The sequence below is a fragment of the Halomonas sp. MCCC 1A11062 genome (genome assembly GCF_021404355.1).
Lineage (GTDB): Bacteria > Pseudomonadota > Gammaproteobacteria > Pseudomonadales > Halomonadaceae > Halomonas > Halomonas aerodenitrificans.
In genome coordinates, this window is the sequence record NZ_JABFTW010000002.1 from 57,672 (window position 1) to 170,035 (window position 112,364).

Sequence of the window (112,364 nt, forward strand, 5' to 3'; positions counted from 1 at the left end):
AGAAGTCGCCGCACCACAGCTCCACGCTGCCCTGACGGCAAATCGCAAACGGCCCCTGCTGGTAACGGGACACCTCGCCGGTACCCTCATCGACGAACTGCTCGATCGCCTCCCGGGACAGCTCGATGCCCAGCACGGGGTGGTCGCGATTGGCCAGCCAGCGCATGTCCAGGCTCTTGCCACACAGCGGTACCAGCACCTTGGTGCCCGCGCGTATCTTCAGCCTTGGCCAGTGGCGCAACAGCGCCGGATGCGTGTCGTGGCGATGAAAGCCGATACGACCCTCGCGCCAGCGGTCGAGCCATTCACGCGTCATCGTCCATGCCTCGTCATCAGAACCAGCGGTCGCGCTTGCGCCGCTTGCGCGGCAGGTGGGGAACGATCAACCCGACCAGCAGACCAGCCCCGGCCACACCACCGCCGTACATGAAGTAGCGCATCAGCAGGTCTTCTTCCTGGGTGTCCAGACGTGCCTGGAGCTGGCGGATGGTACTACGCGAGCGGTCAGCCTCGCTGTCGAGCTCGCGGTTACGCGCTTCCAGCTCGGCGATGCGCTGCTCGCGCACGTCGAGGGTTTCGGTCATGGCCGAGACCCGGTTCTCCCAGGTCTCGTTGATGCCGCCCAGCTCAGCCTCGAGCTCTGCCACCTGCGCTTCCAGGCGCGGCAACTGGTAGCTCGCACTCGGCGACGACTGCAGCTCGTTGCTCAGTATCCATACACGACTGCCGTCACCGTTTTCGACCCGGCTGTAGTTGCCGCTGGTTTCGAGCAAAGTAACCGGCTCGCCGGCCGTCAGGGTACCGACGATGCGATAGCCGTCGGTCGGGCCGCTGCGCACGTAGGTAGTCAACTCATCGGAAACCCAACGCGCGTTGTCTTCCGCCTGCTGGGCATGCAGCGGCAGCGCCGACACGCTAAGCGCGACGCCTGCGAGAAAAAATCTGAATCGATGCTTCATGCCGGTGTCCTGGCTATCAAAGCCGCGGGCCTGCCATCGACAAACCCTTGGCAAAATCTCTCTTTCACTGGCCTATCCACAGGATCTGTGGATAAACCCCGGGAAAACCGCTGGAAAGGCGGCTGTCTGGCACCCTGGCACTGGCCTGCGAGAGGATGGTCATTTCCTGAGCAGACCGCGGGCATGCCGTTCCCTGCGTTCATTGTTGTCAGCGCTCGCTCTTCGGCGGCAGCATCGGACCACGCGGAAACTCCGCAATGCGCCCCTCGCTCTTGACGGCCCTGGCCGGTCCCTCACGCTCGACCTCGTCGATACGCACGATGGCGTTCAGCGGCAGATAGCTGCGCTTGACGCCATCGAAGGTGTGACGCAGGCGATCGGCCGAGGGATCGACTACCAGCTTCGAACCGTCCTCGAAGACAAATTCCTCGACCTCGATGAAACCCCAAAGTTCGCTCTGGTAGATCTCCCTGGCATAGAGCTCCCAGACTTCACCCTGCTGGTGGAAAACCACCCGATAGATCGGCTTGGCCGCCATAAGGCCGTCTGTCCTCAACGTTCGGTTGCGCGAATTAGATGTCCCGCTACGGGACCGCCAAGGGGCTAGCGTACCACAGGCGTCCCTGGACGCGGTGCCCCTACTGGCCCCATCAGGCTGCCTTCCGTATAATACCGCCACCTTCGAGGACGGCCACAAGGCCAATTCCCGCGACACTCCACTCACCGGTGACGCACGCGTCGGACGACCGACCCTCTATCCTATGGCGAAGAAACTCTTCATCAAGACCCACGGCTGCCAGATGAACGAGTACGACTCCGCACGCATGGCGGATCTACTCGGCGAATCTCACCAGCTCGAATTGACCGACGACGAAGGCGAAGCCGACGTCATCCTGCTCAATACCTGCTCGATTCGCGAGAAGGCCCAGGAAAAGGTCTTCCACCAGCTCGGCCGCTGGAAGAAACTCAAGGAGGCCAACCCCGATCTGGTGATCGGCGTGGGCGGCTGCGTGGCCAGCCAGGAAGGCGAGGCATTGCGCAAGCGTGCGCCTTACGTCGACATGGTGTTCGGCCCCCAGACCCTGCACCGGGTGCCGGCGATGCTCGATGCCCGCCGCGACAATCAGATTTCGGTGGTCGACGTCACCTTTCCCGAGATCGAGAAGTTCGACCACCTGCCCAAGCCCAGCTCCGACGGTGCGACCGCCTTCGTCTCGGTGATGGAGGGCTGCTCCAAGTACTGCACCTTCTGCGTGGTGCCCTATACCCGCGGCGAAGAGGTATCGCGCCCGTTCGAGGCGGTGATGGACGAGGTGATCCACCTGGCCGATCAGGGCGTGCGCGAGATCAACCTGCTGGGCCAGAACGTCAACGCCTACCGCGGCGAGAACCGGCTCGGCGACGAGATCGATCTGGCCGAGCTGATCGCCTGCGTGGCGGCGGTGGAGGGCATCGACCGTATTCGCTTCACCACCTCGCACCCGGTGGAGTTCAGCGACAGCCTGATCGAGGCCTACGGCGAGATTCCCGAGCTGGTCAGCCACCTGCACCTGCCGGTTCAGGCCGGCTCCGACCGTATCCTCGCCGCCATGAAGCGCGGCCACACGGTCGAGGAGTACGTGGAGAAAATGGAGCGCATTCGTGCGCTGCGCCCCGACATCAGCTTCTCTTCCGACTTCATCATCGGCTTTCCCGGTGAGACCGAGGAAGACTTCGAGGCCACCATGGACCTGATCCATCGCATCGGCTTTGACCACTCCTTCAGCTTCGTCTATTCGGCGCGGCCCGGCACACCGGCCGCGGCACTGCCCGACGACACCCCGGAGAGCGTCAAGAAGCAGCGTCTGGCGATCCTGCAGGATCGCATCAACCAGCAGGCGATGCAGATTTCGCGGCGCATGGTGGGCACCACGCAGCGCATCCTGGTCAGCGGTTTCTCACCCAGGGACCCCGGGCAGCTGTCGGGGCGTACCGAGAACAACCGCGTGGTCAACTTCAGCGCCGCCAACCCCACCGAGCTGATCGGCCACTTCGTCGAGGTCACTATCACCGAGGCACTGCCCAATTCACTGCGCGGCGAACTGGCTTCCCCGACGCTACAATGAGGGCAGGCAGGCATGTTATCCGTCCGCAGACGGGCAACGTGAGTCGAAAGCATTGCCCTGCCGAAAGGCAGGGCATTAAGCTGGGAGCCAATACACGCAACGCATGGATTCCGACACCTTGAGTCAACACGCCGCACAGGCCAACCGCATCATCACATTGAGCCTCGAGCCCAACGATCCACAGCGTCTCGCCAACCTTTGCGGCCAAAGGGACGAGCATCTCAAACTGGTCGAATCACGCCTCGGCGTCACCCTGCGCAACCGCGGCAACGTCTTTCAACTGGCCGGTCCCGGACATCGGGTCAAGGCCGCCGCCAACGTGCTGGAGCACCTCTATCGCGAGGCCGAAGCCAGCCCGCTGTCACCGGATACCGTGCACCTGTTCCTGCAAGAGTCAGGGCGTGAAGCACTGGACGAAGAGGAAGGTCCCGCCGACGGCGAGGTGCTACTGCGTACGCCCAAGGTGCTGATCAAGCCCCGCGGGCAGAACCAGCAGAACTACGTCGCCAGCATTCGCCAGCACGACATCAACTTCGGCATCGGCCCGGCCGGCACCGGCAAGACCTACCTGGCCGTCGCCGCGGCGGTGGAAGCGCTCAACCAGCAGGAGGTGCGTCGCATCCTGCTGGTGCGTCCGGCCGTGGAGGCGGGAGAGAAGCTCGGTTTCCTGCCGGGCGATCTGGCCCAGAAGATCGACCCCTACCTGCGCCCGCTCTACGATGCGCTCTACGAGATGCTCGGCTTCGAGCAGGTGGGCAAGCTGATCGAGCGCCAGGTGATCGAGATCGCTCCGCTGGCCTACATGCGCGGACGCACCCTGAACAACGCCTTCATCATTCTCGACGAGAGCCAGAACACCACCCGCGAGCAGATGAAGATGTTCCTCACCCGCATCGGTTTCGGCTCCACCGCGGTGATCACCGGCGACGTGACCCAGGTCGACCTGCCCCGCGGCCAGAGCTCCGGGCTGATCCAGGTGCTCGAGGTGCTCAGGGGCACCGCCGGCATCGGGGTGACACATTTCGCCGCCAAGGACGTCGTGCGTCATCCGCTGGTGCAGCGCATCATCGAGGCCTACGAGAGCTTCGAGGCCGAGCAGGAAGTGCAGGAGCGCGCCCGCCGCGAAGCCCGCGAACGCGAGCGCGAGGCCCTGCGTCAGGAGCGTGAACGCAACAGGGATGACGGCATAAGATGATGACCCCGGCGCCCATCGTCGACCGCCAGGCTGCGCTATCCGACCGGGAACTGCCGGCACAGGCAGCGCTGGAGAACTGGGTCGCCGCCGTGCTGGCACGCTTTCCGGGGGAGACGCGCCACGAGGTAACCGTGCGCTTCGTCGATGCCGACGAAGGCCAGGCGCTGAATCGCGACTATCGCGGTCGCGACAAGCCGACCAACGTGCTCTCCTTTCCCTTCGATGGCCCGCCCGGCATCGCGCTGCCGCTGCTCGGCGATCTGGTGCTGTGCCATCCGGTGGTGGAACGCGAAGCCGCCGAGCAGTCCAAGCGACTCGAACATCACTATGCCCATCTGGTGGTGCACGGCATGCTGCACCTGCTCGGTCACGATCACCTCGAGGATGAGGAAGCCGAGGCGATGGAGCAGCTCGAGCGCGACATCCTGGCGGACCTCGGCATTGCCGACCCCTATGCAGCGGATCACCCCGAACAACAAGACGACAGCATGGACGAGAGACTCTAGCGATGAGTGAAGACCGAACGAGCAGCCAAAGCGGAAGGTCATGGCTCGACAAACTGCTCGGCGCCCTCTCGGGGGACAGCGAAGGCCCCAGTTCGAGGGAGGAGCTGATGGAGTTCCTGCGCGAAGCGGCCACCCGCCTCAAGCTGGACCAGGACGCCATGATGATCATTGAAGGCGCACTGCAGATCAGCGACCAGCAGGTTCGTGAGGTGCTGATCCCGCGCTCCCAGGTGGCCGCCATCGCCGTGGACCAGCCTGCCGAGGAGTACCTGGCGCTGATCAACGAGACCGGTCATTCACGCTATCCGGTCATCGGCGAGAACCTCGACGAGGTCAAGGGTCTGCTGCTGGTCAAGGATCTGCTCAAGCTGCTCAACCGTCCCGCCGAGGAGCGTGAGCGCTTCTCCCTCGAGGACGTGCTGCGCCCCGCCATGTTCGTGCCGGAATCGAAGCGGCTCAACAGCCTGCTCAAGGAGTTTCGCGACACTCACAACCACATGGCGGTGGTGGTCGACGAGTACGGCGGCACCGCCGGGATCGTCACCATCGAGGACATCCTCGAACAGATCGTCGGCGACATTGAGGACGAGCACGACACCGACGAGGACGACGACATCCGCACCCTCGGCGAGGGGCGCTACGCCATTCGCGCACTGACCCCGATCGAGGACTTCAACGAGCGCTTCGGCACGCGCTTCTCCGACGATGAGTTCGATACCGTCGGCGGGCTGGTGATGCAGCGCTTCGGCCACCTGCCCGGGCGCGGCGAGCATACCGAGCTCGGCGGCTGGCGCTTCACCGTGCTCAATGCAGACAACCGGCGCATACGCCTGCTGGAAGCCGTTCTGCAGGACGAAGCAACTCCACCCCAGGATTGATCCGGCTGCCTCAGGATGCCAACTCCCATGACAAACAAACGTCCGACGCCTGTATTCGGCTATCTGGCCGCGCTCGTTGCTGGCGTTCTGACCACGCTGACTGCCTCGCCCTACGAACTGTGGTGGCTGGGGCCGCTGGCCGCAGGGCTCGTCTACTGGGCAATTCGGCCCCTGGGGGCGCGCCAGGCCGCCTTCCTCGGCTGGTGCTACGGGGTCGGCCTGTTCGGCTCCGGTGCCTCCTGGGTCTACGTGTCGATCCACGACTACGGCTACACCGGGATGCCGCTGGCGCTCTTCCTCACCGTGCTGTTCGTCTGCGCCATGGCGCTGTTCGTTGCCGCGGCGCTATGGCTCTACCGCCTGCTGTGCGGTCAGCGCCTGGCTTTTCTTACCTTCGCCGGCGCCTGGGTACTGGGCGAATGGCTGCGCACCTGGCTGTTCACCGGCTTCCCGTGGCTGCTGCTGGGCAGCTCCCACGTCGATTCGCCGCTGGCGCCCTGGGCGCCCATTGGCGGGGTCTATCTGCTCTCGCTGATCGTTGCGCTCAGCGGCACCCTAGGCGCGGAATTCCTGCGTCGCCGCTGGTGGGCGGCCGCGCCCATCGCCGCCATGTGGCTGGTCCCGCTGACGTTGCCGACCCAGTGGACCGAGCCGGCAGGCGAGCCGCTGCGGGTCGCTCTGCTGCAGGGCAACCTCGACCAACTGATCAAGTGGACCCCCGAGGGTCAGCGCATCGCCGCCAATACCTATCTGGAGATGACCCGGGCCTACGCCGACGACGCCGACCTGATCGTCTGGCCCGAGGCGGCGCTGCCGATGTTCGAAGACGAGGCCGAACCGCTGCTGGCCCGGGCCCAGGCCCATCTGGTGCCGGGCAGCGCCCTGCTGACCGGCATTCTCCAGCGCGAGGGCCGCGGACTCTACTACAACAGCGTGATCGGACTGGGCAACGCCGAAGGCGAATACCGCAAGGAGCGCCTGGTACCCTTCGGTGAGTACCTGCCGCTGGAGCGCTGGCTGCGCGGCACCATCGCCTTCTTCGACCTGCCGATGCCGGCAATGACCCCCGGCCCCTCGGGGCAGCGGCCAATCCGTGCCGCCGGCACGGTGATCGGCAACGCCATCTGCTACGAGATCATCTACGCCGATCTGGTGGCCCAGCAGGCCCGCGATAGCGAACTGCTTCTGACGGTGTCCAACGACACCTGGTTCGGCGAGTCGATCGGTCCACTGCAGCACTTGCAGATGGCCCGCCTGCGGGCGCTGGAGAACGGCCGCTACGTGGTGCGCGCCACCAGCAACGGGGTGACCGCCGTCATCGACCAGTATGGTCAGGTGGTGGCCAGAGCGCCTCAGTTCGAGACCGTGGCACTGCTCGCCGAGGCCGTACCGATGCAGGGCTTGACGCCCTTCACTCGCACCGGCAGCTGGCCGGTGTGGCTACTCAGCGCGCTGCTGGTGCTGCCGGGACTGCGGTTGCCGCAGCGCCGCCGACGGCGATTCTAGGCTATATCTAGGCTATATCTCCAGACGCAGAAAACGACGAGGCCCGCATCAGCGGGCCTCGTTGCGTTGGGCATTGGTAGCTCACTCCGGGTGGATCACTCCGGCTTGGCCGGTACCTCGCCCAGCACCTCGGGAATGGTCATGCGCACGTAGCGACCCGGCGCCTCTTCCAGCAGCTTGAGCTCGCCCTCGCCCGGCTGGCGCGCCGGCACCATCTTGTCGGCATCGGCGTAGCCGCCAGCGGTCATCCACTGCTGCCAGTGAGGCCACCAGGAGCCCTCGTGGAACTCGGCGCCGGCAAGCCAGGATTCGTGATCGTCAGGCAGCTCGCCGTTGGTCCAGTAGCCGTACTTGTTGCGCGCAGGCGGGTTGACGATGCCTGCGATGTGGCCCGAACCGCCCAGCACGAAGGTGACCGGCCCCTTGGGCAGCAGCGCACCGTAATAGGTGCTGTTCCACTTGGCGATGTGGTCCTCGCTGGTGGAGACGAAATAGCTCGGCGTGGAGATCTTGCGCAGGTCGACCTTGACCCCGTCCAGCTCGACGCCGCCGGGTTCCACCAGTCGGTTCTCCAGGTACATGTGGCGCAGGTACCAGCCGTGGGTGCCGGCCGGCAGGTTGGTGCCGTCGGTGTTCCAGTAGAGCAGGTCGAACGGCGCCGGATTCTCGCCCTTCAGGTAGTTGCTGACATAGAAGGACCAGAACAGGTCGTTTTCGCGCAGCAGGTTGAAGGTATAGGCCATGGAGCGGCCATCGAGATAGCCGTCCTGATCCATGCGCGCCTCGATCCCCTGCAGGATCGGCTCGCTGAGCAGTACGCCGAGTTCGCCGGGATCGCGGAAGTCCTGCAACGTGGCCATGTAGGTGACCGACTTGACCTTGCGCCCGCGCCGGGTACTGGTGAGGTAGGCCACGGTGGACGCGGTCAGAGTGCCGCCGATGCAGTAGCTGAGCAGGTTGACCGACTTCTCGCCGCAGGCCTGCTCGATGGCCTCCATGGCGGCGACCGGTCCCATCTGCATGTAGTCGGCCCAGGTCAGGTCGCGCTGCGCGGGGCCGGGGTTGCGCCAGGAGATCAGGAACACGGTGTGGCCCTGATCCACCAGCCACTTGACCAGCGAGTTGTCCTGACGCAGGTCGAGGATGTAGTACTTGTTGATCCAGGGCGGCACGACGAGCAGCGGCGTCTTGAACACCGTGTCGGTAGTCGGCGTGTACTGTATCAGCTGGATCAGCTCGTTCTCGTAAACCACGTAGCCGGGCGTCACGGCGATGTTGCGTCCGATCTCGAAGGCGCTGCGGTCGGTCATGGCCACGTTGAGCCCGTCGGCGGAGTTGGCCAGGTCGCGGCGCAGCTGAGCCAGCCCCTCGACCAGATTCTGGCCCTTGGTCTCCAGGGTACGGCGCATCACCTCGGGGTTGGTGGTGACGAAGTTGGTCGGCGCCATGGCATTGACCATCTGGCGGGCATAGAACGCCAGATTGCGCTTCTGCTTCTCGGGCAGGCCATCGAGCTGCTCGACGAGTTCTTCCACGGCACCGGAGAACAGCAGGTATTGCTGTAGGATGGCCCGATAGAACGGCTCCTGCTGCCAGGCGTCGTCCTTGAAGCGCCGGTCGTTCTTGGGTGGTACCACCAGCGGCTCACCCAAGTTCCCGTTCAGCGCCTGCAGACCCTGCTGCCACAGCTGATACTGATCCTGGATGAGGCGCGCCTGGGTCTGCCACAGCAGTTGAGGATTGCGCATCAGCGACTCGGCGCCGGCCTGGAAGGCCTCGCGCATGTCGGCCTGAATGGAGTCGGCGGCCGCATCGGGCGCCATGCGCTCGAGCAGTTCCTGCATCAGGGCCTGATAGTGCTGCCCCATCTCCTTGAGCTGCTCGTTCCACTCTTCCAGTTCGGCCTGGGAGAACACCTCGTCCCCTGACTGCATCGCCCTCTCCTATATGAGAACCTTCTTCTTCGATTCGATGCGAGCGCCCGACCGAGCGCCTCCACGGAGCGAGACATCCGCCCCGTGGAGAGGTCGGCGACTACCGACCCCGAAGCGGTCGAATGGCTTTCAGCTCTTGCGCGACGTGGCCTTGGCCGGAGCGTCGGTCTTGGCCGATGCGGCCGGCTTGGCACTCGCTTCCGCCTGCTTGGCCGTATCGCTCAGTTCCTGACTGACCTCGCCGAACAGCTGCTCCAGCTCGGCACGGAACTGCTGGCTCATTTCGCCCAGCGCCTGAGCATCTTCCATCATCTGCCGCGATAGCTCGTTCATCATCTCGGCCTGCTGGGCACCGAACGCCTGCAGGTCCTGGGCATCGCGAATCTCGGAAGCGCTGCGCATGCGCTCGGTGCCCATCTGGCTGTAGCGTTTCATCGCCTCGAGCTGGTACTCGGTCATCTTCTCCATATTGCCGAGCATCAGCGAGTTGAGCTTGCGCATGGGTTCGAAGAACCGCCGCGTCTGCTGATTGAAGTCATCAAGCATCTTGTCCTGCATGGGGGCAACCTCCTGTGGACCGTGAACATGCGGGGAGCAGCGTGCACCGGTATCGGCCAAGTCTTCAGCCGCCTCCGATACCAGCGCAAAACGCCGGGCGCGATCTGACGCGGCACTCATGCTGCACCGCACAAATCGTAGCCTGCCCTGGCTCTCGCTGCAATACCCTTGCACTTTCCGCAGAACGATGAGCGTCTACTACTCCGAACGCCGAGAACGCGAGCGCGCCTTGGCCGTACCCGTATTGCTGGCCGGCCTCTCCGCGCGCTTTGATTCACCGTCCGCCGCAGGCTCCTGTGCCGCCTTGCCCATCGAACTGCCGGCCTGGCGCAGCATGTCGAGCATCATCTGCTGATAGGTGCCGAAGCTGGCCAGCCCCTGGGAGAGCCCCTGGCTCATGTCCTGGGTAAACCCCTGCTGCAGAAAAGGCTTCATCAGACTCATGGGGTCGTAACCCTCGACGCCGGACTCCATCTGCTTCTGGATCCGGTTGAGCAGCTCCTGCTGAAAGGCTTCCACATCGGGCAGGCCCAGGGCACGACGGAACTCCTCGGGCGTCAGGTCGAACTCGACGTTTATCTTCATGGCTCATCTCTGCTTCAGTGTGCTCTCAGTGTAGCAACTCGGCTCCAGACGCAACGCACCCGCTGCCGACGCTCCTCAACGCAAGACCGGCGTCCCGACCCTCACGTCACCATTCTGCGCCCGGTGACGCAACAGATGATCCATTAGCGTCAGCGCCATCATCGCCTCGGCGATTGGCGTGGCGCGGATGCCCACGCAGGGATCGTGGCGACCCTTGGTCACCACCTCGACCGGGTTGCCGCTCACGTCGATGCTACGCCCGGGCAGGGTGATGCTGGAGGTGGGCTTGAGCGCCAGATGCGCAATCAACGGTTGCCCCGAGGAGATACCGCCGAGCACGCCTCCGGCATGGTTGGAGAGAAACCCCTCGGGCGTCATCTCGTCGCGATGCTCGCTGCCGCGCTGTGCCACCGCGGCGAAGCCATCGCCGATCTCCACCCCCTTCACCGCATTGATGCTCATCAGGGCATGGGCCAGGTCGGCATCCAGGCGGTCGAACACCGGCTCGCCCAGCCCCGGCGGCAGCCCTTCGGCCACCACGGTGATCTTGGCACCTACCGAGTCCTGATCGCGCCGCAGCTGGTCCATGAAGGCCTCGAGTTCGGGTACGCGCTCGGGGTCGGGACAGAAGAAGGGATTGTCGTTGACCGACTCCCACTGCTTGAAGGCGATCTCCAGCGGGCCGAGCTGGCTCATGTAGCCGCGCACGCTGATGCCCTGGTTGGCCAGGTACTTCTTGGCAATCGCCCCGGCAGCCACGCGCATGGCGGTTTCCCGGGCGCTGGAACGACCGCCGCCGCGATAGTCCCGAACGCCGTACTTGTGGTGATAGGTATAGTCGGCGTGGGCGGGACGGAACTGGTCCTTGATGTTGCCGTAATCCTTGGAGCGCTGGTCGGTGTTCTCGATCAACAGGCCGATGGCGGTACCGGTGGTCACACCCTCGAACACCCCGGAGAGGATGCGCACCTGATCGGGCTCGCGACGCTGGGTGGTATGCCGCGAGGTGCCGGGACGACGGCGGTCGAGGTCGTGCTGCAGATCGGCTTCGCTGAGCGGCAGCCCCGGCGGGCAGCCGTCGACGATGGCGCCTAGCGCCGGGCCGTGGCTCTCGCCGAAGGTGGTGACGGTAAACAGCTTGCCGAAGGTATTGCCGGACATGGGCGTGCCTCCCGATATCGTAGGGTTGGATCAGGCGAAGGACGCCGCATGGGCGTCGAGTTCCGCGGCGGTGAGGGCGAACACGCCCTGCCCGCCGCGCTCGAAGTCGAGCCACAGGAAAGGCACCTCGGGGAAGGCTGCTTCCAGATGACGGTCGGAGTTGCCGACCTCGACGATCAACACGCCGTGATCGGTCAGGTAGCGCCGCGCTTCGCGCAGAATACGGCGCACGATGTCGAGGCCGTCGGCCCCGGCGCCAAGCGCCAGCGCCGGCTCGTGACGATACTCGGCGGGCATGGTGGCAAGATCGCGGGCATCCACGTAAGGCGGGTTGGAGACGATCAGATCATAGCGCTGGCCGGCCAGCCCCTCGAACAGGTCGGAGAGCACCGCCCGCGCCCGCGCGCCCAGGTCGTGGCGCTGGATGTTCTGCCTGGCCACGGCCAGGGCGTCGGTGCTGATGTCGGAAAGGTCCACCTCGCAGGTGGGCAGGTGCAGCGCCGCGGCGATGCCGATGCAGCCCGAACCGGTGCACAGATCCAGCACCCGCGCCGGTGGCTCCTCGGGGAACCAGGCGGCGAAGCCACTCTCGATCAGCTCGGCGATGGGCGAACGCGGTATCAGCACCCGCTCGTCGACGTCGAAGGCAAAACCGGCGAAGAACGCCTCGCCCAGCAGATAGGGCAGCGGCCGGCGCGTGGTGATGCGCTCACGCACCAGCGCGACGATACGCGCCCGCTCCACGGGCAGCAGGCGTGCGTCGAGCACCGCGGGATCGACGTTCCAGGGCAGGTGCAAGGCACCCAGCGTCAGCGCCACGGCTTCGTCCCAGGGGGAGTCGGTGCCGTGGCCGTGGTGCAGGCCGGCCAGGTGGAATTCGCTGGCGGCCCAGCGCAGGTAGTCGCGCAGCGTGAGGAGGTCGCGACACAGCGCCTCGTCGTCCAGGGTCAGGGTCGAGCGGGAATCGGTGGAGTAGGCCACGTAAGGTCCTGCACAGTCGGTTGGGTTCGATGACCCGATTGTACCCGCGGCGACTGGCGGTTCACAGCCGCGCTCAGGCCGTTATACTGGCCGCTCGACGACACCACCCGAGCCCCGCATGAGCCAACGCCGCCCGCCCGACGACGATGACGACGACAGCAACGCCTTTCGCCAGGCGCTGCGCGAGGCCGGCGTGCGCCGCATTGCCGTCAATCGTGCCGACCCGGGGCGGCCCAAGCGTCGCGACCCGGCGGCAGCGGAACGTCGCGCTGCGGCGGTGGCAGCCGATACGGCGGAAAGCGCCAGTCGCACCAGCGATGGCCGTGTGGAGCCGGTGCGCCCTTCGGAATTCCTCGACTTCGCTCTGCCCGACCTGCCCTACCGCACCCGCAGCCAGCTGAAGCGCGGCCAGATCGCCTGGGAAGCAGGGCTGGATCTGCACGGCTACAGCCTCGACGAGGCGCGTCTGGAGCTGGAAAGCTTTCTCAAGGAGGCGGTGGGCAGTCGCATGCGCTGCGTGCTGGTGGTTCACGGCAAGGCGTGGGGCAGCACGGCGGATTACCCGGTGATCAAGAGCCACGTCAACACCTGGCTGCGCGAATGGCCGACGGTGCTGGCGTTCTGCTCGGCGCGGGACAGCGATGGCGGCACCGGCGCCGTTTATGTACTGTTGCGCCGCCGTGGGCAAGCCTTCTAGCTTGCCTGCCCACCTCCCGACTCGCGGTCGACCGGCATCTGCGGCGGCTCGACAATAATACCGGCAGAACCGCCGTGGCCGGTATGCGTGCGCCCCTCGTAGCGGTCCAGCGCTTCCATGGCAAGGTGACGCCCCAGGCGAATCAGCGCCTCGGCGCGGTGAAACTCGAAGGCCCCGCATACCGTCTTGGGCACCTCGATCAGCACATCTGGGGGATAGCCTGCAATCTTGTACTTGGCCAGCGACGCCTGGGTGATGTCGAAAGAGGCCAGGATCATGTCGAGCCGGCCCCAGGCCCGTCGCCCGTTGGACGCGCGCTCGCTCTTGCCGTCCGCCATACTGGCTTCCTGATCCGCAGCGCCGAACCCTTCGAATAGCCAGCGCGTGGCACCGCGCACGTCCATCCAGCCCTTGGCCACGGCCTGCGCTTCCACCATCTCCTGCTCTTCGGTGGGCATCAGATCGTTCAGCGTCACCGGCCGGGCGCTGTGGGCGGTGACGTTGACGGCCAGCATCATATCGGCATGAGACGATACCGTCGGCGTGATCGGCAGCGGGTTGAGCAGGCCGCCGTCCACCAGGGTGCTGTCGCCGATGTGCACCGGCGTGATGACCCCCGGTATGGCGATGGAGGCACGGATCGCACGCAGCAGCGGGCCCGACTGGAACCACACCTCACGCTGCCGCGCCAGATCGGTGGCGACGGTGGTCAGCGGGATCGGCAGCTCCTCGATCTGGATGTCGCCGATGAGCTCTTCGAGTTTGCTCATCACCTTGCTGGCCCGCATCGCCCCCATCGGGCTCCAGGTGACGTCGACCAGCTTGAGCACGTCGAAGTAGTCGAGCTTGCAGACCCAGTCACGATAGGCCTCGAGCTGCCCCGCGGCATGGACACCGGCGATGACCGCACCCATGGAGCAGCCGGAGATGGCAGCGATCTCGTATCCCCGCGCCTCGAGCACCTCGATCACGCCGATATGGGCGTAGCCGCGCGCCCCGCCGCTGCCCAGCGTCAGCGCCACGCGCTTGCCCTGTTCCACCACCTGACTGCTGCTCATCTCACCTCTCCCGGGATCATGTTCGACGCGGTTCCAGCCACGTCTCGATGGCTCGCGCCACCGCGGCCACGCTGTCAGGCTCCAGATGTAGATGGTGTCCGCCCGGCAATACCTGTCGCATCAGATGAGGGACTGCCGCACGCGCCGCCTGGGCGTTCTCACGTTCGGCCAGTATGCCCTTCTCGCCCTCGATCAACAGCACCGGCGCCTGGATCGCGCCGAGCAGGGCCAACACCTGCTCCGGACTCAGGCGCAGCGGTGAAGGCCACAGCAGCCTGCCATCGGTACGCAGACGCACGTGGCCATCGGCCTCCCACATCAGGTTGCGCTCCACCAGCGGCGTCGCGGTTTCGGCATCGATCGGTGTCACGCCACCGGCCACACGTGCCGCCACGGCGGTACTGCTATCAGGATAGCGCGGCGCCGCCGACCTCGGGCGTCTGGCGGCACGCAACCCCTTGCGCAGTTGAGCGGCGCTCTCCTCGGCAGACGTGGTGACGGCGCCCAGACCATCGATCAGGACCAGTCGCTCGATGCGCTCCGGCAGCGCCGCCGCGGTGAGACAGGCCACTCCCGCTCCCATGGAGTGGGCCAACACACTCACGCGCCCGAGGTCCAGCTCGTCGGCAGCATCCAGCAGGTCGTGGCAGTAGTCCCACAGGGCGTAGTCGCCTTCCCCATGCCGCGAATGGCCGTGACCGGAGAAGTCCAGCGCCACGATGCGCACACCGAGCCCAGCGCACAGCAGCGGTGCCAGGCGGGAGAAGCTCGCGGCGTTGTCCAGCCAGCCGTGCAGTGCCAGCCAGGTGGGTGCGCTCGGCTCGCCCCAGGCGAGTGCCGCCAGGCGACCGCCTGCCAGGGTCAGGGGTTGCGCCTCGCTCATACCTCACCCTCCAGCAGTTCGTCGAGCATCGCCAGCAGCGCCTGCCGCGTCTCCTCGGGGTGCTCCATGGGAAACATATGGGTACCCGGCACCGGTGCCAGCGGAATGCCGTGGGCAGCCAGCCGGCGGCGCCGCCTGGGCGTGATCAGATCGGAGTCGCTGCCGACCAGCACGCCGAAGGGAATTCTGAGCCGGCGCGGCAGGCGCGTCAGGTGATCGGGCAGGTTGCGGAATATCTCGGTCTCGATCGCCGGGTCGTAGATCAGTTCGGCACCGCCGTCGTCACGTAGCCGCGTGCCACCTTCCACATAGTCGTACAGGGCTTCAGGGGTAAAACGGCGGAACAGGCCGCGACGACGCAAGTGATTGGCCATCGCCTCACGGTCGGGCCAGGATGCCCGGCGACCGTGGCTCTTGCCCGCCGGCGTGACCCGGTCGACGAAGCCAAAGCGCTTGGCCACCTTCATGCTCCAGGCATCGAGTCCCAGCATCAACGGCGGGTCGAGCATCACCACGCAGCGAAAGCGCTGCGGCGCATGCTCCGCCGCCATGGCCATCAGCACGCCGCCCATGGAGTGCCCCACACCGACGACGGGGCTGTCATCGTCGAGCACGTGCTCGAGCAGCTCATCGCGCAACGCCAGCCAGTTGGCGCCGACCGGGTAGTCGGGATGATGACCCAGGCGGTCGACGGGGTGAATGTCGAAGCGCTCATGCAAGGGAGCCAGCAGGCTACGGTAGCTCATGCCGGGAAAACCGTTGGCGTGTGCGAAGACCAGGCGCGGTCGCGAAGCGGTGGAACGTTCAGTCATGAGGAGAATCCGGAGTCGGAGCTGGCCGGCAGTGGCGATAGCAGGCTAACGGGTTTACTCTATTCCGCCAAGTCGACCTCCGCTTCATACCGTTCGCCCTGTTCTGGAGTCCCGTCATGCCTCGCTCCCCTCGCGATACTCGTACGCGCAACCGTGTGTTCTTCGTCACCGTGACCGTCGCCATCGTCGTCGGCCTGTGGCTCGCACGCTGACATGGGCCTATACGAACTCTTTTTCGCTACCCTGGAGATCACCCTGCCGGTCTTCGCCATGGTCTTCATCGGCCTGGGCCTGAAGCGCCTGGGCTGGATCGATCAGGCCTTCATCTCCACCGCCTCGAGCCTGGTGTTCAAGGCCACCATGCCGACGCTGATCTTCCTCAGTATCATTCGCGCCGACCTGGATACCACGCTCAACCCCGCCATGCTGGCCTTCTTCGCCCTGGCCACGCTAGGCAGCTTCCTGCTCTCCTGGGGCTGGGCCATTCTGCGCGTGCCCTATGCCGACCGCGGCGTCTACGTACAGGGCGCGTTTCGCGGCAACTGCGGCATCGTCGGCCTGGCGCTGGCGGCCGGCATGTACGGCGACTACGGGCTTTCCGCCGGCGGCCTGCTGCTCGGTGTGGTGATCCTGACCTACAACGCCTTCTCGGTCATCGTGCTGGCCACCTATCAGGAAGGCAAGAGCGCAGACTGGCGCAGCATCGCCAGCCATATCGCCCGCAATCCGCTGATCCTTGCCGTGGTCGCCGCCATCCCGGTAGCGGCGCTGGAGCTGCGCCTGCCCGGCTGGGCGATGACCTCGGGACAGTACTTCGCCTCGCTGACGCTGCCACTGGCGCTGATCTGCATCGGCGCCACCCTGTCGCTGGGTTCGATCAGGGCCTCGGGCAGCCTGGCCATGGGCGCCAGCTTGATGAAGATGATCACCCTGCCCGTGGTCGCGATTCTCGCTGCCTGGCTGGTCGGCTTCGAGGGACGCGAACTGGGCGTTCTGTTCCTGTTCTTCGCCAGCCCGACGGCGGCCGCGGCCTTCGTCATGACCAAGGCGATGGGCGGCAATGCGGCCCTCTCGGCCAACATCATCGCCCTGACCACGCTGATGGCCAGCGTGACCATCACCCTGGGGGTATTTGCCCTGAAAGTCATCGGCTGGATCTAGCTATGTCTGAAAACTGCCTGCGCTTGGCCATACAGCGTTAAAAATCAGCTCAAAGTACTCATTTACACCTCGTAAACTCCGTCTTTTCGCTGATTTTTGCCTTGTCTGGCCTTCGCTCGGCGACTTTTCAGACACAGCTGACTCAGAAGAGGTCGTGGGGTGCCATGAAGCGCAGCAGCCGGGCGCACCCTGCCGCCCATACCTCGCTCTCGAGCTCGGCCACCGCGGCGGTGGGAAAAGCGAGGCCGCGGTCGGAGCACCCATCCACCAGTTGCCCGGTGAGCAACCCTACCAGCGGCATGTGGCTGACCAGCACGATGGGCCGGCCATCGCTCATGTCCAGCAGCCAGTCGCACACGGCGCCGGGCGAGTCGTCGGGGGTGATGATGGGGAGTTCCACGGCATCGATGCCAAGCGCCCCGGCGACGTGAACCGCCGTCTGCCGGGCGCGCCGGTAGGGGCTGCTGAAGAGCCGGGCGCCTTCCAGCGACTGCCGTGAGAACCATTCGGCCATGCGCCCGGCCTCGGCGTGGCCGCGGGCGGTCAGTTCGCGCTCGTGGTCCGGCCGACCCGGACCGGCTTCGCCGTGGCGCATGACATACAGGCGCGACGTCATGGCTTCTCCTCGCCCGCTTCGACGCGCCGATGGGCCTGCTGCACGGCCTCCCGCGGCAGCACGAACTCCACGTCGCTGCTCTGCTCGCCGCGCATCAGCATGCGCGCCATCTCCCGTGCGGGCACGCCTTCGAACAGCACTTGATACAACCCCTCGGCCAGCGGCATGTAGACGCCGTCCTTGCGCGCCTTGTCGCGCACCAGGCGCACCGTGTTGACCCCCTCGGCCACCTGTCCCAGCGACTCGACCGCCTCGTCCAGGTTCTTGCCCTGGCCCAGGGCATAGCCCACGCGATAGTTGCGCGAGAGCTGCGAGGAGCAGGTCACGATCAGATCGCCCACCCCAGCCAGCCCCAGAAAGGTCATGGGGTTGGCCCCGAGGCTGACGGCGAAACGCCCCATCTCGGCCAGCGCCCGGGTCATCAGCATGCTGCGAGTGTTCTCGCCCATGCCCAGCGCCGCGGCCATGCCGGCGGCGATGGCATAGATGTTCTTCAGCGAGCCGCCCAGCTCCACACCGTAGCGGTCATTGCTGGCGTAGACGCGAAAGTAGTCACAGCTCAGCGCCTGCTGAACGCGGGTGCGGGTCAGTGCATCGTCGCTGGCCACCACGGTGGCGGTGAGCTGCTTCTGGGCGATCTCGGTGGCCAGATTGGGCCCGGAAATCACGCCGATATGGGCAAAGCCGGTCTCCTCCTCGAGGATCTGGCTCATCAGCTTGAAGCCTTCCTCCTGGATTCCCTTGGTAGTGCTGACCAGGATCTGGTCGGCGTTGAGCCAGGGCCGCGCCTGGCGCACCACGTCGCGAAAGGCCTTCGAGGGAATCGCCACCAGCACCAGCTCGGCCCCTTCGAGCACGGCCTGCATGTCGCTCGAGGCGCGCACCGCCGGGTTGATGGCGTAGTCCGGCAGGTAGCGTGAATTGCGATGCTCCCGATTGATCTGCTCCGCAAGCTGCGGGTCCCGCAGCCATTGGCACACCCTGGCCCCGTTGTCGGCGGCGATGCTCGCCAGCGCGGTACCGAAGCTGCCGCCCCCCAGAACTGCTACCCGCATGGGTTCGTCTGCCATGTCTGCCCCGCGAAATCGGTCGATGGAACGGATGAAATTGCCCTGAGTGTAACGAAGAATGCCCCCTTTCGGGGGCATTCATACCAACGTTCGGTGCGGGATGACACTCCCGCGACCGACTCAGTCGATCAGCGATAGCAGGGAGTCGATGCTCTCCCGGGCGTCGCCGTAGAACATCCGCGTGTTCTCCTTGTAGAACAGCGGATTCTCGATGCCGGAGTAGCCGGTACCCTGGCCTCGTTTGCAGACGAACACCACGCTGGACTTCCACACCTCGAGTACCGGCATGCCGGCGATCGGGCTGTTGGGGTCGTCCTGGGCCGCCGGGTTGACGATGTCGTTGGAGCCGATGACGATCACCACGTCGGTCTTGGGGAAGTCGTCGTTGATCTCGTCCATCTCCAGCACGATATCGTAGGGCACCCTGGCCTCGGCCAGCAGCACGTTCATGTGCCCTGGCAGGCGCCCGGCCACCGGGTGGATGGCGAAACGCACCTCCTTGCCGGCGGAACGCAGCTTGCGCACCAGTTCGCTCACGGCGTTCTGGGCCTGGGCAACGGCCATGCCGTAGCCCGGCACGATGACCACGCTGTCGGCGTTGTTGAGCGTGCTGGCCACGCCCGCGGCGTCGATGGCCACCTGCTCGCCCTCGATCTCGGCGGCCGGGCCCTGGGTGCCGCCGAAGCCGCCCAGGATGACGCTGACGAAGTTGCGGTTCATCGCCTTGCACATGATGTAGGAGAGAATCGCCCCCGAAGAGCCCACCAGCGCGCCGGTGACGATCAGCAGGTCGTTGGAGAGCGTGAAGCCGATGGCCGCCGCCGCCCAGCCGGAGTAGCTGTTGAGCATCGACACCACCACCGGCATGTCGGCGCCGCCGATGCCCATGATCAGGTGCCAGCCGATGAAGAACGACAGTGCCGCGAGCAGCAGCAGCGTCCAGAAACCGGCCCCGTTGAGATAGAGCACTGCCAGCAGCAGACAGACCGCCGCGGCCCCGGCGTTGAGCAGATGGCCGCCGGGCAGCTTGTGCGGCTTGCCGTCGACCTTGCCGGCCAGCTTGCCGAAGGCGACCACCGAGCCGGTGAAGGTCACCGCGCCGATGAAGATGGCGAAGACCACCTCCAGTTGCAGGAAGGTGAGCTCGTCCGGCGCCTTGGTCGCCACCAGGGCGGCGAAGGCAGAGAACTCCTGATGCGCGGTATCCAGCGCCTGGGCGGCCAGCACTCGGCGCCGTTCGAGATCGGCGTTCCAGGCCACGAACACCGCGGCGAGGCCGACGAAGCTGTGCAGCGCCGCCACCAGTTGCGGCATCTCGGTCATGGCCACCTGCTTGGCCACCTTCCAGCCGATCACCGAGCCGATCACGATCATCGGGATCATCAGCCAGTAGTTGCCGATGCCGGGGCCGAAGGCGGTGAACAGCACCGCCACCGCCATACCGACGATGCCGTACCATACCGCCCGCTTGGCCTTCTCCTGATTGCTCAGCCCGCCCAGGGAGAGCACGAAAAGTATGCTTGCCGCGATGGCCGCGGCGGAAACAAAACCTTGTCCTAACATGTTCGTCACTCCGCCGCTCAGGATTTCTGGAACATGGCCAGCATCCGGCGTGTCACCAGGAAGCCGCCCACGATGTTGATGGTGGCGATCAATACCGAGATCGCCGCCAGAAGCACCACGATCCAGTTACCCGAACCGATCTGCAGCACGGCACCGAGCACGATGATGCCGGAGATGGCATTGGTCACCGCCATCAGCGGCGTATGCAGCGAGTGGCTGACGTTCCAGATCACCTGGAAACCGACGAAGCAGGCCAGCACGAAGACGATGAAGTGCTGCATGAACGAGGCTGGGGCGATCTGCCCGAGCAGCAGCATCAGCGCCCCGCCGATGCCGAGCAGCGTGACCTGACGCTTGGTCTGCTCCTTGAAGGTGGCAAGCTCCGCCGCGCGTTTCTCCTCGGGCGTCGGCTCCTTGACCTTCTCCTTGGGCTTGGCCGCGGCAATGGCCTTCACCTTGGGCGGCGGCGGCGGGAAGGTGATCTCGCCCTGGTGCGTCACGGTGGCGCCGCGAATCACGTCGTCTTCCATGTCATGCGCGATGGCGCCGTCCTTCTCCGGCGTCAGATCGGTGAGCATGTGACGAATGTTGGTGGCGTAGAGCAGCGACGACTGGGTCGCCATGCGCGACGGGAAGTCGGTGTAACCGACGATGGTCACGCCGTTGTCGGTGACCACCTTCTCGTTCGGCACGGTAAGGTCGCAGTTGCCGCCCTTCTCGGCGGCCAGATCGACGATCACCGAACCCGGTTTCATCGCCTTGACCATGTCCTCGAGCCACAGCTTGGGCGCCGGACGACCCGGGATCAGCGCAGTCGTGATGACGATGTCGACCTCGGGGGCCTGCTCGCGGAACAGCGCCAGCTGCTTCTCGCGGAACTCGGGGCTGGAGGGTGCGGCGTAACCGCCGGTGCCGGAGCCGTCCTGGGCCTCCTCGAAGTCGAGGAACAGGAACTCGGCGCCCATGGACTCGATCTGCTCGGCCACTTCGGGGCGTACGTCGAAGGCGCGCACCACGGCCCCCAGGCTGGTCGCCGTGCCGATGGCGGCAAGGCCGGCCACACCGGCGCCGATGACCAGCACCTTGGCCGGCGGCACCTTGCCCGCTGCGGTGACCTGGCCGGTGAAAAAGCGTCCGAAATTGTTGCCCGCCTCGATCACCGCCCGGTAGCCGGCGATATTGGCCATGGAGGAGAGCGCGTCCATCTTCTGGGCCCGCGAGATCCGCGGCACCATGTCCATGGCGATCACGGTCGCGCCCTGGGCGCGACAGCGCTCCAGCAGCGCCTCGTTCTGGGCCGGCCAGAAGAAGCTGATCAGGGTCTGACCCTCGCGTAGCAGGTCGGCTTCCGCCTCGCTCGGCTCGCGCACCTTGATCACGATCTCGGCGTCGCGCCACAGCGCTTCGGCACTCTCCGCCACACTGACGCCGACGGCCCGGTAGGCCTCGTCGTCGAAGCCGGCGGCAACGCCGGCCCCGGTTTCTATCAAACACTCGTGTCCAAGCTTCTGTATGAGCTGTGCACTGTCAGGGGTGAGCGCGACGCGCGCTTCTCCCGTGGCGAGCTCCTTGGGTGCACCAATCTTCACGTTGGATCTCCCTTTATGGTTATTGAACTTTCTGGTTAGGCAATCCGACTATTCATACCTGACCTTACTGCGATGCACAACAGCAGTGCCGTCCTTTCCTGCCGGTACGTGGGCAATACTATCCAGCTGAAATTGCGAAAAAAAAAGCTTGCTGACGCTTACGTCAAGAGAGGGCGGGAAGACGCGAATAGATACGAAAAGGCCGCCCGAAAGCGGCCCAAAGTGCTATGTCGTCAGCCTTATGTCAGGCGGTCAACAGCGAGTTGAGACGGCGTACGTAGGCCGCCGGATCGTCGAGGTGGCCGCCTTCGGCGATGATCGCCTGGTCGAGCAGTACCAGCGCCAGATCCCCGAAGCGCTCGCCCTCGGCGGCCTCGAGCCGCTCCACCAGGGCATGGCTCGGGTTGAGCTCGAGGATCGGCTTGACCTCGGGCATCTTCTGCCCGGCGGCCTCCATGATACGGCGCATCTGGAAGCCCATCTCGTGCTCCGGCAGCACCACGCAGGCCGGCGAGTCGGTTAGCCGGTGGGTCACCTTGACCTCCTGCACGGCGTCGCCCAGCGCCTCCTTGACCCGCTTGACCAGCGCCTCCTTGGCCTTGGCGGTCTGCTCCTGAGCCTTCTTCTCTTCCTCGCCCTCGATCTCGCCGAGGTCGAGCTCACCCTTGGCCACGTCGACGAAGCGCTTGCCTTCGAACTCGTGCAGATGGCTCATCAGCCACTCGTCGATGCGGTCGTGCAACAGCAGTACCTCGATGCCCTTCTTGCGGAAGATTTCCAGGTGCGGGCTCGATTTCGCCGCGTTGAAGCCATCGGCGACGATGTAGTAGATCTTCTCCTGCCCTTCCTTCATGCGCGCGACGTAGTCGGCAAGCGACTGGTCCTGGGTGGCGCTGTCGGTGTGGGTGCTTGCGAAGCGCAACAGGGCGGCGATCTTCTCGCGGTTGGCGAAGTCTTCCGCCGGGCCCTCCTTGAGCACGCTGCCGAACACGTTCCAGAAGGTCTGGTAGGCCTCCTGGTCCTTGGCCAGCTTCTTGAGCATGTCCAGCGCACGCTTGGTCAGCGCGCTCTTGATCTTCTCGACCTTGGGATCCTGCTGCAGCAGTTCGCGGGAGACGTTGAGCGACAGCTCCCGGGTGTCGAGCACGCCCTTGACGAAGCGCAGGTAGAGCGGCAGGAACTGCTCGGCGTCGTCCATGATGAAGACGCGCTGGACGTAGAGCTTCACGCCGCGGGAGCCGTCGCGCTCATAAAGATCGAACGGCGCGCGCCCCGGCACGTAGAGCAGGCTGGTGTATTCGAGCTTGCCCTCGACCTTGTTGTGGCTCCAGGTCAGCGGATCGCTGAAATCATGGGCCACGTGCTTGTAGAAGGCCTTGTACTCATCGTCGGAGATCTCGCCCTTGGAGCGCACCCACAGCGCGGTGGCTTCGTTGACGGTCTCCCAGGTGGTGACCTCGCTGCCTTCGATCTCGTTGCCCTCGTCATCCCTGGCGGTCTCGACCTTGGGCATGCGCACCGGCACCTCGATGTGGTCGGAGTACTTGCGTACCAGGCTGCGCAGGCGGAAGTCGTCGGCGAACTCCTTGGCGTCCTTTTTCAGGTGCAGGACGATCTCGGTGCCGTGCACCTCGCGCTCGAGGTCAGCGACGGTAAACTCGCCCTCGCCCTTGGAACGCCACTCGACGCCCTCGGCCTTGTCACTGCCCGCCTTACGGCTGCGCACCGTGACTTCGTCGGCAACGATGAAGCTGGAGTAGAAACCGACGCCGAACTGACCGATCAGGCGGGCATCCTTCTGCTGCTCGCCGGAGAGCTGCTTGAGGAACTCGGCAGTACCGCTGCGGGCGATGGTGCCCAGGTTCTTGATCACCTCCTCGCGGCTCATCCCGATGCCGTTGTCGCGCAAGGTCACGGTACGTGCCTTCTCGTCATGCTCGATCTCGATGCGCAGCTCGCTGTCGCCCTCGTACAGGGCGTCGTTGTCCAGCGCGGCATAACGCAGCTTGTCGCAGGCGTCGGCGGCGTTGGAAATCAGCTCGCGCAGGAAGATCTCCCGATTGGAGTACAGGGAGTGGATCATCAGGTGCAGCAGCTGCTTCACCTCGGTCTGGAAGCCGAGGGTTTCCTCGTGAGCGGTCGTGGACATGGATCGATTACCTCATCGCGTGAACCCACGGCGGTGCCCGGCGCACCGCCGCTACTGAACTGTTCAGCGATATGGGGTCCACATCCCGCTTTTCAAGCGTCGTTGGGCTCCGGCGCCCCCAGCACCAGGTGCAGGCGTGCGGTAGCCACCGGCTGGTCCTCCGCTTCCTGCCAGGCCGTGACCTGAACGTTGGCCAGTCGACGCCCCTCGCGCAGCAGCTGGCATCTGGCATGGGTGATCACCACCCGGGCGGTGCGCAGATAGTCGATGGAGAAGTCGACGACACGGGGCAGGCGCGGCTCCCTGGCCGAGAGCATCAGGTCGAGGGTGCCCGCGGTTTCCATGAAGGCCGCCACCACGCCGCCATGCAGCGCCGGCAGCAGCACGTTGCCGACGTTGTGCTCACGCGGTTCGAGATGAAAGATCAGGCCGTCGCCGGCAGCGTCCGGCGTTGCCGTGACGCCGATGTAACGGGCATAGGGCAGCCGCTCGAGCCAGGCGGCGACATCTCCTTCGGCGCGTGTCCTGGCCAGCCAGGCCACGTCGTGAAATCCTTCAGGCATGGTCGTCCTCCCCGAACAGCGCCTCGGCGAAACCCGCCGGCGTATTGCGCGGCCCGAGCCGTACGAAGTTACCGATGCCGCGGGCGATGGGCCGCTGCGGGTCCTGCCACAGCGTCCCTTCAGTGAAGACCATGGCGCCGGTCACTCGCAGCACACGGGCCTCGGCCATGATCGGCTGGCCGGCCAGGGCCGGGCGATAGTGATCGACCCGCAGATCGAGGGTGGGGCAGACCTCCGGCGACGGCAGCCCACACAGCACTGCCGAGCCGCATACGGTGTCGAGCAGCATGGTCAGCACCCCGCCGTGCACCAGCCCGCGCTCGGTGTCGCCCAGCAGCTCGTCGCGCCAGGGCAGGCGCATGTGCACCCGCGGCGGTGCGACTTCCAGCACCTCGAGACCCAGCTCCCGGGTATGCGGTATGACATTGACGAAGCGGGACAGGCCGGCTCGCCAGCGTTCGGGACTTCGCTGTGCCGCGACAGCTTCCTGGCGCGACTCGTCAGATGCGCTCACTCTATTCTCCAACACTCATTTGCCTCCAACACCCACGCCCTCCAACAAGCGTTTGATCCAGTTTCGCAGACTAGACGCCGCCCGTCGGCGAGACAAGCGTTCCGATGACGGAACGTGAGATGCGCTGAACGAGAAAGCGACCACACGGTCTACTCAAAACGGCTCCAATGGGCCAGGATACAGAGGTTCGTCACCGCCCTTCCGGAGGCCGTTCAAACATGCGCCATCTTTTCCCCTTGCACCGCGCGGCCGCCCTGCTCACCGCGGCGGCCTTGAGCTTTTCCGTCACCGCGCATGCCCAGCCCAGCGACAGCGCCATGCGCACGGCACTGGAGGCCGCGCGCAACCATCAATGGGATCGCATCGACCAGGCCGGCATCAGCGGTCATGTGCTGGAGGGCTATGTGGAGTACCATCGCCTGCGCAGCCGCCTGCCCCAGGCCGAGCCTGGCCAGATACTCGAGTTCATCGAGCGCCACCGGGGCGCCCCCGTGGCCGACTGGATGCGCGGCCAGGCGATCGCCCGCTATGGCGCCGCCGGGCGTTTCGGCAGCCTGCTTGCCGTAGCCGATGGCGAGCCCAGCGGCACCGAACGGCAGTGCTACTACTACACGGCGCTACTTGGCAGCGATCCCCAGGCCGCCGCCGAAGGTGGCCGCCAGCTGTGGCACGTCGGCAACTCCCAACCATCGGCCTGCGACACCCTGTTCGACCGCCTGCGCGCCAACGGCGAAATCAGCGAGCTCGATATCTGGGAGCGCAAGATGCTGGCCTGGGAGCAGGGAGAAACCGGCCTTGTCAGCTATCTGGGCCGTCTGTTGGGCAGCCGCTGGCAGGATGGCATCGACGCCGTGGAGCGCCTGCAGCGCAGCTACGCCGACGTCACCCGCGTCCCCTCCTGCATCGGCCCCGAGTGCCGTGGCAGCGGTCCGCTGTTCGTCTCGGCCATGCACGGCTTCACCCGTGCCGATACCGAAGCCGCCTACGAGGCGTGGCGCAAGATTGCCCCGCACCTTCCGATCGAGGAGCGCCATCGCCACGCCATCGAGGAAGATCTGGCCTTCTACTCACTGGTGCGTGGCATCGATCACAACATGTACTGGGTCGACGAGGCCCTGCCGCGCATCGCTACCACGCGGGTCCTGGAGTTGCGCATTCGCCACGCCCTGGCCAACCGAGACTGGGCCGGTGTCCTCGATTGGGTGGAGATGCTGCCCGAGGACAGCCGTGACAACAGCCGCTGGCAGTACTGGAAGGCACGCGCTCATGAGCAGTTGGGTGACAGCGAGCGGGCCGAAGTGGCCTACGCGCAGGCCGCCCAGGGGCGCAACTTCTTCGGCTTCGCCGCTGCGGATCGCATCGGACGCCCCTACTCGCTGAACCTGGAGCGCAGCAACTTCGACGAGAGCTACCGAGCAGAGGTGGCCCGCTGGCCAGCGGTACAGCGCACCGAAGCCCTGCTGCGCATCGGTGAGGATGGGTTGGCCAACAGCGAATGGCTGCATGCGGTGGCCACCGCCTCGCCGCGCGAGGTCAGAGCACTGGCCGACTATGCCCAACGCCGAGGCTGGCATGCACGGCTGGTGCAGACCACCATCACCGCCCAGCTGTGGGACGCGCTTGACTGGCGTTTCCCCGAAGCCTATCGCGAGCATTTCCTCCACTGGGGACGGCAGACCGGGGTCGACCCCTTCCTGCTGATGGGCATCGCCCGTCGTGAGAGCGCCTACAATCCGGTGGCGCTGTCACCGGCCGGCGCCCGCGGCCTGATGCAGATCATGCCGGGCACCGCCACCCAGCTCAGCCGCCAGCTCGGCATCAGTGACCCGGGTCCCTATGGCGTACTCGACCCCGAGCTCAACATTCGCCTGGGCAGTACCTACATTCGCGACATGACCAACCGCTACCGCGGCAACCGCCTGGCCGCCGCCGCGGCCTACAACGCCGGCCCTGGCCGGGTGGACCGCTGGCTGCGCGACGCGCCGGAAGAGTTCGACCTGTTCGTCGAAGCGATCCCCTTCCGCGAGACCCGCGACTACGTACAGGCGGTGCTCTCCTACCGGGTGATCTTCGAGAGCCTGGCCAACGGTGGCAGCAGCGAGGGCGTGTCGATGCTCAGCCAGGCGGAGAAGACGGTACGCTACGACGCCTCCCTGCTGGCCCGTAACTGAGCCGTCGAGCCAACCACCACCGACACGGAATCAGGCTGGCTGCCGTTCCAGCGCCAGCCTGACACCGAAAAGAACCAGCACCGCGCCCGTTGCCCCATTGAGCGCCCGCGCAAAGAGACGGCTGCCCAGCCAGCGCCCCGCACTGCCGACCATGAAGACGATGGCGATCTGCCATACGTTGGCAATGACGAAATGCACCCCGGCCAACCACAGCGACTTGAGCAGCGCCGGATCGGTCGGTGCAATGAACTGAGGCAGAAAGGCCATGTAGAAGACCACGGTCTTGGGGTTGAGCACGTTGGAGAGCAGTCCCTCGCGCAGCGGGCGCCATAGCGGCACGGCCTGGCGCTCGCCCTGCACGGCCCCCAGCGGCAGTCCGGTGCCACGCCGCGCCCCCAGCGGCAGTCCGGTGCCACGCCGCGCCGCCAGCAGGCCGTTGATGCCCAGCCAGATAAGGTACGCTGCGCCGGCCATTTTCAGTGCACTGAACGCCCAGGCCGATTGCAGCAGGATCAGCGAGATACCCAGCGCCGAGATGGTGGCATGCACGAACAGGCCGCAGCAGATGGCCAAGCTGGTTAACACGCCATCGCGGGTGCCGCCGCGGGCGGTGTTGCGGATGACCAGCAGGGTGTCTACCCCCGGGCTCATCGACAGCAGCGTGATGGCAATGAGAAAGGGCCAGAACTGGGCATCGACCATATAAGGACTCCGTTAAATATTGCCTAAGCAGGGCAATAGATTCTCTGGACGCTAGGAAATTTTCTATCTACAGTGGATTGAGCGGGCGGCCAGCCTGGGGCGAGCGACTCACTGCAAACAGCGCCTTCTCCAGTGGCTTCCGCTGCGTAGGCTTGAAAGTGGAAAGACGTGACGCTGCAAGGCGAGCCAAGCATGGCGAGTCATGGTACACCCGAAGCGCACATTTTTCTCTTGCCACGCACTTCGGGCCCCGGTATTCCGAGTGCCCAGTACGATCAATCAGTAAGCAAGGAAAATCGACAATGGCAACTGGCACTGTCAAGTGGTTCAACGATACCAAGGGCTACGGCTTCATCTCTCCGGACGACGGCGGCGATGACCTGTTCGCACACTTCTCCGAAATTCAGGCTGAAGGCTTCAAGACCCTGCAGGACGGTCAGAAGGTGACCTTCGAAGTGACCCAGGGCAAGAAGGGCCTTCAGGCCTCCAACATCCGGATTGCCAACTGAGGCTCGTCCTCGGCTGGCCCTGATGTCTGCCTGACGAAAGGCCCACTCGTTCGAGTGGGCCTTTTTCGTCTTTCCAGCCGCAGCCTTTCCGGATCCGGCTGTTCAGTCCTCGATCTCGAAGCGCGGCGCCTCGCTTTCCGGTTCACGCCGCTCGGCTTCCTCGAACTGTGCCTCCAACTGACGCTGCGCTTCCTCGAAACGGCGCTCGGTCTCTTCGAGCCAGGCATCGATGTCGGACTGCGTCACCTCCCCGGTGCGCTCCGCCTCGCGCTCGATGGCCGAAGATGTGCGGTCATCGCCGTTTTCCATGGGTGCAAGCCTGGTGCTGAAATCGGTGTCGCTCTCCGCGGGTTCCAGGGCGGGTGGGCTCTGCTCCACCTCCTCGAACTGCTGGTCGATCTGACGCTGGGCCTCCTCGAAGCGACGCTCGGTGTCCTCGATGATGGCATCGATGTCGGAGCGGGTCGGCTCACCGGGTAGTGCACCACCCTCTTCGAGCGTGTCGACCGGAGACTCCCCCAGCGTCTCGGCGTCAGCCTCGATCTCTCCGTTGGCTTCCAGCTCGGCGGCGTCCTCTTCGGGGATGGCCGGCAACGACTCATCATCGGTCGGCACCTCTTCCTCGGCCGCCGGTGGCGGCGTCTCCGGCTCGTCCTCCGTCATCTCGATGTCAGGCTCGGCCTCGGTGGCCGGCTCTTCGGGCTGGGGTGTCGCGTCAGCCTCTTCGCCATTGTCGCCACAGCCCGCCAGCCCAAGGGCTAGCGTCAATGCCACGGCGGCAGGAATCCAGGGTGTCTTGGCCATCGGCTTTCTCCCATCCATATGAGACCAGCAAAAGGCCCCTATTCCAGCAGAGCCCGACAGCTGCTGCAAGCCACCGGGCCTTGCCCTCCTGGGGATTGGACAACGATAACGAGAAACGATCCCGCATCCGCCTCAATTCTGCACGGTGACCAGCGGCAGCGGGCACCCCAACGACCAGGCCACGGCCCGTAGCAGTTGGGCTTCTTCCGGCGCCACATGGCCGTCGTGCGTCACGCAGTCGAGCATGGCATCGAGCAGCCGGGCTCGCTCGGTGTCCGCCAGCCGCCGGCAGCGTGCCAAGGCGTCGTCGAGCGCCTGCGGCGAAGCCGGCTCCGGCCGCAGCGTCAGGTTCATGTCCAACCGTTCGGCCGCCTTGTCGAAGGCCGCTCTCGCCCGATCCTGTTCGTCGCTGCCTGCCAGAGCCAGGCTCGACAGTAGCAGCTCCACCGCGTCCCCAGCCTGCGCCAGCGGCAGGCGGCGACCACGCGGTAACGTCGCCCCCTGGCTGCCCACCGTCACCAGCCGGTGTAGCGCCCACTGCAGGGCGCCGGGGCGATGCTCGGCGGCCATCAGGCGCTCGAGGCATTCGTGCAGTCTTGCATATTGGGCCACCGAGAGCTGGCGCAGCATAGGTAGACAGAGTTCGATCAGCGCCAGTCGCTGACCCGGCAGCACGTCGCGCAGCGGTTGGTCGAGACGCTCAAGCTCCGCCAACACCTCCGGCATGGCAGCATCTACCAGCGCCTCGCGCTGTCGGGTTCGGCTCTCGGGCTCCGCTCCCATCAGAATGCCGTAGATGACGGCGCGTGCCGCATAGGGCTCGTGAACTGCCTCAAGCAGACGAGGATCGATCTCGGCCAGGATCCCTCGGGCGCCCTCGAGATCGGCATCGCGCGGCTCGCCGACTCGCTGTGACACTCCCCCGCCGGTGGCAAGAAAGGCGCTCCCGGTAACAGCCGCTGTCGCCGTCGCTGCAGCCGTCGCTGCAGTCGCCGTCCGCAGCGCCTGCAGCGCTTCATCGGTCCTGTCGTCCAGCGCCTGCCTCGGCTCGGGCAGCTCGCCGTCCCACTCGGGCTCGAGGCGGCGGATGCGGGTCGCCAATGGCGGGTGGGTGGCGGTCAATCCGCGCAGGCCGGACACACCGCGACCGAAGTAGAGATGACTGAACTCCTCGGCTTGCGCCGCGCGCAGCTCGGAGCCCTGCGCGTGCGCTGCCACGCGCTTCAAGGCGCCGGCCAGGCCGGCCGGGTTACGGGTGTACTGCACAGCGCTGGCATCGGCGAGAAACTCGCGCTGACGGCTGACTGCCGCCTTGATCAGATTGCCGCACAGCGTGCCGATGAAGCCCACCAGCATCAGCGCCAGGCCCGCTCCCAGCAGCACGACCTGGGCATTGTTCTGGCGCGAGCCGCGCACCATGCGCCGGGTCGCCGTTCCACGCAGCAACATGCGCCCCACCAGGCCGATCACCAGAATGCCGTAGAGCAGCGCAATCAGGCGCATGTTGAGACGCATGTCACCGTGCAACACATGGCTGAACTCATGGGCCACGACCCCCTGCAGCTCGTCCCGCGAGAGGCTCTGGATGGCCCCACGGGTGACGCCGATGGCGGCATCCTGCGGTGTGTGCCCGGCGGCAAAGGCGTTGATGCCTTCTTCTTCGAGCACGTAGACCAGTGGCACCGGCAGCCCCGAGGCAATGGCCATCTCCTCGACCACGTTGAGCAAGCGGCGCTCGTCGGGGTCACGGGTATCGGCGTTGATCGGCCTGCCGCCCAGCGCCTCGGCCACCGCCGCTCCGCCTGCGCGTAGCTGCATGTGGCGCGCCAGGCTGCCCGCCGACACCACCGCCAGGACCCCGAGGGTCACACCGCCAAGCAGCAGCGGATCGAAGGCAAGGGCCAGCGGGTCGGCTCCCGGCTGGCCGCCATCGAGCAGTGCCACTGCCAGGGTCACCACCAGGACGGTCACTACCACCATACCGATCACGGCCACCAACAGCAGAAACACCAACCACAGGGTCAAGCGGCGTGCTTGTGCCTGAGCGCCGAAGAAATCCATTGCGGCGCGCCGTCAGAAGCTGATGCGTGGCGCCGCCTGAATCTCGGCGCTGTCGTCGAACTCCAGCAGCGCCGCGTCCTCGCGATGCCCCAACGGGCCGGCCAGCAGCACCGGCGGGAAACTCTGCTTGTAGGTGTTGTACTGCATGACCGCATCGTTGAAAGCCTGGCGGGCAAAGGCCACGCGATTCTCGGTGCTGGTCAAGGTCTCGGAGAGCTGGCGCATGTTGTCCGACGCCTTCAGATCCGGGTAGGCCTCCATCACCACGTTGAGCCGCCCCAGGGCGGCACCCAGGGCCCCTTCGGCACCAGCCAGCTCGGCCATGGCGCCGGGCTCGCCTGGCCTTGCCGCCGCCGACTTCAGCCCGGCAAGCGCAGCATTGCGCGCCTCGGTCACGGCGGTCAGGGTATCGCGCTCGTGGGCCATATAGGCCTTGGCGGTCTCGACCAGGTTGGGAATCAGATCATAACGCCGCTTGAGCTGCACCTCGATTTGGGCAAAGGCGTTCTGGTAGCGGTTCTTCAGCGCCACCAGGCGGTTGTAGATGCTGGCCCCGTAGATCACCAGCAGTGCCAGTACCACCAGAGCGACGATCACTGTCATGTTCATTCGCGTTCTCCTGTCCGCGGCCACCGTGCCCTGTTGATATAGGTCAAGATGGAGCCTGCATTAGCGCCTGCTAACTGTCATGGGCCGATGGTATAGTGTGGCAGCCACCCAGGCCAACCGCCTGATGCATCGCGCCACCAACGCTAGCCGCGACACCATAGCCCAACCGATATTGCCAGGGAGTCGGTCTTGGTAGAGCAATTCAAGGATTTTCTCCACGCATTGGCCCATGCCCTGCGCAACCTGCTGCCGATCATCATCGTGGTGTTGGCATTCCAGGCGCTACTGCTGCGCGAGTGGCCCGAGGGCGGGCTGAGCATGGCGCTGGGGCTGCTGATCGTCGCCCTGGGCGTGGCGCTGTTCCTGCAGGGGCTGGAGCTGAGCATCTTCCCGGTGGGCAAACGGCTCGCCAACCAGTTCGCCCGGCGCGGCTCGATGCCGCTGCTGATGCTGTTCGGTTTCGCCATCGGTTTTTCCGCCGTCATCGCAGAGCCGGCCCTGATCGCCGTGGCCGAGCAGGCCGCCATGATCAGCGAGGGGCGCATCGACGCCTGACGCTGCGCCTGATCGTGGCCAGCTCGGTGGGCCTGGTGATGGCCCTGGGAGTGTTCCGCGTCATTCTCGGCCACCCACTGCACTGGTACATGATCGTCGGCTACGTGATCGTGGTGATGGTGACCTTCTTCGCCCCCGAGGAGATCGTCGGCCTGGCTTACGATTCCGGCGGCGTGACGACCAACATCGTCACCGTACCGCTGATCGCCGCGCTGGGCATCGGTCTGGCCGCCTCGATTCGCGGTCGCAACCCCTTGGTCGACGGCTTCGGCCTGGTGGCCCTGGCGGTGATGGTGCCGATGATCAGCGTGCAGCTCTACGGCATTCTGGTCTACGCCGATCCGGGTACCCTGGCCGGCGGGGCCGAGGTGCTGCGTGCCAAAGCCGACGCCGCCCCACCAGCCGGCTGGGTAACGATGATTCTCGACCTGTTCGGCATGCTGCGCGACGTGCTGCCGATCATTCTGGTGATCCTGTTCTTCCAGTACGCCGTGCTGCGCCACCCGCTGGCCAGCCCGCTCAGGGTGGGCGTCGGTTTCGCCCTGGTCATCGTCGGACTCTACGCCTTCGTGGTCGGCCTCAAGCTCGGCCTGTTCCCCATCGGCCAGAGCATGGCCGCTCAGCTGATCGGCTTCGATACCTGGCTGTGGGTCTATCTGTTCGCCTTCTGTATCGGCTTTGCCACCACCATGGCCGAACCGGCGCTGATTGCCGTGGGCCAGCAGGCCGAGGAGGCTGCCGCCGGCAAGATTCAGGGCAACGTCATTCGCATACTTGTCGCCCTGGGCGTGGCGATCGGCATTACCATCGGCGTGCATCGCATCATCAGCGGCGATTCCATTCACTACTACATCATCGGCGGCTATGTGCTGGTGATCCTGCTCACCGCCCTGGCGCCCCGCTACATCGTGGCGCTGGCCTTCGACCTGGGTGGCGTGACCACCTCCGAGGTGACGGTGCCGCTGGTCACCGCCCTGGGGATCGGCCTGGCCAGCCAGATCGAGGGTCGAAACGTGTTGATCGACGGCTTCGGGCTGATCGCCTTCGCCTCGATCTTTCCTATCGTGACCGTCATGAGCTATGCCATCGTGATGGAGAGAGTGGCAAAGCCGGGAGGCAAGACGAGATGAAGTTTTCGCTGTTGGTCGCCATCGTGCCGGAAGACCTCGAACAGGAGTGTATCGACGCTGCCACCGAGGCCGGCGCGGTGGGCATGACGCTGATGAACGGACGCGGCATCGGCGGCGAACGCAAGAAGACCTTCTTCGGCCTGACCTACGAGGGCAGCCAGAGCATCATGCTGCTGACCCTCGAGAAGGGGTTATCGCTGAGGGTGCTCAAGGCGATACGCCAGGTGCTCAACCCCACCGGCGAGGATTCGCGCGGCCTGGTCATGACGCTGCCGGTGGAACACCTGGGCGGCATCGACATGGCACAGGTCAAACGCTTCGAAGAGCGGCTCAGGCAAGACGTTTGAGCGACTGATTGACGGAGAGAACGAGATGCTGGTCAAGGACATCATGAACCGCGACGTGGTGACGGTATCCCCCTTCGCCACCCTGCGCGACGCGCTGAGTCTGATGAAGCGCCACAACATCAAGAGCCTGGTGGTGGAGCAGCAGGACCCCCACGATGCCTGGGGGTTGATCACCTACACCAATATCCTCAAGACCATCGTCGCCGAGAACGGCGACATCGACCTGATCAACGTCTATGACGTGTGCGCCAAGCCGGCCATCGGTGTCGGTGAGTCGCTGGACGTGCGCCACGTGGCCAGCCTGATGACCGACAGCACGGTCAAGCGGGTACTGGTGCTGGATGACAACAAGTTGCTGGGCCTGGTCACGATGGATGATATCGTAGGCACCGTGCTCGACATGATCGAGTAAGCCGAACACGGATCTGCGCATGCAAGAGTTCTTCTCCTGGCTGGGCGAAACCCTGGGCGAGATCATTCGCTTCGTGGTCGACCTGCTGATCGTCTTCTTCTACAACCTGGGCGCCTCCGCCCGGGGCTTCTTCGATGGCCTGGCCTCAGCGCTGGGCATCCCTGCCACCCTGGTCAGCCTGGCGGTACTGCTGCTGGGGCTGTGGCTGCTCTACCTGGCGCTGCGCGCCCTGTTGCGCCGACGCATCGTCGCCACCCTGATCTGGGCGGTGCTGGGGGTGATGGTGTTGAGCTGGCTGATCTATTAAACCCAGACCAAGACAAAGTGCCGCCCCAGGGGCGGCACTATTTGATACCGGGAAAGGCGGAATTTCCGTAGCGAGCGAAGATAGGCTGGCCGCCGCCGGAGCGCAGCTGCCGGAGTGTAGCCCGCTACATGAGGACAGCGACGGTCCGACGCCTCGGCACCGCCGGCGGCCAGGATGGCTAGGTTCGTTCCCGACGAACCAACGCACTTCCCACATCCATGTGGGTCGTCGAGCGCAGTAGGAAATTACTCAGGCAAGAGCCTTTTCGATCACCTCATAAACATTCGGCGAAAGCTTCTCGGCGCGGATGCGTTCGAGTTCGCCCTTCATCAGCGCCTGACGCGACTCGTCGAAGCGGTGCCAGCGGGTCAGCGGCGTGACCAGTCGCGCGGCGATCTCCGGATTGAGCCGGTTGAGTTCGATCACCACGTCGCTCAACAGCCGGTAGCCCTCACCATCGGCACGGTGGAAGTTGATGCGGTTCTGGTTGGCGAAGGCACCGACCAGGGCGCGCACCTTGTTGGGGTTCTTCAGCGAGAAGGCGGGATGAGCCATCAGGTGCTTGACCCGATCGAGGGCATCCGGCTGGGGCCGGGTGACCTGAATGGTGAACCACTGATCCATCACCAACGAATCATGTGCCCACTTTTCGCCGAAGGTGCGCAGCGCGGGGGTGGCCAGATCGTCACGGCTGCTGTGGGTCAGCAGCGTCAGCGCATGGCGCACGTCGGTCATGTTGTGGTCGGCCTCGAACTGTCGGCGCGCCAGCTCGATGGCCTGTTCGTCCTCGATGGCCATGAGATAGGAGAGGGCTACGTTCTTCAGGCTGCGCTGGGCGATCTGTTCGGGCTCCGGCGCATAGGGCGCATCGCTCACGTTCTCCTCGTAGAGGCGCAGGAAGTCGTCGCGCAGGGTGGCCGCCAGTGACTGCTTGACGAAGTCACGCGCGGCGTGGATCGCCTCGACATCTACCAGCGGTTGCTGCTCCGCAATGTAGGCTTCGCTCGGCAGCGTCAGCATCTCGGCCAGCACCGCCTTGTCGTCGCCACCTCGCTCGAGCAGGGCACGGAAGGCCTCGACCACCCGCGGGTCCATGACCTTTTCCACGCCATTACGATGGGCGGCGATGAGGTCGTCCAGCGCCAGCATCGCCAGGCGCTGCCCTGCGTCCCAGCGGTTGAAGCCGTCCGAATCGTTGGCCAGCAGGAAAGCCAGATCCTCGCGGGCATAGGGAAAGCGCAGTTGCACCGGCGCCGAGAAGCCGCGCAGCAAGGAAGGTATCGGAGCCTCGGAGACGTCGGTGAAGACGTAGGTCTGCTCCTCTTCACGCAGATGGATAACGCCATCGCTGCCGAGCGACTCGCCGTTCAGCATCAAGGGCAGGTCGCGGCCGGTCTTGGTGCCCACCAAGCCCATGCGAATGGGAATGTGCAGCGGCTGCTTTTCCGACTGCCCCGGGGTCGCCGGCGTGCGCTGGCGCAGTGTCAGGTGATACTCGGCGTGGGCGTAGTCGTACTCGCCATAGGCATCGATCTCAGGCGTACCGGCCTGGGAGTACCAGTGCATGAACTGGGAGAGATCCTGCCCCGAGGCCTCGGCCATGCAGGCGACGAAGTCCTCGATGGTCACGGCCTGGCCGTCGAAGCGTTCGAAGTAGAGGTCACTGCCGCGGCGGAAGGCTTCCCAACCCACCAGGTTGCACAGCATGCGCACCACCTCGGCACCTTTCTCGTAGATGGTCAGGGTGTAGAAATTGCCGATCTCGATGTAGTGGTCGGGACGCACCGGGTGCGACGTGGGGCCGGCATCCTCGGCGAACTGGGCGGTGCGGAAGAAGGCCACGTCCTCGATGCGCTTGACCGGCGCCGAATTGACGTCGGCGGAGAAGCACTGATCGCGAAAGACGGTGAATCCCTCCTTCAGCGAGAGCTGGAACCAGTCGCGGCAGGTGACGCGGTTGCCCGACCAGTTGTGGAAGTATTCATGGGCGACGATGCCCTCGACGCGCTGGAAGGTGGCGTCGGTGGCGGTATGCGGGTGAGTCAGCACCGCCGCCGAGTTGAAGATGTTGAGCCCCTTGTTCTCCATGGCGCCCATGTTGAAGTCGTTGACCGCGACGATCATGAACAGATCGAGATCGTATTCGCGTCCGTAGGTCTCCTCGTCCCACTGCATGGAACGCTTGAGCGAGGCCATGGCGTGGTCGGTCTTGCCCAGGTTCTCCTCCTCGACCCAGATCTGCAGGGTGACCTCTCGCCCGCTCATGGTCGTGAAGCGATCCTCGACTTTCTGCAGGTCACCGGCCACCAGCGCAAACAGGTAGCTGGGCTTGGGGAAGGGGTCGTCCCAGGTGACGAAGTGGCGCCCACCGGGCAGCTCGCCCCGCTCCACCGGATTGCCGTTGGAGAGCAGCACCGGCAGGCTCCCTCGATCGCCGATCACCGTGGTGGAGAAGGTAGCCATGACGTCGGGGCGATCCGGGTAGTAGGTGATACGACGGAAGCCCTCGGCCTCACACTGGGTGCAGTACATGCCATTGGAAAGATAGAGGCCTTCGAGCGCCGTGTTCTCCTTGGGCGCGATCTCGACTTCGGTGTCCAGGCGGAAACGCTGGGGCGGACGGTGTACGGTCAGCCCGCTCTCACCGAGCGTGTACTCGTCGCCGGCGAGGGGCTGACCATCGATGGCGATGGACTTCAGGATCAGTTGCTCGCCGTCGAGTTCGAGTGGCTCATCGAGCTCGCACTCAGGGTTGCGCTCCAACTGCAGGCTCGCCTTGACGAGGGTCGCCGCGGGATCGAGCTCGAAGGTCAACCCGACATGGGTCACACGGTAAGCGGGGGGCCGATAGTCGTGGCGATACGTCGGCTTGGGTTCAGACATCGGGAAGACTCCTGTCCATGGTCGGCGCCCATTGTACGGTTGGCGGCTCCCCAACCTCAAAGGCGCATTGCGTCAGCGCCGCACGAAACGCGCCGAGTCGCCGTCCAGCCGAACGGGTTCGGGGCGCGTGGCGATCCACAGCCCCAACAGCGTCAGACCGCTCACCAGCAGCACTTTCAACCACACCGCACTGAGAGTGAAGAGGAGCACCAGGATCGAGAAGGCCAGCATGCCACCGGCAAGCCATTTGGCATGACGAGGAATCGCGCGCTCGCCCTCCCAGGCCACCACGGTGGGACCGAAGCGCGGGTGTTCGCGAATCCACCGGGCGAAGCTCGGCGAACCGCGAGAGGCCGCCCAGACGGCCAGGAGCATGAAACAGGTCGTCGGCATCAGCGGCACGAAGACGCCGATGACCCCGAGTCCAAAGCTGACCCATGCCAGAGCGATATAGAGAGCGCGTCGAAGCGAATGCATGCAGGTAGCTCCAATTCGGCGTTGCCAGCTCTCCTCATTGAAGCGCATCTCGGCAGTGCGAGCCAATCGGCCATCCCTATGGCCGCATTAGAAAAAAGAAAGCCCGCCCGGAGGCGAGCCGTCACTATGCACTAAGGACTAGCTCGAAGGACTAGCTCGAAGGGCTCAGTCGCGGAAATTGTCGAACTGAAGTGCCAGGTCGGGGCCGCCCTCGCCGCGCAGCATGGCGATCACGTCCTGCAGATCGTCACGCTTCTTGCCGGTGACGCGCACCTTCTCGCCCTGAATCTGGGCCTGTACCTTGAGCTTGCTGTCCTTGATGCGCTTGACGATGTCCTTGGCCTCCTTCTGCTCCAGCCCCTGCTTGAGCTTGACCTCCTGGCGGGCGCGCACGCCGGAAAGCTCGGGCTCCTGCACGTCCATGCAGCGCGCATCGATGCCACGGGCAATGAGGCGGTTGCGCAAGACGTCGAGCATCTGCTTGAGCTGGAAATCGACCTCGGCCTCGAGCAGCACCGTGTCGCCGTTCAACTCGAAGCTGGCCTTTACGCCCTTGAAGTCGAAGCGGCTCTGGACCTCGCGATTGGCCTGATCCACCGCGTTGCTGGCTTCGTGCTTGTCGTATTCGGAAACGATATCGAAAGAAGGCATGGCTTTTCCCTGTTTGCCCGGTACGCCGCAAAGTCTACCAGCCCCACGCGTCCCCTGCGCGTCTAGGAGGCTTCTTCAACCGGATCTTCGGCTGCGATGAGCGACTTGCCCATCTGCCAGCCGGCGCAGCCATCCTCGTAATAATCGTCGAGCCAGCGCTCCAGGCGAAACCCCATGCGGCGGTACAACCCCAGCGCGATACGGTTGTCGGCTCTTACCTCGAGCCCCAGGGCATCGGCCCCCTGAGCCACGGCCAGGCGCTCCAGCGCCTCGAGCAGGCGACGCCCCAAGCCGCTACCTCGCGCTTCCGGGTGGATGCAGAAGGAGTAGAGCCGGGCCCGCCGGCTGCCGCGACGAAACAGCAAAGTGCCGTAGCCCAGCAGCCGCCCCTCTTCCGTTACGGCAAGCAGAGTCTCGGCATGAGCGCGATTCAGCAGGTGCCAAAGCTGCCGACGACTGAAGCGGTCGCCGCTGAAGGCCAGCTGTTCCAGGCGATAGAGTGCGTCCAGATCCTGAGGACGGGCCTGACGCAACGTAACGCTCATCGAACTCTCCGCAACGGGCTGCAATCATCATGTGTCGTAGGCACACGATAGGGGTCCCGACACTGCTGTTGGAGAGTCGGGATCATGAAATCATTTCACCAGTCGATACGCTTGTCGACAGGAAGTTGCAACGGCATGCTGGCGGCATCTGGCAGCACCCTGCCGTCGTCTTCAACCGAAAGGAACTCACCCATGTGCCCCTTGCGAATCGTCGTCGACCGACAGGAAGACTGGCAGCCCTACTACCCCTCCGAGGATCTGATCAGCGCTGACGACTTTCTCGCCCTGGACCGCCGTCATCGCAGTGCCGCCGATCAGGATCGCAGCACCCATGTGATCAATCTGTGCGGCGAACTCGACTACCTGGGTACCGGTTACTACGTCTCGCTGCTCGCCCAGGCCCGCGGACAGCGGGTCCTGCCAAGCGTCGAGACCCTAAACGAGTTGTCACGCAAGGCGCTGGTCGATCTGCAATTGGATACCTTGGCCCCGCTGTTGAGTGAACTGGCCCGCCAGGGCCGCCTTGCCGGCGACAGCGTGACGCTGCGGGTGCTGTTCGGCGAATGCCTCGAACCCGAGCTGGGGCGTCTCGCCCGCAAGCTCTTCGAGCGCCTGCCCTGTCCGCTGCTCGAGGCACGCCTGGTGCGGCGCCACGACCTGTGGCGCCTGGCCCGCCTCAAGCCGGTGGCGCTGCGCGATCTCAACGTCGACGAGCAGGACCTGTTCGCCTCAGCGCTGAACCGCCACTCGCGCAAGGTATGGCGTACTCCCAAGGCGCGCCGCCGCTATCGCTTCGATCTTGCCATCCTGGTCGACCCCAAGGAGGCCATGCCACCCAGCAACACCAGTGCTCTGAAGGCCTTCATTCGCGCCGGCCGCAAGCTGGGCATCGATGTCTCGCTGATCACCCGGCGCGATGCCGGCCGGCTGGCGGAATTCGACGGACTCTTCATCCGCGAGACCACCGCGCTGGACCATCACACCTACCGCATGGCCCGGCTCGCCGAACATGAGGGGTTAGTGGTGATCGACTCGCCGCGGGATATCCTGCGCTGCACTAACAAGGTCTACCTGCACGCTCTGCTTCGGGCGCGGGGGGTGCCGGCGCCCGAGGGTATCCTGCTCAAGCGCCGCGACCGACGCCCCCTGGCCGAGCGCTTCGCCGGCATGAGCTTTCCCATGGTGCTGAAGATTCCCGACGGCTCCTTCTCCCGCGGTGTGGTCAAGGTCGAATCGCTGGAGCAGCTCGAGCGCGAGAGCAAGCGGCTGTTCGATGACTCCGCCCTGCTGCTGCTGCAGGAGTGGCTGCCCACGGAGTACGACTGGCGTATCGGCGTGCTGGACGGCCAGGTGCTGTTCGCAAGCCGCTATTACATGGCCCGCGGTCATTGGCAGATCTACGACCACTCGGGAGCACGCGTGAAGAGCGGCGGTTTCACTACTCACGACCCGTCCGAGGTGCCACTTGCGGTCATCAAGGCGGCCTTGAAAGCCACTCGCCTGATAGGTAGTGGGCTCTATGGCGTCGACATCAAGCAGGCAGGAGAGCGGGTCGTGGTCATCGAGGTCAACGACAACCCCAACGTGGATGCAGGCATCGAGGATGCTCTGCTCGGGCGCCAGCTCTACGAGCGGATCATGGCCGTCTTCCTGGCACGCATGGAAGCCCGGGTAGCGGCCAGATCGGCCAGCGAGTAGGACTTACTCAAAAAAACAAATTCCATCAATAGATTACTCGAACACCATCTAACCTTGTCGCTGTTAGGAGACAGATCAAGCCCTTGATCTACAAGGCTCAGTGAACTTTGCGCCTGAGACGTCTCCTAATGGCGACACAACAGCACCATCACTTCTGATAACAATTCTTTATCTTCACGCCAGCCCTCTGATTGGGAAGATTTTTTTCCAGTTGGCGTGGATGTTGCCTGCCGTAGGGCACGCTAGCGAAGAAAACCCAGCCCTGTACGCCGTTAGCGTCGGTGAATGCCGGCGCGATGGCGTTGATTGGATGAACGGGGCATTACTGCAAGGAGCGATGACGATCATGAAAATCACCATCTTCGGATCAGGCTATGTGGGACTGGTCACCGGCGCCTGCTTGGCCGATGTCGGCCACCAGGTCATGTGCGTGGATGTCGACCATGACAAGGTGGAACGGCTGAATGCTGGCGAAATCCCCATCTACGAGCCCGGCCTGGAAGATCTGATCGGCAAGAACAAGGCTGCCGGCCGTATCGAGTTCACCACCGATGCCGCCAAAGCGGTCGAATTCGGTCTGTTGCAGTTCATCGCCGTGGGCACCCCCTCCGACGAGGATGGCAGCGCTGATCTCAAGTACGTGTTGAAAGTCGCCGAAACCATCGGTCAGCACATGAATGACTACAAGGTCGTCGTCGACAAGTCGACCGTGCCGGTAGGCACGGCCAGCAAGGTGGAACGCACCATCGCCGCCGAGCTCGAGAAGCGCGGCGCGAGCCTAGAATTCGACGTCTGCTCCAATCCGGAATTCCTCAAGGAAGGTGCCGCCATCGAAGACTTCTCGCGCGGCTCGCGCATCGTCGTCGGCACCGATTCGGAACGCGTCAAGCAGGCCATGCTGGAGTGTTATGGCCCTTATAACCGTCAGCGCGACAAGATGATGTTCATGGGCGTGCGCAGCGCCGAGCTGACCAAGTACGCCGCCAACGCCATGCTGGCGACCAAGATCAGCTTCATCAACGAAGTCGCCAACCTCGCCGAGCGCCTTGGCGCCGACGTCGAGGAAGTTCGCCATGGCATCGGCTCCGACCCACGCATCGGCTACAGCTTCATCTACCCCGGCTGCGGCTACGGTGGCTCCTGCTTCCCCAAGGACGTCAAGGCTCTGGCCCACACCGCCGAGGAGATCGGTCATCCGGCCGAGATGATCAAGGCAGTGGAGCGGGTCAATGCGCGACAGAAGAACAAGCTGTTCGAGAAGCTCTGCCAGGCCTTCGACGGCCAGCTTGCCGGCAAGACCATCGCCATCTGGGGGCTGGCCTTCAAACCCAATACCGACGACATGCGCGAGGCGCCCAGCCGCGCGCTGATGGAAGCGCTGTGGGACGCCGGCGCGCGTGTCCAGGCCTACGACCCGGAAGCCTCCGACGAGTGTCGCCGTATCTATGGCGAGCGCGATGACCTGGTGCTGGCCGAACGTCGCGACGACACCCTGGAGGGCGCCCATGCACTGGTGATCTGCACCGAATGGAAGGCCTTCCGCACCATCGACTTCGCCGAGCTGCACGACAAGCTCGAGGAGCCGGTGCTGGTCGATGGTCGCAACCTTTTCCAACCCGATACCGTCAAGCGAGCCGGGCTCGCCTATTACGGTATCGGTCGAGGCGACTCCGTACGACCCGTGCTGGCGTGAGGAGCTGCAATGTCCTCTACTCCCCGCGACCACACCGTCGCCAGCCGAATCACGGAGCTGACTACCTTCGTGTTCGGCATGGCGCTGCTGATCCTGATCGTCAGCGAGCTGCCGACGGATGTGTTTTCGCCCGAGTCGCAGAACTTCTTCTTCGTCATCGGGACGATTGCCATCTGGCGGTACTCCTGGTGGGCAGTGCAGGCAATCCGCTCGGTCTGGTACAACCGGGTGATCTTCCCGCGCATGCGGGCCGAGGCCGATGCGGTGGACGAGCACGAAAAGCCTCCGGAGCTTTTCGTGCTGTGCACCTCGTTCCGCATCGAGGCTCGGGTCAACTTCCAGGTCTATGATGCCCTGGTCAGGGAAGCTCACGCCTACGGCGTGCCGACGACGATCTTCGCCTCCGTCTCGGACCGTACCGACGTGGATGTCATCACCCACGTCATGGACGAGCACGGCTGGCCGCAGAACGTCGAAGTGCGCTACATGTTCCAGAAGGGGGACGGCAAGCGCTCGGCCATGGCCGAGGTGCTGCGGGCGATCTCCCGGCGCCTGCCGGCGCCGGGATCGCTGCTGATCTCGATGGATGGCGATATCCGGCTCGAGCCGGGAACGCTGTCCCGTTCGCTCTCCTTCTTCGCGGCACAGGACGACCTGGGGGCACTGACTACCAACAACCGTGCCGAGGTCACCGGTAACGACGCCACCCGCGAGTGGTATGACCTGCGCTATGCGCAGCGCCACCTGATGATGAGTTCGATGTCGGTATCGCGTCGGCTGCTGGTGCTTACCGGCCGCTACAGCGTATTCCGCGCCGACCTGGCGACCCAGCCCGACTTCATCGAGCTGATCGAGAGCGACCACGTCGACCATTGGCGCTTCGGCAACTTCAAGTTCCTTTCGGGGGACGACAAGTCGTCCTGGTATTGGCTGCTGAAGAACGGCTGGCGCATGCTCTACATTCCCGACGTCTACGTGACGGGATTCGAGGAACTGCCCGATCGGCGGCGTTTTTTTGCCTCGACCACCGACCTGATGCGTCGCTGGTACGGCAACATGCTGCGCACCAGTAACCGCGCCATTGCGCTGGGGCCTCGCCCGATGGGCATGTTCACCTGGTGGAGCCTGGTCGATCAGCGCCTCTCCATGTGGACGACGCTGGTGGGGCCCACTGTGGTGACCCTGGTATCGCTGTTCATCAGGCCCTCGTTCTTCTTCGCCTATGTGCTGTGGATCCTGATGACCCGCGGCATTGCCACTCTGATCCTTGCCTGGCAGCGCGGGCGCTTCAGCCTGCTGTGGATCCCGCTGATCTATTACAACCAGGTGTGGGGTGCGATGCTGAAGACCTATGTCAGCTTCCGCTTCAACCGTCAGAAGTGGTCGCGCCAGGGCATTTCGGCGGGCGAGCCGGACGATCCAGTAGCGGCCCGCAGGCAACGCCGAATGGGCCACCTGCTGCATGGCTTTGCCTACGGCGTGCTGCTGTTCGTGCTGATCCTGTCGACCGGTGTGATGGCCCCACCCGACCGCACGTCGCTGCATATCGCCCGGGACCAGACCTGGGAGCGCAATCAACAGCCGGAGAGGCTCGACCGCTGGATCGCCGCCGCCATGGCCGATAACAGAACGAGTGAAGCGGTGCAGCTCCCGCCAGGACACTTCCGCTTGGAAGGCGATCTGATCGACACCCTGCAGCAAAGCGCCCGACCGAGCGACAGGCAGATCCAAGGCAATCGCCGCACCACGCTGGCGATATCGCCCACCTTGGCGGAACTGATGCAGGGACCCGATGGCGAGCCGATCCAGGATGCCGTGCAGTGCACCGTGGATGCGTCCTGCCAACTGGCTCTCGATGAACACAACCTGACCCTCGTCAACGTAAGACTCAGGGTCGAGCCCGCCGCCCAAACGGAAGTAGCGGCGACTCAACCCTGACGCAAGGAGCGACCTACGGATGACTGATCATTTTTCCAACGACGACCCCAAGCGACACGAGCCTACCCTCGGTGGGAATCGCGCAAGGAGGCAACCCGATGCTGCCGCCGAGCCGGGCGGCGTCGATCACGACAGCGCACGCTTGACTCGTGGCGACCGCCTGCAGCACGAACGGCGCGACGAGCGCGGCTACATTCGCGTTACCCTGCCCTTTCGCGTCGACCTGGGCGACAGCGATACGGAGCTGAGTGGCAACGACGTCTCCCTGGGCGGCTTTTCCGCCCACAGCCGGCGCGATTTTCAGCCCGGCGAGCGCATCTCCGCCTCGCTGCTGATGATGGCAGGCGCCACCGAGCTGATCGTCCCACTGAAGGCGGAGTGTTTGCGCACCACGCCCGCTGAGCGCGGCGAGGGTTACGACGTCAGCTTCGAGATTACCGAGATCGAGCCGCAGCACCGCGAATTGCTACGCCAGATCATCCGCAGCGCCCTCAGCGGCCGCTCGCCCAATGTCGAAGGATTGATTGGTGGCGAAGACCCGCAGACGCCCCGCAAGCGCCAGGCGTCCAGAGCGCTACCGCCGGCACGGCCGCCCAAGCCCATGGGGCGCTACATCCTGTTGTTTGCCGCCATCGGCGTGCTGGTCCTGGTAGGCGCCGCAACCGCCTACCGCAACTTCATGCTGATCGAGCCCAGCTTCGCCGCCGTGACGGCACCGCGCATCGACATTCGCGCTCCCAGCCCGGGCATTCTCGGCGAACATGAACTGGTGGCCGGCGACCAGGTCGAGCGCGACCAGCTGTTGACCAACGTGATCAATAGCGACCTGGAATCCGACCTGATCCTTGCCGAGGCGGCGCTGGACTACAACAACCGGCTGCTCGACAACCTGCGCGAGCACATCGAAGGCGGCATGCAGGAAGTCAGCCTGGCCAACTCGGCCCAGCCGGCCAGCGGCGACACGATGACCTTCGAGTCCGTCTCGCCGGAGATCGCGCAGGCGCGTATCGACCAGTTCGAAACGGTGCGCGACTACGAGAGCTCGCGTATCGCCGCCCTCGAAGCCCGCATGGCCAGCAACGACATCTACAGCCCCTGCGACTGCCTGGTGGCATGGGCGCTGAGCAGTGCCGACGGGGTCTACATCAACGAAAGCGAACGGATCATGACGCTGATCCGTACCGACGAGGACGACGTGCTGGTCGAGGCGCTGGTCCACATGAACGACATCAGTCGTATCGACCCCGACCAGCAGGCCTACGTCACCCTGGCCAATGCCAACCAGCCCATTCGCGCCCGAGTGCGCAACGTCGCGCTGGACGTCGAGCGCCAACCGCGCGCCGGGTTCCCCAGTTGGGTGCGACAGCAGCAGAACGTAGCCAGCGTGCTGCTGGTACCGGAGGAGCCGCTGCCGGCCGAGAGCGTCGGCCAGCCGGTGGACGTGCGCTTTACCGAAGCCCCGCTGCTGGGTGCCGCCTCGGAGCGAATCTGGCAGGGCGTACGCTCGGTCATCCAGTTCGGCGACGATATCTACCGCGCAGCCATGGAGGACAACGATGAAGTTACCGACGACAGCTAAGGAACGCGGTTCCGTCGGCATGCATTCCAGCCTGCTGCTGGGATGCCTGACCCTGCTACCGGTCGCGGTCGGCCACGCTGATGAGGGCGCAGAGGCCCTCGTTGACATTCCACAGGAGATAGCCTGCTCGCAGCGCTACACGGCAATGGAGACGCCGCGGCCACGCCAGGCGGCGAATGCCACAGCTGCGGACGGCCATGCCGCCGTGCGCCAGAACTTTCATACCACGCGCCACTGGGGCACCGACGAGAACGTCGAGCGGCTGGGCGCCGGACAGACCGGCATCGGCGAACCCGGCCTACGCGTACACTACCCCGCCGGCACCTCATCGCCGGGAGAAGAGCCCCGCGGTGGCGCCGGTTTCTACAGCGATCCGCCCTCTCTGCAGGGGGCCGACCGTGCCTGCCTGAGCTATATGGTCCGCTTTCCTGCCGATTTCGACTTCGTTCGCGGTGGCAAGCTGCCGGGGCTGTATGGCGGTGAAGCCCCCTCGGGCGGGGAAGAGGTCGACGGCGTGAACGGTTTCTCGATGCGCCTGATGTGGCGCGAGGAGGGCGAAGGCGAACTCTACCCCTATGTGGTCGGCTTCGAGGGCGCTTCGATCGGGCGCGGCTTCTGGCATTTTCCCCTTGGCCAATGGGTGACCGTCGAGCAGGAGGTCGTACTCAACGATCCCGGCCAGGAGAATGGCGTTGCCAGGCTGTGGGTCGACGGTCGCCCCGTGCTGGAGCACCAGAACGTGGTGTTTCGCACTACGCCCGACCTCACCGTCGACGGCCTGATGTTCTCGACCTTCTTCGGTGGCACCGGCGAAGGGTGGCGCACGCCCCGCGATCAATACGTCGACTTTGCCGCGTTCCGTTTCTACACCCCCTGACACCCACGTTCGAGCGCCAATGGAGCGACGCCGATCATGCCCCTTGCCGTAGTAAAAGGACTTATTCGAAACCCGCTGCTGCCGTTGCTGCCTGTCGCCCTGCTGGCGATGAGCGGCACCGCGGTAACGGCCGACACCCTCTCGCGAGAGGAGCGCATGGAACTCGACCTCTCCGAGTATCGCGTCAATGACACCGATGCCAGCTACTTCGACGTCGAGGCGCGCAAGGCCCTGCTGAGCGAGACCCGCAATCCGCTGCTGTTGCAGGTCGAGGAAGAAGCGGGGCTGGGAATCAGCTGTCGCCAGAAGCTGAACTACGAGCCGATCACCACTCGTGGCGGCATACCGGGCTTCTATCCCAGCCCCGACGAGTGGGAGCTCGCCACCGAGCCGCTGTTCGCCTTCGAAGACAGCGTCTCGGAGTTGGCCGGGGCATTCGTTGCCACCGGCGACACCTTCTATGCCGACTGCCTGGTGAAATATCTGTACGGCTGGGCCGACGCCAAGGCGCTGACTACCTTCCGCTATGACTCGCTGGAACCCCAGGCGTGGTTCGCCTCGGAGTCGATGCTGTTCGCCGCGGCCATGGCCTACTCCGTCGTGCGCCCCTACGTGGAAGGGTTCGAGGAGGAGCGGGCAGAAGTGGAGCGATGGCTGCACGGGCTCGCCCTGCAGCACTCGGCGATACCCGGGGAACCGCAAGAGAGCTGTTGCAACAACCACTTCTACCGCCGCGCGCTCTACGCCAGCATGGTCGGCGTGCTGGTAGAGGATGACGACTTGTTCCGCTTCGGCGTCAGCGCCATCTATTCCGCGCTGCACGACATGACCGAAAGCGGCGCGCTGCCCCTCGAGGTGGGCCGCGGCCGGCGCGCCATCCACTATCAGAACTACGCCCTCAACTATCTGATCACCAACATGCAGGTGATTCATCGCCAGGGCTACGACATCTTCGATCTGGAATACGAGGGTAGCACCATCCACGAAGCCGTCGACTATCTGTTCGTGATTCTGGACGACCCGGCGGCGTTGGAAGACTACGCGCCGCTCGAGCAGTTCATGGGTTTCCTGCGTGACCCCCAGTACTTCACCTGGATGGATGTCTACCTGGCCCACTACGAGCACGAACCGATGGCCGACTTCGTGACCCGAGTACGCCCCACCTATAACCGCAGTGCGGGCGGCTTCATCACCCTCTACTTCATGGCCCCCGATGCTCAGGAGCACATCTACATGGACGAGGAGCGCCGCAGCACCGAAGCGTTCCGCGGCTTGGGGAATTGAAACGGAGCCAACTGCTACACGATACGACGACACATAGAGAGGGGAACACATGGAACGAATAGCGAACAGGACTCGACTCATCCCCTCGCTGCGATTCACCGCAGCGATAACCCTGTCGGCCTGGCTGGCCGGCTGCGCCGTGACGCAGGGGACACCGGGCGGCGAGCATGCCGGCCCCGTACCCGCCGAATATGCGGCCTGGTTCGAGGTCGATATCGAAGCCCCTATGGATGGCTACGACTGGGATCGCATCAATGCCGCCCAGGATACCATCGAGCAGGGGCGCTACGACGAGGCCATCGAACAGCTGCAGCCGCTCATGGAGATGGGCTTTCCGCCCGCCTATTACGAAATGGGCAAGCTCTACGACCGCGGCCAGGGCGTCGAGGTCGACCGGGTCGAGGCCGCCCGGCTCTACGGCAAGGCCATCGAGCGGCCCTCGCCGATCCACGGCCATGCCTCGTTGAACCTGGGCCGCCTCTACCTCGAAGGCCGAGGCGTGGAGCGTAACGACTTACTCGCCTACTACCTGCTGTGGCAAGCCAAGGAGGCCGATCTCGACCGCAATGCCGAAGTGCTGCTGGCCCGCCTGCTGGCCGAAGGCGGCGAAGGCGTCGAGGCCGACCCCGAGCTGGCCCACCGGCTCTACAGCGAAGCGGCTGCGCGCGGAGAGCCTGAGGCCCTCGAGGCCCTGGCAGAAGCCCATGCCCCCGGCGGCTGGCTGGAAGAGGATCCGGCCCGCTCGATGGACTACGCCCAGCGCTACGCCGACATACTCGAAAGCGAGGCGGCCCAGGGCGAGGTCAACGCCATGTTGCAGCTGGCGTCGTTGCATAGCGAAGACGGACTGCTCGGCGACCAGCCCGATCAGCGTATCCACTGGTTGCAGCAGGCGGCCCAGGCCGGCGATCTCGATGCACTGGCCCGAGCCGGACGCGACCTGACCCGGGATGGGAATCGCCAGCAGGGTCTCGAGCTGCTGGAAGATGCGGCAAGCCAAGGCAGCGTCGATGCCATGACTCATCTCGGCCAGGCGCTGCTCGAGCCCGAAGCCGGCAATCCCGAACCGGTGCGCGCCGAGCGCTGGCTGCGCGAGGCGATCGAGGCCGGCTCGATCGATGCCCGAGTGATCCTGGGACGCGCCCTGGTGGAAGGCCAGGCCGGGCTCAACGACCTGCCCCGCGGCATGGGCCTGCTCGAGCAGGCCGCCGAGCAGGATCATCCGCTGGCGTTGGCACAGCTGGGCTCGCTCTACCTGAACGACGAGCGGATTGCCGGCCAGCCCTACATTGCCGTCGACTATCTCGAACGCAGCCATGAGCTCGGCCACCCCTGGGCCACCGAGCAGCTCGGCGGCGCCCTGCTCGAGGGGCGCGGCACGGCACCGGATCCCACTCGCGCCGAGGAGCTGCTGGAGCAGGCCGCCGAGCGCGGCCAGAGCGGTGCCATGCGCATACTGGGCGCCGCCTATCTCGCCGGCGAGGTGCTGCCGTATGACCCTGTCAGGGGGCGAGAGCTTCTCGAGCACGCCGCCCAGGCCGGCGACACCACAGCGCTGACCCAGCTCGGCGAAGCCTATCTGGATGGCAGCCTGGAAGGCGACCCCCGCGAAGGTATCCGACTGGTGGGTCAGGCCGCCCATGAGGGCGATGCCTATGCCATGGTGGTACTGGGCCGTGCCTATCGCCATGGCGACGGCGTGGAGCGCGATCTCGCCGAGGCCAATCGCTGGCTCACTCGCGCTCAGGAGGCGGGCCATGAGTCCGCCGACGACGCTCTGACCTATGTCCAGCGCGACCTGGGTGCCCAAGGCGATATCCAGGCCCTCGTGGCAGCGGCGGAAGACGGCCACCCCGGTGCCATGGCCGACCTTGGCCGTGCCTTCCTCAACGGTGAAGGCGTCGAACGCGATCAGAGCCAGGCGGAATACTGGTTGGGGCAGGCGCATCAGGCCGGCCATGCCGGCGCCGCCGCAAGCCTCGGCCGCCTGTACATGGATAGGGGTGACGACGCGACAGCCATCGAGTACCTGGAAGCCGCCGTGGCCCGTGGCCACACCGGCGCGCGAGCCAATCTGGGGGAGGCCTACCTGGCCGGCAACCATGTGGAGCAAGACGTCGACCGCGGGCTGGAGCTGCTGCAGCAGGCCGCCGATGCGGGCATGCCGAACGCCGCTTTCGCGTTGGGTGAGGCCTATCAGCACGGCGACGGCGTCGAGCAGAACGCCGAGGAAGCGGAGCGCTGGTATCAGCAGGCCGTCGACGCTGGCGCCGACTATGCAAGTGCCGGCCTGGGCCTCGCCCTGATGCGCGGCGACGGCGCCATTGCGCAGGACGTCGAGCGCGGCCATGAGCTACTGCTCGCCGCCGCCGAGCAGGGCCATCCCGGCGCTCAGGCCTCCCTCGGCCGTGAGTATCTGCGCGGGGTGAACGTGGACCGTGACCCGGAGCGAGGCGCCGACTACCTCTACGAAGCTGCCAGCCAAGGGCACCACAGTGCCCGCCTGGCCCTGGCCGAGGCCTATCTCACCTCCCGTGGCCTGCAGGCCAACCAGGAGCAGGCTCTGCTGTGGCTGGACAATGTCTTCGAAAGCGAAGGTCAGCTCGCCGTGGAAACGCTGCGCCAGCTGCTCTCCGACGAGGAGGCCATCGCTGCCGCCGGCGACGTGGAAATAGCAGAATGAACCGCTGACTCGTCAGCGAGCCGGCGCATCAGGCTCGCTGGCACTCGCCGCGGCGGCGCTTCGCGTAACGAACGAGGCCGGCGACTTGGCCGGCCTCGAATCGTTACTGCGTATACCGCACTGTCACGGTCAAGCGTCGAAGGGGTTGCGCAGCACGATGGTCTCGTTACGGTCGGGACCGGTCGAGACAATGTCGATGGAGGTACCCACCTTCTCCTCGAGGTAGCTGATGTAGGCGCGTGCATTGGCCGGCAAGTCCTCGATGCGCTTGGCCCCCAGGGTCGACTCGCTCCAGCCCGGCAGGTCCTCGTAGACCGGCTCCACCGCTTCGTAGCCCTCGGAGTCGACAGGGTTCTCCATTACCTCGCCATCCTTGCTGCGATAGCCGACACAGACGCGGATATTCTCCAGGCCGTCGAGCACGTCGAGCTTGGTCAGGCAGATGCCGGAAACGGAGTTGATCTGTACCGCATGGCGCAGGGCCACGGCGTCGAACCAGCCACAGCGGCGCGGGCGCCCGGTGGTGGCGCCGAACTCGTGGCCACGTTCGGCCAGATGGCGGCCGTGCTCGTCGAACAGCTCGGTGGGGAACGGGCCGGAGCCGACTCGCGTAGTGTAGGCCTTGGTGATGCCGAGCACGTAATCGAGATAGAGCGGGCCGACGCCGGAACCGGTAGCGGTGCCGCCGGCGGTGGTATTGGAGCTGGTAACGAAGGGATAGGTGCCGTGGTCGATATCGAGCAGCGAACCCTGAGCCCCTTCGAACAGGATGTTCTCACCGGCGCGACGCAGCTCGTGGACCAGACCCACGGTATCGCAGACCATGGGACGCAGCTCTTCGGCCATCTCCATGGCCTCGTCGAGGATCTGCTGGAAGTCCACGGCTTTCTCGCCGTGATAGTTGACCAGCACGAAGTTGTGATAGTCGAGCACCTCACCGAGCTTGGACGCGAAACGCTCGCGGTGCAGCATATCGCCCAGCCTCAGGCCACGGCGCGCCACCTTGTCCTCGTAGGCGGGGCCGATGCCGCGACCGGTAGTGCCGATCTTGGCCACGCCACGGGCCTTCTCACGAGCCAGGTCGAGGCGCACGTGATACGGCAGGATCAGCGGACACGCCGGCGACAGGCGCAGCCGCTCACGCACGGGTACCCCTTTCGCCTCGAGCTCGCGGATCTCCTTGATCAGGGCCTCGGGCGACAGCACCACGCCGTTCCCGATGACGCAGGTCTTGTCCTGGCGCAGGATGCCGGAGGGTATCAGGTGCAGTACGGTTTTCTCGCCGTCGATGACCAGGGTATGACCAGCGTTATGACCACCCTGGAAACGTACCACCGCCGAGGCGGATTCAGTCAACAGGTCGACAACCTTGCCCTTGCCTTCATCACCCCACTGGGTGCCCAGCACGACTACATTCTTGCCCATTGTGTCTCGTCTCTCGTGTCAGCGCCGCGTAAGTGCGCGTCGATGATCCGGCCCGCGGGCCGCGCTCGTGATCCGGCCCGCATGCCGGTGTCGTCCAAATCTGGCCTCGGCCACCGCGCCCAGGCCTAGAGTGCCTCCGTCTGCCAGCGCCCGTCGACCAGGCTCAGACGGCGGCTGCAGCGATGCACCTCGGGAGATGTCGTCTGCCCCGGCAGCGCCTGTACCACCCGCTGCCCGCCGTCGCGCAGCGCGGCAATCGCCTCGCTCAGCCCCTCTCCAGAGGCCGGCGCCCAGATGCCGTCGCAGGCCGGCTCGCTCTGCACCAGGGTAGCGAGCAGCTTGAGATCCATCGAGAAGCCGGTGGCGGGTCGGGCACGGCCGAAGGCGCGACCCGTATCGTCGTAACGCCCGCCTTTGGCCAGGGCCTGACCGTATCCCGGCACGAAGGCCGCAAACATCATGCCGGTGTGATACTGATAGCCACGCAGCTCGGCCAGGTCGAAGTATATCTCGACCTCGGGATGCTCCTCGATCACGCCCTGATGCAGCGCACGCAGCTGAGCCAGCGCTTCGGCCACCGCCGCAGGGGCGCCGGCGAATGCCTCACGCGCGGACTCCAGCACTTCGGCACCGCCATGCAGCCGCCCCAGCGCACGGAACATCTCTGCCAGCGCCGGGTCGGGTACGCTGACCTCGACCTGCTCGGCCAGGGCACCGGGCGACTTGAGTTCCAGCGCTTCGAACAACGCCCGCTCGCGGTCGTGATCCAGTGCTGCTGCCTGTACCAGGCTACGATAGATGCCGATGTGCCCCAGCGCCAAGTGCAGCTCGGCGGCCCCGGCCGCCTTGAGGCTCTGCAGCGCCAGGCGCAGGATCTCGAGGTCGGCTTCCAGGCCTGCGTGGCCGAACAACTCGACGCCGACCTGCACCGGGCTGCGTCCGCCCTGATACTGGTCGGCCTTGGCACGCAGCACGTTGGTGCAGTAGCACAAACGCGCCGGCCCCTGGTGGCGCATGGAGTGCGCATCCATGCGCGCCACTTGGGGCGTCACGTCGGCGCTCACGCCCATCAGGCGGCCGGTGAGCTGGTCGGTCAGCTTGAAGGTCTGCAGGTCCAGGTCGGTACCGGTACCGGTCAACAGTGAGTCGAGAAACTCCACCGGTGGCGGCATGACCTGGTCGTATCCCCAGCGGTAATAGAGATCGAGCAGCGTGCGGCGCAGCTCCTCCATGCGGCTCGCCTGGGGCGGCAGCACCTCATCCATGCCGTCGGGCAGCAGCCAGCGGTCAGCGATGGTCATATGGTCAATCCTGCAAGACGATTGGGCGGGGCGAAAAGGGTTCCGAAGGTAAAAAAGGCCCACAAAAAAACCGGGCCACGCCCGGTTCAAGGATTCTATCACGTTTGACGCCAGGTTGAACCCCGCCATGCGGGGGCAACGAGCGTCGGCCGGCCCGCGGCCGGCCGACGCTGCGGGTCACTCGTCGTTCTGGATCGCCGGGCTGCGCAGGTAGCGGAAGAAGTCGCTGGTCGGATCGAGTACCAGCATGTCCCGCTCGCCGTCGAAGCTCTCGCGGTAGGCATTGATGCTGCGCCAGAAGCTGAAGAACTCCGGGTTCTGGCCGTAGGCCTCGGAGAATATCGCCGCCGCTTCGGCATCCCCTTCACCACGCAGGGTCTCGGCCCGCTCGGTAGCCTGGGCCAGTAGTACCTGACGTCGACGGTCGGCGTTGGCGCGAATACGCTCGGCCTCTTCCTGACCCTGGGCGCGCCATTCGCGAGCCTCACGCTCACGCTCTGAGCGCATACGGTCGAAGACCGCAGCGGAAACGTCCTCGGGCAGGTCGATACGCTTTACGCGAATATCGACAATCGAGACGCCAAGTTCTTCACGCATCAGCGCATCGAGCTCCTGGGTCGGACGAATCATCAGATCGTCACGACGCTCGGCAATGATCTGTTGCAGATCCAGACGCCCGAATTCGTTACGCAGACTTTCGTCGACCCGCGGCTGGATGAGGCGAATCGCCATCATCTCGTCTCCGGCCGTCGCCTCGTAGTAGCGGGTGGGGTTGATCACCTGCCACTTGACGTAGGAGTCCACGATTACCGCTTTCTGTTCGAGGGTCAGGTAGCGGCTGGTATCGGTATCCAGCGTCAGTACGCGAGTGTCGAACTTGCGAACGGTTTGCGTGATCGGCACCTTGAAGTGCAGGCCAGGCTGGATGTTCTCTTCGATGACCTCACCGAAACGCAGCTTGACGGCACGCTCGGTCTCATCGACCACATAGAGGCTGTTGCTGGCCAACCAGGCCACGGCAGCCAGGCCACCCACGATGATCAAGGAACGGTTGTTCACCATTTAGCGGCCCTCCCTGCGGATACCACCGGTATTGCCACCCTGCGCCGAGGACGTCGTCCGCAGGCGTTCGAGCACACGTGGATCGAGCTCACCGCTTTCGCCACGTGCCGCCTCGCCGTTGCCCTCGCCACCACCGCTACCGCCACCGCCGCCAGGGCGCTGGTCGAGCGGCAGATACATCAGCGGGGCGTCGTCACGAACATCGATCAGTACCTTCGGCGTGCGTGCGAATACGTCGGCCATGGCATCGATATAGAGACGCTCACGCATGATTTCCGGCGCGCTGTCATATTGAACCAGCAGCGCGTTGAAGCGGTTGGCCTGACCTTGCGCTTCTGCCACTACCGACTCGCGATACCCCTGGCCCTGCTCGACCAGACGCTGCGCCTGACCCTGAGCGGCCGGAATGATGGCATTGGCGTAAGCCATGCCTTCGTTGATGGTCCGCTGACGATCTTCGCGAGCCCGGATCACGTCGTCGAAGGCATCGATGACGGGTGCCGGCGCCGAGGTCGACTCGATGTTGATGGTCTGCAGGCGAATCCCAGTGCCGTAGCTGTCCAGGTAAGTCTGCAGGCGACTCGCCACGGAGCTACCGAGGATTTCACGACCCGAGGTCAGAATCTCGATCATGTCCGTGCCGCCGACCACGTGGCGCAGCGCACTGTCCAGCGCATTCTCGATGGAGAGCTGCGGATTGCGCACGTTGAGTACGAAGTCACGCGGGTTGTTGACCTGATACTGAGCCGAGATCTCGACCTCGACGATGTTCTCGTCGCGGGTCAGCATCGCCTGGGTCTGAGTCAGTGAACGAACGCGGGTCACGTTGACCATGCGCACGTCGTCGATCAGCGGCGGGTTCCAGTGCAGGCCTGGGCCCACCACGGTCTGGAACTCACCGAAGCGCAGCACGACGCCGCGCTCGGCCTGGTCGACCAGGTAGAACCCCATGGCTCCCCAAATGCCCAAGGCTACCACCAGCAGCAGGCCGGGCAGCGCAAGGGTATTGCGCGGCTTTCCGCCCCCCTTGCCGCCACGACCGCCACCACCCTTGCCACCACGGCCGCCCAGCATGCCGTTGAGCTTGTCCTGAAACTTCTTCAGGGCCTCGTCAAGGTCGGGTGGCCCCTGATTACCGCCGCGGTTACCACCGCCACCGCCATTGCCATTGCCATTGCCATTGCCGCTACCGCGTCGCCCCCCACCGCTCCAGGGGTCATGCTGGTTGCCACCACCCGGCTCATTCCAAGCCATACGTCGTCTCCACTCTGCGTTGCCTCTCAATCGGCGTCACGGTCAGCCGTATTAGAGAAGCCGGTTGCCATCCTGTAGGGCGCCGGTAGGTTCCGCCGCCGTTATTTCTAGGGGAAGTCGATCCAGTCGATCAGGACACCGCAGTCGTCACGCATCCCATACTGGCCGCTCGTGCAGCTCGGACGGAAGATAGTCTTCCGCCCGCTCTCCCAGGCGAGCCATCAACTGCAGGAAATCACGGCGAGGCAGGCGCACGTCGAGCCGCACCTTGCCGCCTTCCTCGTAATGTTCTTCTTGTACGGCACCAAGCTCATGCATGCCTGCGCGCAGACGGCCCTGCTGCGGCGACAGCTGCATGCTGAACTCGATCACGTTATCCGCCAGACGCTCCGACAGCGCCTGGCCCAACAGCTCGAGCCCCCGCCCATCGCGGGCCGAGAGCCACACCACTTCGGGCCGACCCTGCCCGTCGCGCTCGATTCGCGGCGCACTGTCGAGCAGGTCGATCTTGTTCATCACCTTGAGCATCGGCACTTCCAGCGCACCGATCTCGTCGAGCACCTTCTCGACCTGCTCCACGTTGAGTTCGCGATCGGGATCGGCGGCATCGATCACGTGGACCAGCAGTGATGCTTCCGTTGCCTCCTGCAGGGTGGCCTGGAAGGCCTCCACCAGCTTGTGCGGAAGATGACGAATGAAACCTACCGTATCCGCCAATACCACCGGGCCGACGTCACCGACCTCCAGCCGCCGCAGGGTCGGGTCGAGTGTGGCGAACAGCTGGTCCGCCGCGTAGACCTTCGCCTCGGTCAGCGCATTGAACAGCGTCGACTTGCCGGCGTTGGTATAACCGACCAGCGACACGCTGGGAATTTCGGCTCGCTCACGGGCACGACGATTCTGGCTGCGCTGGCTGCGCACCTTGTCGAGCCGCTTGTGAATTGCCTTGATGCGCGCCCGCAGCAGGCGGCGGTCGGTCTCCAACTGGGTCTCGCCGGGCCCGCGCAGGCCGATACCGCCCTTCTGACGCTCCAGGTGGGTCCAGCCTCGCACGAGGCGGGTGGACATGTACTCCAGTTGCGCCAGTTCGACCTGCAGCTTGCCCTCGTGGGTGCGCGCGCGCTGAGCGAAGATGTCGAGTATCAGCCCGGTTCGGTCCAGCACCCGGCACTTGAGCTCCCGCTCCAGGTTGCGCTCCTGGGAGGGGCTCAAGCCGTGGTTGAAGATGACCAGCTCGGCACCGTGCACCTGCAGCGCCTCGCGCAGCTCCTCTAACTTACCGCTCCCGATGAAGGTACGCGAATCGGGGCGATGCCGGCTCCCGGTAAGCAACATGGCCGGGGCGGCTCCGGCGGAACGGACCAGCTCCAGGAACTCACCCGGATCCTCGCGCTCGCGATCGTCGTGAAAGTCCACATGAACCAATACTGCCGTTTCGCCGGCGTCGGGTCGTTCAAAAAACAATCAATACCTCACACGTTGCTGTCCGGCTGGGCCGCGGGATCCTGCGGCGGCAGCCGCACATTGCGCGAAGGTACCACGGTTGAGATGGCGTGTTTGTAGACCATCTGACTGACCGTGTTGCGCAGCAGAATCACGAACTGATCGAACGACTCGATCTGTCCCTGCAGCTTGATGCCGTTGACCAGGAAAATCGAAACCGGAATGCGCTCCTTGCGCAGGATGTTCAGGTATGGGTCTTGAAGGGATTGCCCTTTGGACATTTTACCTCTCCCTAAAACGTTCTCTTGAGGGGTGAAAGTTGTGTTCTTGGGTTGTCTGTCTCACGACATGACACCATGCCGGCTCGGCCTGGTCCCCCGGCCACTCGAAGCCATCATCTTACGCTAAGAGCCCGATTCACGCACGAATTTCAGGACTTGCTCCAGCGCCGACCGGTTCTGACTATCGACCCAGTGTAGCGCCGGCCAGCTGCGTAGCCAGGTCAATTGACGCTTGGCCAGCTGCCGGGTCGCCACGATGGTGCGGTAGCGCAGCTGCTCGACGTCACCCTGCCCGTCGAGGTATTCCCACACTTGACGATAGCCCACGCTCTTCATGGAGGGCAGGCCCGGGTGCAGGTCGCCGCGCGTACGCAGCGCCTCGACTTCTGCGACGAGACCGGCATCCAGCATGACCTCGAAACGCGCAGCTATTCGCTCGTGCAGCACGCGACGATCGAAAGGCGTGAAACCTATCGACAGCACTTCCCATGGGAAGGTTTCAGGACGTTGTCGACGCCACAGTTCGGTGAGGGTCGTACCGCTGGCGCGATAGACCTCCAGTGCCCGCATCAATCGCTGTGGATCGTTGGGGTGAATGCGCCGGGCTGCCTCGGGATCGACACGTGCCAGCTCCTCATGCAGATCCGCCAGGCCGCGCCGTTCGGCCTCTCTGGCCAGTTCGGCGCGAATGGCCGGATCGGCTGCCGGCAGGTTGGCCACCCCTTCGAGCAGCCGCTTGGCATACATCATGGTGCCGCCCACCAGCAGCGGGATACGTCCGGCTGCGGTAATTCGTCGCATCTCGCTACGCGCATCCTCGCGAAAATCCGCTGCCGAATAGGGCTCGGCCGGATCGCGAATATCGATTAGTCGATGCGGTGCGCGCGCCAGCTCCTGGGGCGAGGGTTTGGCGCTGCCGATATCCATGTCGCGGTAGACCATGGCCGAATCCATGCTGATCAGCTCGCAATCGAGCCGTTCGTGCAGCTCGATGGCCAGATCGGTCTTGCCGGCGGCGGTGGGACCCATCAGCAGAATGGCGAGAGGACGACGTTGCGACATCGGTAAGCGCTTCCTTACTACTGGCCGCGCAGGAACAGGCGGTCGAGCTGCTTGAGCGACATCTCGGTCCAGGTGGGGCGACCGTGGTTGCACTGGCCACTGCGCTCGGTGCGCTCCATGTCGCGCAGCAGCGCATTCATCTCGGCCACGCTCAGGCGCCGGTTGGCGCGCACGCTGCCATGGCAGGCCATGGTGGCCAGCAGCTCGTTGATACTGGCCTCCAGGCGATCGGAGCAACCGTAACGCTCCAGATCTCCTAGCATGTCGCGAATCAGGGGCTCGACGTCGGCATCGGCCAGCAGCGCCGGCACCTGGCGTACCAGCAGCGTCTCGGGGCCGGCCACGTCGAGTTCGACGCCCAGACGAGCAAACGCCTCGCGCTCGGCCTCGGCGGTGGCCACCTCCGCATGGCTCGCCGCCAGCGAGACCGGCACCAGCAGCGGCTGCGTCTGCAGCTCGCCGCCGTGGACCTGAGCCTTCATGCGCTCGTAGACGATGCGCTCATGGGCCGCGTGCATGTCGACGATGATCATGCCCTGGGCGGTCTGGGAAAGGATGTAGATGCCATGCAGCTGCGCGATGGCGAAGCCCAACGGAGGTATACCGCTGCCCTCTTCCACTACGGGCAGAGCCGGTGCCTGGCCCACACCAACGGCCTCCCGTACCGGCGGCGATGCCACGGCGGCATCCACCCCGGCCTCGGCCGGCTGCGGCGTCAGCAGGTGCTCCTCGTGCTCGGGGTGCAGCGCGCGATAGCCGTTCATGAAAGCGCGTACACGATCGGCCGTGACCCGCTCCGGCGACTCGCCCGTGGCATGCAGCGCCATGGGCTGCTGCTGCCAGCGCGGCGCGGGCTCGCGCACCTCAGCGGCATCGTCCTGCTCGGCTACAGCGTCATCGCCGTGGGCCTCGCGTTCCGCCGGGCGCGCCTCGGCCAGCGCCCGGTGCAGGCTGGAGAAGAGGAAGTCGTGCACCAGGCGGCCGTCGCGGAAACGCACCTCGTGCTTGGTAGGGTGAACGTTGACGTCCACCACCGTGGGGTCGACCTCGAGATAGAGCACGAACACCGGGTGCCGGCCATGGAACAGCACATCGCGATAGGCCTGACGAATGGCGTGGGCCACCAACCGGTCGCGCACCACGCGCCCATTGACGAAGAAATACTGCTGGTCGGCTTGGGCGCGGGAGTGGGTAGGCAAGCCGACCCAACCCCACAGCCGCAGCCCGCCGGCGGCCAGATCCAGGTGCAGGGCGTTGTCGAGAAAACTCTTGCCCAGCAGCGCGGCGATGCGGCGCTCGCGGCGGGTCGGGTCATCGCCAGCCGGCAACTGGTGCACGGTCTTCTGGTTGTGACGCAGCACCCAGGTGATGTCGTAGCGCGACAGCGCTAGACGGCGAAAGGCCTCTTCCACGTGGCCATATTCGGTCTTCTCGGTGCGCAGGAACTTGCGCCGCGCCGGGGTATTGAAGAACAGGTCGCGCACCGTGACCGAGGTGCCGCGAGGATGCGGTGCCGGAGTGACGCGAGGCTCCATCTGACGCCCCTCAGCCACCACGCGCCAGCCGCCGCGCGGGTCATCCTCGACGTTGGCAACGAGCTCGAGGCGCGACACCGAACTGATCGACGCCAACGCCTCACCGCGAAAGCCGAGGCTGGCCACGCCTTCCAGGTCCTCAAGCGAGGCGATCTTACTGGTGGCATGCCGCGACAGCGCCAGCGGCAGGTCCTCTTCGGCAATGCCGCTGCCGTCGTCGCGTACCCGGATCAGCCGGGCGCCGCCGGCCTCCAGCTCCACCTCGATTCGGCGGCTGCCGGCATCGATGGCGTTCTCGACCAGTTCCTTGACCACCGAGGCGGGACGCTCCACCACCTCGCCAGCAGCGATCTGGTTGGCCAGCCGGGGGTCGAGAACGCGGATACGCCGGGTAGCGTCGATCACCGTCATGAGCGAGGAATCCTCAACACCTGGCCGACGCGAATCACGTCACCGTTGATGTCGTTGGCCTGCTTGAGCTGCGCCACCGGCACCCCGTGACGAGCTGCGATCTGCGACAGGGTATCGCCGGGCTGGATGCGATACTCGTTACTGGAAGGCGTGCGTCGATTGTCGCGCTGCCAGGCGAGCAGGCTGGCCGGTGGCGGGTTGCTGCGGAAGTGCGCCTCGATGCCGGCGAAGATCGATTCGGCCAGCCGCTGCTGGTGCCCCGAGTCCCGCAGCCGGCGCTCCTCGTCGGGGTTTGAGATGAAGCCCGTCTCGATCAGCAGTGACGGGATATCCGGCGACTTCAATACCATGAAGCCGGCTTGTTCCACGCGTGAACGATGCAGACGGTTGACCCGGCCCAACTGGTCGAGCACCTGGCCGCCTATGGACAACGAGTCATTGAGGGTGGCGGTCATGGTCAGGTCGAGCAGCACACCGCGCAGCACCTCGTCCTTGTCGTTGAGCGAGAGATTGCCGTCGACACCGCCGATCAGGTCGGCTCGGTTCTCGCTGGCGGCCAGCCACTGGGCCGTCTCCGAAGTGGCACCGCTCTGCGACAGCGCGTAAACCGAGCTGCCGCTGGGTCGCGGGCTGTTGAAGGCGTCGGCGTGAATCGAGACGAAGAAATCGGCCTTCTGTTCGCGGGCGATGCGCGTGCGCTGGCGCAGCCCGACGTAATAATCGCCGTCGCGAATCATCACGGCACGGAAGCCTTCAGCACCATCGACCAATCGCTGCAGGCGGCGGCTGATCTCCATCACCACGTCCTTCTCGCGGGTGCCGCCGGGGCCGATGGCACCGGGGTCCTCGCCGCCATGGCCAGGGTCGATGGCGATGATGATGTCACGCCTCGGATGCGGTGCTGCCGGCTGTTGCGCCACGACTTCGGGGTCGATGCGCGGTGTTTCGCTGGCCGCTTCGCCGCGATGCCGGTTGGCCGCCATCTCCTGCTCGCGGATCATCGCCTCGATCGGATCAATGGGGTTTTCCACCGCGCTTTCACCCGGGTACTCCATGTCCACCACCAGACGATGCCCGTACTGATCGTTGGGCGGCAGGGTGAAGTGACGCGGTTCCACTTCGCGGGAGAGTTCCAGTACCACTCGCAGGCCGCTGCCGTCGCGCACGCCGCTTCGCACGGCAGTGATGGCGCTGCCTTGCAGGTCGAGCGAGGCGAGGTCGGTATCGAGCCGGCTCTGCTCGAGATCGATCACCAGCCGTCGCGGGTTGTCCAGGGTGAAGACGCTGGCCTCGGCCTGACCGGATAGATCGAATACCAGGCGCGCATGGTCCGGCGCCGCCCACAGACGAATATTGTCGACCTGAGCCGCCTGTGCGGGCATGGCAAAGCACAACGACATCAACAGGAGCAAGCCGAGTGCACCGCGCAACATGGCGCGTAGCAGCCCATCTTGGCTCATCGGCGAGGGTCGGGTGAACATCACGGCGTATCTCGCTCTTCAGCGCTGATCAGTTCGGCCAACGCCGCCTCCTGTCGCAGCACGTCGAGCGCTGCCCGGCCATGTGCGGTATGTGCTTCGAGTACTGCCTGGCGTCCGGCGCCGTGCAGCGACAGGGTCACGTTGACATCCGGCAACGGCAACCAGCCGCGGCCTCGGCTCGGCCACTCGACGACGCACAGAGCCTCTTCGGCGAACAGATCACGCCCACCGATGAACTCGAGCTCCTCGGGATCGCCCAGACGATAGAGATCGAAATGGTAAAGGCGGCCGCTTGCCAATTCATAGGGTTCGACCAGCGTATAGGTGGGGCTCTTGACCGCTCCGGTATAGCCATAGGCACGCAGGATGCCGCGGGTCAGCGTAGTCTTGCCCGCTCCCAACTCACCTTCGAGATAGATGCGGCCGCGCCCCTGCAGGGCCCTACCCAAGCATTGCCCGAAGACGACCTGACGGTCTTCGTCCACGAGTCTTATGCGCATCAACGGCCCCCTGACAACGAATGAAGCCCCGGCTCGAAATCGGGGTTGACGATAACTCGGGCATAGGATGCCAGATCGGCCGCCAGCAGGCCACGTTCCCCCGCGTCGCGTACGGCCATGTCGGCGGCCAGGGCATGTGTCATGACCCCGACTCTGGCAGCCGCTTCGAGAGGCAACCCCTGAGCCAGCAGCGCGCCGAGCACGCCGGAGAGAACGTCGCCCATCCCCCCCGACGCCATGCCGGGATTGCCGTAGGGGCAGACCGCCAGGCCGGCGGGCCCCGCCACCAGGCTGCCAGCCCCCTTGAGTACGACCACGCCACCGTAACGCCGCTGCAGCTCGCGCGCCGCCGCGGGACGGTCGGCCTCCACCTCCGCCGCACGACATCCCAGCAGCCGCCCCGCCTCTCCCGGATGCGGGGTCAGGATCCAATCGTCACGCCGCTGACCGGTGAAGTGAGAGGCCAGCAGATTGAGCCCATCGGCATCCACCACCAGCGGACGTGAAGCAACCAACGCCGCCTGCAGCATGCCCTGCCCCCAGGCCCCCTGCCCCAGGCCCGGCCCCACCACCAGCACGTCGGCCTGCTCCGGCAGCTGGCCAAGCTCGGCGGCACCGCGCAGGCCATGCACCATCACCTCAGGACGATAGGTCAGGCAGGCCGTGACATGCGCCGGCGCCGTGGCCAGGCTTATCTTGCCGGCGCCCAGTCGCGCCGCCGCCTCGCTGGCAAGCAACGCCGCACCGCCAAAGCCCGGGGCACCGCCCAGCACCAGCACATGGCCCATGACGCCCTTGTGGGCATCGCGGGCTCGCGACGGCAGCCACGCCTTGATCAGCTCCTGGTCGAGCAGCTCCGCCTCCGGCAGCAGGTCGGCATATTGGCGGGCATCGACGCCCAGGGAGCGAAAGTGGACCTCACCGACCAACGCAGGGGCGCGTCCGGTATGCAGGCCGACTTTGTCGCCGATGAAGGTGACGGTGCGGCTGGCCCGTACGGCCACACCGAGCTCCGCCCCAGTGTCGGCGGCAAGGCCACTGGGTATGTCGATGGCCAGCACCGGAAGCCCGCTGGCGTTGATCGCCTCGATGGCCTCGCGGAAAGCACCGCGCACCTCGCCGCTGAGCCCGGTGCCGAGCAGCGCATCGACGACCACCTCACCGTCGAAGGTGATACCCTGCCGCCAAGGCTCGCAGCCGACGCCGGCTGCCGTGGCCATCTCCGCGGCCCGTGCGGCATCGCCCTCAAGCTCCTCGAGGGGCTTTACGGCGATACGCTGCACCGCCACGCCTGCCACTGCCGCCAGCGCAGCCAGCACATGGCCATCGCCGCCATTGTTGCCGCCACCGCACAGCACGCTGAGACGCTTGATGCCGGGCCAGCGCGCCCTGAGGCTCTGCCAGGCGGCGGTGGCGGCGCGCTGCATCAGGGCGAAGCCCTCGATGCCCCCCGCGATGGTGCGCCGGTCGAGCTCACGCACCTGTTCGGCACGATACAACGGGCGCAGCGCGACCTGCGGTTCGCTTGAATGATTCCCGGACATCCCGTGTCTCCCTGCCGGCATTGCTTTATCATGGGAGTGTAAGCGCCGTGGCGCTTTCGCCAATCCCCCCGCTTCATTTTTGCCCGGTTTTTTCTCGATCATGACCCTTCCCGCGATCCTGGAAGACAGCGCGCTGGACCAGTTGGCCACCACCATCAAGACCTGGGGACGGGAACTTGGTTTCCAGCAGGTGGGCATCGCCGACGTCGACCTCTCCGAGGACGAACGTCATCTGCAGCGCTGGCTGGATGCCGGCTACCACGGCGAAATGGGCTTCATGGCCAAGCACGGCACCAAGCGCACCCGGCCCGAGGAACTGGTTCCCGGCACGCTGCGGGTGATCAGCGTGCGCCTGGACTACCTGCCGGCCGAGGTCGAGAGCGCCAAGGTGCTGGGGCAGCCGCAGACGGCCTATGTATCGCGCTACGCGGTGGGCCGCGACTACCACAAGCTGATGCGCAAGCGCCTGGCCACCCTGGCCAAGTGGATCGAGGACGAGATCGGCCCTTTCGGCTACCGCGCCTTCGTCGACTCGGCGCCGGTGATGGAGCGCGCCCTGGCACGCAAGGCCGGGCTCGGCTGGGTGGGCAAGAACGCCATGCTGCTCAATCCCCGGGCCGGCTCGCTGTTCTTTCTCGGCGAGCTCTACGTCGACCTGCCACTACCCGTCGACCCGCCCTTCGACAGCGAGCACTGCGGCAGCTGCAGCGCCTGCCGCACGGCCTGTCCTACCGGCGCCATCGTCGAGGACAAGGTGGTCGACTCCCGTGCCTGCATCTCCTATCTCACCATCGAGCTGTTCGGCGCCATCCCCGAACGCTATCGCGAAGCCATGGGCAACCGCGTGTTCGGCTGCGACGACTGTCAGCTGGTCTGCCCCTTCACCCGCTTCACCCGGGCAACGCAAGAAGAGGACTTCGCCCCGCGCCACGACCTGGATCGCGCCAGCCTGGTATCGCTGTTCGCCTGGGGCGAGGAGGAGTTCCTCGACAAGACCGCCGGTAGCCCGATTCGCCGCATCGGCTACGAGCGCTGGCTGCGCAACCTGGCGGTGGGGCTGGGCAACGCCCCCTGGAGCGAGAGCGTGGAGGCGGCCCTGCGCGCCCGCCTCGCCTACCCCTCCGACCTGGTGCGCGAACACGTCCGCTGGGCGTTGGAGCGACAGCGGGGGAAGCGTGACCGGCTGATAGCAAGCGCCTGATCGTGGTGACTGGAGCTGCTGCACAAGACGCCAACACGAGCGGCGCCGGGGACAGGTCGTAGCGGAGGTTTTTTTCCAGGGATGGCAAAAGTAGCGCCCAGGGACGGGTTCACAGCGCCTCCGCAAAGACCTGTCGACGGAATAGCCGCGGGATCACTCCTCCTCGTCTCGCTCGCTGCCGGCCAGGCGCAAAAAGGTATTGCGGTAGTGCGCCAGTTCCGCCAACGATTCGCGAATGTCGTCCAGCGCCTGGTGGGTGTTGCGCTTGCTGAAGCCGGCCAGCGCCCCCGGGTTCCAGCGCTTGGCCAGCTCCTTGAGGGTGGAGACGTCCAGATTGCGATAGTGGAAGAAGCCCAGCAGCTCGGGCATCTCGCGTTCGAGGAAGCGCCGGTCCTGGTGCACGCTGTTGCCGCACATGGGCGACGAACCCGGGGCGACGTAGGCCCTGAGGAATTCCAGGGTCTGCCGCTCGGCCTCGGCAGTATCGATACGGCTCTGCTTCACCCGCTCGACCAGGCCCGACTCACCGTGGGTCTTCTGGTTCCAGTCATCCATCGCCGCAAGCAGGCTGTCGGGCTGGTGCACTGCGATAACGGGCCCCTCGGCCACCAGGTTGAGTTCGTTGTCGGTAATCAGGGTGGCCACCTCGATGATACGCTCGCGCTCGGGGTCGAGTCCGGTCATCTCGAGGTCGATCCACACCAGCAGGTCCTCGCGTGGTGCGGCAGTGTTGGGCATCGGTCAGGCTCCAGAGTTGAAGGGCGCGGCAGGACAGGCCGGACCACGCTGGGTACAATGACGCTATTGTAACGATCTTCGGGCGCCCATGAGCAAACGCAAGTTGAGCCGTCAGCAGCGCTGGCGAATCGAGAAGGTACAGGCCGAGCGAGCCAAGCGCGCCGAGCAGCGCGACGTCAAGGACTCGCAGAAGCTCGCCGCCGGCGAATACGGCTCCGAGCGCCCCGGGCGAGTCATTGCCCATTTCGGGCGCACCCTCGACGTGCAGGAGGACGGCGACGGGCCGACGGTGCGCTGCCACCTGCGCGCCAATCTCGAGGGGCTGGTGACCGGCGACCGGGTCATCTGGCGCGCCGCCGAGGACGCCGAAGGCAACATCACCGAGGGCGTGGTGGTGGCGCGCAGCGAACGACAGAACGTGCTGGAACGCCCCGACGCTCGCGGACAGCTCAAGCCGGTGGCGGCCAACATCGACCAGATCCTGATCGTCTTCGCCGCGGAACCGGCGCCGCACCCCAACCTGATCGACCGCTACCTGGTGGCCGCCGAGGCCACCGGCATCGCCCCGGTACTGGTACTCAACAAGATCGACCTGCTGCCCGAGGACGGCGGCGAGCTGCGCGCCCTGCTGACCCGCTACGAGGCGCTCGGCTATCCGGTGGTGAGCACCACCACGGCCCGCGCCGAGGGCCTCGATGCGCTGCATGCGCGTCTGGCCGAGCGCACCTCGGTCTTCGTCGGCCAGAGCGGCGTGGGCAAGTCGTCGCTGATCGACCGGCTGCTGCCCGGCGAGTCGCTGCGTATCGGTGCACTGTCGAAGGATTCGCGCAAGGGCACCCACACCACCACCACCGCCCGCCTCTACCGGCTGCCGACGGCCGACGACGCCGAGCTGATCGACTCGCCCGGCATTCGCGAATTCGGCCTCGTGCATCTGAACGAACAGCAGGTGGCCGAGGGCTTCATCGAGTTTCGCGACCTGCTCGGTCACTGCCGCTTTCGCGACTGTCGCCACCGCCATGAGCCGGGCTGCGCCCTGCTCGAGGCCGTTGAGCGCGGCGACATTCACCCCGAGCGTTTTGCCAGCTACCGTCATATCGTCGATAGTCTGAGCGAGACCTGATTCGGCCGCATCGCGACAACGAGATGCATCGCGACAACGAGATAAGGAGAGCGCCATGAGTTCCGAAGAGAATCTGCTACCGCTGATCATCGAACCCGAGCAGCTCGCCGAGCATCTGGACGACCCCCAACTGTTGATCGTCGACGTGCCGCTGAGGTCGGAGAGCTATGAGGAGGGCCACGTGCCCGGCGCCGTGTTCCTCGATTTCCGCCGCCTGATGCGCGGCGAGGGCGAAGTACCCAACGAGGTGCCGAGCCCCGAGGCGCTGTCCCGGCTGTTCTCGTCACTGGGCCTGACCCGCGACACTCACGTGGTGGCCTACGACGACGAGGGCGGCGGCTGGGCCGGGCGCCTGCTGTGGACCCTGGAGCTGATCGGACATAACCGCTACTCCTACCTCAATGGCGGCATCCACGCCTGGCGCCAGGCCGGTCAACCCGTGTCCCATGAGCCGAGCGCACCAACACCCAGCGAGTATGAGGCCGAATTCCTGCATCCGGAGGTCGCCATCGACCGGTTGGAGCTGCAGGAGCGGCTGGGCGAAAAGGGCTTCGCGGTGTGGGACGCCCGTTCGCCGGCGGAGTATCGCGGGGAGAAGGGCGAGAACAAGCAGCTTGGGCACATTCCCGGCGCGGTCAACATGGAGTGGACCGAGGCCATGGACAAGGAGCGTGCGCTGCGCATTCGCGACTACGCCGAGCTGATAACCGAACTCGAGGCACTTGGGCTCACCCCGGATATGGAAGTGGTCACTCACTGCCAGAGCCATCACCGCAGCGGTTTCACCTGGCTGGTGGGCAAAGCGCTGGGCTTCGAGAAAATCCGCGGCTACGCCGGCTCCTGGAAGGAGTGGGGCAACCGCGACGATACGCCGATAGAGAAGTAAACTACGCCCTCATCGCTGGGCGGTCATGCGAGGCGATTCGCGACAATCGAGAACGAAACCCTGGCCTTCGAGAGCCGGGTGACGCGCCGGGCAGGATCAAGGTCCCTCTTGCCTGCCTTAAATCGACATCCCTGTCGATTTGCGCTACCCGGCTCCCTCAGGCCAGCGTCCTCGACAAGGTCGCTTCACTGCCTCACAGACCGCGCAAAATTTGCCTGCATGGAATGGACTTACCTTGTCTCTCGCCAAGTTCTTCGCCCTGATCCAGTATCCGATTCCCCATCACCTGCTCTCGCGGCTGGTGGGCTGCCTTGCCGAAACCCGCGTGGCCTGGCTCAAGAATGCGCTGATCCGCGCCTTCATCAAGGTCTTCAAGGTCGACATGGGCGAAGCCGCCGAGCCGGATCCCACCGCCTACGCCACCTTCAACGACTTCTTCACCCGCGAGCTGAAGCCGGACGCCCGCCCGCTGGGCGAGGGCCTGCTGTGCCCCGCTGACGGCAACCTGTCCCAGTTCGGTCCCGTAGAGGCCGACAAGCTGTTGCAGGCCAAGGGGCATCGCTTCTCGATGATCGACCTGCTGGGCGGCGACGCCGAGGCCGCCAGGCGTTACAGCGGCGGCAGCTACGCCAACGTCTACCTCTCGCCCAAGGATTACCACCGCGTGCACATGCCGCTGGCCGGCACCCTGACCGAGATGGTCTACGTGCCGGGGCGGCTGTTCTCGGTCAATGCCGCCACCACCGACCACGTGCCCAACCTGTTCGCCCGCAACGAGCGCCTGGTGTGCCACTTCGATACCGAGCACGGCCCGATGGCCGTGGTGCTGGTCGGCGCCATGATCGTGGCCGCCATCGAGACGGTATGGGCCGGCCAGGTCACGCCGCTCTCGGGTCAGGTGCAGCGCATCCGCTTCGACCAGCCGATTCATCTGGAGCGCGGTGCGGAGATGGGCCGCTTCAAGCTCGGCTCCACGGTGGTGCTGGCCTTCGGTGGCAAGGTCGACTTCGACGCCGCGCTGGCACCCAAGACCAAGGTCAGCATGGGTCAGTCGCTGGGTGGGGTGCCCGATCCTGGCCCGGAGTTCGTCTAACCTTCGCCCGTCGATTTTTCAGACGAAGCCTGTATCAGCAATTGGGCGTGGCGAAAGCCATCACCTCCGCCACGCTCGCTTTTCCTAGAGCCAGCTGAATCAGCCGGTCGATGCCCAGCGCCACCCCGCTGCCGGCCGGCATGCCGTGTTCCAGCGCCGCCAGCAGGCATCGGTCGACGTCCACTTCGGGCAGGCCCAGCTGTCGCCGGGAGGCGTTGTCCTCGGCGAAGCGTGCACGCTGCTCGTCGGCATCGGTGAGTTCGTCGTAGCCGTTGGCGAGCTCCAGCCCGGCGAGATAGACCTCAAAGCGCGAGGCGACCCACTCGCCGTCCTCCGGGTCGCGATGGCGCCGTGCCAGGGCCGCCTGACTCGCCGGGTAGTCCACCACCACGTCGATTCCATCGCGCCCCAGAGTGGGCTCGATGGCCAGGCTCATCAGCAGGTCGAGGCAGTCGTCGCGGGCGGCATCGCTCATGTCGAGCCCGCCGCGCTCGCCGGCCAATCGCCGCAGCTCATCGAGCTCAATGCCGAAGGGATCGAACCCCAGCCCCTCGCGGAACAGCTCGCGGTAGCGTCGACGGCGCAGCGGCCCCGCCTCACCCCTCAGCTCTGGACCGAGCACCTGACGAATCAGCGCCACGGTCTCGTCGATCAGCTCGTCGAGGGAGAAGCCCGGGCGATACCACTCCAGCATGGTGAACTCGACGTTGTGGCGGCTGCCCACCTCGCCGTCGCGGAAGCTGCGCGCCAGCTGAAAGATCGGCCCTGAGCCTGCGGCCAGCAGTCGCTTCATATGAAACTCGGGAGAAGTCTGCAGCCACAGCCGCTCGCGCCCGGCAGGCGTCGTCGCCTCGAGCGACAGCGAAGCCAGGTGCACGTCGGTGCTGCCGCCGTGGCCTAGCACCGGCGTCTCCACCTCCAGCACGCCGCGCGCAGCGAAGAAACCCCGCACCTCGGCCAGCAGCCGCGCCCGCTCGCGCAGCGTCTCGATACTCGCCGTGGGGCGCCAGTCAGTTGCCATGACACGGTCTCCAGAACGATGAAGGCCACGCCGAATCAGCGTGGCCTACTTTGGGCGGCGTGGAACCGCGGCTTGCCGGCGACAGGGCTATACGGACACGCTGTGAACCCATCCCTGGGCGCTAACTTTTTCGTCCCTGAAAAAGATGTCCGCTGCGCCCTGTCCCCTATGCCGCTCGTGTCCCGGTAAAATCAAGCACGCGACACATACTCGCCGGAGCGAGTATCGACTTTCAGCACTTCACCCTGGTTGATGAACAGCGGCACCCGCACCACGGCGCCGGAAGAGAGCGTAGCCGGCTTGGAGCCGCCCTGGGCGGTGTCGCCCTTCAGGCCCGGGTCGGTCTCTACCACTTCCAGCTCGATGAAGTTGGGCGGCGTCACGCTGATGGCATTGTCGTTCCACAGGGTCACGGTGTAGACCACCTGCTCCTTGAGCCACTTGGCGGTATCGCCCAGCGCCTTCTTCTCCACCGCGTACTGCTCGAAGGAGCCGTCGGTCTTCATGAAGTGCCACATGTCGCCGTCGGTGTAGAGATATTCCATCTCCAGGTCCACCACGTCGGCACCTTCCAGGCTCTCGCCCGACTTGAAGGTGCGCTCCCACACGCGGCCGGTGATCAGGTTGCGCAGCTTCACGCGGTTGAACGCCTGGCCCTTGCCCGGCTTGACGAATTCGTTCTCGACGATCGCACAGGGGTCGCCGTCCAACATCACCTTCAGACCGCCCTTGAATTCGTTGGTAGAATAGTTAGCCATGTTACCTCTCGAATGATCGGGCGCGCCGCAGCAGGCTCTGGGCGCGCAAAAGTACCGAATCGACGAGGATTCGAGCCCTCGCCCCATTGTGACTGGTGTGCCGCATGATAACCCGAAGCTCCGCCCTTTTGCAGAGAGCGGAATCGACCCCCGCCGACGTTGCCCCTCTGACGCTGCAGAGCCCCTGGCAGACCCAGCTGTCGCGGGCGGTCCGAGACCCACGCGAGCTGTGCCGCCGACTGGGGCTGGACGACACCTGGCTGCCGGGTGCCGAAGGCGGCCATGCGCTGTTCGAGGTGCGCGTGCCCGAGGCGTTCCTGGCGCGTATGCGCCCCGGCGACCCGCACGACCCCCTGCTGCGCCAGGTGCTGCCGCTAAGTGCCGAGGGCGAGAGCGTACCCGGCTACGTGACCGATCCGCTGCAAGAGTCCGCACATACGCCGGGGCCGGGACTGATCCACAAGTACGCCGGCCGCGTACTGCTGATCGCGAGCCCGGCCTGCGCGGTGAACTGCCGCTACTGCTTCCGCCGTCACTTCCCCTACGACGACAACAGTCCCTCGCGCGCGCAGTGGGAGAGCTCGCTGGACACGCTGCGCAGCGACCCGAGCATCCGTGAGGCGATTCTCTCCGGCGGCGACCCGCTGGCCGCCAGCGACCGCCAGTTGGCCTGGCTCGTCGAGCGCCTCGAGGCGATTCCCCATCTCGAGCGCCTGCGCCTTCACACCCGCCTGCCGGTGGTGATCCCGGATCGCGTCGACGACGCCCTGCTCGACTGGCTCGGCAACACGCGGCTGCAGAAGGTGATGGTGCTGCACATCAACCATGCCCAGGAGATCGACCAGGCGGTGGTCGAGGCCTGCGCACGGCTGAAGGCGGCCGGGGTCACCCTGCTCAACCAGAGCGTGCTGCTGCGTGGCATCAACGACTCGGTGGCGTCGCTGGCCGAGCTCTCGGAGCGGTTGTTCGAGGCCGGCGTGCTGCCCTACTACCTGCACGTGCTCGACCCGGTGGCGGGCGCGGCCCACTTCGACGTGCCCGACGAAGAGGCCCGCGAACTGGTCGCGGGCCTACGGGGGGTACTACCGGGCTTCCTGCTGCCGCGCCTGGTCAGGGAGATCCCCGGCGAGGCAAGCAAGACGCCGCTGTAGCCGACAACCACGGCACAAGCAGCGTCGGGGACAGGTCGGAGAGGAGGTATTTTTCCAGGGAAGGAAAAAGTAGCGCCCAGGGATGGGTTTACAGCGCCTCCTCGTAGACCTGTCGCCGATCAAGCTGCGAGGCCAGGGCGGTTACTTTACGTCTGCTAAGCTCTCCGCCGTTACATTGGCGGCCGCCGGCTGGTTGGAGACATGGCGGTTGATGGCGCTCATCACCGCTTTCATCGAGGCGCTGGTGATGCTCTCGTCGGTGCCCACACCGAACACCGCCTTGCCGTCGATGCGCACCTCCACGTAGGCGATCGCCTCGGCGTCGGAGCCCTGACCGCGGGAGTGCTCGTGGTAATCGATGATCTCCACGTCGTGGCCAGCCGCCGCCAAAGCCTTGATGAAGGCCGCCAGCGGACCGTTGCCCTCGCCGCCGATGGCGCGCCGCTCGCCGTGCTCGTCGATGTTAGCCTCGAGCTTGACCCTCGGGCTATCGGCCTCGGAAGCGAGGCGATGGTTGATCAGCGCATAGGGTGAGGTGCGCTCCAGGTACTCGTCGGCAAAGGCCTGATAGATCATCTGCGAGGTGATCTCCTTGCCGGTACGGTCGGCCACCTCCTGCACCACCTGGCTGAACTCGATGGAGAGGCGGCGCGGCAGCTCGATACCGTGCTCCTGCTCCAGCAGGTAGGAGACCCCACCCTTGCCCGACTGGCTGTTGACGCGAATCACCGCCTCGTAGCTACGCCCCACGTCCAGCGGGTCGATGGGCAGGTAGGGCACCTCCCACATGGCCTCCGGATTGGCGCGACGCTCGGCCATGCCCTTCTTGATCGCATCTTGGTGAGAGCCGGAGAAGGCGGTGAAGACCAGATCGCCCACGTAGGGGTGGCGCGGATGCACGGGCAACTGGTTGCAGTACTCCACCTCACGCATGATCGGCGTGATGTTGGAGAAATCGAGCCCCGGGTGCACGCCCTGGGTGTAGAGATTCATGGCCAGGGTGACGATATCGACATTGCCGGTACGCTCGCCGTTGCCGAACAGCGTGCCCTCGACGCGGTCGGCGCCGGCCATCACGGTGAGCTCCGCCGCCGCCACGCCGGTGCCGCGGTCGTTGTGCGGATGCACGCTGACGATCAGGTGATCGCGGTTCTTGACGTTGCGACAGAACCACTCGACCTGATCGGCATAGTTGTTGGGCGTGGCCGCCTCCACCGTGGCCGGCAGGTTGACGATCATCGGCTTCTCGGCCGTGGCACCGTAGGCCTCCATCACCGCCTCGACCACTTCCTTGGCGAAGTCCATCTCGGTGGTGGTGAACAGCTCCGGCGAGTACTGGAAGGTCCAGTTGGTTTCCGGTGCCGCCTGCATCAGCTCGCGGATCTGGGTGGTGGCGTCCACCGCGATGCCGATGCACTCCTCCTTGCTGACGTTGAACACCACGCGGCGGAACACCGGGTCGGTGGCGTTGTAGACGTGCACGATGGCGTTCTTGGCGCCCTTGAGCGACTCGAAGGTGCGCTCGATCAGGTGCGGACGCGCCTGGGTCAGCACCTGGATGGTGACGTCGTCAGGAATCCTATTCTGCTCGATCAGAGCCCGCACGAAGTCGAAGTCGGTCTGCGAGGCCGAGGGGAAACCGACCTCGATCTCCTTGAAGCCGATTCTCACCAGCAGGTCGAAGAAGCGCTGCTTGCGCTCCTGATCCATGGGATCGATCAACGCCTGGTTGCCGTCGCGCAGGTCGACGCTGCACCACAGCGGTGGCGTTTCGATGCGTCGGTTCGGCCACTGTCGGTCGGGCAGATCGACGGCGACGAAGGGGCGGTACTTGGCGGCGGGGTTGTCGAGCATCATGGCGGTGGTCTCCCTAGCTGGCGGCTCTGATTCGGACAGGCGGCATTCAGAAACGACGACGCCCCGGCTGCATGGAGCATACCGGGGCGTCGTGGCGATAGACGGAACGGTGCACGCGACCCTTTACCATCACGGCAAATACGGTCACGACAAAACGGCGTACGTAGCGGAAAGCAATTCGGTTGGTTGACATCTCGGTACCTCGACTGACCTGGACAAAAACGCGATGCGCAGCGCATCGCCCGACGCTCAAAGGCCGGGTAGTAGTCGTAGGTTCAGGCTGAGGTAGCAAAATGTCATGTTCATACTCTCTAGAAAATCAGCCTGCGTGATGCTTGTCAAGCATCGCCCTCGTTTTTGGCTTCGTCATCGGCCCGACGCCACCATTCGAGCAGCCCCCCGGGGAGCGCTTCCTCGGCCAGCGTCAGGCTCCAGATCGACGCGCCGCCGGCATCCTCCACGCTGAGGCAGAAGCGGCGCCGGTCGGCGCCCGGCGCCTCTTCACGACCCGCTACCCGTCCCGCTTCCGCCCTCGACAGCAGGCGCCAGAGCTCGTCACGCTGCGCCTCGCTGTAGCGGGCACAGCGGATACAGCGTGGGCGCGCCAGGCCGGGGAAATGCGCCACGCCCCCCTCTCGGCGCAGCCAAACCACACTGGCCGGGGTCAGGGGTGGCGGCTGGCTCACGGCAGCACTCCCACACGCCGCCAGCCTTCGCGTACCGCTGTCGCTTCCCGGCTTGCGGCACCGTAACGACGCTCGGCGTTGTCATGGGTCAGCGAGGCGAAGGTGACGAAGTCGCTATCATGACTCAGGCGGCGATCGACGAGCGTGTCGTACCAGATCCGTCCGGCCCGCTCCCAGGCATGACCGCCCAACGCCATGGCCACGAGATGAAAGGCGTGATTGGGAATGCCCGAGTTGATGTGCACCCCGCCATGATCCGCTTCGGTAACCACGAAAGCCTCCATGTGATCGGGCTGCGGGTCGCGTCCCAGCAGCGGGTCGTCGTAGGCGGTGCCCGGCCTCGCCATGGAGCGCAGGGCGCGGCCGGCAACCCGCTCGGTGAACAGCCCCTTGCCGATCAACCAGTCCGCCCCATCGACGCTCTGCCCCAGCTCACGCTGCCTGACCAGACTGCCGAACACGTCGCACAGCGACTCGTTGAGCGCCCCGGACTGCCCCGCATAGGCCAGCGCGGCTTCGTGCTGGATGACGCCGTGGGTCAGCTCGTGAGCAATGATGTCCGGCGCGATGGTGAAGCGGTTGAACAGCTCACCATCACCGTCGCCGAACACCATCTGGCGACCGTCCCAGAAGGCATTCTCGTAATCCTGGCCATAGTGCACCGTGGCCAGTAGTGCCATGCCATCATCGTCGATGGAGTGTCGCTCGTAGACCTCCCAGAACAGCCGGTAGGTCGCTCCCAGGCCCCGATACGCCTCGTCGACGGCGGGTTCGCCGCTCTCCCCCTGCCCCTCGCTTCGCACCAGCCTGCCGGGCAGCACTTGGCGCTGCTCGGCGGAGTGGACGTAGCGGGCCGGCTCGCCGCGCCGGGCGCTGCCCTGCGGCAGGGCCACACTGCCCGCCCGGGCGCGAAAGCGGTCGTCCGCAAGCAGGGTCTGCCGAGCGCACTCCCGCTGGTGGGCCGAGCCGCTACTGGCGACGCGCTCGAGCAGATAAGGCGGCAGAAAGGTGCGCGCCTCCGAGGCTGAATGGTCGGTCATCCCTTACTCTCCTTCTGCCAGACGTTCTGCCACTTGTTTCTGCCACTTGGCTCGGCCACCGAGCCCGCTCATTTGAGCATAGCGGAAGCGCTATTTTTCGCGCCGCTCGAGCATCGCCTCCATGCGTGAAAGCTGATCGCGCAGCTGACGTACGTCGTTGCGCAGGCCGTGCAGCTCCGCCGCTTCGCCCTCGCCGCTCTCCAGCTCGATCTGGATGCTCTCCTTCTGCATCACGTCGAGCACGATGCCGATCATCATGTTGAGGAAGATGAAGGCGTTGAGAAAGATGAAGGTGAGGAAGAAGATCCAGGCGTAGGGGTAGTGCTCCATGGTGGGATAGAGCACCGCCGTGGCCCAGCTCTCGAAGGTGGCGACCTGGAACAGCGTGAGCATGGCCAGCGAGATGTTGCCCCATAGCCGCTCGTCGACGTCATGGAACAGGAAGCTGCCGATGGCCGCGTAGATGTAGAAGATGATGAACATCAGCAGCGCCACGTAGCCCATGCGCGGAATCGACTTGAACAGCGCCGCCACCAGCAGGCGCAGCTCGGGAATCATCGAGACCAGTCGCAGTACGCGGAAGATGCGCAGCAGCCGCGCCAGCAGCACCATCTCGGAGTCGTCCATGGGGATCAGGCTGGCGGTGACGATGAGGAAGTCGAAGACGTTCCAGCCCTTCTTGAAGAAGTCGGTCAGACGCCGCTCCGCCGCCATGCGGATGAGGATCTCCACCAGGAAGAAGATCGTGACCGCCACGTCCAGCACCCGCAACCATTGCTGGAAATGGGTGATCTCGTCGTAGGTTCTCGCCCCGATCAGCAGGGCCGAAAGCACGATGATCGCAATCACCGTGAGCTCGAAGATCTTGTTGGCACGCAGCCGCTCGAAGCGCTCGCGCCAGGTATCGAAGGAAGCGCTCATGGACATTCTCGGAAACACGCTCTGTGAAACTCCAACCCGTTGCCACATGCCGGACCGCCGGCCGGGCGCAGCGATGGTATCACGAGCACGAAGCGCGCAACGCCCCATCGCGGCGAATGGCAACACCGGACGTTACGACAACGAAACCTTTATTCACGCTCCCCGCCTTGTCCTGCTTCCATCCTCCCGCCTACTTTCTATTCATCACGTGCAAGGGAAAAGGAGTCCAGCACATGAGCGAAGAGAAGCAACCCCCACAGGAGCAATCCCACCAGCCCGGCGCCGAGTACAAGATGGACCCGCAGCCGGAATACATTCGTGAGAGCTACCGCGGCGCCGACAAGCTCAAGGACAAGGTGGCGATCATTACCGGCGGCGATAGCGGCATCGGTCGTGCCGTGGCGGTGCACTACGCCCGCGAGGGTGCCGACTGCGTCATCGTGCACCTGGAAGAGGACACCGACGCCCGCGACACCCAGCGTCTCGTGGAAGCCGAGGGGCGCCGCTGCCTGGTACTCAAGGGCGACGTGGGCGAGCCGTCGTTCTGCGACGAGATCGTCGACAGGACCCTGGCGGAATTCGGCAAGCTCAACATCGTGGTGCACAACGCCGCCGAGCAGTACGACTGGGACGACATCACCGAAATCCCCCCGGATCAACTGCAGCGCACCTTCCAGACCAATGTGTTCAGCCACTTCTACCTGACCAAGGCGGCCCTGCCCCATATGGGCGAGGGCGATACCATCATCTGCACCTCGTCGATCAACGCCTTCAAGGGCAACCCGACGCTGATCGACTATACCGCCACCAAGGGCGCGATCCAGGGGCTGGTGCGCTCGCTGGCGGTGCCACTGGCCGAGAAGGGTATCCGCGTCAATTCGGTGGCCCCTGGGCCGGTGTGGACGCCGCTGATTCCGGCCAGCTTCGACGCCGAGAAGGTCGCCTCCTTCGGCGGCCAGGTGCCGATGAACCGTGCCGGACAGCCCTCCGAGATGGGACCAGCGTACGTCTACCTGGCCTGCGAGGAGTCCTCCTACATGAGCGGGCAGACGCTGCACCTGAACGGCGGTGTGGTGTTGAATACCTGAACCGAGCACCTGACGCGCGACGGCCGCCCGAATGGGCGGCCGTCGTCGTTTTGGGCGGATAGAATGGTCAGCCCGAGTGGTTCGCTCAGGTGGTCAGCTCGGCAGGATCCAGCAGTCCGGTGAGTTCCTGGGCGTGGTGAGCGGCCTCGCGCCCGCGCGGGGTGAGGTAGCCACCGTCGGCCTGGGTCACCAATCCCTTCTCATACAGCCGCTCGGCAGCGGCCACAGCGCCGGGAGATGCGCTACCGGCATGCACCTTGAGGCCTGCCTGGGTAGTATCGAGGTTGTACAGGCAGAGCAGGTTCAGCTCGTCCAGCAACTCGGCGGAGAAATGCGCTTGGGCCATGGCGACCTCCGATTCAATGGGGTCCTTCGAAGGTACGCCACTTCCCATGGCTTCACCAGTGTCCGCGCTTTACCCGTTTACGGTCAGCCCGCGCGGCTGTCGTCCTCCAGATCCCCTTCACGATAGCCCATCAGGTAGAGCACGGCGTCGATGCCCAGTGTCGAGATCGACTGGCGCGCCTGGCTACGCACCAAGGGCTTGGCGCGGAAAGCGATGCCGAGGCCGGCAGCCGCCAGCATCTTGAGATCGTTGGCCCCGTCGCCCACGGCGATGGTCTGCTCCATGGCGAGTCCCTCTCGGACGGCGATTTCGCGCAGCAACTCGGCCTTGCGACTGGCATCCAGGATCGGCTCGCGCACCTCGCCGGTGACCTTGCCATTCTCGATCACCAGCTCGTTGGCGTGAATCTCGTCGAAGCCGAGCGTCTCCTGCAGATGACGGGCGAAGTAGGTGAAACCTCCGGAGAGAATGGCGGTACGATAGCCCAGGCGCTTGAGGTGCTTCATCAGCCGCTCGACGCCATCCATCAGCGGCAGTTCCTCGGCAATCTCGGCCAGCACCGCTTCGTCGAGGCCCTTGAGCTTGGCCATGCGCTCACGGAAGCTCTGCTGGAAATCGAGCTCGCCGCGCATGGCCCGCTCGGTGACCGCCGCAACCTCCTCGTAGACGCCATGCCGGCGGGCCAGCTCGTCGATCACCTCGGCCTGGATCAGGGTCGAGTCCATGTCGAAGCAGACCAGGCGACGGTGGCGGCGCCAGATCGAATCCTCCTGAATGGCGATATCGACCCCGTGCATAGCACCCAGCGCCAGCGCCTTCTCGCGCAGGCTGTCGAGATCGATCTCTTCGCCACGCAGCCAGCACTCGACGCAGGAGCCGAAGCGCGGCACGCCACCATCCAGCGGCTCACGGCCGGAGAGGCGATGGATCAGCTCCACGGTGAGGCCGTGCTCGGCGGTCAGAGCCCCCATCTCGGCCAGAATACCGGCGGGCAGGTGCGGTGCCAGCAGCGTCAAGATCAAGCGCGGTTCGCTGGCCTGGCTGCTCCAGCGCTGATAGTCCTCGGCGCTGACCTGAATCGCCTGCACGTCGAGGCCCAGGCTGTCACCCGCCTCGTTGAGGGCTCCTTCCAGGTCGCTGTCGTGCTCGAGGCCGACCAGGGCTTCCAGCGAGACCATACCGAAGGTCACGCTTTGGTTGATGTCGAGCAGCCGTGCGCCGCTGCGCGCCAGGGCCTGGCCAAGGCCGGCCAGTTGGCCGGGTCGTGCCGCGCCGGTGGCGCGTATCAGCAGTCGTCGTGTCATTCCCCACACTCCAGGCGGTCGACCTTCTGCAGGCCGCGAGGCAGCTTGCTGCCGCGTCGACCGCGCTCGCCGCGATAATAGTCCAGTTCGGCGTCTTTCAGCGTCAGATGCCGCTTGCCGGCATGGATGATCAGTGACCCTCCTGCAGGCAGCAGCGCGATGTCACGCACCAGTTCCTCACGCCGCGCGGCGCGGGCGCCGGGAATATCGATCATCTTGTTGCCCTTGCCCTTGGCCAGCTCGGGCAGTTGCTCCAGCGGGAACAGCAGCAGCCGCCCTTCGTTGGAAACCGCCGCCACCCAGATGTCCTCACCTTCGGGCACGCGCACCGGCGCCATCACGCGACAGCCCTTGGGCACCGATAGCACCGCCTTGCCCGACTTGTTCTTGCCGATCAGCTCCTCGAGCTTGGCCACGAAGCCGTAGCCACCATCGCTGGCCAGCAGGTAGCGGTTCTCTGGCGGGGCCAGCATCAGCCCGGCCATGTGCGCACCGGCCACCACGTTGACCCACTTGGTGACCGGCTCGCCCTGGCTGCGGGCGCTGGGCAGGTTGTGGGCGGCCAGGGTGTAGGCACGGCCGGTGTCGTCGAGCAGCACCAGCGGCTGGTTGGTCTTGCCGCGGCCGGCCAGAGCGAAGCGGTCGCCGGACTTGTAGGAGAGACCTTCCGGATCGATTTCGTGGCCCTTGGCGGCACGAATCCAGCCTTTCTCGGAGAGCACCACGGTGATGGGGTCGGCGCCCATCAGCTCGACCTCGGAGAGCGCCTTGGCCTCCTCGCGCTCGACGATGGGTGAACGGCGCTCATCGCCGTGCTCACGGGCCGCCTCGCGCAGCTCCTCCTCGATCAGGTCGGTGAGCTTGGCTTCGCTGCCGAGCAGCTCCTTGAGGCGCTTGCGTTCGGCTTCGAGGGCGTCCTGCTCGCCGCGGATCTTCATCTCCTCGAGCTTGGCCAGGTGGCGCAGGCGCAGCTCGAGGATCGCCTCGGCCTGGCGGTCGGAGAGGCCGAAGGCGGCCATCAGCGCGCTCTTGGGCTCGTCCTCCTCGCGGATGATGCGGATCACCTCGTCGATGTTGAGATAGGCGGCAAGCAGGCCTTCGAGGATGTGCAGGCGATCCTCGACCTTGCCCAGGCGATGCTCCAGGCGCCGACGCACCGTCTTGCGCCGGAAGGTGAGCCATTCGCCGAGCATGTCCGGCAGCGGCATCACCCGCGGCCGGCCGTCGAGACCGATCACGTTGAGGTTGACGCGGATGTTCTTCTCGAGATCGGTGGTGGCGAACAGGTGCGCCATCATCGCCTCGATGTCGACCCGGTTGGAGCGCGGCTCGATCACCAGCCGGGTCGGCTCCTCGTGGGTCGATTCGTCACGCAGGTCGGCCACCATGGGCAGCTTCTTGGCCTGCATCTGGGCGGCGATCTGTTCGAGCACCTTGGCCCCGCTGACCTGATAGGGCACGGCGGTGACCACCACCTTGCCCTCTTCCAAGGTGTAGCGAGCGCGCAGCTTCACCGAGCCACGACCGCTCTCGTAGAGCTTACGCAGGTCGTCGCGGGAGGTGATGATCTCCGCCGCAGTGGGGAAATCCGGGGCCGGCAGGTGCTGCATCAGGTCGGCGGTGGTGGCCTCGGGGTTGCGCAGCAGGTGACAGGTGGCCTCGACCACTTCGTTCACGTTGTGCGGCGGGATGTCGGTGGCCATGCCCACGGCGATGCCGGTACCGCCATTGAGCAGCACGTGGGGCAGGCGTGCCGGCAACACCACCGGCTCGTTCATGGTGCCGTCGAAGTTGGGGGTCCAGTCGACGGTGCCCTGGCCCAGCTCGGCGAGCAGCACTTCGGCGAACTTGGAGAGCCGCGACTCGGTGTAGCGCATCGCCGCGAACGACTTGGGATCGTCGGGGCTACCCCAGTTACCCTGGCCATCCACCAGCGGATAGCGGTAGCTGAACGGCTGCGCCATCAGCACCATCGCCTCGTAGCAGGCGCTGTCGCCGTGGGGGTGGAACTTGCCCAGTACGTCGCCGACGGTACGCGCCGACTTCTTGTACTTGGCGCTGGCGTTCAGCGCCAGCTCGCGCATGGCGTAAACGATGCGCCGCTGCACCGGCTTCATGCCGTCGCCGATGTGGGGCAGCGCCCGGTCGAGGATGACGTACATCGAGTAATCGAGGTACGCCTTCTCGGTGTATTCGCGCAGCGAGAGGCGCTCGACGTCGCCCTCCGCCACCTGGATATCCATGGTCATACGATATGCCCTTGGTCAGGGTTCAATGTCTCTCGTTCCGGCCGCGGCTATCCCGGCGGCAGGCCTTCGCGGAGGCGCTGTGAACCCATCCCTGGGCGCTACATTTGCCATCCATGGCAAATGACCTCCGCTACGGCCTGCCCCCGGCGCCGCTCGTGCTGGCGCTATACTTCGATATCCGCCAGGTTGCCATAATCTTCCAGCCAGCTCTTGCGGTCGGCGGCGCGCTTCTTGGCCAGCAGCATGTCCATCATCTCCATGGTGCCGTCGCCGACCTCGCGGGTGAGCTGTACCAGGCGCCGGGTCTCCACCGCCATGGTGGTCTCACGCAGCTGCAGCGGGCTCATCTCGCCGAGGCCCTTGAAGCGCTGCACGTTGGGCGTGCCGCGCTTGCCCTCGAGCTTGCGCAGGATCGCCGCCTTCTCGCTCTCGTCCAGGGCGTAGTGCACCTCCTTGCCCAGGTCGATGCGGTAGAGCGGCGGCATGGCGACGTAGACGTGGCCGGCATCCACCAGCGCCGGGAAGTGGCGTACGAACAGCGCGCACAGCAGTGTGGCGATGTGCAGGCCGTCGGAGTCGGCGTCGGCCAGGATACAAATCTTGTGATAGCGCAGCTGGCTGAGGTCGTCGCTGCCCGGGTCCATGCCCACCGCCACGGCGATGTCGTGGACCTCCTGGGAGCCGTAGATGTCGTGGCTGTCGACCTCCCAGGTGTTGAGGATCTTGCCGCGTAGCGGCAGGATCGCCTGGGTCTCGCGGTTGCGCGCCTGCTTGGCGCTGCCGCCGGCCGAGTCGCCCTCGACCAGGAACAGCTCGCTCTGGGCCGGGTCCTGGCCGGAGCAGTCGGCCAGCTTGCCGGGCAACGCAGGGCCGGCGGTGACCTTCTTGCGCGCCACCTTCTTGGCGCTCTTCTGGCGCCGCTGGGCAGCGCTTATGACCAGCTCGGCCAGCGCCTCGGCCTGGTCGACGTGATGGTTGAGCCACAGCGAGAAGGCGTCTTTTACCACGCTCGAAACGAAGGCCGCCACGGTGCGCGAGGAGAGGCGCTCCTTGGTCTGACCGGCGAACTGCGGGTCGAGCATCTTCACCGAGAGCACGTAGGCGACCCGCTCCCATAGATCCTCGGGAGTGAGCTTGACGCCCCGCGGCAGCAGGTTGCGGTATTCGCAGAACTCGCGCAGCGCCTCGAGCAGGCCCGAGCGCAGCCCGTTGACGTGGGTGCCGCCCTGGGGCGTGGGTATCAGGTTGACGTAGCTCTCCATCAGCGTCTCGCCGCCTTCGGGCAGCCACTGCACCGCCCAGTCCACCGCCTGCTCGTCGTCGGCGAAATGACCGATCAGCGGCGAGGCAGGCAAGACTTCGAAGCCGTCGGTGGCCTGGGCCAGGTAGTCGCGCAGGCCGTCCTCGTACTGCCATACGCTCTCGGCACCGTCGGTTTCCACCAGGGTGACCTTGAGCCCCGGGCACAGCACCGCCTTGGCGCGCAGCACATGCTTGAGCCGGCCCATGGCGAGCCTGGGGCTGTCGAAATAGGACTCGTCGGGCCAGAAGCGCACCAGGGTACCGGTGGTACGCTTGGCCACGCTGCCGATCTCGGCCAGCTCCGAGACCTTGTCGCCGTGCTCGAAGGCCATGGCGTGGCGGGCGCCGTCGCGCATCACCTCGACCTCCAGGCGCCGCGACAGGGCGTTCACCACCGACACCCCGACGCCGTGCAGACCGCCGGAGAAGCGATAGCTGGACTGGGAGAACTTGCCGCCGGCATGCAGCCGGGTGAGGATCAGCTCGATTCCGGAGACGCCGTGTTCGGGATGGATGTCGATGGGCATGCCGCGGCCGTCGTCGGCCACTTCGATACCCCCATCCTCCAGCAGGCGCACGGTGACTTCCCGGGCATGCCCGGCCAGTGCCTCGTCGACGCTGTTGTCGATGACTTCCTGGGCCAGGTGGTTGGGGCGGGTGGTGTCGGTGTACATGCCGGGGCGCTTGCGCACCGGATCGAGACCGGAGAGTACTTCGATTGAGCTGGCACTGTACTGTGTCATGCGTGTCCCAAAGCCATTACGAATTCGATTGCGCTCCCAGCGTGACCTCTGCGCATCCCTGTCGCCCGCCCTGCTGCCGCTCGGTTCACCCCTGCCGGCATGATACCCGTTCCGGCGGCAGGCCGTGTCCACCATGGGCCATGATGGCCGGCAGATACGCCTCCAGGGCGCTGAACACATGATCGCCGCCCGGGTGCAGCACGGTCCTGGCGCCCCGGTAGAGCGCGAAGGCATACGCCGGATCCAGCGTCTCGTCGGCGCTACCCAGCAGCAGCAGGTAGCGCTCGGGCGTCACCCGCTGCGGCGTCAGCGCATCGAGCTCTTCCCGATGAGCGGTTTCGATGGTGAAGCGCTCGCCGGTATGCTCGTTGACGAAGGCTTCGCCGACCCACTCCGATACCAGCCGCGCCGGACGGACCGCCGGATTGATCAGCACGGCGCGAAGATCGTGACGCTCGGCCAGACAGCTGGCCAGAAACCCGCCCATGGAGCTGCCTACCATCAGCGGCCTCTCCCCCAGCCCCTGCAGCAGCGCCTCGGCCTGCTGTAGTGCCGCCCAGGGCCGATGCGGCAGCTGCGGCGTTTCGCAGGGTAGCGCCAGCGCGGCACAGGCGGCGCGCATCAGCACCGCCTTGGGCGAGCCGTAGCCGCTGTTGAAGCCGTGCAGATAGAGCACACCGCTGGCCGGTGGCGCTGTCAGCGGCGTGCTCAGCATACCCAAGCCACTGTATACATTACCAGCCCTACTGAGGCCTGATACGGATATCGCTTCAACGCTCGCCCTCCTGCTCGGCGCGCCACACCGCTTCGATCAGCGCCCGGCTTGAGGCATCCATCCTGTCGAGGCCGTCGCGCTCGGCCAGAATCCGCTCGGTCTCGCCGGCGATCTGCTTGCCCAGCTCCACGCCCCACTGGTCGAACGGGTTGATACCCCAGATGGCGGCCTGGACGAACACCTTGTGCTCGTAGAGCGCGATCAGCGCCCCCAGCGTGGCGGGCGTGAGACGGTCGAGCAGCAGCGTGGTGGAAGGCTGGTTGCCGCGGTAGCGCTTGTGTCCCGGTCGTTCGCCCGGCTCGTCGATGGCGTCGTCGCCGAGCATCAGCAGGCGCGACTGGGCGAAACAGTTGGCCAGCGTCAGGCGATGCTGGGCCATCAGGTGATCGCGGGTCGCCGCGTCCTCGACGTCGTCGTAGCGCGTGAGCGGCGCGATGAAGTCGCACACCACGGGCTGGGTACCCTGGTGCAGCAGCTGATAGAAGGCGTGCTGGGCATTGGGACCGAGCTGCCCCCACAGCACCGGACAGGTGGAGTAGCCGACCTGCCGGCCGTCATGGGTGGCCGACTTGCCGTTGGACTCCATCTCCAACTGCTCGAGATAGGCGGCGAAGTGCTCCAGGCGGCCATCGTAGGGCAGGATCGAGTGGGCGCGGATATCAAGGAAATTGACGTTCCAGATCCCCGCCAGGGCCAGCAGCACCGGCAAGTTGTCGGCAAGCGGCGCCTGGGCGAAGTGCTCGTCCATGGCATGGGCGCCGGCCAAAAGCTCGCGGAAGTTGGTCATGCCGATCACCAGGGCGATGGGCAGCCCGATGGCGCCCCATAGCGAATAGCGCCCGCCGACCCACTCCCAGAACAGCAGCTGGTTGGCCTCGGCGATGCCCCACACGCTCATCTTCTCGGGCTTGGCCGAGACGCCGACGAAGTGCTGGCGCATCACCATGGCCTCGTCCACGTCCTTGCCATCCTCCACCAGCCGCGCCATCAGCCAGTCGCGGGCGGTACGTGCGTTGGACAGCGTATCGATGGTAGTGAAGGACTTCGACGAGATCACGAACAGCGTGGTCTCGGGGTTGAAGCGGGTGAGGTAGTCGGCAAGCTGCGAGCCGTCCATGGTCGAGGCGAAGTGCACTGCGACGTGATGGGCATCGGCGGGGCGGTAGTCGGCCAGGGCGTGAGTCACCATCAGCGGGCCCAGGTCGGAGCCGCCGACGCCGAGATTGACCACGTCGTGAATCGGCCGGCCGGTGGCGCCGCGCCACTGACGGGCATGCAGCCGCTCGACCATGATCGCCATACGATCCAGGGAGGCATGCACGCCAGGCACCACATCCTCGCCCTCGACGAGAAGCGAGGCCTCGGGGGGCAGGCGCAGCGCCGTGTGCAGCGCCGGACGATCCTCGCTGACGTTGACGTGCTCACCGCTCAATAGTGCCTGAATGCCTTCCGGTACCCCGGCCTCTCGCGCCAGGTCCAGCAGCAGCGCAAGCGTCGCATCGCTCCAGCGCTGCTTCGACAGATCGAGGGTCAGGCCCGCCGCCCGGCGCGTGAAAGCGCTACCTCGCGCTTGGTCGACGAACAGCTGGCGCAGGTGAGCGCCGCGCATCTCCTCGGCATGTTCCATCAGCCGCTGCCAGGCACCGGTCCGGTCGATGGGTGCTTGGTTCATGGCAATCCTCCTTGACGTCTTTGCGGGAGCCGCCGCATCTGGGAAGGCTCCCGTCGAAACCGGGCAAAAATTCCACCGCTCTCAGGCTAGCCTTGTATCCGCCTGTAAATCCACCGCTCCATCGCTGTGGCGCTATCCGTGCAGCCGGCCGGCAGCAAGCGTAGAATGTCCGCCTGTTCCACGCTACCGGCCTGACCTGCTCATGAGTGACGCATCTTATCGTGACGCGATCTTTTCGACACCCCTGGACCGGGTGGCGCGCTTTTCCTTCGACGAGCAGGTGGTGGCCTGTTTTCCCGACATGATCCGCCGCTCGGTACCCGGCTACGGCCAGATTCTGGGTATGCTGGGACTGATCGCGGCACGCCACCTGCGCCACGGTGCTCACGTCTACGACCTGGGCTGTTCGCTGGGCGCCGCCAGCCTGGCCCTGGCCGGTCAGCTGCCGCCGGACGCCTTCCGGCTCACCGCGGTGGACATCTCCCCAGCTATGGTGGAGCGTGCCCGCGAGACCCTCGCCACGGAGTGTCCCGAGCATGCCATCGAGGTGATCGAGGGCGATATCCGCACCCTCGACTATCGCCCCTCGGGTCTGGTGATCCTCAACTTCACCCTGCAGTTTCTGCCCCCCGAGGATCGCGAAGCCCTGCTCACTCGGCTCTATGCGGCGCTGGAACCGGGCGGGGTGCTGGTGCTCTCGGAAAAGGTGGTCGATCCCGACGAGCGCGACAACGCCTGGCGGGTGGAGCGCTACCACGACTTCAAGCGCGCCAACGGTTACAGCGAGCTGGAGATCAGCCAGAAGCGTACGGCGCTTGAGAACGTGCTGGTGCCGGACACCCTGGAAGCCCACCATGCGCGCCTGGCGCGGGCCGGCTTCCCGCGCTCGCTGACCTGGTTCCAGTACCTCAACTTCGCCTCGCTGATCGCGTTCAAGGAGGCCTGAGGTGGCGATCCCTGCCGAACACCGCCCGCTCTATCGCGCCTTCATCGATCAGGGGCTGGACACTTGGCTCGCCCGCCTGCCGGAGCAGCTGGCCCGCGGCCTAGACCGCAAGCGCTACGGCGATCTGCCGGCCTGGGAGAAGGCGGTGGCCAAGCTGCCCGATCTGCCCGAGGCTCGCGACGTCCAGTTGGACGTCGATACCGTGACGGTGGACTGCGCCCTCGACGACAGCCGGCGGCGCCAATGCGAGAACCTGCTGCGCAAGCTGATGCCGTGGCGCAAGGGCCCCTACCGGCTCGCCGACATTCCTATCGACACCGAATGGCGCTCCGACTGGAAATGGCAGCGGGTCACCCCCCACCTGGCCCCGCTGAGCGGCAGGCGCGTGCTCGACGTGGGCGGCGGCAGCGGCTACCACGCCTGGCGCATGGCCGGCGCCGGTGCCGCCTTCGTGCTGGTGATCGACCCCTCGCCGCGCTTCTATTACCAGTTCCAGGCCCTGCGCCACTTCGTCGGCGATGCCGATGGCGGACGCACTCACTTCCTGCCGGTAGGCATCGAGGACGTGCCCGAACGGCTCGAGTTCTTCGACACGGTGTTCTCCATGGGCGTGCTCTATCACCGCCCTTCCCCACTGGAGCATCTGCTGCAGCTGAAGGACGCCCTGCGCCCCGGCGGTGAGCTGGTGCTGGAGACGCTGGTGGTGGAAGGCGACGCCACCACGGTGCTGCTGCCCGGCGAACGCTACGCCGCCATGCCCAACGTCTACTTCCTGCCGTCGTCCCTGGCGCTGTGCCAGTGGCTCGAGCGCTGTGGCTTCGTCAACGTGCGGGTGGTGGACGAAGCGTTCACGTCCTTGGAGGAGCAGCGTTCTACCGAGTGGATGACCTTCCAGTCGCTGGCCGACTTCCTCGATCCGACCGACCCCACACGCACCCGCGAGGGCTACCCGGCGCCGCGGCGGGCGGTGGTCATCGCCAACAAGCCCACTTAGACGCCGAAGGGATAGGTATCCGGCACCTCCTCCGGTCGCCACAGCTCGCCCTTGTCGAACGGCTCCACGGCGCGGGTCTCGTCGAGGTGGAACACGGCGTCGAACTGCTCGGCCACGGCAGCCTTGAAGTAGTGGCTGATGCGCTCCGACTCGGGGCGGTAAATCACGCCGATGGCGCGCTCCCATAGCGGCTCCTTCAACGGAGCGGCACGCTCGCCCAGCGGCAGGTAGAAGTCGCCGGGACCGCTGTCATGGAACAGCCGCTCGATGCTGCCTTCCATCGCCGGCCGGACCCGGCGATGCTCCACCGGCCCACCCCAGTCGCGGGCCGCCGATACGAAACCGGTATGGGTGGTGAAGCCCACCAGCAGCGCCTGGTCGGCACCGAAGCGGTGACGCACCAGTTGGCCGACGTTGTGCTGACCGCGATGCCAGCCCATGTCGGTGAAGGATACGTCGCCAAGGTGAGAGTTGTGCGCCCACACCACCAGCTTGCCCTGCCTGCCCTGGCGCCACAGATGCTCGCGCAGCTCGGCGAGGGTGTCGGCCATGTGCTCGTCGCGCAGGTTCCAGGCGTCCACCCGCGAGCCGAACATGGCCCGATAGTAGCGCTCCGCATTGACCACCACGCGGGCGTTCTGCTCGGCGAAGAACTGCTCGTCGCGGGCACTTCGGCCATCCTCACGCAGATACCCACCGGACTTCCCGAGCAGATCGGCGAGCAGGCGCACGACGGCGTCCTCGCAGATACGGCTGAGACCGAAGGCGGCATCGTGACCGTAGCGCACCGGATCGCCGCCTTGGTCGAGGCAGGCGTAGCCCTCGCGGGCGATGCGCGCCTGCTCCGGGTCGATGCCATCGAGGTAATCGATCACCGCCTCCGCCGAGCGGTGCAGACTGTAGATATCCAGCCCATGGAAGCCCACCTGACCCATCTCGTCCTGCCCGGCGTTGTGCCGTTCGAGCCAGCCGATGAAGTCACGCACCTCGGTATTGCGCCACATCCATTGCGGGAAACGCCGGAAGTCGTCGAAGGCACTCTTGAGCGTGTCGCCGCCGTCACCACGCACGTAGCGGTCGAGCCGCAGCGCATCGGGCCAGTCGGCCTCGACGACCACCGCCTCGAAGCCCTTCTCGCGAATCAGCCGCCGGGTGATCTCGGCACGCATGCGGTAGAACTCGGCGGTGCCGTGGGACGCCTCGCCGAGCAGCACCAGTGAGCTCTCACCAACCTGCTCGAGCAGGCGGTCGTAGTCGCGGCTCTCGCCGGCAAGGGGGATGGCATGGTCGCGAACGTAGTCCTGGGGAGTCGTCATGCTGCACCTCCTCCATGAAGTGTGTCACTCCCAGAACTGTAGAAACCGCTCCCGCTTACGCTCAAGGTTTGGAAGGGTCAGCGCCGTAGAATGACGAGCCAGCGCCCCAGATTGAGGATGCTCGCCAGCGAGGCTGCCACGTAGGTGAAGGCGCAGGCCGTGAGCACATGGCGAGCGCCGGGCATGTCATAAGGCGGCACGTACTCGCGCAACAGCGGCAGGGCGCGATTGAAGCTGGCGTCGAACTCCACCGGCAGGGTTACCAGGTGCACCAGCGCCGCGGTGCCGAAGCTGATCACCGCCATGACGATCACCATGGCCAGCCCCCCCGGCAGGCGGGTCAGGATGAACAGGAAGGGAGCGGCCATCATCAGCAGTGCGCCGATCTTCTCGGCCCGCTGCGCCACCCCCACCATGCGCGAGCGGGCGATCAGCGGCGCATAGCCTTCGTGATGCTGAATGGCATGGCCGACCTCGTGGGCGGCCACGGTCACTGCGGTGAGCGAGCGGCCTTCGTAGTGCTCGCGGGAGAGCCGTACCCGGCGCGCCTCCGGGTCGTAGTGATCGCCCTGCTCGGTCATTTCCACCTTGACCCCTTCGATGCCCAGGCGTCGCAGCAGATGGTCGGCCAGCTCGGCGCCAGTGCCGGGATAGTCGTCCCGCCCTTTGGCATGGCGCGCCAGCACCCACTTGGCCCAGACGTTGGGCAGCACGAAGATAGCCAGCAGAAAGGCGATCAGCAGCACGATCATGGCGTTTGGGATCTCGCTTCAGCGTCTCGAATTTGGACCAAGCCTACCCGTTTCGGGTTCATGCGTCGCCCCAGGTCTTGATGCCGTTACTGACACCGGTACTTGACGCCGCCCCATGCCACAAACAATAATTATTCGCGTTTGATACAACAACCCATTCAGGCCGACACCATGTGCGCAACCTCCCCCGATCCGACCAAGGCCCGCGCGCAGGCCGCTGAGCCGTTCGATCCAGCGGGCCAACCCGGTTACGTCACCAGCAGCGCGCTGCTCGACGAGCGCGGCCAATTGATCATCGAGCATCGCGGCAAGCGTTACCAACTGCGCGAAACGCGTAATGGAAAACTGATACTGACCTCATAACTTCGACGAGAAGAACGCCAGCCAGGTAGCCTTCGCCACCCAGCCAGCCGCTCATCGCCTGATACGACAAGGGAACTTCAGGAACATGAAGCGAGCATCGAGCTGCACCGGCGCCCTGGCGCTGCTGGTACTGTCACCTATCACCCTGGCCCAGACGCCAGCCGACACCGCCATCGTCCCCGACCTGGCACCACTGGTGGTGACCGGGACGCGTACACCCGCGGATACCTTCTTCGCCCCGCTGATCGTCGATACGATCGATCGCCACGACCCTACGCTGGCCACCGCCTCGCGGGTCGAGGACATCCTTGCCGACCAGCCCGGCCTGCATGTGGCCGGCCAGGGGCGGCGCAACGGCCAGACCCTGAGCCTGCGAGGCTTCGGCAGGAACGGCGTGCTGGTACGCCTCGACGGCGTGCGCCAGGACATCAATACCGGCCATCTCGGCAACTTCTATCTCGACCCTGCGCTGCTGCGCGAGGTGCAGGTGGCCCGCGGTGCGCTGTCAAGCCTCTACGGCAGCAACGCCATGGGCGGGGTGGTCAGCTTCGAGACGGTGGACGCCGAGGACCTGCTGCGCCCGGGTGAAAACAGCGGCGTGCGGCTTTCGCTGCGCGGCGCCACCGCCAACGACGAGCTCGGCGTCACGCTGAGCCTGTTCGGCAGGCGCGATCTGGCCGACGGCAGCAGCATCGACGGCCTGCTCGCCCTGGGCCGCAGCGAGTCCGGCGACATCCGCCGCGCCGGCGGTCAGACCACACCGGAAGATGCCAGCCTCGACAGTCTGCTGGCCAAGGGTGGCTGGCAGCTCAACGACGCCCACCGCCTGTTCGCCAGTTGGCAGCACTATGCCGAAGACGCCACCCAGCCGCCCAACCCCCAGCAGTTGGTGATCGAGAGCGAGCTGCGCGACCGCGACACCACCAGCGACAACCTGCAGTTGGGTCACCGCTGGTCGCCGGCACCGGAAACCCAGATCGACACTCGCCTGACCTTGAGCCGTCAGCAGATCGAGGAGCCTACGGCGGAGCGCACTTTGGAGCGCCTGGGCGTGCAGAGCGACGGCTACCACCGCCTGGATCACGGCTGGCTGTCGCAGACGCTGGCCTTCGGCGCCGAGGCGAGCCGCGCCACCCAGCGCCCGGGCGGCACGGCCTCGGGCTTCCCCGAAGCCGACATCGACAGCGTTGCGCTCTATCTCGACGACACCTTGACGGTGGGTCGCTATCTCGACCAGGGCGGCATCGGCGAGTTCGATCTCGGCCTCGGCGCCCGCCACGACGGCTACCGCGCCGAAGACAGCCAGGGCCGCGAGAGCGACCGTAGCCGGGTTTCGCCACGCCTGCGACTGGCCTGGCGCCCCAGCGGCGATCTGATGCTCTACAGCGGCTATGCCGAGGCCTTCCGCGCCCCCACGCTTTCCGAGCTCTACGCCGACGAGCGCCACTTCGGCGGCTTCTGCATGGGCCCCTTCGTCTGTGTGCCCGACAACTTCTGGGTACCCAACCCCGACCTGCGTCCGGAAACCAGCAAGAGCTGGGAGAGCGGCCTGGCCTGGCACTTCGGCGATTGGGGCCTGCGTGCCAGCTATTTCGACACCCGTGCCGAGGACTTCATCGACACCGAGGTCGACATCTTCGCCGGCACCACCCGGGCCACCAACGTCAGCCGCGCCCGGCTGTGGGGCTATGACGCCCGCCTCGACTGGTCGCCTTCGGACACACCCGTCACGGCCTTCCTGGGCCTGGCCGAAGTGAGCGGTCACGACCGCGACAGCGGTGACCCACTCGGCAGTCTGACCCCGCTGGAAGCGCTTACCGGCCTCGATTACCACCTGTCCGGCCCCGACCTGACTCTGGGTTGGCGCGGCCGCTTCGCCCGCTCCTTCGACAAGCAGGGCGAAGACGAAGCGCTGCCCGGCTACGGCCTGCACGACGTGCAGCTCGCCTGGCAGTTCTCGCCGCTGCTTTCCGCCTCGCTCAAGCTGCGCAACGTTGCCGACAAGGAGTGGTACCGCCCCGACGGCAACCTCGGCGACGGACGCAGCCTGCTCGCCAACGTCAGCCTTCAATGGTGACAAGGAGATACGCATGAACGCTTCGACCCAAACCCGCCAAGCCATCCTCGACGCCCTCGACGCCGCCCGCGAGGCCACCCCTCACCTGCCGGCGCTGGATATCGCCCGGCGCCTGGACATCAGTGAGGGTGAGCTGCAGGCCGCCCGCCTCGGCCGCGACGTGTTCACCCTGCCGCTGTCGCCCCATGCGCTGGCCTCGCGTTTTCACCAACTGGGCGAGGTCAAGGCGCTGACCCGCTCAAGCCACGCGGTACTCGAACAGCAGGGGATCTACCCGACCCTGCGCGGCTCGGAGCAGGCTGGCCTGCTGCTCGCCCCGGGCGGGCTGGATCTGCGCCTGCACCTGAGCCAGTGGCATTGGGCCTGCCTGATCCGCGACCGCATGCCTAACAAGGAGAGCGGCACCGTCCAGCGCCTGAGCGTGCAGATCTTCGATCGTCATGGCATTGCCCTGCACAAGCTGTTCTCGCTGGCAGCGGAACCCCCCAGAACCTGGCAGGAACTGCAAGCACTGGGCAGCACGCAGGAGCCCGCTTTCACCCAGGCTGCCGAGCCGCTGCCACGCGCCCTGCCGACTGTGCCCACCCTGGCCGAGGAGTGGGCGCAGATGAGCGACGTGCATCAATTCTTCGGCCTGTTGAACCGCCACCAACTGCGTCGCCACGAGGCCAACGCCCTGATGGAGGGCCGCTTCACCCGGGCGCTGCGCCCCGGCGCCTGCGAAGCGGTGCTGAGCGAGGCCGCCAGCGGCGAGCTGCCGCTGATGCTGTTCGTGGCCAGCCCGGGCTGCGTACAGATCCGCACCGGCAAGATCCCGGCACCGCAGCGCATGCGCGGCTGGCTGAACCTGTTCGGCAAGGACTTCACCCTGCACCTGGACGATGCCAACATCGCCCGCGTGTGGCAGGTGCACAAGCCCAATCGCGATGGCGGCGTGACCAGCCTCGAGGCCTTCGATGCCCAGGGCGGGCTGGTACTGCAGATCTACGCCGAGCGCCGCGAGGGCCAAGGAGAACGCCTTGAATGGCGTCAGCTGCTGGACGGCCTAGATGCCCGCGAGGCCGCGGCATGAGGTTACCGTCCTGGCTGCCGTGGCTGGCCAGCCTGGCTTTGCTCATTTGGCACATGCAGGCGTCTGCCGCACCGCCGCGCACCGTAGTGATCGGCAGCGACGTGGCTGAGATCCTCGCTGCCCTCGATGCACTGGAAGGCGTGGTGGGACGCGACGACACCAGCCAGTATCCCGAGAGCGTGGCTGCACTGCCCTCGGTAGGCTACCTGCGGCAGTTGGCGGCGGAAGGCATCCTGTCGCTCGCTCCACAGCGCTTGATCGTTGCCGCCGCGGCCGGGCCGCGGGAAGTACTAGCCCAGCTCGAAGCCGTGGGCGTCGACGTGGTGCGCATCGAGCAAGGCGCCAATCTTGCCTCGCTGCCCGACAAGATTCTTGCGGTGGCACATGCCCTCGGCCGCACGGCCGACGGCGAAGCGCTGGTCGCCGACATCGAAGCACAGCTCGCCCAGCTTGCCGAGCTGCGTGAAGATGCGCCCGAACCGCCACCAAGTGCGATGTTCCTGCTCAGCCACAGCGGCATGACGCCCATGGCAGCGGGACGCGACACCGCCGCTCAGGCCGTGATCGAAGCAGCCGGGGGACGCAACGCCTTCACCGGCTTCAATGGCTACAAGGCGGTGGGGGCAGAAGCCCTTGTCGGCGGGGCGCCCGAGGTGGTGATCGCGACCCGCAGCGGACTCGAGGGCATCGGCGGCGCGGCCAGGCTGTGGCAGCTTCCCGGTCTGGCCATGACCCCGGCCGGACGCGAACGGCGCCTCATCGTCTGCGACGACCAGGCGCTGCTCGGCTTCGGGCCGCGTACGCCTGCCGCACTGATGGCGCTGTACGAGGTGCTTCATGGAGAACAAGAGCGCGCCGGGGCCGCCTGCCGGGAAGTAGCGTCATGAGTCGCACCCTGCCCTTGGCCGGACCCTGGCGACGCCGGGAGAAAGGGCGGCGAAAGCAGCCTCGCTCACCCGGTCAGGTGCTCGCCCTGCTGGGCCTGGCGGTACTGGTGGCGCTGCTGGTGGCGGCGATGAGCGGCAGCGTCGGGCTCTCGCCCCGGGTACTGCTCGGCGAGTGGCCCAGCCCGCTGGCCTGGCAGGTATGGTGGCAACTGCGCCTGCCACGGCTGCTGCTGGCGGCGCTGGTCGGCGCCATGCTGGCCGGCAGCGGCGCGGCCATGCAGGGACTGTTTCGCAATCCGTTGGCCGACCCTACCCTGCTGGGCCTGGCCAGCGGCGCCGGCCTCGCCGTGGCGCTGTGGATCGTGCTGTTGGGCGGTGCCGGCGGCAGTCTCGGGCTCTATGGTCAGTTCCTGGCTGGCTTTCTCGGTGCGCTCGGCGTATGCGTGCTGGTGTTCGCCCTGGGCCAGCGCCAGCACGGCCAGGAGGCACTTTTCACCCTGCTGCTGGCGGGGCTGGCGATCAATACCCTGGCGGGAGCCATGGGCGGTGTGATGGCCTTCATCGCCAGCGACGAGCAGCTGCGCCAGCTCAGTCTGTGGGGTATGGGCAGCCTCTCACACGCGCTATGGAGCGCCACCCTTGGTGCTCTGATAGGCATCCCACCGGCGCTATGGTGGCTGCTGCGCTGCGCCCGCGGGCTCGACCTGCTGCAGCTCGGCGAGCTGACCGCCCACGGCGCCGGGCTCGATGCACCGCGACTCAAGCGCCACGTGGTGATGGCCACCGCGTTGGGGGTTGGCTTGTGCGTGGCGCTGGCCGGGATCATCGGCTTTCTCGGTCTACTGGTGCCCCACTGCCTGCGCCTATGGCTGGGGCCAGGGCATCGCCTGCTGCTGCCCGCCTCGATGCTGGGCGGCGCCCTGCTGCTGATCGTGGCCGACACCCTGGCTCGCACCCTGGCGAGTCCGGCCGAGGTACCGGTAGGGCTGCTCACCAGTCTGCTGGGTGGCCCCTACTTCCTGTGGCTGCTGCTGAAGCGGAGAGCGCGATGCTGAGTCTGATCGAGGCCGGCTTCGCCCGACCGCCCACCCTCGCCCCGTTCAGCGATAGTCTGCAGCCGGGGGAGCTGCTCGCCATCGTCGGGCCCAACGGCGCCGGCAAGAGCACCCTGCTGTCGCTGCTTTCCGGTTTTCGCCGCCCCGAGCGTGGCTCCGTCTGTCTGGACGACACGCCGCTGTCGGGCTGGGAGCCCGCCGCCCTGGCCCGACGCCGGGCGCTGGTGGCCCAGAGCCTCACCCTGGGCTTCGACTGGCCGGTGCGTGAGCTGGTGGCCTTGGGCAGCGCAGCCACTGCGTCGGAAATCGACGCGGTACTGGCCCTGCTCGACCTCGAAGCGCTGGCCGAACGCGGCGCCATGAGCCTTTCGGGCGGTGAAGCCCAGCGGGTGATGATCGCCCGTGCTCTGTGCCAGTTGGGCCTGGGACGCAGCGAGCAGACCGAACCGGGCCAGGTGTTGCTGCTGGACGAGCCCACCAGCGCCCTGGACATCGGCCAGCAGCAACGCCTCATGCGTCTGCTGCGCCACCTGGCACAGGCACACCGACTGGCCATCGCCTGCGTGCTGCACGATCTCAACCTGGCGGCGCGCTATGCCCATCGCGTCTGGCTGCTGGAGCGCGGCCACCGCATTGCCGCGGGCACGCCGGCCGAAGTGCTAGACGGTCGCACTCTGGCCCGGGTCTTCGAAGCCGAGCTGACGGTGGGTAGCCGTCAGGACGATGGCTCACCACTGGTACTGCTAGCGCCCTGAACTCAATCGCCATCGCCCAAACGCCGCCGCCCCGGCCAAGGGCCGGGGCGGCGCATGCAAAGCAGCGCTTCAGGTCGTGACGGGGGTCGCTTCGACGTCACGCATCAGGGCGTCGAAGGCCACCGAGGCCTTGACCCTGGGCGTGACCGACTGCACCTCACCACCGCTGTCGTGATCGCGGCCGATGGCGTACTGCACCGCCTCGACGGCGCTCTTGCCGTGGTCGATGGCAGCCAGCGCCCACTTCCAGCCGGTGCCGTAAGCGACGGGGCCGTTGACGGGGATTCGCACCAGCTTGTTGAACATCTCGAAGACACCGTCGGGGCCGGCGATGATCATCTCGACCCGGCTGACGTTCGGCTTGTCGTTACGCGGTGCCCCAGCCTGGAGCCATTCCAGCACTTCCCACCACTCCTGCTGCTCGCCGGCGAAGGCCACCCACTCGCCGTTGTCGAGCTGGAACAGCTTCTGCGCATGGTTGTAAGTCGAGCCGTTGACACTGATCAGCGAATCCGTCGCAAGCGTCGTTCCATCCCATACGATTGTGGTCATGCTGGATACCTCGGGTGATGAAGGGCGCGGGCCTCAACGAGATTTAAACGAGGCCCTTGCATCAGGCGCAGGGTAGGAGCGAAATACGCAAGAAATCGACACACAGAATAACGGATTTGTAACCCACCAAAGCGATGTAGTAGCGCCCAGGACAGCGCCAGATCAGTCCCTGAGTACAACCTAAGACTGCGACGTCCGGCGCACCTGCTCAAGCCCCTCCTCGGCAATCAGCCCCTGAGCGCAGGCATGCTCGGCCATGGTGGCGCTGTCCTCGGCCAGCACCAGATCACAGCCGGTATGACGGATCTCTTCGCGCAGCGCATGAATGGCGCGTTCACGGTCAGGCTTGCGTTCGACCCGGCGAATGTAGACCGCACGAATGCGTTCGGGGTATTCGTGCACGATCCGCGCATAGACTTCCGGGTCGTGCTGCCCGCTGTCGCCGATCAGCACGCAGGGCAGCTCATCGCGCATCTCCAGCATGTGCTGGATCAGGTCGTACTTGTGGTCTTCCGCGCGACGCGGCCAGGGTTTGCGCCAGGAGATGCCCCACTCGCGCAGGAACAGTATCGGCCCGACGGGAATACGGTTGAGCTGGAAGAACTCCTCGAGCATCTCGTAGATGCTCCAGGGGCCGCGCGACACGTAGAGAATCGGCCTTTTAGCCTTGCCGCTACGGCCCACGTGCAGCGCCTGATAGAACGCCGCCACGCCGGGAAAGGCCATGCGCTGATGGGCCTGCTTGACGAACAGACGGTGCAACATGCGCAGCTTGTTGGCCACCCCGGTGTACATCACCGTGTCGTCGATGTCGCTGATCACCAGCAGGTCGGCTTCAGCCGGCGGAATGTACACCTCGGTGAACGATTGCACCGGCTCCACCCCCGGCAACACCACGTGCAGTTCCGCATGGTGCCAGGCGCTGTCTTGGGGCAGGGGGTGCTCGATAGGCAGGAGTACGTCGAAGTAGCCGTCACGGTCGGTGGACACGGTGGTGACGTTGTCCCCCAGGGTGACCTCGACGGTGACCTGCGGCAGGCCGCGGCGAAAGACTCGCCGAATCACATCGGCCAGATCGCGCAGTACGCCGTAGCGAGGTATCACGTCACCCAGCGCGGCCTGACGAAACACCCGGCCCATCAGCAGCACCTCATGCCGTGAGCCATAACCACGATAGGGGTGCACCACGTAGCCACCCTGCCCGCGGTCGCGCCGCATGGGGCGGGCAGCGATGTGCAGCAGACGCCGGAGAAAGCCGCTCATGGGCCCCTCCGAATCAACCACAGCCGATCCTGGCAATACGTCATCGTTTCCTCCCTGAAACTCGACAGGGTCCGGCTTACGCCGGACCCTGTCTATAGTGTGGAGGATGTTTCAGCAGAATCAACCGCCTATGTATTGCTTAGTTACGCTCGGTCAACGCAACAGGTCACGCACGTCCTTCGCCTCCCAGTGCGGGAAGTGGCGGCGCACCAACGCATTGAGCTCGAGCTCGAAGGCGGCCCAATCCACCTGATGACCGCTGCCTCCCGCCGCCTCGGCAGTACTTCGCACCATGCCCGCGCCGACGGTGATGTTGGAGAGCCGGTCGATGACGATGAAGCTGCCGGTGCCCGGGCTCTGGTCGTAGCTGTCGAGTGGCACCTCCGCAGTCAGCTCGACCCGGCAGCGAGCGATGGCATTGAGCTCGAGCCGGTCGGCAGCGTGACGCTCCAGAGTGTTGACGTCCACCTGATGGTGAATGGCTTCCACACGCCCGGCCACCGAGCGACCGGCCAGACGAATGTCATACTGCCGGCCCGGCGTCAGCGGCTGCTCGTGCATCCACACGATGTCGGCATCGAAGGCGTTGGTCAGCGTGACCTCGGCGTCCTCGGCGACGATCCAGTCGCCGCGGGAGATGTCGATCTCGTCCTCCAGGGTGACGGTCACCGCCTGACCCGGCCACGCTGCGTCCAGATCGCCATCGAAGGTCACCACACGCTCGACCCGACTGGTCTTGCCCGAAGGCAGCGCCTTGATCGCCTGCCCCGGGCGCAGCACACCGGCTTCCAGGGTGCCGGCATAGCCGCGGAAGTCGAGATTGGGGCGATTGACGTACTGTACCGGGAAGCGCAGATCGGTGAGGTTGCGGTCGCGGCTGACCTCGACACTTTCCAGCAGCTCCAGCAGTGCCGGTCCCTGTTCGCCCGCGACCCGGTACCAGGGCGTGCGGTCGCTGCGGTTGACCACGTTGTCGCCTTCCAGCGCCGACATCGGCACGAAGCGCAGGTCGTTGACCGAGAGCTGCTCGGCGAAGCGCCGGTAGTCGGCGACGATCTCGTCGAAGCGCGCCTCGTCGAAGCCCACCAGGTCCATCTTGTTCACCGCGATGACCAGGTGCTTGATGCCCAGCAGGTCGGCGATGAAACTGTGACGCCGGGTCTGGGTCTGCACGCCGTAACGGGCGTCGATCAGGATGATCGCCAGGTTGGCGGTGGAGGCACCGGTGGCCATGTTGCGGGTGTACTGCTCGTGCCCCGGGGTGTCGGCGATGATGAACTTGCGCTTGTCGGTGGAGAAGAAGCGGTAGGCCACGTCGATGGTGATGCCCTGCTCGCGCTCCGACTGCAGACCGTCGACCAGCAGCGCCAGGTCCACGGCATCGCCGGTGGTGCCGCTCTTCTTGGAGTCGCGGGTCAACGCCGCCAGGTGATCGTCGAAGATCATCTTGGAGTCGTGCAACAGACGACCGATCAGGGTCGACTTGCCGTCGTCGACGCTGCCGCAGGTAATGAAGCGCAGCAGGTCCTTGTTCTCGTGCTCGTGCAGGTACTGCTCGATGTTGTCGGCAATTAGAGAAGACTGATGGGCCATGGTGACACCCTGAAAATCGTTAATCAGACGCTGAGCGAAAAGTCAGCGAGCGATGGCCAGACAAGGCAAACAGCGGTGAAAGAGCGGAGTTTACTGGAGTAAATGAGCATCTTGAGCCGATGTTTAACGCTGTATGGCCGAGCGCAGCGAGTTTTCGCCAGCGGCTAGAAGTACCCCTCGCGCTTTTTCTTTTCCATCGAGCCCGCCTGGTCATGGTCGATGGCCCGGCCGCTGCGCTCGCTGGTGCGGGTCAGCAGCATCTCCTGGATGATCTCGGGCAGCGTGTCGGCCTTGGATTCCACCGCGCCGGTCAGCGGGTAGCAGCCCAGGGTACGGAAGCGCACCCACTTCTCCTCCGGTACTTCGCCAGGGGCCAGCGGCAGGCGCTCGTCGTCGACCATCACCAGCATGCCGTCGCGCTCCACCACCGGACGCGGGGCGGCGTAGTAGAGCGGCACGATGGGGATCTGCTCGAGGTAGATGTACTGCCAGATATCCAGCTCGGTCCAGTTGGAGAGCGGGAAGGCGCGGATCGATTCGCCCTTGTTGACCCGGGCGTTGTACAGGTTCCACAGCTCGGGACGCTGGCTCTTGGGGTCCCAGCGATGGAACTTGTCGCGGAAGGAGAAGACCCGCTCCTTGGCGCGGCTGGCCTCTTCGTCGCGGCGAGCACCGCCGAAGGCGGCATCGAAACCGTACTTGTCCAGCGCCTGCTTCAGCCCCTGGGTCTTCATCACGTCGGTGTAACCGCTGGAGCCGTGATCGAAGGGGTTGATGCCGGCAGCCCGTCCCTCTTCGTTGATGTGCTCGATCAGCTCCATGCCCACCTCACCGGCCATGCGGTCGCGGAAGGCGATCATCTCGCGGAACTTCCAGGTGGTGTTGATGTGCATCAGCGGGAACGGCGGCGGCCCGGGGAAGAAGGCCTTGCGCGCCAGATGCAGCATCACCGAGGAGTCCTTGCCGATGGAATAGAGCATTACCGGGTTGCGGAACTCGGCGGCCACCTCGCGGATGATGTGGATCGACTCGGCTTCCAGTTGCTGCAGGTGGGTCAGCCGGCGTGGCGACACGACGCTCTTGTCGGCCGCCTGGGATACCGGCTGTTGCTCGGGAGCTTTGAGACTGGTCATCGGCCCGGGTACCTCGCATGACGATGGGCAGTAAGAATCATGCGGACAGGGTAACGCCGGGTCGATAATAACGTAAAAGAATGATTACCTATCTTTTTAGATCAAAAACGAATCGAAGCTTTAGATATCGACGCGCTCGATCCAAGTCAGCCACTCGTCGCCGTGGATGTCGAACACCCGATAGCCCGGGCGTGATGCCTCGTCGATGGCGAAGTCGTCAGAGCCGGCCAGGAACTGGTCGGTGGTGGAGGGACAACCATAGACCGTCACCTCGCCCTGCTCTAGCGGCTGCCGACCGACGAAGGCCTGGTGCACGTGCCCGCAGAGAATGGCCTTGACCTGCGGAAAGGGCAGCAAGGCCTGCCACAGGGCATCGCTGTCCTTGAGTCCGATCCCGTCGAGCCAGGCCGAACCGACAGCAAGCGGCGGATGGTGCATGACCAGCAGCGTGGGGCGCTCTTCTTCCGCCAGCCGCTCGACCAATTGACCGATCCGCTCCTGCCCCAGCTCACCGTGAGCATGGCCCTTGACGCAGGTATCGGCGACCACGAGCCGCCAATCGCCCAGATCGATGTCATCGTGAATGGCCTTGAGATCCTTCATCAGCTCCTGGCGGTCGTGATTGCCACCCAGCCAGAACCAGGGACACTCCAGCGTCGATAGAACGCGATGGGCTTGTTCGTAGGAGGCTGCAGTCTCATCCTGGCTGATGTCGCCACTTACGATGACGATATCCGGACGCTCGGTCCGAATCGCTTCCACCACGGCTTCGAGCTGGCGCAGCGGAAAGCCGGCGCGGGAGCGGGCGTGGGGATCGGCATGCAAGTGGCAATCGGTGAGCTGTACCAGGCGTGTCATCCCGGCAGCTCCGTCAGGTTGGTAGGATGGCCGTGCTCCAGGCCGTGTGCCAGCCACTCACCGAGAAAGCGGTTGAGCTGCAGCTTCTCGTCGGGTTGGTACATGCGCACGTTGGGATAGCGATAGCGACCGTTGAAATGGCGCTCGCGCTGGAAGTCGGTGACTTCGGCCATGCGCACGTCGTGATAGAGGTGCACCCGCATGCGCGGCGGCTCGATGACGCCATCCATCAGGCTGCTCTGGCTGACCCGGGCAATGGTGGTATAGGGCGCCAGCTCGAGCACCGACAGCCACAGGGTGCCGAAGCGGCCGCGCTGGCCGGTCAGCTCCAGTTCGCGCGTCTCGCCCGCGCCAAGGTCACCCAGCAGCCGGGTCAGGCGCAGGTAGTTGGCGCTGCATTCGCCCTGCAGGCCTTTCAGATCGGTGACATAGGCGGTTCTCACCACGCTACCCCCTTGCTCGTAGAGATGCCCGTTCGGCCGCCAACCAGTAGAAGGCGATCAGACACATGGCATTGTCGAGTCTTCCGGCCTGCAAGAGTTCCCAGGCCCGAGTAAACGGTAACACGTGGACGCGGATGTCTTCATGTTCCTCGTCCAGGCCGTGCACACCGCCCAGCCCTTCGCAGTCGACCAGGCCACAGAACAGCGTGACCCGCTCCGTGCAGGCACCGGGACTGGGATAGTAGGTGTGCAGCTCGATCAGCTCATCGACCGTGCAGCCGGCTTCCTCCATGGCCTCGCGGCGTGCCACTTCGGCAGCGCTCTCGCCCGCTTCGACCAGCCCGGCGACGATTTCGAGCTTCCACGGCGATTCCGGATCGCCCAGTGCACCGGCGCGGATCTGCTCCACCAGTGCCACGCAGTCGCGCTCGACGTCGTAGAGCAGCACGCCCACGGCATCGTGCCGCACGTGCACTTCACGCGTCATCTCACGGCTCCAGCCGCCCTCGAACAGGCGATGACGCAAGTGCACCTCGTCGAGCTGGAAGAAGCCCCGATGCAGGCAGCGACGCTCGATCAGTTCGACATCGGCACCGCTGAAGGCGGGCAGGCGGGCGGCATCCCGGCCGCTATCGTGATTGTCGGTCATGCAGGCCTCCGAGTCTGCGAATGGCGACCATTATCGTGAGCGGAGCCGGGAATGCCAAGCGGTGCCTGCCGACGCCATGCGCTTCGCAGTCGAAGCGCATGGCGGGTGTCGGACTCGAAGCGATGGGAATCAGAGCTGGGAAAGAAGCGCCCTGGCCTGCTCGCGCAGCGCCTCGTCCGAGGCCTGACGATCCTCGCGGGCTGTGCCGTCTACGGCACGCTGCGCATGCTCGCGCGCCTCGTCCCGCCGGCCTTCGTCCTCGAGGAAGGTGGCGTAGTAGTAGTTGACGTCGATACCGTCGGGGCGAATCTGCAGCGCGCGCTGGAACATGCGCTCAGCGGTCGCGCTGTTGCCGAAGCCCACGGGGCGGCCCGGGGCACGGTCGTACAGTGCGCCCAGGGTGACGTAGGCCGAGCCGTTGCCGCCCTGGGGGTCGATCTCGATGGCACGCTCCAGCGCATCGCGGGCGGAACGCGCGCTGCCCAGCGCGCCCAGGCCACTGCGCTCACGGGCGTGCGAAGCCTCGATGATGCCGTACCAGATCAGCGGCTGCGCCTCGCCGGGATTGGCCTGAACCAGCCGCTCGGCTTCGTCGGACAGCGATTTCAGCGAATGGCGGCGCTGTCCTTCCGCCCGCAGTGTGGTGATCTGCTCCCAGCGCTGCTTGAGCGCCTCGACTTCGCTCTCCCAGGCCTGGGCAACGGTGAAGGGGGCGATCAGAAGCGCCGTGCCGAGGGCGGCGGCGAGTAGCTGGCGTCGAAACATGTCCAGACTCCTTTCTCGAAAAGGATTGTTGTTGGATCCCGGCGTGGAGCCGTCACTCAAAATGTAACGAACGTTTGAATGATACGCCAGCCCGAACGGCGAGATACTGTCGCGTTAGCGACGAATGGCGTATGTTGCCCTTCTCGCCAAATCAAGGAGGACGTGCATGAAGGGCCGCAACATGACGCGCTGGCGCGATCCCGCCAAGGATCCGCGCCAGGAACCCAGGAGCAATCTGATCACCGCCGAGGGGGCGGCGCGCCTGCGCGGCATTCTCGATCATCTCTCGCGGATCAAACGGCCGGAGCTCTCGGCCAAGGTGGGCGAAGCCGCGGCGCTGGGCGACCGCAGCGAGAACGCCGACTACACCTACAACAAGAAGGAGCTCAATCGGGTCATCGCGCGCATCCGCTACCTGACCAAGCGGCTCGACGAGCTGCAAGTGGTGGACCGCCTGCCGGCGGATACCGACAAGGTGTACTTCGGCGCCTTCGTCACCCTCGAGGACGAAGAGGGCGAAGAGATGCAGATCCGTATCGTCGGCCACGACGAGACCGACACCACCAAGCGCTGGATCAGCGTCGATGCCCCGCTGGCCAAGGCACTGCTGGGCAAGGCGCTGGACGATGAGGTCACGGTAAGGGCCCCGGCGGGCGATAGCGTCTACGTCATCACCGATATTGCCTATCGGAGCCCACAGCTATAGAACATGGAGACGGTACGATGCCCGTCGTTTTCCGCTACAAGGGAATTCGCTTCTTCTTTTACTCGAATGAAGGCAATCCTCTGGAACCCATGCACATCCATGCCGAGAGCGGAGACGGTGAAGCCAAGATATGGGTGCTGCCGCAAATCGCTATCGCCAATAGCAGTGGCTACAATAGAAAGCAACTTGCACAGCTCATGCAGTTGGTTGAAGAACACCGTAGCGAGATCGAGAGGGCCTGGAATGAACATTTCTGCCAAGACCGTCAGCTTTGACGAACACACCATGTGGGTCGAACTCAGCGACGGCCGGACCCTCGGTATCCCATTGGCATGGTTCCCCCGCCTCCTGCATGCCAGTGCTGAAGAGCGCAAGCAATGTCGTATCAGCTATTCCGGAAAGGGCTTGCACTGGGACGATCTGGATGAAGACATTTCCGTGGAAGGGCTCATTGCCGGTCGAGGCGACATGGCCCAGCACCATGGGCGTGTCGCCTGACGACACTTCTTAGCGTATTGCCTGCTTCGTCGTATAAACCCGAAAACGCCGGTCGTCGGCAACGATCTGGAAGCCGCCGAAAGCGCTTTCGAGCAGGTCCGGATAGGGCAGGAAGGCGTTGGCGACGAGCCAAAGCTCACCTTCCGGCTGCAAGTGCCCCGGCGCCTCGCGAATCAGGCGTCCGGCGGGACCGAAGTCGATACTGCGCTCCTGATGAAATGGCGGATTGCTGACGATGGCGGCAAAGCGACTCTCGCCGAGCGCCGAGTAGACGTCGCTGGCCAGAGCCAGCCCTTCCAGCCCATTGGCCGCCAGGGTGCGCCGGGTGGCCTCCACGGCGAAGGCGTTGACGTCCACCGCCGTCACGGCGTGGCCGCGACGGGCCAGCCAGGCGGCGAGAATGCCGTCGCCGCAGCCCATGTCGAGCACGTCGCGTGCCCTCTCGGGCCCCGGCAGCCCAGCCTCGAGCCGCTCGAGCAGCAGCTTGGTACCGGCATCCAGCTTGCCGTGGCCGAACACGCCGGGATGAGTGGCCAGCACCAGCCCCTCGGCCTCGAAGGTGGTCCAGGCCGCATCCGGGTCGATGCCGACGTCACCGAGGCGGGTCTCGAACAAGATGCAACGCCGCGCGCTGTCGAGCTTGCGGCAGCCCAGCCCCAGCGCCGCCAGCACCTTGAGCACCCGCTTGATACCGCCCTGATTCTCACCCACCAGTTGTAGGCGCGTGCCCGATGGCAGGTTGGCGCACAGCCACAGCAGCCACCACTCACCCAGGGCATGAGCCTTGGGCCAGAACAGCACCGCCCCGGGGGGCTCGCCGACGGCGCCGGCATCGAACGGCGAGAAAGCCTCACGGCCATGCTCCCGCCAGGCCTCGAGCACGCCATGATCGGCGCTGACGGTGCTGCCCTGCCCCTGCTCGAGCCACGCATCCCGGGGTGGGGCCACCCACAGCCAGCCGCGATAGTCGCCGTCCTGACGCTCGAGCAACTGGCATACCGGCGTTTGCGCACTCATCGGGGGGTCTCCTCGGGCGAGCGTCTGTCGTGGACCAGCGTATAGAGCAGGTAGCGCCCCAGCCGCCAGTGCGGTTCGGCCTGGCAGTAGCGGCGCTCCAGCTCCACCAGGCGCTGCCAGTCGTCCTCGTTGGCCGGCGGGTGGCGCAGGTAGTCGTGAAAGACACGAATGCCCGCCACCGAGCGAATCGCCAGACCGCATTCGCGGCTCCAGGCGGCGACCTGCTCATGGCGCAACGGCGAGATGGGAGTCAGACGCTGACGCTTGCCGGTACCCTCGAGGCGGTCGTCCAGCGCCTTCTGCAGATTGCCCTTCACCACGTTGGAAAAGCGCAGCGCATCGCGGTTGAACACCATCAGCGACAGCTGGCCACCGGGAGCGAGGCGCTGCGCCAGGGTGGCAAAGGCCGCGTGGGGGTCATTGAGCCACTCCAGCACGGCGTGACAGGCGATCAGCGGCCAGGGACCGGCGGCATGTTCAGGAAGCGCCTGTAGCGGCGCCTGCACGAAGCTCACCGGCAGGCCGTCTAGGTTCTGGCGAGCCTGGTCGAGCATGTCCCCCGCCGGCTCCAGCAGAGTCACCGCATGGCCGCGCCGGGCAAACCAGGCGGATAGCTGACCCAGACCGCCGCCCACGTCCAGCAGCGGCTGGCCGTCGAGTACGAGCATGCGCGGCAGCAGCTCGTCGAGCAGGGCCAGACGCAGCTCACCGCGCGGGCCACCGTAGAGACTGCCGGCGAACTTGTCGGCCAAGCCGTCGAAATGGCGGTCACCGGCTGGCGAAAGAGGGGCGAAGTCTGGCATTTCCTGACCTGATGCTGGGCATGTGGCGCGCATTCTACCCGTCCTGTGTCACCCTGGGCAGATGCCGCTGCCACTGCACCTCGGCCTCGACCTGGGCCGCCAGCGCCAGCAGGCGACGCTCGTCGCCCATGGGGCCCACCGCCTGCACTCCGACGGGCAAACCCTCCGGGGTGACGTGCAGCGGCAGCGACATGGCCGGCTGGCCGGTGAGGTTGGCCAGTTGGGTATAGGGCGTGCGGGACAGGGCGTCACGCGCCAGCTGACCGAGCATGCCTGCCTTGAGCGCCAGCTTGGGCAACCCGGGGATGGCCAGCAGAGCCATCAGGCGCTGCTGCCATGTCGGTGGGTAGAGTTCGCCCAGGCGCGGCGCAGGTGCCGCCGTAACGGGCATCAGCAGCACATCAAAGCGGCGGTGGAACGCCCCCATGGCACGCGCCGCGGCATTCCAGTCGCGCTTGGTCAGTTCATAATCGCGTACCGGCAGGTGGTTGCCCAGACGGGCGATCGCCCGGGTCGAGGGCTCGATGTCCAGGCGTGACACGGGCACGCCGGTTTCGCGGGAGATCCAGGCCAGGTCGGCGGTAACATGCCCCAGATAGAGCGTCAGGTAGGCGTTGGCCAGGCGCTCGCCGTCGACGGGAGGATCGGCCCACTCCACGTGATGGCCGAGCCCCTCCAGGGTTCGCGCCGCCCCTTCCACCGCCAGACGCACCTCGGGATCGAGCCGGGTGCCCAACGGCTTGCTCAACGGCTCGCCCAGCGAGACGGCAATACGCAGCGGCTCGGGCGGACGCTCCAGCGCAGCGAGAAAACCCCGTTCACGGGGTACCGGGTAGGGCCCGCCCTCGTCCATGCCGTTGATCGCCTCGAGCAGCGCAGCGCTGTCGCGCACCGAGCGGGTCACGGCGTGCTCTACCACCGCACCCCGCCACACCTCACCATGCAGTGGCCCCTGCGGCACGCGGCCGCGCGAGGGCTTGAGACCGAACAGCCCACAGTAGGCCGCGGGAATACGGATCGAGCCGCCACCGTCGCCGGCCATCGCCAGCGGTACCAGCCCGCCGGCCACCGCCGCCGCCGCCCCGCCGCTGGAGCCGCCAGGGGAGTGCCGGGGATTCCACGGATTGACAGGATGAGGAAAGGCATGGGGCTCGGTGATGCCCATCAACCCCAGCTCGGGGGTGGCGGTCTGCCCCAGGATGGCCAGCCCGGCTTCCCGTACGCGGGTGACCAGCGCCGATTCCACCGGCGCCTTCCACTCGGCCAGGGCCGCGCTGCCGAAGGCCAGCGGCTCGCCTTCCAGCGCCATCAACAGATCCTTGGTCAAAGTCGGCACGCCCGCCAGCGGGGCTGCGAGGTCGATGCCCTCCGCCTCGCTCCTGGCGCGTTCGAAGCGTGTCCGCACCAGCGCCCGGAGATGCGGGTTGTCGCGCTCGATGGCCGCACAGGCGGCATCGAACACCTCGCCCCGGCTCACTTCACCACGCCGGATCAACTCGGCCAGCCCCATGCCATCGTGGCGCCGATACTCTTCGATATCCATCCGCTTTCCCTGCCACCCAGTGTCGCTCGATAATGGCGGCTCGGCGCCATTCTTGGCAACCGCACCCAAGTGGGCGGTTTAACTTGCTCACTCAAGCCCTTATAATGCGCAGCCGTGCTGCCCCCATAGCTCAGCTGGATAGAGCGTCCCCCTCCTAAGGGGAAGGTCCCAGGTTCGAATCCTGGTGGGGGCGCCATTCTCTCCAAGCCTTACGCTCAAGCCGCGTGTCGCCCCTGCAGGTGAAGATAGAGCGGATCGAATTCCCCAGCCTCCTGCAACTTGCTCCAGCTCGGCACGGTCACTCGTTTCCTTGCGGTTTCAATCAGCCCGTCGCCACGCAGCGCCTGTAATGTGCGGCTGACGTGGACGGCACTGATGCCGAGGGTGTCGGCCAGCTCATCCTGCGTGATCGGCAATTCGAAGGTACGCTCATCGGTCAGCCCCACTGCACTCAGCCTCGTATATAGCTCGCACATCAAGTGGGCCAAGCGCGTGTAGGCGTCTCGCTGTCCGACATTGAGCAGCCACTCACGGTAGATGGAAGCGTCGACCAGAGTCTCACGCCAGAAGGCAGCAGTCAGCCTTGGGAAACGCTCGCATACGCGGCGCAGATCTTCGTGCTGGATGAAGCCGACCGTACAGGAGCTGACCGATGCGATGCTGATATCCATGACCGCCAGGTGGAGGCTATGAAGGTCCGGCATGTCACCCGGAACGTGCAAGGCCATGATTTGTCGCCTGCCCGCATAGCTCAGCTTGTAGACGCAGGTGAGCCCCTCCAGTACCAGGCAGCACTGCTGGGGACGTTCGCCAAGGCTGACGATCTCCTGGTCGGCCTTGAGGCGCTTGACCAAGACCGGCAAGTGCTCGAGCACCTGCCTCTCTTCCTCGGACAGCGGGAAGATGCTGTCCAGCTTGCAAATCATTCGAGCATTGGGCGTTGGCGGCGGTTCCGGCATACTGCCCCTCCATCTGGAAAATGTCCTCCGTGGCCCTCACCGTAGGACTTTTCTTCGCTACCGGCGAAAAAACGTGGCTTCGTTTCTTGCCAGTAGCTGTCGTTGCTCTGCGAGCAAGGCAACTATTCTTAACAATTAAATTGGCACAGCCAGGAACGGATGTGGCATCTTGTACAAGGTGTGTTGAGGAGACCATTTCACTGCATGAGCATCAGGCAGGAGGCCAGAATGTTTCAGCGATCAAGGAAAGTGGTGTGTCCCGAATGCAGCGGCAGCAATTTCTGGAACGGCAACCCGAAGCCAACGGACGTGCTTCAGTGCCGCTATTGCCAGACGGCCATTGCGACATACGAGGAGTACGTGCGCGTCGCCGCCCAGCAGGAAGCCGAACGTCTGCTGGCGGAGTTCGTCGAAACCGACGTCTCGCGTGACCTCGCCCACCTCAAGGCCGTACTGGCCCAGCCGGGAGAGCGAGCAAGCGCCTGATGCATAGTGCTTCGGACATAGTACTCCGGAAAACGGCCACCTTCGGGTGGCCGTTTTCGTATGCCCTGCCGAACCGGAACTACAGCAGCTGACAGGCCTGCTCGAAGGTAAGCCGCGGGCCGCGCGGATGCAGCTTGGCCGGGTCGCCGTAGCCCAGATTGCACAGGAAGTTGCTGCGGTAGTTGGGGTAGCGCTCGGCGAAGAACCGCCCGTCGACCATGTCGTTGTCGAAGCCGGATAGCGGCCCCACGTCGAGCCCCAGCGCGCGGGCGGCGAGAATGAAGTAACCGCCCTGCAGGCTGGCGTTGCGAAAGGCGGTCTCCTCGCGGTAGGGCTCGTCGCCGACGAACCAGGCCCTGGCATCCACATGGGGAAAGAGCTCCGGCAGGTGGTCGTGGAAGCGTCGGTCGTAGGCCAGAATGGCCGTGACCGGTGCCTCTTCCACCTTGCGTCGATTGCCCTCCTTCAGCGCGGGCATCAACTTCTCCTTGGCCTGCCGGGTGCGCAGGAACAGGATGCGCAGCGGATTGCAGTTGACGCTGGTGGGCGCCATTTTCACGAGGTCGTAGAGTTCGCGCAGGGTAGCGTCGTCCACGGGTCGGTCCTGCCAGTAGGCGTGGCTTCTCGCCTCGTGGAACAGCTGGTCCAGCACCGGCTGGCTCAAGACGCCTGAAGTCATGAATTCTCTCCCTTGTCGTCGGTCTTTACGGTTCAGTAGCGGTAGGCCAGATGGGTGGAAAGCACGGGGAACAGCGTGAGGATGAACAGCACCACCAGCATCGCGACGAAGAACGGCACCACGCCCTTGAAGATCTCCTTGACCGGCACGCTGCGGTCGTTCAGCGCCGCCTTCACCGTGTAGACCGATATGCCGAACGGCGGCGTGATCAGGCCGATTTCCACCGCCACCACGGTGATGACGCCGAACCAGATCAGGTCCATGCCGAAGAACTGGGCGATGGGCAGCACGATGGGCAACACGATCAGCATGATCGACACCGAGTCGATGATGCAGCCCATCAGGATCACCACCAGCAGGTAGAGAAACAGGAAGTGGTAGGCGGTCAACTCCATGGCCGTGACCCACTGGGCGATGGCCATCGGCAACCCGGTCAGCGCCAGCATGCGGCTGTAGAGCGAGGCGGCGAGAATCAGGAACAGGATCGATACCGCCACGTGCCCGGTCTCGCCCAGCACCTGGTAGAACTTGGCCGGGCTCAGGCGACGCTTGAGCAGCGCCAGCAGCAGCGCGCCGCAGGCGCCCACGCCACCCGCCTCGGTCGGCGTGAAGAAACCGCTGTAGAGGCCGCCCAGTACCAGCGCCATCAGCGCCAGGATGGGCACCAGCTTGAGCGCCAGCGCCATGCCCGATTCCGCTTCGCCCGCGGTGGGCGCCGGCGCTGCAACGTTGCCCATGCTGGCCGCTCCCTGCATCATGAAGCCGGGGCGCAGGTAGGCGAGCAGCAGGATCGTGATGCAGAAGGTCGCCGCCAGCAGGATGCCCGGTATGATGCCGGCGATGAACATGCGCCCCACCGACTGCTCGGCCAGCACACCGTAGACGATCATCAGCAGCGAAGGGGGAATCAGCATGCCCAGCACCGAGCTGCCCGCCACCACGCCCACCGAGAACTTGGGCGTGTAGCCATGCCGACGCATCTCCGGCACCGCCACCTTGGTGAACACTGCCGCCGAGGCCACGCTGATGCCGGTGATCGAGGCGAAGATGCCGTTGGCGCCGACGGTGGCCACCCCCAGTCCGCCGCGGATCCGGCGGGTCAGCCACTGAAAGACGTCGAAGGTGTCCCGCCCTACCCCCGATATCACCACCAGCAGCCCCATCAGCACGAACAGCGGTACCACGCCGTAGAGGTAGCTGCTGAGCGAGTCGTTGGCCGCTGCGGCTACCATGCGCGTGGCCAGCTCCGGATTGCGCAGGGTCGAGATGGCCAGGAAGGAGACCAGCATCAGGGCGATGCTGATATGCATGCCGAAGTAGATCAGCGCCAGCATCATGACCACCGCCACGATGCCGATTTCGATACCGCTCATGGGCGATCCTCCTCGGCGTCAGGCGCTCCGCCCCTGACCGTCCACACCAGCGCCTGGAGCGCCAGCAGCAGGTACTGCAGCAGCGTGATGGCCGCACAGGCGATCACCACCAGGCGGATGGGCCAGACGGGAAAGGTGAAGACCCCTTCCACGCCCATGAACTGGTTGCGCTCCCAGGCACGCAGGAAGGTCGGCAGCGTGCCCTGGTAGACCACCATCAGCATGTAGGCACCGGCCAGATAGAACAGGGTCTGCAAACCGTGGCCAAGGCGCGGGTGACGCTCGGTGAAGCCCTGAATGAAGATGTCGGCCTGGGCCATGCGGCCGTGGCGCAACGTGCTGGGCAGCTGCAGGAACACGATCATGACGATGGAGGCCGCCACCAGCTCCGCCACCCCCGCAATGGGCTTGTTGAGCAGATTGCGCGACAGCACGTCCACCACGATCATCGCCATGATCGAGAAGATCAGCAGCGAACCCACCGCGTTGAGGCCGTCCACCAGGTAGCCGAACAGGCTGTTGTGACGGCCGCCGCCGAGCCGGCGCCCCAGCACCAGCGTCTTGAAAGAAAAGGTCATTGCCACGACTCCTCAGGCCCGACCGGCAACGCCGGCCG

Annotated in this window: 106 protein-coding genes, 1 tRNA gene and 1 pseudogene (1 of these 108 only partly in view); 40 read left to right on the forward strand and 68 right to left on the reverse strand. The window is 65.6% G+C overall.

The window, feature by feature from the left end:
- The 3 genes from HOP58_RS02775 to HOP58_RS02785 all read right to left on the reverse strand — a co-directional run.
- Positions 1-316: the beginning of a thiopurine S-methyltransferase gene (locus tag HOP58_RS02775; RefSeq protein ID WP_234259474.1), read on the reverse strand. The gene continues 326 nt to the left of window position 1, outside the view; 316 of the gene's 642 nt are visible here — the first part of the coding sequence; it begins with the start codon at positions 314-316; the stop codon falls past the left edge of the window.
- Positions 317-332: 16 nt separating this feature from the next.
- Positions 333-959, reverse strand: a complete 627-nt coding sequence (locus HOP58_RS02780) for a TIGR04211 family SH3 domain-containing protein (RefSeq protein ID WP_010627369.1) — start codon at positions 957-959, stop codon at positions 333-335.
- Positions 960-1,167: 208 nt separating this feature from the next.
- Positions 1,168-1,497 (reverse strand): DUF1820 family protein, encoded by a 330-nt coding sequence (locus tag HOP58_RS02785; protein ID WP_010627368.1) that lies wholly within the window; start codon positions 1,495-1,497, stop codon positions 1,168-1,170.
- Between the two features lie 223 nt (positions 1,498-1,720).
- Here HOP58_RS02785 and miaB point away from each other — a divergent pair, with 223 nt between their 5' ends.
- The 5 genes from miaB (at position 1,721) to lnt (ending at position 7,149) form a co-directional block, all read left to right on the forward strand.
- Positions 1,721-3,064 (forward strand): tRNA (N6-isopentenyl adenosine(37)-C2)-methylthiotransferase MiaB, encoded by a 1,344-nt coding sequence (miaB, locus tag HOP58_RS02790; protein ID WP_234253895.1) that lies wholly within the window; start codon positions 1,721-1,723, stop codon positions 3,062-3,064.
- A 118-nt stretch (positions 3,065-3,182) separates the two neighbouring features.
- Positions 3,183-4,259, forward strand: a complete 1,077-nt coding sequence (locus tag HOP58_RS02795; RefSeq protein ID WP_026037985.1) for a PhoH family protein — start codon at positions 3,183-3,185, stop codon at positions 4,257-4,259.
- Positions 4,259-4,765 (forward strand): rRNA maturation RNase YbeY, encoded by a 507-nt coding sequence (gene ybeY, locus HOP58_RS02800; protein ID WP_035590560.1) that lies wholly within the window; start codon positions 4,259-4,261, stop codon positions 4,763-4,765. The genes HOP58_RS02795 and ybeY overlap by 1 nt, the downstream gene beginning before the upstream one ends.
- A gap of 2 nt (positions 4,766-4,767) precedes the next feature.
- Entirely contained in the window at positions 4,768-5,643 is an 876-nt protein-coding gene (locus HOP58_RS02805) for a transporter associated domain-containing protein (protein ID WP_035590543.1), read from the forward strand.
- Positions 5,644-5,670: 27 nt separating this feature from the next.
- Positions 5,671-7,149 (forward strand): apolipoprotein N-acyltransferase, encoded by a 1,479-nt coding sequence (gene lnt, locus HOP58_RS02810; protein WP_234253894.1) that lies wholly within the window; start codon positions 5,671-5,673, stop codon positions 7,147-7,149.
- 95 nt (positions 7,150-7,244) lie between these two features.
- Here lnt and phaC read toward each other — a convergent pair whose 3' ends face one another.
- From phaC to prmB, 5 genes are all read right to left on the reverse strand, one after another.
- The gene (gene phaC, locus HOP58_RS02815; RefSeq protein ID WP_234259475.1) at positions 7,245-9,083 is read right to left on the reverse strand and encodes a class I poly(R)-hydroxyalkanoic acid synthase; all 1,839 of its coding nucleotides are present in this window, start codon (positions 9,081-9,083) and stop codon (positions 7,245-7,247) included.
- Positions 9,084-9,212: 129 nt separating this feature from the next.
- A complete protein-coding gene (locus tag HOP58_RS02820) occupies positions 9,213-9,641 on the reverse strand; it encodes a phasin family protein (protein ID WP_234259476.1) in 429 nt (142 codons plus the stop codon).
- A gap of 198 nt (positions 9,642-9,839) precedes the next feature.
- Entirely contained in the window at positions 9,840-10,226 is a 387-nt protein-coding gene (locus HOP58_RS02825) for a DUF6489 family protein (protein WP_010627360.1), read from the reverse strand.
- Positions 10,227-10,301: 75 nt separating this feature from the next.
- Positions 10,302-11,387, reverse strand: coding sequence for a chorismate synthase (aroC, locus tag HOP58_RS02830; RefSeq protein WP_234259477.1), 1,086 nt, complete (start codon positions 11,385-11,387; stop codon positions 10,302-10,304).
- A gap of 30 nt (positions 11,388-11,417) precedes the next feature.
- Positions 11,418-12,368 carry a 50S ribosomal protein L3 N(5)-glutamine methyltransferase gene (prmB, locus tag HOP58_RS02835; RefSeq protein ID WP_234259478.1) on the reverse strand — a complete coding sequence of 317 codons (951 nt, stop codon included), beginning with the start codon at positions 12,366-12,368 and terminating at the stop codon, positions 11,418-11,420.
- 118 nt (positions 12,369-12,486) lie between these two features.
- Here prmB and HOP58_RS02840 point away from each other — a divergent pair, with 118 nt between their 5' ends.
- Positions 12,487-13,065 carry a Smr/MutS family protein gene (locus tag HOP58_RS02840; protein WP_234259479.1) on the forward strand — a complete coding sequence of 193 codons (579 nt, stop codon included), beginning with the start codon at positions 12,487-12,489 and terminating at the stop codon, positions 13,063-13,065.
- Here the strand turns inward: HOP58_RS02840 and HOP58_RS02845 are convergent.
- Genes HOP58_RS02845 through HOP58_RS02855 form a run of 3 tightly spaced genes read right to left on the reverse strand, consistent with a single transcriptional unit; the run spans position 13,062 to position 15,818 of the window.
- Entirely contained in the window at positions 13,062-14,123 is a 1,062-nt protein-coding gene (locus tag HOP58_RS02845) for a patatin-like phospholipase family protein (RefSeq protein ID WP_234253889.1), read from the reverse strand. The genes HOP58_RS02840 and HOP58_RS02845 overlap by 4 nt on opposite strands.
- A gap of 16 nt (positions 14,124-14,139) precedes the next feature.
- Complete coding sequence (locus HOP58_RS02850) at positions 14,140-15,006, reverse strand: alpha/beta hydrolase (RefSeq protein WP_234259480.1); 867 nt, start codon at positions 15,004-15,006, stop codon at positions 14,140-14,142.
- A complete protein-coding gene (locus HOP58_RS02855) occupies positions 15,003-15,818 on the reverse strand; it encodes an alpha/beta hydrolase (protein WP_234259481.1) in 816 nt (271 codons plus the stop codon). Before HOP58_RS02855 ends, HOP58_RS02850 begins: the two co-directional genes overlap by 4 nt.
- 213 nt (positions 15,819-16,031) lie before the next feature.
- On the opposite strand from HOP58_RS02855, the gene HOP58_RS02860 reads away from it, so the two are divergent.
- Positions 16,032-16,979, forward strand: coding sequence for an AEC family transporter (locus HOP58_RS02860; protein WP_234253886.1), 948 nt, complete (start codon positions 16,032-16,034; stop codon positions 16,977-16,979).
- A gap of 142 nt (positions 16,980-17,121) precedes the next feature.
- On the opposite strand, the gene sixA is transcribed toward HOP58_RS02860, so the two are convergent.
- From sixA to HOP58_RS02895, 7 genes are all read right to left on the reverse strand, one after another.
- Complete coding sequence (gene sixA, locus HOP58_RS02865) at positions 17,122-17,595, reverse strand: phosphohistidine phosphatase SixA (RefSeq protein ID WP_234259482.1); 474 nt, start codon at positions 17,593-17,595, stop codon at positions 17,122-17,124.
- On the reverse strand, positions 17,592-18,665 hold the full coding sequence (locus HOP58_RS02870; protein ID WP_234259483.1) for an NAD(P)H-dependent glycerol-3-phosphate dehydrogenase: 1,074 nt from the start codon (positions 18,663-18,665) through the stop codon (positions 17,592-17,594). The genes sixA and HOP58_RS02870 overlap by 4 nt, the downstream gene beginning before the upstream one ends.
- Positions 18,666-18,785: 120 nt before the next feature.
- Entirely contained in the window at positions 18,786-20,228 is a 1,443-nt protein-coding gene (locus tag HOP58_RS02875; protein ID WP_234259484.1) for an NAD(P)(+) transhydrogenase (Re/Si-specific) subunit beta, read from the reverse strand.
- 17 nt (positions 20,229-20,245) lie between these two features.
- Positions 20,246-21,817 carry a Re/Si-specific NAD(P)(+) transhydrogenase subunit alpha gene (locus HOP58_RS02880; RefSeq protein ID WP_234253882.1) on the reverse strand — a complete coding sequence of 524 codons (1,572 nt, stop codon included), beginning with the start codon at positions 21,815-21,817 and terminating at the stop codon, positions 20,246-20,248.
- A 244-nt stretch (positions 21,818-22,061) separates the two neighbouring features.
- A complete protein-coding gene (htpG, locus tag HOP58_RS02885) occupies positions 22,062-23,966 on the reverse strand; it encodes a molecular chaperone HtpG (RefSeq protein WP_234259486.1) in 1,905 nt (634 codons plus the stop codon).
- Positions 23,967-24,058: 92 nt separating this feature from the next.
- Positions 24,059-24,529: a PaaI family thioesterase gene (locus HOP58_RS02890; protein ID WP_234259487.1), complete on the reverse strand. Its 471-nt coding sequence runs from the start codon at positions 24,527-24,529 to the stop codon at positions 24,059-24,061.
- Positions 24,522-25,043, reverse strand: a complete 522-nt coding sequence (locus tag HOP58_RS02895) for a PaaI family thioesterase (protein WP_234259488.1) — start codon at positions 25,041-25,043, stop codon at positions 24,522-24,524. The genes HOP58_RS02890 and HOP58_RS02895 overlap by 8 nt, the downstream gene beginning before the upstream one ends.
- Before the next feature lie 218 nt (positions 25,044-25,261).
- On the opposite strand from HOP58_RS02895, the gene HOP58_RS02900 reads away from it, so the two are divergent.
- Positions 25,262-27,214 carry a transglycosylase SLT domain-containing protein gene (locus HOP58_RS02900; protein WP_234259489.1) on the forward strand — a complete coding sequence of 651 codons (1,953 nt, stop codon included), beginning with the start codon at positions 25,262-25,264 and terminating at the stop codon, positions 27,212-27,214.
- 30 nt (positions 27,215-27,244) lie between these two features.
- Here the strand turns inward: HOP58_RS02900 and HOP58_RS02905 are convergent, their stop codons facing one another.
- Positions 27,245-27,916, reverse strand: a complete 672-nt coding sequence (locus HOP58_RS02905; protein ID WP_234259490.1) for a LysE family translocator — start codon at positions 27,914-27,916, stop codon at positions 27,245-27,247.
- A gap of 302 nt (positions 27,917-28,218) precedes the next feature.
- On the opposite strand from HOP58_RS02905, the gene HOP58_RS02910 reads away from it, so the two are divergent.
- Entirely contained in the window at positions 28,219-28,425 is a 207-nt protein-coding gene (locus HOP58_RS02910) for a cold shock domain-containing protein (protein WP_010627343.1), read from the forward strand.
- 102 nt (positions 28,426-28,527) lie between these two features.
- Here the strand turns inward: HOP58_RS02910 and HOP58_RS02915 are convergent, their stop codons facing one another.
- The 3 genes from HOP58_RS02915 to HOP58_RS02925 all read right to left on the reverse strand — a co-directional run bounded on the left by HOP58_RS02915 (position 28,528) and on the right by HOP58_RS02925 (position 31,899).
- Positions 28,528-29,229 carry a hypothetical protein gene (locus HOP58_RS02915; RefSeq protein WP_234259491.1) on the reverse strand — a complete coding sequence of 234 codons (702 nt, stop codon included), beginning with the start codon at positions 29,227-29,229 and terminating at the stop codon, positions 28,528-28,530.
- 132 nt (positions 29,230-29,361) lie between these two features.
- A complete protein-coding gene (locus HOP58_RS02920) occupies positions 29,362-31,290 on the reverse strand; it encodes a M48 family metallopeptidase (protein WP_234259492.1) in 1,929 nt (642 codons plus the stop codon).
- Positions 31,291-31,302: 12 nt separating this feature from the next.
- Positions 31,303-31,899: a LemA family protein gene (locus tag HOP58_RS02925; protein ID WP_010627340.1), complete on the reverse strand. Its 597-nt coding sequence runs from the start codon at positions 31,897-31,899 to the stop codon at positions 31,303-31,305.
- Between the two features lie 264 nt (positions 31,900-32,163).
- Here HOP58_RS02925 and HOP58_RS02930 point away from each other — a divergent pair.
- From HOP58_RS02930 to HOP58_RS02950, 5 genes and pseudogenes are all read left to right on the forward strand, one after another.
- Positions 32,164-32,723, forward strand: a pseudogene (locus HOP58_RS02930) (DUF1538 domain-containing protein); the annotation flags it as partial.
- A gap of 168 nt (positions 32,724-32,891) precedes the next feature.
- Positions 32,892-33,584: a DUF1538 domain-containing protein gene (locus tag HOP58_RS02935; RefSeq protein WP_346657450.1), complete on the forward strand. Its 693-nt coding sequence runs from the start codon at positions 32,892-32,894 to the stop codon at positions 33,582-33,584.
- Positions 33,581-33,931 (forward strand): transcriptional regulator, encoded by a 351-nt coding sequence (locus HOP58_RS02940; protein ID WP_234253880.1) that lies wholly within the window; start codon positions 33,581-33,583, stop codon positions 33,929-33,931. Before HOP58_RS02935 ends, HOP58_RS02940 begins: the two co-directional genes overlap by 4 nt.
- A 25-nt stretch (positions 33,932-33,956) precedes the next feature.
- Positions 33,957-34,343 (forward strand): CBS domain-containing protein, encoded by a 387-nt coding sequence (locus HOP58_RS02945; protein ID WP_234253879.1) that lies wholly within the window; start codon positions 33,957-33,959, stop codon positions 34,341-34,343.
- A 19-nt stretch (positions 34,344-34,362) separates the two neighbouring features.
- Positions 34,363-34,650 carry a hypothetical protein gene (locus tag HOP58_RS02950; protein WP_234259493.1) on the forward strand — a complete coding sequence of 96 codons (288 nt, stop codon included), beginning with the start codon at positions 34,363-34,365 and terminating at the stop codon, positions 34,648-34,650.
- Between the two features lie 249 nt (positions 34,651-34,899).
- Here the strand turns inward: HOP58_RS02950 and pepN are convergent, their stop codons facing one another.
- The 4 genes from pepN to HOP58_RS02970 all read right to left on the reverse strand — a co-directional run bounded on the left by pepN (position 34,900) and on the right by HOP58_RS02970 (position 39,206).
- The gene (pepN, locus tag HOP58_RS02955) at positions 34,900-37,533 is read right to left on the reverse strand and encodes an aminopeptidase N (RefSeq protein ID WP_234259494.1); all 2,634 of its coding nucleotides are present in this window, start codon (positions 37,531-37,533) and stop codon (positions 34,900-34,902) included.
- Between the two features lie 72 nt (positions 37,534-37,605).
- The gene (locus HOP58_RS02960; protein ID WP_234259495.1) at positions 37,606-38,010 is read right to left on the reverse strand and encodes a YbaN family protein; all 405 of its coding nucleotides are present in this window, start codon (positions 38,008-38,010) and stop codon (positions 37,606-37,608) included.
- A gap of 165 nt (positions 38,011-38,175) precedes the next feature.
- Positions 38,176-38,661 (reverse strand): YajQ family cyclic di-GMP-binding protein, encoded by a 486-nt coding sequence (locus HOP58_RS02965; protein WP_234253876.1) that lies wholly within the window; start codon positions 38,659-38,661, stop codon positions 38,176-38,178.
- Between the two features lie 62 nt (positions 38,662-38,723).
- Positions 38,724-39,206, reverse strand: coding sequence for a GNAT family N-acetyltransferase (locus HOP58_RS02970; RefSeq protein WP_234259496.1), 483 nt, complete (start codon positions 39,204-39,206; stop codon positions 38,724-38,726).
- 192 nt (positions 39,207-39,398) lie between these two features.
- Between HOP58_RS02970 and HOP58_RS02975 the strand changes: the two genes are divergently transcribed.
- The 7 genes from HOP58_RS02975 to HOP58_RS03005 all read left to right on the forward strand — a co-directional run bounded on the left by HOP58_RS02975 (position 39,399) and on the right by HOP58_RS03005 (position 50,958).
- Positions 39,399-40,904 carry a RimK family protein gene (locus tag HOP58_RS02975; RefSeq protein WP_234259497.1) on the forward strand — a complete coding sequence of 502 codons (1,506 nt, stop codon included), beginning with the start codon at positions 39,399-39,401 and terminating at the stop codon, positions 40,902-40,904.
- 346 nt (positions 40,905-41,250) lie between these two features.
- Complete coding sequence (locus HOP58_RS02980; RefSeq protein WP_234259498.1) at positions 41,251-42,597, forward strand: UDP-glucose/GDP-mannose dehydrogenase family protein; 1,347 nt, start codon at positions 41,251-41,253, stop codon at positions 42,595-42,597.
- A 9-nt stretch (positions 42,598-42,606) separates the two neighbouring features.
- Positions 42,607-44,535, forward strand: a complete 1,929-nt coding sequence (locus HOP58_RS02985) for a glycosyltransferase (RefSeq protein WP_234259499.1) — start codon at positions 42,607-42,609, stop codon at positions 44,533-44,535.
- Positions 44,536-44,554: 19 nt separating this feature from the next.
- Positions 44,555-46,114, forward strand: coding sequence for an HlyD family efflux transporter periplasmic adaptor subunit (locus HOP58_RS02990; protein WP_234259500.1), 1,560 nt, complete (start codon positions 44,555-44,557; stop codon positions 46,112-46,114).
- Entirely contained in the window at positions 46,092-46,991 is a 900-nt protein-coding gene (locus HOP58_RS02995) for a polysaccharide lyase (protein ID WP_234259501.1), read from the forward strand. Before HOP58_RS02990 ends, HOP58_RS02995 begins: the two co-directional genes overlap by 23 nt.
- A 36-nt stretch (positions 46,992-47,027) precedes the next feature.
- Entirely contained in the window at positions 47,028-48,275 is a 1,248-nt protein-coding gene (locus HOP58_RS03000; RefSeq protein ID WP_234259502.1) for an alginate lyase family protein, read from the forward strand.
- Between the two features lie 49 nt (positions 48,276-48,324).
- Positions 48,325-50,958: a tetratricopeptide repeat protein gene (locus HOP58_RS03005; RefSeq protein WP_234259503.1), complete on the forward strand. Its 2,634-nt coding sequence runs from the start codon at positions 48,325-48,327 to the stop codon at positions 50,956-50,958.
- 129 nt (positions 50,959-51,087) lie between these two features.
- Here HOP58_RS03005 and HOP58_RS03010 read toward each other — a convergent pair whose 3' ends face one another.
- From HOP58_RS03010 to HOP58_RS03060, 11 genes are all read right to left on the reverse strand, one after another.
- Complete coding sequence (locus HOP58_RS03010; RefSeq protein ID WP_234259504.1) at positions 51,088-52,383, reverse strand: adenylosuccinate synthase; 1,296 nt, start codon at positions 52,381-52,383, stop codon at positions 51,088-51,090.
- A gap of 125 nt (positions 52,384-52,508) precedes the next feature.
- A complete protein-coding gene (locus HOP58_RS03015; RefSeq protein WP_010627321.1) occupies positions 52,509-53,684 on the reverse strand; it encodes an ATP phosphoribosyltransferase regulatory subunit in 1,176 nt (391 codons plus the stop codon).
- A 177-nt stretch (positions 53,685-53,861) separates the two neighbouring features.
- Positions 53,862-54,746, reverse strand: coding sequence for a protease modulator HflC (hflC, locus tag HOP58_RS03020; RefSeq protein WP_234259506.1), 885 nt, complete (start codon positions 54,744-54,746; stop codon positions 53,862-53,864).
- Positions 54,747-56,000 carry an FtsH protease activity modulator HflK gene (gene hflK, locus HOP58_RS03025; protein ID WP_234259507.1) on the reverse strand — a complete coding sequence of 418 codons (1,254 nt, stop codon included), beginning with the start codon at positions 55,998-56,000 and terminating at the stop codon, positions 54,747-54,749.
- 147 nt (positions 56,001-56,147) lie between these two features.
- On the reverse strand, positions 56,148-57,464 hold the full coding sequence (gene hflX, locus HOP58_RS03030) for a ribosome rescue GTPase HflX (protein WP_026037979.1): 1,317 nt from the start codon (positions 57,462-57,464) through the stop codon (positions 56,148-56,150).
- An 8-nt stretch (positions 57,465-57,472) separates the two neighbouring features.
- Positions 57,473-57,724, reverse strand: a complete 252-nt coding sequence (gene hfq / locus HOP58_RS03035) for an RNA chaperone Hfq (RefSeq protein ID WP_010627317.1) — start codon at positions 57,722-57,724, stop codon at positions 57,473-57,475.
- Between the two features lie 123 nt (positions 57,725-57,847).
- Positions 57,848-58,786 (reverse strand): tRNA (adenosine(37)-N6)-dimethylallyltransferase MiaA, encoded by a 939-nt coding sequence (gene miaA, locus HOP58_RS03040; RefSeq protein ID WP_234253869.1) that lies wholly within the window; start codon positions 58,784-58,786, stop codon positions 57,848-57,850.
- Between the two features lie 17 nt (positions 58,787-58,803).
- Positions 58,804-60,732 (reverse strand): DNA mismatch repair endonuclease MutL, encoded by a 1,929-nt coding sequence (gene mutL / locus HOP58_RS03045; RefSeq protein ID WP_234259508.1) that lies wholly within the window; start codon positions 60,730-60,732, stop codon positions 58,804-58,806.
- On the reverse strand, positions 60,729-62,192 hold the full coding sequence (locus tag HOP58_RS03050; protein ID WP_026037978.1) for an N-acetylmuramoyl-L-alanine amidase: 1,464 nt from the start codon (positions 62,190-62,192) through the stop codon (positions 60,729-60,731). The genes mutL and HOP58_RS03050 overlap by 4 nt, the downstream gene beginning before the upstream one ends.
- Before the next feature lie 20 nt (positions 62,193-62,212).
- Positions 62,213-62,713 carry a tRNA (adenosine(37)-N6)-threonylcarbamoyltransferase complex ATPase subunit type 1 TsaE gene (gene tsaE, locus HOP58_RS03055; RefSeq protein ID WP_010627313.1) on the reverse strand — a complete coding sequence of 167 codons (501 nt, stop codon included), beginning with the start codon at positions 62,711-62,713 and terminating at the stop codon, positions 62,213-62,215.
- A complete protein-coding gene (locus tag HOP58_RS03060; RefSeq protein ID WP_234259509.1) occupies positions 62,713-64,257 on the reverse strand; it encodes an NAD(P)H-hydrate dehydratase in 1,545 nt (514 codons plus the stop codon). The genes tsaE and HOP58_RS03060 overlap by 1 nt, the downstream gene beginning before the upstream one ends.
- A gap of 100 nt (positions 64,258-64,357) precedes the next feature.
- Here HOP58_RS03060 and queG point away from each other — a divergent pair, with 100 nt between their 5' ends.
- Complete coding sequence (gene queG / locus HOP58_RS03065) at positions 64,358-65,458, forward strand: tRNA epoxyqueuosine(34) reductase QueG (protein WP_234259510.1); 1,101 nt, start codon at positions 64,358-64,360, stop codon at positions 65,456-65,458.
- Positions 65,459-65,611: 153 nt separating this feature from the next.
- Here queG and orn read toward each other — a convergent pair whose 3' ends face one another.
- The gene (gene orn / locus HOP58_RS03070; protein WP_234259511.1) at positions 65,612-66,196 is read right to left on the reverse strand and encodes an oligoribonuclease; all 585 of its coding nucleotides are present in this window, start codon (positions 66,194-66,196) and stop codon (positions 65,612-65,614) included.
- Between the two features lie 88 nt (positions 66,197-66,284).
- On the opposite strand from orn, the gene rsgA reads away from it, so the two are divergent.
- The 3 genes from rsgA to asd all read left to right on the forward strand — a co-directional run bounded on the left by rsgA (position 66,285) and on the right by asd (position 69,298).
- The gene (gene rsgA / locus HOP58_RS03075) at positions 66,285-67,319 is read left to right on the forward strand and encodes a small ribosomal subunit biogenesis GTPase RsgA (RefSeq protein WP_234259512.1); all 1,035 of its coding nucleotides are present in this window, start codon (positions 66,285-66,287) and stop codon (positions 67,317-67,319) included.
- Positions 67,320-67,374: 55 nt separating this feature from the next.
- On the forward strand, positions 67,375-68,205 hold the full coding sequence (locus HOP58_RS03080) for a sulfurtransferase (protein WP_234259513.1): 831 nt from the start codon (positions 67,375-67,377) through the stop codon (positions 68,203-68,205).
- 235 nt (positions 68,206-68,440) lie between these two features.
- Complete coding sequence (gene asd, locus HOP58_RS03085) at positions 68,441-69,298, forward strand: archaetidylserine decarboxylase (protein WP_234259515.1); 858 nt, start codon at positions 68,441-68,443, stop codon at positions 69,296-69,298.
- A gap of 34 nt (positions 69,299-69,332) precedes the next feature.
- Here the strand turns inward: asd and epmA are convergent, their stop codons facing one another.
- Entirely contained in the window at positions 69,333-70,319 is a 987-nt protein-coding gene (gene epmA / locus HOP58_RS03090; protein ID WP_234259516.1) for an EF-P lysine aminoacylase EpmA, read from the reverse strand.
- A gap of 191 nt (positions 70,320-70,510) precedes the next feature.
- Complete coding sequence (efp, locus tag HOP58_RS03095) at positions 70,511-71,077, reverse strand: elongation factor P (protein ID WP_010627305.1); 567 nt, start codon at positions 71,075-71,077, stop codon at positions 70,511-70,513.
- A gap of 104 nt (positions 71,078-71,181) precedes the next feature.
- On the opposite strand from efp, the gene epmB reads away from it, so the two are divergent.
- The gene (epmB, locus tag HOP58_RS03100) at positions 71,182-72,228 is read left to right on the forward strand and encodes an EF-P beta-lysylation protein EpmB (protein WP_234259517.1); all 1,047 of its coding nucleotides are present in this window, start codon (positions 71,182-71,184) and stop codon (positions 72,226-72,228) included.
- Between the two features lie 141 nt (positions 72,229-72,369).
- On the opposite strand, the gene leuA is transcribed toward epmB, so the two are convergent.
- The 5 genes from leuA to HOP58_RS03125 form a co-directional block, all read right to left on the reverse strand.
- Positions 72,370-74,085: a 2-isopropylmalate synthase gene (leuA, locus tag HOP58_RS03105; protein WP_234259518.1), complete on the reverse strand. Its 1,716-nt coding sequence runs from the start codon at positions 74,083-74,085 to the stop codon at positions 72,370-72,372.
- Positions 74,086-74,131: 46 nt separating this feature from the next.
- The gene (locus tag HOP58_RS03110; protein ID WP_234259519.1) at positions 74,132-74,278 is read right to left on the reverse strand and encodes a hypothetical protein; all 147 of its coding nucleotides are present in this window, start codon (positions 74,276-74,278) and stop codon (positions 74,132-74,134) included.
- 145 nt (positions 74,279-74,423) lie between these two features.
- Positions 74,424-74,771 (reverse strand): protealysin inhibitor emfourin, encoded by a 348-nt coding sequence (locus HOP58_RS03115; RefSeq protein ID WP_234259520.1) that lies wholly within the window; start codon positions 74,769-74,771, stop codon positions 74,424-74,426.
- Positions 74,768-75,811 carry a M4 family metallopeptidase gene (locus HOP58_RS03120; RefSeq protein WP_234259521.1) on the reverse strand — a complete coding sequence of 348 codons (1,044 nt, stop codon included), beginning with the start codon at positions 75,809-75,811 and terminating at the stop codon, positions 74,768-74,770. Before HOP58_RS03120 ends, HOP58_RS03115 begins: the two co-directional genes overlap by 4 nt.
- A gap of 90 nt (positions 75,812-75,901) precedes the next feature.
- Entirely contained in the window at positions 75,902-76,732 is an 831-nt protein-coding gene (locus HOP58_RS03125; RefSeq protein ID WP_234253847.1) for an ion transporter, read from the reverse strand.
- Positions 76,733-76,965: 233 nt separating this feature from the next.
- Between HOP58_RS03125 and HOP58_RS03130 the strand changes: the two genes are divergently transcribed.
- Positions 76,966-77,820 carry an SDR family oxidoreductase gene (locus HOP58_RS03130; protein WP_234253845.1) on the forward strand — a complete coding sequence of 285 codons (855 nt, stop codon included), beginning with the start codon at positions 76,966-76,968 and terminating at the stop codon, positions 77,818-77,820.
- Between the two features lie 85 nt (positions 77,821-77,905).
- Here the strand turns inward: HOP58_RS03130 and HOP58_RS03135 are convergent, their stop codons facing one another.
- The 6 genes from HOP58_RS03135 to pgi form a co-directional block, all read right to left on the reverse strand.
- Positions 77,906-78,166, reverse strand: a complete 261-nt coding sequence (locus HOP58_RS03135; protein ID WP_086511902.1) for a TIGR02647 family protein — start codon at positions 78,164-78,166, stop codon at positions 77,906-77,908.
- 83 nt (positions 78,167-78,249) lie between these two features.
- Entirely contained in the window at positions 78,250-79,470 is a 1,221-nt protein-coding gene (gene serB / locus HOP58_RS03140; RefSeq protein WP_234259522.1) for a phosphoserine phosphatase SerB, read from the reverse strand.
- Positions 79,467-81,719, reverse strand: a complete 2,253-nt coding sequence (parC, locus tag HOP58_RS03145) for a DNA topoisomerase IV subunit A (RefSeq protein ID WP_010627296.1) — start codon at positions 81,717-81,719, stop codon at positions 79,467-79,469. The genes serB and parC overlap by 4 nt, the downstream gene beginning before the upstream one ends.
- Before the next feature lie 164 nt (positions 81,720-81,883).
- Positions 81,884-83,764 carry a DNA topoisomerase IV subunit B gene (parE, locus tag HOP58_RS03150; RefSeq protein WP_234259523.1) on the reverse strand — a complete coding sequence of 627 codons (1,881 nt, stop codon included), beginning with the start codon at positions 83,762-83,764 and terminating at the stop codon, positions 81,884-81,886.
- Between the two features lie 85 nt (positions 83,765-83,849).
- Positions 83,850-84,479 carry a YqiA/YcfP family alpha/beta fold hydrolase gene (locus HOP58_RS03155; RefSeq protein WP_010627294.1) on the reverse strand — a complete coding sequence of 210 codons (630 nt, stop codon included), beginning with the start codon at positions 84,477-84,479 and terminating at the stop codon, positions 83,850-83,852.
- Between the two features lie 55 nt (positions 84,480-84,534).
- Positions 84,535-86,211, reverse strand: coding sequence for a glucose-6-phosphate isomerase (pgi, locus tag HOP58_RS03160; protein WP_234259524.1), 1,677 nt, complete (start codon positions 86,209-86,211; stop codon positions 84,535-84,537).
- Between the two features lie 202 nt (positions 86,212-86,413).
- Between pgi and cmoA the strand changes: the two genes are divergently transcribed.
- Both cmoA and cmoB read left to right on the forward strand, forming a co-directional pair.
- On the forward strand, positions 86,414-87,157 hold the full coding sequence (gene cmoA, locus HOP58_RS03165) for a carboxy-S-adenosyl-L-methionine synthase CmoA (RefSeq protein ID WP_010627292.1): 744 nt from the start codon (positions 86,414-86,416) through the stop codon (positions 87,155-87,157).
- Between the two features lies 1 nt (position 87,158).
- Positions 87,159-88,151 carry a tRNA 5-methoxyuridine(34)/uridine 5-oxyacetic acid(34) synthase CmoB gene (gene cmoB, locus HOP58_RS03170; RefSeq protein ID WP_234259525.1) on the forward strand — a complete coding sequence of 331 codons (993 nt, stop codon included), beginning with the start codon at positions 87,159-87,161 and terminating at the stop codon, positions 88,149-88,151.
- Here cmoB and HOP58_RS03175 read toward each other — a convergent pair.
- Positions 88,148-89,467 (reverse strand): erythromycin esterase family protein, encoded by a 1,320-nt coding sequence (locus tag HOP58_RS03175; RefSeq protein WP_234259526.1) that lies wholly within the window; start codon positions 89,465-89,467, stop codon positions 88,148-88,150. The genes cmoB and HOP58_RS03175 overlap by 4 nt on opposite strands.
- A 77-nt stretch (positions 89,468-89,544) precedes the next feature.
- The gene (locus HOP58_RS03180; RefSeq protein WP_234259527.1) at positions 89,545-90,219 is read right to left on the reverse strand and encodes a zinc metallopeptidase; all 675 of its coding nucleotides are present in this window, start codon (positions 90,217-90,219) and stop codon (positions 89,545-89,547) included.
- Positions 90,220-90,390: 171 nt separating this feature from the next.
- Between HOP58_RS03180 and HOP58_RS03185 the strand changes: the two genes are divergently transcribed.
- The 6 genes from HOP58_RS03185 (at position 90,391) to HOP58_RS03210 (ending at position 96,428) form a co-directional block, all read left to right on the forward strand.
- The gene (locus HOP58_RS03185; RefSeq protein ID WP_010627261.1) at positions 90,391-90,582 is read left to right on the forward strand and encodes a hemin uptake protein HemP; all 192 of its coding nucleotides are present in this window, start codon (positions 90,391-90,393) and stop codon (positions 90,580-90,582) included.
- A gap of 85 nt (positions 90,583-90,667) precedes the next feature.
- Positions 90,668-92,659 (forward strand): TonB-dependent receptor, encoded by a 1,992-nt coding sequence (locus tag HOP58_RS03190; protein ID WP_234259529.1) that lies wholly within the window; start codon positions 90,668-90,670, stop codon positions 92,657-92,659.
- A gap of 13 nt (positions 92,660-92,672) precedes the next feature.
- Entirely contained in the window at positions 92,673-93,731 is a 1,059-nt protein-coding gene (locus HOP58_RS03195; RefSeq protein WP_234259530.1) for a ChuX/HutX family heme-like substrate-binding protein, read from the forward strand.
- The gene (locus tag HOP58_RS03200) at positions 93,728-94,618 is read left to right on the forward strand and encodes an ABC transporter substrate-binding protein (RefSeq protein ID WP_234259531.1); all 891 of its coding nucleotides are present in this window, start codon (positions 93,728-93,730) and stop codon (positions 94,616-94,618) included. The genes HOP58_RS03195 and HOP58_RS03200 overlap by 4 nt, the downstream gene beginning before the upstream one ends.
- Positions 94,615-95,673, forward strand: a complete 1,059-nt coding sequence (locus tag HOP58_RS03205; protein WP_234259532.1) for an iron ABC transporter permease — start codon at positions 94,615-94,617, stop codon at positions 95,671-95,673. The genes HOP58_RS03200 and HOP58_RS03205 overlap by 4 nt, the downstream gene beginning before the upstream one ends.
- Positions 95,667-96,428: an ATP-binding cassette domain-containing protein gene (locus HOP58_RS03210; RefSeq protein WP_234253769.1), complete on the forward strand. Its 762-nt coding sequence runs from the start codon at positions 95,667-95,669 to the stop codon at positions 96,426-96,428. The genes HOP58_RS03205 and HOP58_RS03210 overlap by 7 nt, the downstream gene beginning before the upstream one ends.
- Before the next feature lie 69 nt (positions 96,429-96,497).
- Here the strand turns inward: HOP58_RS03210 and HOP58_RS03215 are convergent, their stop codons facing one another.
- From HOP58_RS03215 to HOP58_RS03250, 8 genes are all read right to left on the reverse strand, one after another.
- Positions 96,498-96,980, reverse strand: coding sequence for a 20S proteasome subunit A/B (locus HOP58_RS03215; protein WP_086511919.1), 483 nt, complete (start codon positions 96,978-96,980; stop codon positions 96,498-96,500).
- Positions 96,981-97,160: 180 nt separating this feature from the next.
- Entirely contained in the window at positions 97,161-98,243 is a 1,083-nt protein-coding gene (locus HOP58_RS03220; protein WP_234253766.1) for a phosphatase domain-containing protein, read from the reverse strand.
- 153 nt (positions 98,244-98,396) lie between these two features.
- Positions 98,397-99,836 carry a sulfate adenylyltransferase subunit CysN gene (gene cysN, locus HOP58_RS03225; RefSeq protein WP_234259533.1) on the reverse strand — a complete coding sequence of 480 codons (1,440 nt, stop codon included), beginning with the start codon at positions 99,834-99,836 and terminating at the stop codon, positions 98,397-98,399.
- A gap of 164 nt (positions 99,837-100,000) precedes the next feature.
- The gene (gene cysD, locus HOP58_RS03230) at positions 100,001-100,969 is read right to left on the reverse strand and encodes a sulfate adenylyltransferase subunit CysD (RefSeq protein WP_234253763.1); all 969 of its coding nucleotides are present in this window, start codon (positions 100,967-100,969) and stop codon (positions 100,001-100,003) included.
- Positions 100,970-101,089: 120 nt separating this feature from the next.
- Entirely contained in the window at positions 101,090-101,827 is a 738-nt protein-coding gene (locus HOP58_RS03235) for a phosphodiesterase (protein ID WP_234259535.1), read from the reverse strand.
- Positions 101,824-102,273, reverse strand: coding sequence for a DUF1249 domain-containing protein (locus HOP58_RS03240; protein WP_234259536.1), 450 nt, complete (start codon positions 102,271-102,273; stop codon positions 101,824-101,826). Before HOP58_RS03240 ends, HOP58_RS03235 begins: the two co-directional genes overlap by 4 nt.
- A gap of 1 nt (position 102,274) precedes the next feature.
- Positions 102,275-102,919: an NUDIX domain-containing protein gene (locus HOP58_RS03245; protein ID WP_234259538.1), complete on the reverse strand. Its 645-nt coding sequence runs from the start codon at positions 102,917-102,919 to the stop codon at positions 102,275-102,277.
- 129 nt (positions 102,920-103,048) lie between these two features.
- Positions 103,049-103,684, reverse strand: coding sequence for a hypothetical protein (locus tag HOP58_RS03250; RefSeq protein ID WP_103968343.1), 636 nt, complete (start codon positions 103,682-103,684; stop codon positions 103,049-103,051).
- Between the two features lie 166 nt (positions 103,685-103,850).
- On the opposite strand from HOP58_RS03250, the gene greB reads away from it, so the two are divergent.
- Genes greB through HOP58_RS03265 form a run of 3 tightly spaced genes read left to right on the forward strand, consistent with a single transcriptional unit; the run spans position 103,851 to position 104,888 of the window.
- The gene (greB, locus tag HOP58_RS03255) at positions 103,851-104,390 is read left to right on the forward strand and encodes a transcription elongation factor GreB (protein ID WP_234259539.1); all 540 of its coding nucleotides are present in this window, start codon (positions 103,851-103,853) and stop codon (positions 104,388-104,390) included.
- A gap of 17 nt (positions 104,391-104,407) precedes the next feature.
- A complete protein-coding gene (locus HOP58_RS03260) occupies positions 104,408-104,665 on the forward strand; it encodes a DUF4160 domain-containing protein (protein ID WP_086511927.1) in 258 nt (85 codons plus the stop codon).
- Positions 104,634-104,888: a DUF2442 domain-containing protein gene (locus HOP58_RS03265; RefSeq protein WP_234259540.1), complete on the forward strand. Its 255-nt coding sequence runs from the start codon at positions 104,634-104,636 to the stop codon at positions 104,886-104,888. Before HOP58_RS03260 ends, HOP58_RS03265 begins: the two co-directional genes overlap by 32 nt.
- Positions 104,889-104,897: 9 nt before the next feature.
- On the opposite strand, the gene HOP58_RS03270 is transcribed toward HOP58_RS03265, so the two are convergent.
- The 3 genes from HOP58_RS03270 to HOP58_RS03280 are packed head-to-tail and all read right to left on the reverse strand — an operon-like array spanning position 104,898 to position 108,251.
- Complete coding sequence (locus tag HOP58_RS03270) at positions 104,898-105,905, reverse strand: methyltransferase (protein WP_234259541.1); 1,008 nt, start codon at positions 105,903-105,905, stop codon at positions 104,898-104,900.
- Positions 105,902-106,708, reverse strand: a complete 807-nt coding sequence (locus HOP58_RS03275; RefSeq protein WP_234259543.1) for a methyltransferase domain-containing protein — start codon at positions 106,706-106,708, stop codon at positions 105,902-105,904. The genes HOP58_RS03270 and HOP58_RS03275 overlap by 4 nt, the downstream gene beginning before the upstream one ends.
- Before the next feature lie 34 nt (positions 106,709-106,742).
- Positions 106,743-108,251, reverse strand: a complete 1,509-nt coding sequence (locus HOP58_RS03280) for an amidase (protein WP_234259544.1) — start codon at positions 108,249-108,251, stop codon at positions 106,743-106,745.
- A 119-nt stretch (positions 108,252-108,370) separates the two neighbouring features.
- Here HOP58_RS03280 and HOP58_RS03285 point away from each other — a divergent pair.
- Positions 108,371-108,447, forward strand: a tRNA-Arg gene (locus HOP58_RS03285).
- Between the two features lie 19 nt (positions 108,448-108,466).
- Here the strand turns inward: HOP58_RS03285 and HOP58_RS03290 are convergent.
- Entirely contained in the window at positions 108,467-109,210 is a 744-nt protein-coding gene (locus HOP58_RS03290; RefSeq protein ID WP_234253708.1) for a Crp/Fnr family transcriptional regulator, read from the reverse strand.
- 228 nt (positions 109,211-109,438) lie between these two features.
- Between HOP58_RS03290 and HOP58_RS03295 the strand changes: the two genes are divergently transcribed.
- Entirely contained in the window at positions 109,439-109,696 is a 258-nt protein-coding gene (locus HOP58_RS03295; protein WP_234253707.1) for a hypothetical protein, read from the forward strand.
- A gap of 79 nt (positions 109,697-109,775) precedes the next feature.
- Here the strand turns inward: HOP58_RS03295 and HOP58_RS03300 are convergent, their stop codons facing one another.
- From HOP58_RS03300 to HOP58_RS03310, 3 genes are read right to left on the reverse strand one after another with little or no spacing between them, the layout of a single operon-like run.
- Positions 109,776-110,375, reverse strand: a complete 600-nt coding sequence (locus tag HOP58_RS03300) for a malonic semialdehyde reductase (protein ID WP_086509478.1) — start codon at positions 110,373-110,375, stop codon at positions 109,776-109,778.
- A gap of 32 nt (positions 110,376-110,407) precedes the next feature.
- Complete coding sequence (locus tag HOP58_RS03305) at positions 110,408-111,748, reverse strand: TRAP transporter large permease (RefSeq protein WP_234259545.1); 1,341 nt, start codon at positions 111,746-111,748, stop codon at positions 110,408-110,410.
- A complete protein-coding gene (locus HOP58_RS03310; RefSeq protein ID WP_234259546.1) occupies positions 111,745-112,326 on the reverse strand; it encodes a TRAP transporter small permease in 582 nt (193 codons plus the stop codon). The genes HOP58_RS03305 and HOP58_RS03310 overlap by 4 nt, the downstream gene beginning before the upstream one ends.
- Positions 112,327-112,364: the final 38 nt, after the last annotated feature.

What these genes read in the sequence shown, in the direction of transcription:
- HOP58_RS02780 (WP_010627369.1), bottom strand. Translation starts at nt 959, where the DNA reads ATGAAGCATCGATTCAGATTTTTTCTCGCAGGCGTCGCGCTTAGCGTG.
- HOP58_RS02785 (WP_010627368.1), bottom strand. Translation starts at nt 1,497, where the DNA reads ATGGCGGCCAAGCCGATCTATCGGGTGGTTTTCCACCAGCAGGGTGAA.
- miaB (WP_234253895.1), top strand. Translation starts at nt 1,721, where the DNA reads ATGGCGAAGAAACTCTTCATCAAGACCCACGGCTGCCAGATGAACGAG.
- ybeY (WP_035590560.1), top strand. Translation starts at nt 4,259, where the DNA reads ATGACCCCGGCGCCCATCGTCGACCGCCAGGCTGCGCTATCCGACCGG.
- HOP58_RS02805 (WP_035590543.1), top strand. Translation starts at nt 4,768, where the DNA reads ATGAGTGAAGACCGAACGAGCAGCCAAAGCGGAAGGTCATGGCTCGAC.
- lnt (WP_234253894.1), top strand. Translation starts at nt 5,671, where the DNA reads ATGACAAACAAACGTCCGACGCCTGTATTCGGCTATCTGGCCGCGCTC.
- phaC (WP_234259475.1), bottom strand. Translation starts at nt 9,083, where the DNA reads ATGCAGTCAGGGGACGAGGTGTTCTCCCAGGCCGAACTGGAAGAGTGG.
- HOP58_RS02820 (WP_234259476.1), bottom strand. Translation starts at nt 9,641, where the DNA reads ATGCAGGACAAGATGCTTGATGACTTCAATCAGCAGACGCGGCGGTTC.
- HOP58_RS02825 (WP_010627360.1), bottom strand. Translation starts at nt 10,226, where the DNA reads ATGAAGATAAACGTCGAGTTCGACCTGACGCCCGAGGAGTTCCGTCGT.
- aroC (WP_234259477.1), bottom strand. Translation starts at nt 11,387, where the DNA reads ATGTCCGGCAATACCTTCGGCAAGCTGTTTACCGTCACCACCTTCGGC.
- HOP58_RS02840 (WP_234259479.1), top strand. Translation starts at nt 12,487, where the DNA reads ATGAGCCAACGCCGCCCGCCCGACGACGATGACGACGACAGCAACGCC.
- HOP58_RS02845 (WP_234253889.1), bottom strand. Translation starts at nt 14,123, where the DNA reads ATGAGCAGCAGTCAGGTGGTGGAACAGGGCAAGCGCGTGGCGCTGACG.
- HOP58_RS02850 (WP_234259480.1), bottom strand. Translation starts at nt 15,006, where the DNA reads ATGAGCGAGGCGCAACCCCTGACCCTGGCAGGCGGTCGCCTGGCGGCA.
- HOP58_RS02855 (WP_234259481.1), bottom strand. Translation starts at nt 15,818, where the DNA reads ATGACTGAACGTTCCACCGCTTCGCGACCGCGCCTGGTCTTCGCACAC.
- HOP58_RS02860 (WP_234253886.1), top strand. Translation starts at nt 16,032, where the DNA reads ATGGGCCTATACGAACTCTTTTTCGCTACCCTGGAGATCACCCTGCCG.
- sixA (WP_234259482.1), bottom strand. Translation starts at nt 17,595, where the DNA reads ATGACGTCGCGCCTGTATGTCATGCGCCACGGCGAAGCCGGTCCGGGT.
- HOP58_RS02870 (WP_234259483.1), bottom strand. Translation starts at nt 18,665, where the DNA reads ATGGCAGACGAACCCATGCGGGTAGCAGTTCTGGGGGGCGGCAGCTTC.
- HOP58_RS02875 (WP_234259484.1), bottom strand. Translation starts at nt 20,228, where the DNA reads ATGTTAGGACAAGGTTTTGTTTCCGCCGCGGCCATCGCGGCAAGCATA.
- htpG (WP_234259486.1), bottom strand. Translation starts at nt 23,966, where the DNA reads ATGTCCACGACCGCTCACGAGGAAACCCTCGGCTTCCAGACCGAGGTG.
- HOP58_RS02890 (WP_234259487.1), bottom strand. Translation starts at nt 24,529, where the DNA reads ATGCCTGAAGGATTTCACGACGTGGCCTGGCTGGCCAGGACACGCGCC.
- HOP58_RS02900 (WP_234259489.1), top strand. Translation starts at nt 25,262, where the DNA reads ATGCGCCATCTTTTCCCCTTGCACCGCGCGGCCGCCCTGCTCACCGCG.
- HOP58_RS02905 (WP_234259490.1), bottom strand. Translation starts at nt 27,916, where the DNA reads ATGGTCGATGCCCAGTTCTGGCCCTTTCTCATTGCCATCACGCTGCTG.
- HOP58_RS02910 (WP_010627343.1), top strand. Translation starts at nt 28,219, where the DNA reads ATGGCAACTGGCACTGTCAAGTGGTTCAACGATACCAAGGGCTACGGC.
- HOP58_RS02915 (WP_234259491.1), bottom strand. Translation starts at nt 29,229, where the DNA reads ATGGCCAAGACACCCTGGATTCCTGCCGCCGTGGCATTGACGCTAGCC.
- HOP58_RS02920 (WP_234259492.1), bottom strand. Translation starts at nt 31,290, where the DNA reads ATGGATTTCTTCGGCGCTCAGGCACAAGCACGCCGCTTGACCCTGTGG.
- HOP58_RS02925 (WP_010627340.1), bottom strand. Translation starts at nt 31,899, where the DNA reads ATGAACATGACAGTGATCGTCGCTCTGGTGGTACTGGCACTGCTGGTG.
- HOP58_RS02935 (WP_346657450.1), top strand. Translation starts at nt 32,892, where the DNA reads ATGCTGCGCGACGTGCTGCCGATCATTCTGGTGATCCTGTTCTTCCAG.
- HOP58_RS02940 (WP_234253880.1), top strand. Translation starts at nt 33,581, where the DNA reads ATGAAGTTTTCGCTGTTGGTCGCCATCGTGCCGGAAGACCTCGAACAG.
- HOP58_RS02945 (WP_234253879.1), top strand. Translation starts at nt 33,957, where the DNA reads ATGCTGGTCAAGGACATCATGAACCGCGACGTGGTGACGGTATCCCCC.
- HOP58_RS02950 (WP_234259493.1), top strand. Translation starts at nt 34,363, where the DNA reads ATGCAAGAGTTCTTCTCCTGGCTGGGCGAAACCCTGGGCGAGATCATT.
- pepN (WP_234259494.1), bottom strand. Translation starts at nt 37,533, where the DNA reads ATGTCTGAACCCAAGCCGACGTATCGCCACGACTATCGGCCCCCCGCT.
- HOP58_RS02960 (WP_234259495.1), bottom strand. Translation starts at nt 38,010, where the DNA reads ATGCATTCGCTTCGACGCGCTCTCTATATCGCTCTGGCATGGGTCAGC.
- HOP58_RS02965 (WP_234253876.1), bottom strand. Translation starts at nt 38,661, where the DNA reads ATGCCTTCTTTCGATATCGTTTCCGAATACGACAAGCACGAAGCCAGC.
- HOP58_RS02970 (WP_234259496.1), bottom strand. Translation starts at nt 39,206, where the DNA reads ATGAGCGTTACGTTGCGTCAGGCCCGTCCTCAGGATCTGGACGCACTC.
- HOP58_RS02975 (WP_234259497.1), top strand. Translation starts at nt 39,399, where the DNA reads ATGTGCCCCTTGCGAATCGTCGTCGACCGACAGGAAGACTGGCAGCCC.
- HOP58_RS02980 (WP_234259498.1), top strand. Translation starts at nt 41,251, where the DNA reads ATGAAAATCACCATCTTCGGATCAGGCTATGTGGGACTGGTCACCGGC.
- HOP58_RS02985 (WP_234259499.1), top strand. Translation starts at nt 42,607, where the DNA reads ATGTCCTCTACTCCCCGCGACCACACCGTCGCCAGCCGAATCACGGAG.
- HOP58_RS02990 (WP_234259500.1), top strand. Translation starts at nt 44,555, where the DNA reads ATGACTGATCATTTTTCCAACGACGACCCCAAGCGACACGAGCCTACC.
- HOP58_RS02995 (WP_234259501.1), top strand. Translation starts at nt 46,092, where the DNA reads ATGAAGTTACCGACGACAGCTAAGGAACGCGGTTCCGTCGGCATGCAT.
- HOP58_RS03000 (WP_234259502.1), top strand. Translation starts at nt 47,028, where the DNA reads ATGCCCCTTGCCGTAGTAAAAGGACTTATTCGAAACCCGCTGCTGCCG.
- HOP58_RS03005 (WP_234259503.1), top strand. Translation starts at nt 48,325, where the DNA reads ATGGAACGAATAGCGAACAGGACTCGACTCATCCCCTCGCTGCGATTC.
- HOP58_RS03010 (WP_234259504.1), bottom strand. Translation starts at nt 52,383, where the DNA reads ATGGGCAAGAATGTAGTCGTGCTGGGCACCCAGTGGGGTGATGAAGGC.
- HOP58_RS03015 (WP_010627321.1), bottom strand. Translation starts at nt 53,684, where the DNA reads ATGACCATCGCTGACCGCTGGCTGCTGCCCGACGGCATGGATGAGGTG.
- hflC (WP_234259506.1), bottom strand. Translation starts at nt 54,746, where the DNA reads ATGGTGAACAACCGTTCCTTGATCATCGTGGGTGGCCTGGCTGCCGTG.
- hflK (WP_234259507.1), bottom strand. Translation starts at nt 56,000, where the DNA reads ATGGCTTGGAATGAGCCGGGTGGTGGCAACCAGCATGACCCCTGGAGC.
- hfq (WP_010627317.1), bottom strand. Translation starts at nt 57,724, where the DNA reads ATGTCCAAAGGGCAATCCCTTCAAGACCCATACCTGAACATCCTGCGC.
- miaA (WP_234253869.1), bottom strand. Translation starts at nt 58,786, where the DNA reads ATGTCGCAACGTCGTCCTCTCGCCATTCTGCTGATGGGTCCCACCGCC.
- mutL (WP_234259508.1), bottom strand. Translation starts at nt 60,732, where the DNA reads ATGACGGTGATCGACGCTACCCGGCGTATCCGCGTTCTCGACCCCCGG.
- HOP58_RS03050 (WP_026037978.1), bottom strand. Translation starts at nt 62,192, where the DNA reads ATGAGCCAAGATGGGCTGCTACGCGCCATGTTGCGCGGTGCACTCGGC.
- tsaE (WP_010627313.1), bottom strand. Translation starts at nt 62,713, where the DNA reads ATGCGCATAAGACTCGTGGACGAAGACCGTCAGGTCGTCTTCGGGCAA.
- HOP58_RS03060 (WP_234259509.1), bottom strand. Translation starts at nt 64,257, where the DNA reads ATGTCCGGGAATCATTCAAGCGAACCGCAGGTCGCGCTGCGCCCGTTG.
- queG (WP_234259510.1), top strand. Translation starts at nt 64,358, where the DNA reads ATGACCCTTCCCGCGATCCTGGAAGACAGCGCGCTGGACCAGTTGGCC.
- orn (WP_234259511.1), bottom strand. Translation starts at nt 66,196, where the DNA reads ATGCCCAACACTGCCGCACCACGCGAGGACCTGCTGGTGTGGATCGAC.
- rsgA (WP_234259512.1), top strand. Translation starts at nt 66,285, where the DNA reads ATGAGCAAACGCAAGTTGAGCCGTCAGCAGCGCTGGCGAATCGAGAAG.
- HOP58_RS03080 (WP_234259513.1), top strand. Translation starts at nt 67,375, where the DNA reads ATGAGTTCCGAAGAGAATCTGCTACCGCTGATCATCGAACCCGAGCAG.
- epmA (WP_234259516.1), bottom strand. Translation starts at nt 70,319, where the DNA reads ATGGCAACTGACTGGCGCCCCACGGCGAGTATCGAGACGCTGCGCGAG.
- efp (WP_010627305.1), bottom strand. Translation starts at nt 71,077, where the DNA reads ATGGCTAACTATTCTACCAACGAATTCAAGGGCGGTCTGAAGGTGATG.
- epmB (WP_234259517.1), top strand. Translation starts at nt 71,182, where the DNA reads ATGATAACCCGAAGCTCCGCCCTTTTGCAGAGAGCGGAATCGACCCCC.
- leuA (WP_234259518.1), bottom strand. Translation starts at nt 74,085, where the DNA reads ATGATGCTCGACAACCCCGCCGCCAAGTACCGCCCCTTCGTCGCCGTC.
- HOP58_RS03110 (WP_234259519.1), bottom strand. Translation starts at nt 74,278, where the DNA reads ATGTCAACCAACCGAATTGCTTTCCGCTACGTACGCCGTTTTGTCGTG.
- HOP58_RS03120 (WP_234259521.1), bottom strand. Translation starts at nt 75,811, where the DNA reads ATGACCGACCATTCAGCCTCGGAGGCGCGCACCTTTCTGCCGCCTTAT.
- HOP58_RS03125 (WP_234253847.1), bottom strand. Translation starts at nt 76,732, where the DNA reads ATGAGCGCTTCCTTCGATACCTGGCGCGAGCGCTTCGAGCGGCTGCGT.
- HOP58_RS03130 (WP_234253845.1), top strand. Translation starts at nt 76,966, where the DNA reads ATGAGCGAAGAGAAGCAACCCCCACAGGAGCAATCCCACCAGCCCGGC.
- HOP58_RS03135 (WP_086511902.1), bottom strand. Translation starts at nt 78,166, where the DNA reads ATGGCCCAAGCGCATTTCTCCGCCGAGTTGCTGGACGAGCTGAACCTG.
- serB (WP_234259522.1), bottom strand. Translation starts at nt 79,470, where the DNA reads ATGACACGACGACTGCTGATACGCGCCACCGGCGCGGCACGACCCGGC.
- parC (WP_010627296.1), bottom strand. Translation starts at nt 81,719, where the DNA reads ATGACCATGGATATCCAGGTGGCGGAGGGCGACGTCGAGCGCCTCTCG.
- parE (WP_234259523.1), bottom strand. Translation starts at nt 83,764, where the DNA reads ATGACACAGTACAGTGCCAGCTCAATCGAAGTACTCTCCGGTCTCGAT.
- HOP58_RS03155 (WP_010627294.1), bottom strand. Translation starts at nt 84,479, where the DNA reads ATGCTGAGCACGCCGCTGACAGCGCCACCGGCCAGCGGTGTGCTCTAT.
- pgi (WP_234259524.1), bottom strand. Translation starts at nt 86,211, where the DNA reads ATGAACCAAGCACCCATCGACCGGACCGGTGCCTGGCAGCGGCTGATG.
- cmoA (WP_010627292.1), top strand. Translation starts at nt 86,414, where the DNA reads ATGAGTGACGCATCTTATCGTGACGCGATCTTTTCGACACCCCTGGAC.
- HOP58_RS03175 (WP_234259526.1), bottom strand. Translation starts at nt 89,467, where the DNA reads ATGACGACTCCCCAGGACTACGTTCGCGACCATGCCATCCCCCTTGCC.
- HOP58_RS03180 (WP_234259527.1), bottom strand. Translation starts at nt 90,219, where the DNA reads ATGATCGTGCTGCTGATCGCCTTTCTGCTGGCTATCTTCGTGCTGCCC.
- HOP58_RS03185 (WP_010627261.1), top strand. Translation starts at nt 90,391, where the DNA reads ATGTGCGCAACCTCCCCCGATCCGACCAAGGCCCGCGCGCAGGCCGCT.
- HOP58_RS03190 (WP_234259529.1), top strand. Translation starts at nt 90,668, where the DNA reads ATGAAGCGAGCATCGAGCTGCACCGGCGCCCTGGCGCTGCTGGTACTG.
- HOP58_RS03195 (WP_234259530.1), top strand. Translation starts at nt 92,673, where the DNA reads ATGAACGCTTCGACCCAAACCCGCCAAGCCATCCTCGACGCCCTCGAC.
- HOP58_RS03200 (WP_234259531.1), top strand. Translation starts at nt 93,728, where the DNA reads ATGAGGTTACCGTCCTGGCTGCCGTGGCTGGCCAGCCTGGCTTTGCTC.
- HOP58_RS03205 (WP_234259532.1), top strand. Translation starts at nt 94,615, where the DNA reads ATGAGTCGCACCCTGCCCTTGGCCGGACCCTGGCGACGCCGGGAGAAA.
- HOP58_RS03210 (WP_234253769.1), top strand. Translation starts at nt 95,667, where the DNA reads ATGCTGAGTCTGATCGAGGCCGGCTTCGCCCGACCGCCCACCCTCGCC.
- HOP58_RS03215 (WP_086511919.1), bottom strand. Translation starts at nt 96,980, where the DNA reads ATGACCACAATCGTATGGGATGGAACGACGCTTGCGACGGATTCGCTG.
- HOP58_RS03220 (WP_234253766.1), bottom strand. Translation starts at nt 98,243, where the DNA reads ATGAGCGGCTTTCTCCGGCGTCTGCTGCACATCGCTGCCCGCCCCATG.
- cysN (WP_234259533.1), bottom strand. Translation starts at nt 99,836, where the DNA reads ATGGCCCATCAGTCTTCTCTAATTGCCGACAACATCGAGCAGTACCTG.
- cysD (WP_234253763.1), bottom strand. Translation starts at nt 100,969, where the DNA reads ATGACCAGTCTCAAAGCTCCCGAGCAACAGCCGGTATCCCAGGCGGCC.
- HOP58_RS03235 (WP_234259535.1), bottom strand. Translation starts at nt 101,827, where the DNA reads ATGACACGCCTGGTACAGCTCACCGATTGCCACTTGCATGCCGATCCC.
- HOP58_RS03245 (WP_234259538.1), bottom strand. Translation starts at nt 102,919, where the DNA reads ATGACCGACAATCACGATAGCGGCCGGGATGCCGCCCGCCTGCCCGCC.
- HOP58_RS03250 (WP_103968343.1), bottom strand. Translation starts at nt 103,684, where the DNA reads ATGTTTCGACGCCAGCTACTCGCCGCCGCCCTCGGCACGGCGCTTCTG.
- greB (WP_234259539.1), top strand. Translation starts at nt 103,851, where the DNA reads ATGAAGGGCCGCAACATGACGCGCTGGCGCGATCCCGCCAAGGATCCG.
- HOP58_RS03260 (WP_086511927.1), top strand. Translation starts at nt 104,408, where the DNA reads ATGCCCGTCGTTTTCCGCTACAAGGGAATTCGCTTCTTCTTTTACTCG.
- HOP58_RS03265 (WP_234259540.1), top strand. Translation starts at nt 104,634, where the DNA reads ATGAACATTTCTGCCAAGACCGTCAGCTTTGACGAACACACCATGTGG.
- HOP58_RS03270 (WP_234259541.1), bottom strand. Translation starts at nt 105,905, where the DNA reads ATGAGTGCGCAAACGCCGGTATGCCAGTTGCTCGAGCGTCAGGACGGC.
- HOP58_RS03275 (WP_234259543.1), bottom strand. Translation starts at nt 106,708, where the DNA reads ATGCCAGACTTCGCCCCTCTTTCGCCAGCCGGTGACCGCCATTTCGAC.
- HOP58_RS03280 (WP_234259544.1), bottom strand. Translation starts at nt 108,251, where the DNA reads ATGGATATCGAAGAGTATCGGCGCCACGATGGCATGGGGCTGGCCGAG.
- HOP58_RS03290 (WP_234253708.1), bottom strand. Translation starts at nt 109,210, where the DNA reads ATGCCGGAACCGCCGCCAACGCCCAATGCTCGAATGATTTGCAAGCTG.
- HOP58_RS03295 (WP_234253707.1), top strand. Translation starts at nt 109,439, where the DNA reads ATGTTTCAGCGATCAAGGAAAGTGGTGTGTCCCGAATGCAGCGGCAGC.
- HOP58_RS03300 (WP_086509478.1), bottom strand. Translation starts at nt 110,375, where the DNA reads ATGACTTCAGGCGTCTTGAGCCAGCCGGTGCTGGACCAGCTGTTCCAC.
- HOP58_RS03305 (WP_234259545.1), bottom strand. Translation starts at nt 111,748, where the DNA reads ATGAGCGGTATCGAAATCGGCATCGTGGCGGTGGTCATGATGCTGGCG.
- HOP58_RS03310 (WP_234259546.1), bottom strand. Translation starts at nt 112,326, where the DNA reads ATGACCTTTTCTTTCAAGACGCTGGTGCTGGGGCGCCGGCTCGGCGGC.